The sequence below is a fragment of the Stenotrophomonas sp. YJH_SMC_4 genome, assembly GCF_059371575.1.
This window is the reverse complement of record NZ_JCAFUR010000002.1, coordinates 167750-281088: the sequence shown is the minus strand read 5'-3', so window position 1 is coordinate 281088 and position 113339 is coordinate 167750. Positions and strand designations below refer to the sequence as shown.

Here is a 113339-nt window from a genome sequence, read left to right as displayed (position 1 = left end):
TCCCACGCCACGCCCTGGTTGCGGTCGCTGTTGACGGTGACGCGGCCACCGGATTCGCGCACCTGCACCACCGGCCCCTGTTCGATGAACAGGCCGGTCAGTTCGATCGCTTCATCCAGCGAACCACCGCCGTTGTTGCGCAGGTCCAGCACCACGCCGTCCAGCTTGTCGTTCTTGAAGCCGGCCAGCAGCTTGGCCACGTCGCGGGTGGCCGAGGCGTAGTCGGCGGCATTGCGGCGACGGCCTTCGAAGTCCTGGTAGAAGGTCGGCAGCTTGATCACACCGATCCTGCGTGCCGGCTCGCCGTTGGCAGCCGGGATGGTCATGGTCTCGCCCTTGGCGGCCTGTTCGGCCAGGCGCACCTTCTGGCGGGTCAGCACCAGGGTGTGGTGCTTGCCATCGGCGCCTTCGGCAGCCGGGATGAATTCCAGCTTGACCTGGGTGTCCTTGGCGCCGCGGATCTTGGCCACGACATCGTCGATGCGCCAGCCGATCACGTCCTCGACCAGGCCGGACTTGCCCTGGCCAACGCCGACGATGCGGTCACCCGGCTTCAGCGTGCCATCCACTGCGGCCGGGCCACCGGCAATGATCTCGCGGATGACCACCACATCGTCCTGGCGCTGCAGCTGCGCACCGATGCCTTCCAGCGACAGCGACATCGCCTGGTTGAAGTTCTCGGCGGTGCGCGGGGTGAAGTAATCCGTGTGCGGGTCAACGGCACTGGTGTACGAATTCATGAAGAACTGGAAGACGTCTTCGCCCTTCAGTTCATTGACCGACTTCTCCAGCGTCGCGTAGCGCTTGTCCAGCGTCTTGCGGATGTCATCCGGCTTCTTGCCGGCCAGCTTCAGGCGCAGCCAATCGTTCTTCACCGACTTGCGCCACAGCTCATCGAGCTCGGCACTGCTGGCCGCCCACGGCACCTTCTTGCGGTCGTACTCGAAGCGCTCGTCGGTGGTGAAGTCCGGCTCCTGCTTGAGCAGCTTGCGCGCGTACGCCACGCGCTCGCCGACGCGCTGCTTGTAGACGGCGAACACCTGGAACGCCGGCTCCAGCTCGCCGCCCCGGATGGCCGAGGCGATGTTGGCCTCGAACGGTGCGAAGCGCGCCACGTCGGCCTGGGTGAAGTACTGCTTGCCGCCGTCAAGCGTTTCCAGATAGCGCTTGAACACGTCCTTGGAGGTGGCCTCGTCCAGCGCGCGCGGGCGATAGGCGTAGCGGCTGTCGGACAGCAGGCCGTACACCAGCTTGGAGGTGGTCACCTGGTCGGCGGTGGCCGCCGCGGGCAATGCGGGCGAGTCGGCCTTGGCCGCCAACGCCAGTGGCGCGACCAGCGCCAGGGCCATCAGGAATGCGGGGGCTTTGAATTTCATTGACGTGCTCGAAGGCGCCTTGCCAAGGGGAAGACTGCGGGGTGTTAAGACACCACGACAGTGCCGAAAGTTGCCGGGTTTGTCACCCGGCCGCGCTCGGTGGAAAACCAGCCTAGCCGGGCCGGTGTAGCAAATTGTGAATGCAGGCGAAGGCGTGCGGACCAACGGTCCGCTCCCACCTCAGGAGACGCCGGCGCCCTTGGCCTGCACGTCGGCGTGATACGACGAGCGCACCATCGGGCCGGAAGCAACATGGCTGAAGCCCAGCTCGTAGCCGTAGTCCTCCAGCGCCTTGTAGTCTTCCGGGGTCCAGTACTTCAGCACCGGGTGGTGGTGTGCGGTCGGCTGCAGGTACTGGCCGATGGTGATCATGTCCACGTCATGCGCGCGCAGGTCGCGCATGGTGGCCTTGATCTGTTCGAAGTCTTCACCCAGGCCGAGCATGATGCCGCTCTTGGTCGGCACGTCCGGGTGCTGGGCCTTGAAGTTCTTCAGCAGGTTCAGCGACCACTGGTAGTCCGCACCCGGGCGCACGTTGCGGTACAGGTCCGGTACGGTTTCGATGTTGTGGTTGAACACGTCCGGCGGGTTCTGCGCCAGGATCTCCAGCGCGCGCTCCATGCGGCCCTTGCCACGGAAGTCCGGGGTCAGCACTTCGATGCGGGTGCCCGGCGACTTCTCGCGAATGGCGGTGATGCAGTCGACGAAGTGCTGGGCACCACCGTCGCGCAGGTCATCGCGGTCGACGCTGGTCACCACCACGTACTTCAGGCCCATGTCGGCCACGGTCTGGCCGAGGCTGGCCGGTTCGTTGGCATCCGGCGGCTTCGGGCGGCCGTGGGCCACGTCGCAGAACGAGCAGCGGCGGGTGCAGACCTCGCCCAGGATCATGAAGGTGGCGGTGCCGTGGCCGAAGCACTCGTGGATGTTCGGGCAGCTGGCTTCCTCGCACACGGTCACCAGGCGGTTTTCGCGCAGCTTGGCCTTCAGGTTCTGCACGGCATTGCCCGAAGGAATGCGCACGCGGATCCAGGACGGTTTGCGCAGCACCGGCGCGTCGGCGAACTGCACCGGCGAGCGGTTGATCTTGTCACCGCCCAGCTGCTTGACCCCGGCCTGCAACGGCGCGGCGGACGGGGAGTCGCCCTGCACGATCTGCAGGGGAATGGAACGGGCGGTGGTTTCAGTCATGGCAGTTCCGGGGGCGGTCAGGCGGCCGCAGAAAGATCGGGCAGTTCGGGGGTGTGCTGCAGCAGCAGGCCGAACTGGCGGGCCAGGTGGTCCAGCAGCACCGGCTTGACGGCCTCCATCCCGGAGGGACCGCCCAAGTCTACCACCGAGGTCACCTGCAACCCCTGATAGCCACAGGGATTGATGCGGTGGAAGGGCTCCAGGTCCATGGCCACATTGAAGGCCAGGCCGTGGAAGGTGCAGCCGCGACGCACGCGGATGCCGAGCGCAGCGATCTTGGCGCCGCCAACATAGACGCCCGGGGCACCTTCGCGACGTTCGGCACCGATGTTCCACTCGCCCAGCGTATCGATGATGGCCTGCTCGATGCGGCACACGTAATCGCGCACACCGATGCCCAGGCGCGGCAGGCGCAGCAGCGGGTAGACCACGATCTGGCCGGGGCCGTGATAGGTCACCTGGCCGCCACGGTCCACATGCAGCACCGGGATGTCGCCCGGCGCCAGCACGTGCTCGTCCTTGCCGGCCTGGCCCAGGGTGAACACCGGGTCGTGCTCGACGACCCACAGTTCGTCGGCATCGGTGTCGCTGCGCTGGTCGGTGAAGCGCTGCATGGCGCGCCACACCGGCTCGTACGCCTGGCGGCCGAGGTCACGCACCAGCGCCGGACGCGGCGCACGGTCTTCCGGGGCGGCGTCGGCCGGGCAGCTGTCGGCTACAGCGTCCACTTCACTTCCGGGTGGTCGCGCAGCGCCTGGTGCGCCAGGTCGTACTGTTCGCGGCTCTCGGCCTTGAACACGATGCGGACGGACACGTACTTGCCGTTGGAGGAATGCTTCCAGCTGATGCGTTCATTGACGACATCGATGCCGGCAGCCAGCAGCAGGCGGGGGAGCTCATGTTCCAGGCCGCGGTTGGCCGGGCCCATGGCGCTGAGCTCGAACTGGCCGGGGAACTGGAAGCCGTGGTCGGGGTTGTCGGACTTGATTTCCATGGACCCATTATCGGGCCGCAGGGCAACAAACCCAAGAGTATTCATCAAAGTCAAAGGCGGCACGGGCGAGCCGCTGCGTTGCAGCGAGCGGCGGCGCCCCTGGTGGCCAAACGCCAGCTGACTGGAACCGGCGCGCTCCGGGCCGGATCCGGCCATGGCACCGATCGCACGCATGTAACGAATTGTGCCCCCCGGACAATGTTGTTTTCGGAACAGACAAGTGATCGGAAAGCGCTCGTTCCGTCACGTACTCACGCGTACCGTGTCGTTGCATAAATCGACAGACAACCGCCCCCTTCCCCATGAGCATTCCATCCATGCGCAGCGTCGCAGTCATCGGGCTTTCCGGCCTGCTGGCCGCCACCCTCCCCCTTGCCGCCCAGGCGGCCGAACAATGTGGCCCGGACGCGATGCGCGACCACCCGCCGCAGGTCAACTTCCGCGTCGACAACGACCTGTTTGGTGGCCGCCACCAGGACCAGGGCTATACCAACGGCGCGCAGCTGACCCTGGTCTCGCCCAACCTGGTCGACTACACCGACGACCCCTGCCTGCCGCGCATGGCGCGCTGGGTGAACCAGTACCTGGAAGGCCTGCACCCGGGCAGGTTCGAGCAGCAGAACATGATCTTCAGCATCGGCCAGGGCATCTTCACCCCGACCGACCCGACCCGCCGCGACCTGATCGAGGATGACCGCCCGTATGCCGGCGTGCTGCTGGCCAGCTTCGGTTTCAACGCACGCAGCGGCGACCGCCTGCAGACCACCCAGCTGGCCGTGGGCGTGGTCGGGCCGTGGGCACAGGGCAAGCAGGTGCAGGATGCCGTGCACAACATCCTGGGCGACAAGAAGTTCGAGGGCTGGGACAACCAGCTGCACAACGAGCCGGTGTTCATGCTGACCCACGAGCGCATGCGCCGCTGGCCGGCCGATGCCAGCGTCAATGCCGGCGGCTGGGGCTGGGATGCGATCAGCCACTATGGTGGTGCGATCGGCAACCTGGAAACCAAGGCCAACGCCGGTGGCGAAGTGCGCTTCGGCTGGAAGCTGCCCGACGACTTTGGCAGCACGCCGCTGCGCCCGGCCGGCGAGAACACCGCGCCGACCCGTGGCGGCCGCCCCAGCGGCTGGTCCTGGCACCTGTTTGCGACCACCGACGCGGCATGGGTGATCCGCGACATCACCCTGGACGGCAACACCTTCCGCAACAGCCACAGCGTGGACAAGCGCCACGTGGTGGCCCAGGGGGGCTACGGCGTCGCAGTGATGCGCGGGCGCTGGAAGTTCGCAGTGGCGCGCTACCACAGTACCCGCGAGTTCAATGGCCAGCGCCAGTCGCCGGTGTTCGGCAGCTTCACCATCAGCCGCTCGCTGTAAGCGAGGGGCTGATGGTGAAGCGGGTAGGTGCCGACCGTTGGTCGGCACACCGGTTTGCATCGTTCGCTGCATAAGGCATTTCTTCCGCCGGGCATGACTCGGCGCCATTGCCCGGGCAAAGGCCGAAACGGGTGACCTCCAGGCCGCGTTGGCGCTCGACTGGGTCCACCCGATCACAGGCCAGCGACGAAGCGTGCTGAAAGTACAACTTCTCTCATGGCACGACCGCTGGCGCCACGCTATCTCTGTTCGCACTCCGAGCAGAGGTCCTGTCATGCACCATCGTCCACATGCGTTTCGCATGGCATTGGGCATAGCAATCACCGCATGTGCCACCTTCTCGACCACTGCGTCGGCTGGCGATCTGGTTGAGCACTGGATGGAGACCTCACAGGAAGAGGTCCTCGCCTACTGGACGAATGAAAGACTCGCTGCCGTACCCGACAAGGGAGAAGCTGCCATCAAGCCACCGGGGCCGGATCCACTGCAGACCGACGGTGACCCATGGCGGGGCACAGGCCCACACCCTGCTGGTGTCGGGCGGCTTTTCCTGACCCGCCCGGATGGCGAGGACGCTTCGTGCACCGCCACCGTAGTCGACAGCCTTGGTGGCGACATCCTGGTGACAGCATGGCATTGCCTTGCGCAGCTGGACGAGCACGGTGCCGTCCACTGGAGTCGCCACCTTCTCTTCGCACCGTTTTTCGAGAATGGCACTGCGCCGCTGGGAAAGTATCCAGTACGGCGGATCGTCGCACCGCAGGCCTCAATTTCCGGCGCACTCGACACCAGTTTCCTGCAGACCCACACCGATGCATCCGGCCAGGGGCCCGCGCGCCACGCTGGCAGCCAGGCCATTCGCTTCGATGAGCGCCCCGCAACCGGTCCCCGCGTTACGTTCGGCTACCCCGTTTCAGCCAATGGCATCGGCCTCATCCCGCCAACACCCTGGTACGAATTCGGAAATCCCGAATACACCGGCCAGCAACTGGCTTATTGCGCCACTTCACGCGTTGAACTGTCACCGTGTCGACCCTTCGGTTCGGAGAAGATTCTTCAGTGGGGCCTTGTCTGCGTGCAGGGCCCGGGTTCCAGCGGCGGACCGGTGCTGGAAGCGTTTGATTTCGACAACGGCCATGGAATCGTTGTGGGAGTAAACAGCATGGGCGTGGTCAACGACGGCCGCGCCCATCTGTGTTCGGCCGAGACCGAGGCGCTGGCCGAACGTGCCTACTGGTACATCCAGCAGCGCACCCCGTGAAACTTCAAGGTTCTCCATTCAAGCCCGCATCGCGTTCCAACAGAGAAACGAAAAGGCCGGCATTCGCCGGCCTTTTCGTTCACCACACCTGAGCGTGGATCACTCCGATTCCCACCACATCCAGAAGCTGTCCCACAGGCGCTTGAAGAAGCCGGCCTGCTCGACGGCAGCCACGGCCACCAGCGGTGCCTCGGCGATGACCTTGCCATCCAGGGTGACCTTCACGGTACCGATCTGCTGGCCGGCGGTGAACGGTGCTTCCAGGGTCTTGGGCACGTCGATGCTCGGCTTCAGGTCGTTGTAGCGGCCGCGCGGCACGCTGACCAGCATCGGCTGGGCCACGCCCAGCTGCACCTTGTCGGTGGTGCCCTTCCAGACCTTGTGCTCGGCCACGGCCTTGCCCGGCTCGTAGAGGCGGTGGGTCTCGAAGAAGCGGAAGCCCCAGTTCAGCAGGGCCAGGCTGTCATCGGCACGCTGCTTCTCCGACGCACCGCCCAGCACCACCGCGATCAGGCGCTGGTCGCCACGCTGGGCCGAGCTCATCAGGCAGTAGCCCGCCTCGGAGGTGTGGCCGGTCTTGATGCCGTCCACGCTGCCATCGCGCCACAGCAGCAGGTTGCGGTTCGGCTGCTTGATGTTGCCGACCTGGAATTCCTTGATCTTGTTGTACGCGTAGGTTTCCGGGTAATCGCGGACCATCGCGCGGCCCAGCAGCGCCAGATCGTAGGCGGTGCTGTGGTGGCCCTGCGCGGTCAGGCCATGGGCGTTGACGAAGTGCGAGTCCTTCATGCCGATCTTGGCGGCGTAGCTGTTCATCAGCGAGGCAAAGGCCTCTTCGCTGCCAGCCACATGTTCGGCCAAGGCGATCGCGGCATCATTGCCGGACTGGATCGCCATGCCCTTTTCCATGTCTTCCAGGCGCGCGGTCTGGTTGACCGGGAATCCGCTGTAGCTGCCATCGGTGCCGGCGCCACCTTCGCGCCAGGCGCGCTCGCTCATCATCACCTGGTCATCCGCACGGACCTTGCCGTTCTTGACCTCGGCGGCGATCACGTAGGACGTCATCACCTTGGTGATGCTGGCCGGGGCCAGCTGCTCGTGGATGTTTTCACCAGCCAGCACCTGGCCGGTGGCGTAATCCATCAGCACCCAGGCCTTGGACACGCTTGGCGCCGGGGCCGGCGGAGTGGCGACGGTGGCCGGGGCGGCGGCGGCGGCGGGCGCCGGCGTGGCCGGAGTCGGCAGCGGCGTCTGGGCGGAAGCCAGGCCCACCACCAGGGTGGCGGCCAGGGCGGTGGCGGCGGAACGGAAATTCATTGGACAGCAGGCTCCAGGGGACGGCCGGGAATGGAGGGTGGAACGTAACGGCCATTGTAAGGCCGGGGGAGCATGGGCCGGCAGCACCGGCCCGGGCGGATCAGTCCTTGACGATCTGCGGCGAACCCAGGCCCAGACCGGCGATGCGACCGACAAGTTCCGCCGCACTGGCATGGTCGCTTGCCGGAACACGCAGGCGGAACAGGGTGCGGCCACCGGCGGCGATGTCGCTGATGGTCGCGCCGACGATGCCGGCGGCACTGAGCTGGCCCATCGCGCGGTTGGCGTTGTCGCGGTTGGAGAAGCTGGCGACCTGCACCATCACCGCGCCGACCATCTGCTGCGACAGGCTCGGCGCCGCCGCGGCGGCACGCACCGGTGCCGGTGCCGGTGCCACCGCGCGCGGGGCCGTGCTGGCGACAACGGCCGGAGCCGGCGCGGAGTTGCGCACCACCGGCGCGATTGGCGGCAGGCTGCTGACCGCCACATCCGGCGCGGTGCTGGCCACGCCCCGGGTGGTGGCCGGCTGGCCGCGCGCCGGGGCGCCATCGGTCGGCAAGCGGTTGACCAGGCGATCGATATCACTGTCGGTGGAAGCACGTGGCGGCGCCGGGCGCGCACTGGCCACCGCGGTGGCGGCGGCCGCTTCAGCCGCGCGACGCTCGCGACGCGACGGCTTCTGCGCCATCAGGTTGCTCTCGCCCGGTTGCAGCGCGCGCACCTCGACATTGCCGGTACCGCGTTGGGTGATGCCCAGGCGCACGGCGGCGGCATAGCTGAGATCGACCACGCGGCCGTCATGGAACGGGCCACGATCATTGACACGCACGATCACCGACTCGCCGTTGTCCAGGTTGGTCACGCGGGCGAAGCTGGGCAGCGGCAGCGTCTTGTGCGCGGCAGTGAACTGGTACATGTCGTAGACCTCGCGGTTGGAGGTCAGGCGGCCATGGAACTTGGCCCCGTAGTACGACGCGGTGCCGCGCTCGACGTAGTCATGGGTGTCGTCGAGCACCTTGTACGACTTGCCCAGCACCACGTACGGCGACTTGTTGCCGATGGCCGAACGTTCCTCGGCGGTCACTTCCGGCTCGGGGATGCAGGCCACGTTGGGAATGTAGTCGGGCGTGCTGTCACGCACGCCTGGTTTGTACAGGCCACCAGCGGTGTAATTGCCGCGGGTGCTGAGGTCTTCCTTGGCCGCTGCATACGGCGAACCTTCCGGGCAGTGCGCCGGTCGCGAACCACGGCCCTGCACCACCGTCCCGCTGGACTTGCCACCATGGCCGGCCGTGGCCGGCTGCTTCGGCGCGCTGCTGCAGGCCGCCAGCGCGAAGACGATCAAGCTCGGGACCAACCATCTGATGTTCATGCCGGGGGCAGCTCCTGTCCGGCGATGGCCTGGGACAGCTGGAACACGGCCATCGCGTACATCTTCGAGAGGTTGTAGCGGGTGATCGCGTAGTAGTTCTGGAAGCCCAGCCAGTACTGCTTGCCGGTGCTGCCTTCCAGGGTGATCGGGGTGGCGGTGGCGCCCGGCTGCACCGGCGTGCTCGGCTGGTAGCCGCGCTGTGCGAGGTCGGCCAGCGACCAGGTGGGCATCCATTCGGTCGGGTTGAACTCCTCGCGGCCCGGGGCCAGCGTGGCCGGTACCGCAACCTGGCCACCACGCACCCAGCCCCCCTTCTTCACGAAGTAGTTGGCGATGGAGGAGAACACGTCGTCGTAGCTGTTGAACAGGTCGCGTCGACCATCACCATTGCCGTCCACCGCGTAATCGAGGTAACTGGACGGCATGAACTGGCCCATGCCCATCGCACCGGCATAACTGCCCTTGAGCGTGGTGATGTCCAGTTTTTCTTCGCGGCCCAGCTCGAACAGCTTGGCCAGCTCATCGCGGAAGAACAGCTCGCGGCGCACTTCGCGTTCGAGCTTGGCCGGGTCGCCGCTGCGTGGGTAGTAGAACGCCAGCGTGTACAGCGCATCGAGCACGCGATGGCTGCCGGCATTCTTTCCGTAACTGGTTTCCACGCCGATGATCGCCACGATCACTTCGGCCGGCACGCCGGTGCGCTGCTGCACGCGATCCAGTTCGGCACGGTGTTCGGCCAGGAACGCGCGACCGCCATCAATGCGTGCCTTGCTGATGAACATCGGCCGGTATTCGTTCCACGGCTTGACCCGCTCGGCCGGGCGCGACATCGCGGCGATGATCGGCTGGCGCACCTGCGCCTGGTCGAGCACGCTGCTGATCTGCTCCGGCTTCAGGCCATAGCGCTTGGCGGTATCGGCAATGAAGCGGGCCCGCGCGACCTCGAACGGCACCGGGGTGAGATCGACCGGCGGCGCGGTAGCCGCAGTTGCTTCGGGTGCAGCCTCGGCCGGCCCATGGGCCTTGGTGGCGGGCTGGCGCGGCGTACTGCTGGCCTGGGGTGAAGACGGTGGGGACTTCGGCTGGGTCGCGCAGGCGACCAGGCCGAGGGTGAGCATGCAGGCCAGAGTGCGTCGAATCATCGTCGCAGGTTAGCAGGTCATGGATGAATTAAAACCCCTAACACCATGAATCACAACGATTTGCCCGTGTTCAGCGGGAAATGTGAAGACGTCGTGATCGCACTTCCCCATTCAGATAGAGGTTGCCGGTTGCGTCCCCATCCCCGCAGACGCAACCGGCGACCGGATCCGGTCGATACCTGCGCGGCTGCCGCTCCCCAGTGGCAGTGCCCCGCGCTCCTTGTATCCGTTGGATCAGTACTGCTTCCCGCCCGACGCCCCCTCGCGCTGCAACGATAGACGGCGCGCCGTGCCGAACGGGCCGCCATTGTGCAGGCCGATTACGACAAGTCCATTGATCAAGATCAACGCGGCGTAAAAGTGTGAACCAGCTAACGTTTTTTGCGGACTTTGGTCAGCGAGTGTGCTGTCCTGCATCGTTGTGAGAACGCTTCCACAGCGAGCGTTGCGCAGAGTCAGGAAGTTTCCAGCCAACGGCGCAGCCCCTCGTGGGTGGTCGCGCAAAGCAGTTCATGGGTGGGGCCGGGTAGATGGGCTGCGCAGGGGGCGCTGCAAGTACGTCCATGTAAGCTCGGTCGCCGCATCCATGCGGCTCACGCCCCTGCGCAACCCATCTACCCGGCCACGGACAGGTTCCGAGCGCGGCCACCCACGGAGAAGAGAAGAAAATTCAAAAGCGGGTCGCGGCGCTGCGCTTGCTCGTGAGCCGAGCATGGCTCGGCTCTACAGGAAGCAATGAAGCAACCGGCCAAGCTGCTTTTGCCTTTGATCTTCTTTTTCTTCTCCGTGGGTGGAGAACGCCCGTGAACTGTCAGCGGCCGGGTGGGTGGGTAGTGCGGGGTGTCCGCGGCATGGATGCCGCGGCCAAGCCCCCATGGACGGGTTTACGGCGTCCCCGCACTACCCACCCACCCGGCCAGCCCTCAGCAATCCGGCTTTAAGCGACCAACCCAACCACCCACGAGGGGCTGCGCCGTTGGCTGGAAACCCTATCCCCCGTGCACGGGCCGGTGCCCGCGCACCGCCATCACCAGCCCGATACCCGCCAGCAGCGACACCGCCGAGGTACCTCCATAACTGATCAACGGCATCGGAATGCCCACCACCGGCAGCAGGCCGGAAATCATCCCGCCGTTCACCAGTACGTACACGAAGAACGCCAAGCCCAGGCTGCCGGCCAGCAACCGTGCGTGCGTGTCGCGGGCGTGCACCGCGATCCACAGGCAGCGGCCGACCACGAACAGGTACAGCGCAAACACGGTGGCCACGCCGATCCAGCCGAACTCTTCGGCCAGCACCGAGAACGCGAAGTCGGTGGTGTACTCAGGCAGGAAGTCCAGCGTGGCCTGGGTGCCCTGCCCCCAGCCGCGCCCGTCCCAGCCACCGGAGCCGATCGCGATGCGCGACTGCAGGATGTTCCAACCGGTGCCAAGCGGATCCGCCGACGGATCAAGGAAGGTCAGCACGCGATCCTTCTGGTACTGCCGCAGCAGGCCGAACCAGGCCAGCGGCGCGGCAACGGCAAGGCCCGTCGCGCCAGTGGCCACCCAGCCCCAGTGCAATCCGGCCAGCAGCAGCGCGAACACGCCGCTGGCGGTAACCAGCGTGGCGGTGCCCAGGTTGGGCTGCATCAGGATCAGCACGGCGGGTACACCGATCAGCACAGTGGTGGTCAGTACGGTGCGCGGCGACGGTGGCAGCGGTTGCCGATGCAGGTACCAGGCCATCATCAGCGGCAGGCTGAGCTTGAGCAGTTCGGACGGCTGCAGGTAGAACACGCCGAGATTGAGCCAGCGCTGCCCGTACTTGCCTGTACCGATCACATACACCGCCATCAGCGGCAGCATCGACAGCGCATAGATTGCCGGCGTCCACGCGCGCAGCCGCAGCAGCGAAACGCGGGACAGCAGCCACATCGACGCCAGGCCACCGGCAAAACGCGCCGCCTGCCCAGCCACCGGACCGGACACGCTGTGCAGCACCGCCAGGCCCGCGCCCATCAGGATCAGCAACGCGATCAGCAATGGCAGATCGATCGTGCGCGCCACCTCACGGCAGCCGCCAAGCAGTCGTTTCCATTCCACGCGGGCACGGTAGCAACGGGTGCTTGCGTGAAGCTGTCAGGGTGCTCCTGCTCTCCGTAGCCGAGCTGCGGGGTCAGATCCCTTTTTCCTGTGGAAAAAGGGATCTGACCCCGACGCCGGACTCAACCGTAGCCGCCGTGCACTGGATTGTGGCTGCGCACCGCCATTACCAGGCCGAAACCGGCCAGCAGCGACACCGCCGAAGTACCGCCGTAGCTGATCAGCGGCATCGGCACGCCCACCACCGGCAGCAGGCCGGAAATCATCCCGCCGTTCACCAGTACATAGACGAAGAACGCCAGGCCAGTGGCGCCGGCCAACAGGCGCGAATAGGAATCGCGCGACTGGCTGGCGATCCACAGGCAACGCCCGATCACCACCAGGTACAGGGTCAGCACCAGGGCCACACCCATCCAGCCGAATTCCTCGCTCAGCACCGAGAACGCGAAGTCGGTGGTCTGTTCGGGAATGAAGTTCAGGTGCGACTGCGAGCCCTCGCCCCAGCCCTTGCCATCGAAGCCGCCGGAGCCGATCGCGATCTTCGACTGGATGATGTTCCAGCCGGCCCCCAGTGCATCCATCTCCGGGTCCAGGAACATCATGATGCGGTCCTTCTGGTACGGCCGCAGCAGCCAGAACCAGGCCACCGGCGCGACCGCAGCCACGCCGCCCACGCCCAGCCCGACCCACCACCACGGCAGGCCTGCCAGCAGCAGTACAAACACGCCGCTGGCGGCGATCAGCACGCCGGTACCGAAGTCGGGCTGCAACATCACCAGGCCGGTCGGCACGCCGATGATGATCAAGGCCACGAGCACGGTGTTGAAGCGCGGCGGCAGCGGCATCTTGTGCAGGTACCAGGCCACCATCATCGGCAGGCTGACCTTCAGCAGCTCGGCCGGCTGCAGGTAGAAGAACTTCAGGTCCAGCCACTGCCGGCCGTACTTGCCGGTGCCGAGCACGAACACCGCCAGCAGCGGAATCATGGAGATCGCATAGATCATCGGCGTGGCCGAGCGGATGCGCAGGATCGGCACCCGCGAGATGCCCCACAGTGCAGCCATGCCCACCGCGAAACGCGCGCCCTGGGCCATCACCAGGCCGTCGCCACCGGCACTCTTCAAGGTGGCCAGGCCGATCACCATCAGCGCGCCCAGGGCGAGGCACAACACCCAGTCCAGCGTGCTGAAGAAGCGGCGCAGCATGTCGCCGGCCCAGCGCAGGAACACTTTCATCGTGCGGGCTCCGCAACCGTCGGGCGTGGCGTGGCCGGCACTGCGGCAGCGGCCGGCGTGCCCGGCTGCGGCGCAGGGGCCGGTTCGGGGGTGGGGGCACCCACCTGCACCGGGTGTTCGCCCAGCTGCGCGGCCGCCAGATCACCGGCCTGGCGTGCGCCGGCGTCTTCGTTGTCGAACGCGGTGGCACCGATGGCGGTGGTACCACGCTCGCTGTCCAGCGGCTGCATGCCCTCGGGCATCTTGCCCAGCAGGTAGGCATCGAACACCTTGCGGGCGATCGGCGCAGCAGCCGAACCACCATAGCCACCGCCTTCCACCGCCACCGCGATCGCGATCACAGGGTTTTCGACCGGCGCGAAGCCGACGAACAGCGCGCGGTGGCGCAGGTGCATCGGCAGGCTCTTCGGGTTCACCGCTGCGGTGCCCTTGCGGCTGATGACCTGCGCGGTACCGGTCTTGCCGGCCATCACGTACGGCGCACCGACCGCCACGCGCCAGCCGCTGCCGCCCGGCCGCATGGTCGCCATCATGCCCTCGCGCACCGCCTGCACGTTGTTGGGGTTGGGGCTGACCGGCTTGCTCTCGCCGGGCGGCGTCGCGGTCCAGTCGCTGTCGAAGCCGTCGCGCTGCTGGATCACCAGGTGCGGGGTGCGCAGCTGCCCGTCGGCCAGCGCGCTGACGCCGCGCGCCAACTGCAGCGGGGTGACCTTCCAGTCGCCTTGGCCGATGCTGATGTTGACCGTATCGCCGGGGTACCAGGCTTCCTTGCGGGTCTTCCGCTTGTAGGCCGGCGACGGCAGGATGCCGCCGATTTCGCCGGTGAGGTCGATACCGGTCGGCTGGCCGAAGCCGTAGTACTCCATGTAATGGTCGAAGCGCTCGATGCCCAGGTCCAGCGCCAGCTTGTAGTAGTAGGTGTTGACCGACTCGGCGATGGACTTGCGCAGGTCGGTCCAGCCATGGCCGCCACGATGCGCATCACCCCAGCCACGGCTGGTGCCGGGCAGGTAGAACATGCCGGTGGACAGCACCTTGTCTTCCGGGCGGCGCACGCCCGAGTCCAGGCCGGCCAGGCCGATCAGCGGCTTCAGCGTGGAACCGGGAGCGACGCCGCCGAGCACCAGGCGGTTGAACTGCGGCCGCGACGGGTTCTCGTTCAGCGCCTTGAAGTCGGCATGGGAAATGCCGTTGACGAACAGGTTGGGGTCGTAGGACGGCAGGCTGACCATCGCCAGCACCTCGCCGGTACGGGGGTCCATCGCCACTGCCGAGCCTTCCTGGTCACCGAACGCGGCCACCATCGCGCGCTGCAGGTCGGCGTCGATCGACAGCCGCAGGTCGGCGCCGGACTGCGCGGCCACCCGGCCGATGGTGCGGATCGCGCGGCCCTGCACGTTGGTTTCGACCTGCTCGTAGCCGACCTTGCCGCGCAGCTGCTGCTCGTAATAGCGCTCCAGGCCGGACTTGCCGATGTGGGTCAGCGCGGCATTGCCTTCGCCGAGGATCTCCAGGTCCTTGTCGTCGACACGGCCGACGTAGCCGATGATGTGCGCGAACAGGTCGCCGTACGGGTAGCGCCGGGTCAGGTAGGGCTCAAGCTCGACGCCGGGGAAGCGCCAACGGTCGACGGCGAAGCGCGCCATCTCCTCGTCGCTCATGCGCAGCTTCAGCGTGACCGGCAGGAACTTGCGGCGCGCCTTGCGCGACTTGTTGAACGCTTCCAGCTCTTCCGGGCTGATGCTGATGATCTTCGCCAGCCCTTCGAGGGTGGCGTCCATGTCCTTGACCTTGTCCGGGGTCACGTCCAGGCGGAACGCTGGCACGTTCTCGGCCAGCAGGCGGCCGTTGCGGTCGTAGATCATGCCGCGCCCGGGCACCACCGGCCGCGGCTTGATGCGGTTGGCTTCCGAGCGCGTGGCGTAGACGTCGTGATCCAGCACCTGCAGCTTGAAGTACCAGCCGCCCAGGCCCAGCAGGCAGACCAGCACGCCCAGGAAACCCAGCGCCGCACGGCGGCGGAACTGTTCGGCTTCGGCGTGCGGGTTCTTGACCTGGCGGCGCGGGATCATGGCTCAGCGCCCGCGCTTGCCGAAGCGCACTGCGTCCAGCAGCACGAACACCAGCGGCCACAGGCCCATGCCCAACAGCGGGGCCCACCAGTACGACCACGGCAGGGTCGGCTCGCCCACCAGGATGTGGACCAGCGCGCTGACGATGCGGTCGTTGAACAACAGGCCACCGATGGCCAGCATCTGCTGCGACATCGGGAAGAAGCGGATGCGGGCGCGGAAACGCTGCAGGATGAAGGCCAGCATCACCAGCCGCAGCGCCTGTTCGCCGAGCACGCCGCCGTACAGCAGGTCGGCGACCACGCCGCTGGCGAAAGCAATGCCCAGGCCGACGCGCTCGGGCGTCTCGATCACCCAGTACGCCAGCACCAGCGCCAGCCAGTACGGGCGCAGCGGCTGCAGCAGCGCCGGCAACGGCAGCAGGCCCAGCAGCAGGGCTACGACCAGGCTGGCCGGCAATACCCACGGGTTGTCGCGCAGGCGGCTCATCGCTGGGCCTCCGGCGTGGTCGGTTGCCGGCCAGCGGCCGGCACTACCGGGGCGGCAGGATCAAGCGAGGATGCGGGGGCAACAGTCCTCGTTTGCGACGAGGGCTGTTGCCGGCCAGCGGCCGGCACTACCGGAGCGGCAGGATCAAGCGAGGATGCGGGAGCAACAGTCCTCGCTTGCGACGAGGGCTGTTGCCGGCCAGCGGCCGGCACTACCGGGGAGCTGACCGGAGCTGGCGTCGTTGTCGCTGGCGCGGCTCCCGCAGGCACGGTGCCGCCGGTGGCCGGGCCACCCGGAGTGGCTTCTTCCAGCTGCAGGCGCAGTTCCGGCGGAATGCGGATCGCCGCACCGGGGCGCAGCAGCAGCACATCACGGCCACGATCCAGCTGGGCGGCTGGCTTCAGTTCGCCGACCAGGAAGGCATGGGTGTCGTCCGGGCGCAGGCCGGTGATGGTGCCGACCGGGAAGCCGGCCGGGAAGCGGCCACCGAGGCCGGAGGTGACGATCTCATCGCCCACTTCCACACCGGCGCTGAGCGGGATGTCGCGCAGCTCCAGCGTGTCGCCGCGGCCGTAGACGATCAGGCGTACGCCGTTGCGGGCCACGGTGACCGGCACCGCGTGGTCGGGGTCGGTCAGCAGCAGCACGGTGGAGGTACCGCCGGTGACGCTGATCACCTGCCCCATCAGGCCACCGGCATCGATCACCGCCTGCCCGACATGCACGCCTTCGCGGCTGCCGGCGTCGAGCACCAGGCGCTGCTTCACCGGGTCCAGGTCGATATCCAGGATCGGCGCCAGCTGCACGTCCAGGCCACTGCGCTCGGCCACGTTCAGCAGTTCGCGCAGCTGGGCGTTGTCCAGCGCTGCGGTCTGCAGTCGGGTCAGGCGCGCGTTGGCCAGCAGCAGCTGGTTGCGCAGTTCACGGTTCTCGGTGACCAGCTGGGTGTGGCTGGCCGCGGAATCCTTGACCTGGTTGCCGAGCTTGCCGGGCAGACCCGCCAGTGCCCACACAGGCTGCACCAGGCTGTTGGCCTGCTCGCGCAGGCGCGCCAGCCAACCCGCCTGATCGTCAAGGACGATCAGTGTGATGGCCAATGCAAGATAGGCCAGCAACCGCAGGGGGCTGGCGGCATCACCGGATCGGGAGGCAACGGGAGGACCGGCGTAGGGCGGCACGGCAACGATTCAACTGGCAGAAGGCGGAAGGGAAACACGCGGACGCCCCGCCGGTGCCGGCCCGCCATCGCGGCGGGCCGCACCCCGGAAGGGCGCGGCGGGCAGGAACGGCCGGGACGGCTTATTCCGGCGCAAAGAACTCGTTGCCGTGCATGTCGACCAGTTCCAGCGCACGACCGCCACCGCGGGCCACACAGGTCAGCGGATCGTCGGCCACCTGCACGTGCAGGCCGGTTTCCTCGGAGATCAGGCGGTCCAGGTCACGCAGCAGGGCGCCGCCGCCGGTCAGCACGATGCCGCGCTCGGCAACGTCGGCACACAGTTCCGGCGGGGTCTGCTCCAGCGCCAGCTTGACCGCGCTGACGATGCCCGACAGCGGTTCGTGCAGGGCTTCAAGCACCTCGTTGGAGCTGATCTTGATCATCTTCGGCACGCCCTCGGCGAGGTTGCGGCCGGAGATCTCCAGCTCCTGCACCTCGGCCTGCGGGTAGGCACAACCCAGCTCGACCTTGATGCGCTCGGCGGTGGCTTCACCGATCAGCATGCCGTGGTTGCGGCGCACGTAGTTGGTGATGGATTCGTCGAAGCGGTCGCCGCCGATGCGGACCGAGGCCGAATAGACGATGCCGTTGAGCGAGATCACGGCCACTTCGGTGGTGCCGCCGCCGATGTCGATGACCATCGAGCCACGGGCTTCGGTGACCGGCATGCCGGCGCCGATCGCGGCAGCCATCGGCTCTTCGATCAGGTACACGTCACGGGCACCGGCTTCCTCGGCCGATTCCTTGATCGCGCGGCGCTCGACCTGGGTCGAACCGGCCGGCACGCAGACCAGCACGCGCGGGCTCGGGCGCAGCACGCGCGACTTGTGCACCTTCTTGATGAAGTGCTTGAGCATCGCCTCGGTGTAGGTGAAGTCGGCGATGACGCCGTCCTTCATCGGGCGGATGGTGGTGATGTGGCCCGGGGTACGGCCGAGCATCTGCTTGGCCTCGGCGCCAACGGCTGCCACCGAGCGGGTGCCACCGATGGCACGGTCCTGGCGCACGGCCACGACCGACGGCTCGTTCAGCACGATCCCCTGCCCGCGCACGTAGATGAGGGTGTTGGCCGTGCCCAGGTCGATGGACAGGTCGTTGGAGAACATGCCACGGAGTTTCTTGAACATCTGAGGAAGGAGTCCTGAGGGGTGTCGTGCCCGCCGCGGGATGGCGAAAAAATGGGCAGAAATCGAGGCCGACAAGCCTAGCAACCCGCCTGCCGCCGAGCAAGGAAAAAACTAGCTGAACCCGCGTCTTCACAGGCTTTCGGCCTGATCGGGCATCACCCGGTTCTGGCCCTGAGCGGCACCAGCGGGTAACCTTTGCGCCGTCGGGCGCCCAAGGGCGCCGTTTGCTTGCCCGCTGAACCGGGCCGGCCCACCCCAAAATTCACCGCATAGGCTTACATCGATGTCCGCTCTGATCTGTGGTTCTCTTGCCTTCGACACCATCATGGTGTTCCCGGACCAGTTCAAGAATCACATCCTGCCGGACAAGGTGCACATCCTGAACGTGTCCTTCCTCGTGCCGCGCATGCGCCGCGAGTTCGGCGGCTGCGCCGGCAACATCGCCTACAACCTGCACCTGCTGGGCGGCCAGCCGATCCCGATGGGCACCGTGGGTTCGGACTTCGGCCCGTACCGCGAATACTTCGAAGGCCTGGGCATCGATCTGTCGCGTGTGCGCGTGATCGACGAGCTGTTCACCCCGCAGGCGTTCATCACCACCGACCACGACAACAACCAGATCACCGCCTTCCACCCGGGCGCGATGATGCGCTCCTACGAGAACCATGTGCGCGGCGTGCCGGGCGTGACCCTGGGCCTGGTCGGCCCGGACGGCCGCGAAGGCATGATCCAGAACGCGCAGGAATTCCACGAGGACGGCATTCCGTTCATCTTCGACCCGGGCCAGGCCATGCCGCTGTTCAACGGCCCCGAGCTGCGCGCCTTCATCGATCAGGCCGACTACGTGGTGGTCAACGACTACGAGTCGAACCTGCTGCAGGAGCGCACCGGCTGGGACGAGAAGGAGATCGTCAGCCGGGTCAAGGCCTACATCACCACCCGTGGCCCGAAGGGTGCGGTCATCCACACCCCGGAAAAGAGCTACGACATCCCGCCGGCGCACGAGCGCCGCGTGGTCGATCCGACCGGCTGTGGCGACGCCTTCCGAGCCGGCCTGATCTACGGCATCCAGAAGGGTTACGACTGGCTGACCATCGGCCGCATGGGCAACCTGATGGGCGCGCTGAAGGTCGAGCACCCGGGCACGCAGAACCAGCGCTTCACCTTCGATGAGTTCAACGAGCAGTTCAAGCAGCAGTTCGGTTACGCGCTGGGCGCGTAAGCCGAACTGCCCGCGCATTCCACCTTGTCCCCGCGCCTTCGGCGCGCCCCCTTGAACAACAAGGGGGCTTTCCACCCGATGCGCTGCTGGGAATGCTGTTGGTAGGTGTCGACCTTGGTCGACACTGCCGGCCAGCGGCCGGCACTACCCCTTCTGCTGCCAGGCCGCCAGCCTGGCCACGGGTGTTCTGGTAGGTGTCGACCTTGGTCGACACTGCCGACCAGCGGCCAGCACTACCCCTTCTGCCAGGCCGCCAGCCTGGCCACGGGTGTTCTGGTAGGCGTCGACCTTGGTCGACACTGCCGGCCAGCGGCCGGCACTACCCCTTCTGCTGCCAGGCCGCCAGCAAGGCGCGGCAATCGGCGAAATGCCAGTCGGCGCTGCCGGGCCACGGGTTCTCCGGCAGATTGACCAGCACGGTGTGGGTGCCCGCGGCGCGCCCGCACTCCAGGTCGTAGGCGTGGTCACCGACCATCACCGCGTGCGCAGCCCCGATGCCCCAGCGACGAAGATGCTGCTGCAGGCCATCCGGCGAGGGCTTGGGCACCGCTTCATCGCGGCCGATGATGTCGGCGTCGTCGAACAACGCCCCGACCCCGATCGCCTCCAGCGTCAGCTTCGCCAGCGCATGGTCGTTGCGGGTCAGGATGCCCAGCCGGCAACCTGCCGCCGACAGCGCGCGCAGCAGCTTCACCGCCCCCGGCGCTGGCAGCGCGTCCTCGGCCAGGGCGCGCTCGTGATCCAGCAGCCACGCGCGCTTGGCCTGCGCCGGTGCGTCGGGCAATGCCGCGATATGGTCGAGGATGTCTTCCTCCGCGGCGATCTCCAGCGCTCGGCGGATCGCGGCGAAATCATGCACGGCCACCGTCAGCGTGCCGTCCATGTCGAACACCCAGTGCCGGATCGCGGACAACGCGTGCACTGCGCTGCCCGTCGCAACCTTCACTGCCACCACTGCGGCATGCGGCTGGCGTCGACACCGCCGGTTTCGAACACGGCCGTTCGCGTGCCACCGGCCTTGACCGGGAACTCGATGCTGATCGACTTGCCCTTGCGCGCCAGTTTCCACAGTGCCTTCTGATCGGTGATGAACAGGGCGATGGCTTCATCAGTCTTCGGGCGCCAGGCCGCCATTGGTACCGGCTTGCCGTCATCCACGGTCACTTTCACCGTGCATTGCGGGCAACGGAAATCACCGGCCTGCAGCACCAGGTAGGCATGCCGCTTCCACTCCGGATGATCGCGGAACACCAGCTGCACCGGTTTGGCGCCGCTGCCATCCACGTCCACCCGTTCCTTGCTGTAGATCTGCGCCGAGACCTGGTTGCCCTTGCTGCCCACCGGAATCTGGTTGTACTGCCATAGCCCCTGCATGCGGCGCAGGTCGCGCGCGGCGTCGCCCTTGGCCTTGACCTCGTCGAAGCCTGCGGCGATGCGGTCGGCGGCAGCGGTGTCCTTGTACTGGTCCAGCAGCGAGGCACCATGCAGGCGCGCGCGTTCCCAGTCCTGCGCGGCCACGGCCATGTCGTACTGCTTGGCCACGTCTTCGGCCTTGGCCTCCTTCTGTGCCTGCGCGGCGGCCGCAGCGGCTTCCTGCGCCTTGCGTTCCTCTTCCGGGTTGCTGCAGGCGGCCAGGGCCAGGGTGCAGGCGGTGAGCAGGATCAGTCGTTTCATGGCGGAGGTCCTATGCGAGTGCATCCCGATTCTATCGGCAGCGAAAAGCGGATACACCAACGGCGGGTTTCCCCGCCGTTGGTGGTGAAGCAGTGACCGGTTGCCAGCCAGCGGCCGGCACTACCGCTTACTTGGCTTCAGCCTTGGCCAGCATGTCCTGGACCGAGGCGGTGGTGATCGGGTGGTAGCCCGGCTTGGCCTTTTCGAAGGCCTGCTTGGCCAGTTCCAGACCCTTCGGGGTCTTCACCAGTTCGGCGTAGATCGGCAGGATCAGCTTGCGACGGCCGACGCGCTCGATGAATGCAGCCGCCCCTTCATTGGCCTGCTCGTAGCCGCTGCGGATCGCCAGCGGGTACCAGCGCATGGCGATCTCGCCATTGGGGGTGCCGGTGAAGTGGAAGGCCTTGTCCAGCGTGGCCAGCTTGTCCAGCGGCTGGGTCGCACCGAGGCCGTCGATGAAGCGCACCCATTCCTGGGTGCTCCAGTCGGCGATGACCTGGCTGCTGGGCACGGTACCGGCGCTGGCGAATGCGATGCGCGCGGTATCGACGCTGCTGAAGTTGCGCGACTGCGCCTTGGCCGCGAACGCCGGGATGCCCGGCTCGTCCAGCCACGCCTTCAGTTCGGCCTCGGTCACGGCCGACGGATTCTTCGGCAGCAGGTTCTTCTTCATGTACGCGACGAACTGGTCGGTGTTCGCGCTCTGGAAGGCGTGGTCATCGAACCAGCCCCGCAGGAACGGATCGAAGGTCTCGCGGCCGAAGCGCTGTTCCAGGAACTCCAGGAACCACGAACCCTTGACGTAGGCGACCTGGCTGAGCGCTTCGTCGGGATCACGCTCGTTCAGCGGCGGCAGCGCCAGTGCCTGGTCGGCCGGGCTCATGTCCTTCACTTCGGCCAGCAGGTCGGTCTGGTCGATCTGCTTCTCCATCTCGGCCATCTCCTTGCCGTACAGGGCTTCGGTGATGCGGCCCTGGACGTAGGTGGTGAAGCCTTCATTGAGCCAGATGTCCTTCCAGCTGGCGTTGGTCACCAGGTTGCCCGACCAGCTGTGCGCCAGTTCGTGGGCGACCAGCGAGACCAGCGACTTGTCGCCGACGATCACGGTCGGGGTGGCGAAGGTCAGGCGCGGGTTTTCCATGCCGCCGAACGGGAACGACGGCGGCAGCACCAGCATGTCGTAGCGGCCCCAGCGGTATTCGCCGTACAGCTTCTCGGCGGCACCGATCATCTTCTCGGTGTCTTCAAATTCCTTGGCGGCCTTGTTGACCATGGTCGGCTCGGCCCAGACGCCGGAGCGGCCGGAGATCGGCTCGAACACCAGGTCGCCGGCGGCGATGGCCAGCAGGTAGGACGGAATCGGCTGCGGCATCTTGAAGGTGTAGTCACCATCACGCGCGGCCTTCGGATCGTTGTCGGCGCTCATCAGCACCATCACGTCCGGGCGCGAGACCACGTGCGCGCTGTAGGTGAAGCGCACGCTCGGGGTGTCCTGCAGCGGCACCCAGGAGCGGGCATGGATGGCCTGCGACTGGCTGAACATGAAGGGCAGCTTCTTGCCCTCGGTCATCGACGGTGCCAGCCACTGCAGGCCCGATGCGGTCGGCGCGGTGTGGTAGGTCACTTCCACCTTGGCCGGCTGTTCCGGGGCCTCGATGGTCAGCTTGCTGCCGAACACCTTGTCAGCGGCGGCCAGCTCGAACTTCAGCGGGCTGCGCGCGCCATCGGCGGCGACGGCCTCGACCTTGGACACGGTCAGCTCGCGGGTGTCGAGCACCAGCTGCCTGGCGTCCTTCTGCTTCCATTCCAGGGTGTAGGTGGCGGTGCCGCCAATCTGCTTCTGGTCGAAGTCGAGCTTCAGATCCAGCGCGATGTCCTTGATGACGACCTTGTCCGGCTCGGCGTACGAGCTTTCGTCGTGGCTGCGGTTCTCGGCGTTCACGGGGGCGGCAGGGGCCTTTGCGGCAGTCGGGGCGGCGGCGGGCGCGGCCGCCTCCTGGGAGCAGCCGGCGGCCAGGGCCACGGCCAGCGGAAGGAGCATCAGCGGATTACGCATGAATCGGGACCGTTACGGGGATCAAACCCCAATGGTACCTCCCTCCGGCCCGGCAGGCGTTGCGCGGTGCGGGGTAATGGCAGGCAAGCCGATCCTGCGCCTCGGGCGCATGCCAACCAAGGTCGGCATCTACAGGCAGGTACCAACCTTGGTTGGCACGGATCCATCAACGCATGCGGCAGGCCCGTGCCGACCAAGGTCGGCAGCTACCAGATCGGATCACCGCAGCGGGCGAGCACCAACCACGGTTGGCACCCACCAGAGCGGGGCTTACAGCTTGTAGCCGGAGTGGATCGAAACGATGCCGCCGGTCAGGTTCTTGTAGTGGCAGCGCTCGAACCCGGCCTGCCCCATCATCGCCTTCAGTTCATCCTGCGGCGGGTGCTTGCGGATGCTCTCGGCCAGGTACTGGTAGCTGTCCGAGTCATTGGCGAACAGCTTGCCCAGCTTCGGCAGGATCTTGAACGAGTGGAAGTCGTAGATCGGCTTGAACCAGTCCGCGGTGACTTCGGAGAACTCCAGCACGCGGGCCTGGCCGCCCACCTTCAGCACGCGGTACATCTCGCGCAGGCCAGCGTCCTTGTCGGTCACGTTGCGCAGGCCGAAGGCGATGGTGACCAGGTCGAAGCTGTTGTCCGGGAACGGCAGGGCCTCGGCGTTGCACTGCACGTAGTCCAGGCCGAGCACCAGGCCGCGGTTGGTCAGGCGGTCACGGCCGACCGACAGCATGCCGGCGTTGATGTCGCCCAGCACCACCGAGCCCTCGGCGCCGACGCGCTCCTTCAGCAGGGCGGCGATGTCGCCGGTGCCGCCCGCCAGATCGAGCACGCGGTCGCCCGGCTTCACCTGCGCGGTGGCCACGTAGTAGCGCTTCCACGCCCGGTGCACGCCCAGGCTCATCAGGTCGTTCATCAGGTCGTAGTTGCGCGCGACCGAGGTGAACACCTGGCCGACCAGCTTCTGCTTGTCCTTGGCGGCGACGTCGCGGAACCCGAAATGGGTGGTACCGGCTTTGTAGGGGGATTCGCTCATGGCCCCGATTATCGCACCGCCGGGGGCCAGCGGCACCCCCTGCCCGTATCATGGCGGGCCACGACTTACCGGAGCCCCGCATGATCACCACGCCCGACTACCAGGCCCTGCTGCAGACCGCCATCGCCGAAGCCCGCCAGGGCCTGGCCGAGGGCGGCGTGCCGATCGGCGCAGCCCTGTACCACAACGACGGCCGCCTGCTTGGCTGCGGCCACAACCGCCGCGTGCAGGAAGGCGACCCGTCGGTGCACGGCGAGACCGATGCGTTCCGCAAGGCCGGCCGCCAGCGCCGTTACCAGGACACGATCATGGTCACCACCCTGGCACCGTGCTGGTACTGCTCTGGCCTGGTGCGCCAGTTCAACATCGGCACCGTGGTGGTGGGCGAATCGCGCACCTTCCAGGGCGGCATCGACTGGTTGCGGGAAAATGGCGTCAACGTGATCGACCTGGACAGCCAGGAATGCGTGGACCTGCTGGGCGGCTTCATTGCGCAGCACCCGGAGATCTGGAATGAAGACATCGGTGAATGATCACCACGCAGTGTCCTGTTGAACCCGTTTAATGAACGCTTCAGTGCCGGCACGCCCTAGTGCCGGCAGCGTTTGCGGCCATTGCCGTGAACCAGTGCACAGTCAGCTGCGCAACGTGCACACGCTGCGATAACACCCCGCCCGGCTGCCGCGCCTAGGGTGGGGTTACCGGGACTTCTTTCCCCGGCGGAGCCAGCCATGTGCGCGCACGCCGTACGACCTGCACCAGACTCGATCCTCGACCCGATCCGCGAACGCCTGCAGCGGCAATATGCACTGCACCGGCGCGGCGCGTTGTTCTGGACCGCCTACCAGCGCATGCAACTGGAGCTGGTCCGTCGCCATCCGCTCGACCACGAGCGCCTGTGCAACGCGATGGCCACCCTGGCCGAAGATCTCGGTGCCGTCGAGCACGCGCAGTTGATTGGACATGCCAACGCCAGCTCCACATCGCGCTGACGCGGCATGCACCGCCACATACGCCACACTCCGATGAACCCCCACTCCCTTTCCACTCAACCGAACTGGATTGTCATGCACGCTGAAGTCCCCACCATTCCTCCGGTCATCAACGTTGACGCCGAGCTGGATCACTGGCGCCGCCAACATGCCGAAGGCGCACTGCCGCAGAACTCGTTCGGCTCGTACGTGCCGTGGATCAAGTTTGCCTGCGATTCGCTGATCACCCAGCCGCGCGCCAGCGAGGCCGAACGTGACGAGATGTTCCAGACCCAGTACGCCCTGCAGATCATGCCGCGACTGAGTGAAGCCCAGGCCCGCGAATTCGTCGACCGTTGCTGGCAGCACGTCTACCAGAGCAGTCCGGTGCGCAGCCTGCAGGCACCGCGGCTGCAGCGCATGCGCGCCTGACCGCCGCTGCACGGCGCCTGCACGGGCCACTGCCGATCATCCTCGTCACCTGAGTGGGACGACGACGATGAAAGTACGAAACCTGTTCAATACGATCGCCAAGAAGGCCGCGGCCGCCACCGGCTCGCCGTGGACCTTCCTGGCTGCAGTAGCGATCGTGGTGATCTGGGGCATCAGTGGCCCGGTGTTCGGTTTCAACGACACCTGGCAGCTGGTGATCAACACCGGCACCACCATCATCACCTTCCTGATGGTGTTCCTGATCCAGCACACGCAGAACGCGGACACCGCCGCGATGCAGATCAAGCTGGACGAGCTGATCCGGGCGACGGCCGAAGCCAACAACGAACTGTTGGATCTGGAAGAACTGGACGAAGCGCGCCTGGAAGAGATCCGCGCCGAGTACGAGCAGATGGCGCGCGAAGCCGGCGATGCGCTCGCGCGGGTGCGCGCCTGCCATGCAGCGCGGCGCGACGATGAAGCGGTGTAGCAGGTCCTGAAATGACAATGCCGGCCAGCGGCCGGCACTACCATCGATCATCAGGGTAGAGCCGGCCGCTGGCCGGCTGCCCTTCAGCTGCGCTCGTGCCAGCCACCGCCCATCACCTTGTACAGGGTGATGCGGTTGGCCTGCTGCGCCAGCTGCGCCTGCAGCTGGGTCTGTTGTGCGTTGTAGGCGGTACGCCGCGCATCAAGCAGGGTCACGAAGCTGTCCAGGCCCGCGTCGTAGCGCGCCTGCGACAGGCGGTTGGCCTGTTCGGCCGCTTCCACCAGGCGCTGCTGTGAACTCACCTGCTCGTCCAGGCTGACATTCAACGCCAGCGCATCGGCGGTTTCGCGGAAGCCCACCTGGATCGACTTCTCGTACTGCGCCAGAGCGATATCACGATCCGCGTTGGCGATGGCCAGGTTGGCGCGCAGCTTGCCGCCCTGGAAGATCGGCAGCGTGATCTTCGGCAGGAAGCTCCACACGCGCGTACCGCTGTCGAACAGGTTGGACAGTTCGCTCGAACCACTGCCGATGCTGCCGGTCAGCGAGATGCTCGGGAAGAACGCCGCGCGTGCCGCACCGATATTGGCGTTGGCCGCCAGCAGCTGGTGTTCGGCGGCCATGATGTCCGGGCGCTGCAGCAGCACGTCGCTGGGCAGGCCGGCCGGCGGCGGTGCCAGTGCAAGCAGCTGCGGCTCGATGCTGTCCGGCAGCAGCGCCGGATCCAGCTGGCCACCGGCCAGCAGCGCCAGCGCGTTGCGGTCCTGGGCCAGCTGGCCACGCAGGCGTGCGGCGTCCGTACGCGCGGTCTCGACCAGGGTACGGGTCTGGGTCAGCTCCAGCGCCGAACTGCCACCACGTTCGTGGCGGGCCTCGGCCAGGCGCAGCGAATCCTCGTAGGTCTTCAGCGTGGCATCGGCGATCTTCAGCCGCTGCGCATCGGCACCGTAGGTCAGCCATGCGGTGGCCGTCTCGGCCACCAGGCTCAACTGCGCGTTGCGGCGGTTGGCGGCCACCGCGAAGTACTGCTGCAGCGCAGCTTCACTGAGATTGCGCACGCGGCCGAACAGATCCAGCTCGAACTCGGCCACGCCGACACCGGCGGTGAACTGTTCGTTGACACCGGCGTCGGTGCCCTGGCGCTGCATCTGGCCGGTAACGGCCACGCCGGGCACGCGATCAGCGCGCTGCACACGGTACTGGCCGCGCGCGCGCTCAACGTTGAGCACGGCCACGCGCAGATCGCGGTTGTTCTGCAGCGACTGGTCGATCACCTGCTGCAGGCGCGCATCGGTGAAGAAGTCGCGCCAGCCGACGGCGGCGACATCGGCCACCTCGCCCTGCGCGGCCTCGGCCGGCCACTGCGCCGGGATCGCCGGGGCGACAGCGGTGTTCTTCGGCACCAGGGTGGAGCAGCCGGCGAGCGCGAGCACAGCGGCAATGGAAAGGAACAGGGATGCACTTTTCATGGGAATGACTTCCATCGGTACTGCCGGATGGCAGGAGGTCATGCCGGCCAGCGGCCGGCACTACCGTTTCGACAACGCCAGCCTGAGGCCGGCATGACCGTTTCAGGTCACGTCGTGGATTTGCGCTTGAACACGCGCTGCACCACCACGAAGAACAGCGGCACGAAGAACACACCGAGCACGGTGCCGACGATCATGCCGCCGAGCACGCCGGTGCCGATCGCCTGCTTGGCGCCGGAACCGGCACCGGTGGAGATCGCCAGCGGTACCACGCCCATGCCGAAGGCCAGCGAGGTCATCACGATCGGACGCAGGCGGTCGCGCACGGCATGCATGATCGATTCGATCAGGCCTGCGCCCTTCTCCAGGTTCTCCTTGGCGAACTCCACGATCAGGATCGCGTTCTTGCTGGTCAGGCCCACCGTGGTCAGCATCGCCACCTGGAAGTAGATATCGCGTTCCAGGCCCTTGAAGGTATTGGCCAGCACCGCGCCGAGGATGCCCAGCGGGGCCGCCAGCAGCACTGCGGTCGGCACGCTCCAGCTTTCGTACATCGCGGCCAGGCACAGGAATACGATCATCAGCGAGAGCGTGTACAGCAGTGGCGTCTGCGAGCCAGCCTGGCGCTCCTGGTACGACATCGCCGTCCATTCGATGCCGAAGCCCGCCGGCAGCTGCTTGGCCAGCTGTTCGATCTCGGCCATGGCATCACCGGAGGCGACACCCGGGGCCGGTTCGCCCTGGATTTCCATGGCCGACACACCGTTGTAGCGTTCCAGGCGCGGCGAACCGTAATCCCAGTGCTTGGTAGCGAAGGCACTGAACGGCACCATTTCACCCTTGTCGTTCTTCACGGACCAGAGATCGAAGTCCTCCGGCACCATGCGGAACGGCTGGTCGGCCTGCACGAACACACGCTTGACGCGGCCACGATCGACGAAGTCGTCGATGTACGAGCTGCCCCACGCGGCGGCCAGCGTGCCGTTGATCTGGTCGATTGACAGCCCCAGCGAGATCGCCTTGGCCGCGTCGATGTCGATGCGGAACTGCGGCGTGTCCTCCTGGCCGTTCGGGCGCACGTTGGCCAGCTTCTTGCTGCCGGCGGCGAGGCCGAGCAGCTGGTTGCGCGCGGCCACCAGTGCCTCGTGGCCCTGGCCGCTGTTGTCCTTCAGGAAGAAGGTATAGCCCGAGGCAGTGCCCAGTTCCGGGATGGCCGGCGGCGGGAAGGCGAAGATGAAGGCATCCTTGATCTGGCCCAGGGCCGCCATCGCGCGTCCGGTGATCGGCATCACACCATTGTTGGCGTCACGCTCGCTCCAGTCCTTCAGCTTGACGAATGCCATGCCGGCGTTCTGGCCCATGCCGGCGAAGCTGAAGCCCTGCACCGAGAACACCGAGTCCACCGCATCCTTCTCGTTCTGCAGGAAGTGGTTTTCCAGCGCCGCGATCGATTCCAGCGTACGTTCCTGGGTGGCACCCACCGGGGCCTGCACCAGCGCCATCAACACGCCCTGGTCTTCGTTGGGCAGGAATGAGCTGGGCAGGCGCACGAACAACACGCCCATCAGCACGAACAGCGCCGCCACGATGCCCATGAAGCGCCACGGGCGATGGATGATGCCGCGCACGCCACGCTGGTAGCTTTCGCTGGTGCGGTCGAATCCACGGTTGAAGCCATTGAAGAAGCGACCGGCCAGGCCGCGGTGGGCGACGTGGTGCTCACCTTTCTTCAGCGGCTTGAGCATGGTCGCGCACAGCGCCGGGGTCAGCACGATCGCGACCAGCACCGACAATGCCATCGCCGAGACGATCGTGGCCGAGAACTGGCGGTAGATCACGCCGGTGGAGCCACTCATGAAGGCCATCGGCACGAACACCGCCGACAGCACCAGGCCGATGCCCACCAGCGCGCCGGTGATCTGGCCCATCGACTTGCGGGTCGCCTCGAGCGGCGACAGTCCTTCCTCGGACATGATGCGCTCGACGTTCTCCACCACCACGATGGCATCGTCCACCAGCAGGCCGATCGCAAGCACCATCGCGAACATGGTCAGCATGTTCACCGAGAAGCCGAGCATGGCCAGCACGCCGAAGGTACCCAGCAGCACCACCGGCACGGCGATGGTCGGGATCAGGGTGGCGCGGAAGTTCTGCAGGAACAGGTACATCACCACGAACACCAGCACGATCGCTTCGATCAGGGTCTGCACCACGCCCTTGATCGACACGCGCACGAACGGGGTGGTGTCGTACGGGACCTCCGCCTTCAGCCCGGCCGGGAAGAAGCTCTTCATGTCTTCCAGCGCGGCATTCACACCAGCAGCGGTATCCAGCGCGTTGGCGCCGGTGGCCAGGGTCACCGCCAGGCCGCTGGCCGGCTGGCCGTTGTAGCGGGTGACGAAGTCGTAGGACTCGGCACCCAGCTCGACGCGGGCGACATCCCCCAGGCGCAGCTCGGCACCGTCCTGCGCACCGCGCACGATGATGTTGCGGAACTGTTCCGGGGTCTGCAGGCGCGACTGCGCGTTGATGGTGGCGTTGAGCTGCTGGCCCTTGATCGACGGTGCACCGCCAAGCTGGCCGATGGCCACCTGCGCGTTCTGTGCCTTGATCGCTGCGGTCACTTCCGCAACCGACAGGCCATAGGTATGCAGCTTGTTCGGATCCAGCCAGATGCGCATGGCGTACTTGCCACCGAACACCTGGATGTTGCCCACGCCCGGCACGCGGCTCAGGCGATCGACGACATTGGAACCGACGTAGTCGGCGATGTCGTTGGCATCCATGCTGCCGTTCTCGGACACGAACGCGATGACGTTCAGGAAGCCCGAGCTGGACTTGGCCACGTTGATGCCCTGCCGCTGCACTTCCTGCGGCAGCAGCGGCATGGCCAGCTGCAGCTTGTTCTGCACCTGCACCTGGGCGATGTCCGGGTTGGTGCCGCTCTCGAAGGTCAGGGTGATGGTGGCCTGGCCGTTGGACGAGCTGTTGGAGGAGAAGTAGATCAGACCATCAAGGCCCTTCATGTTCTGCTCGATGATCTGCGTCACCGAGTCCTCGACCACCTTGGCCGATGCACCCGGGTAGGTGGCGCTGATTTCCACCGCCGGTGGTGCGACGTTGGGGTACATCGAGACCGGCAGCTTGAACAGGGCCAGGCCGCCGGCGAGCATGATGATGATGGCGATCACCCACGCGAAGATGGGTCGATCGATGAAAAAGCGTGCCATGGGGTTCTCCGCTTACTTCGCGTCGCCGGCCGGGGCGGCAGGCTGGGCGGCCGCTGCCGGCTTGGCCGGAGCAGCGCCCTTCTCGGTGGCCTTGACCGGCATGCCGGGGCCGATCTTCTGCAGGCCTTCGACAATGACCTTGTCGCCGGCCTTCAGACCGTCCTCGACCAGCCACTTGTCGCCGACCGTGCGGCTGACCTTGACCGGGCGCACTTCGACCTTGTTGTCCTTGCCGACCACCATCGCGGTCGTGTCGCCCTTCGGATCGCGGGCGATGCCCTGCATCGGTACCAGCACCGCATCGCTGCGCACGCCGCCGCCGATCACCGCGCGCACGTAGGTGCCCGGCATCAGCAGGCCGTCCGGGTTGTCCACCTTCACGCGCAGGCCGAAGCTGCCGGTGGCTGGATCGACGCTCACTTCAGAGAACTCCAGCGTGCCCTTGTGCTCGAAGGTGCTGCCGTCTTCCATCAGGATGCTGACCGGCAGCGTCTGGTTGTCCTGCAGGCGGCCGGCAGCAAGTTCGCGGCGCAGCTGCAGCAGCTCGGCCGAGGACTGGGTCAGATCGACGTAGATCGGGTCCAGCTGCTGCACGGTGGCCAGTGCATTGGCCTGGCCGGCGCTGACCAGCGCACCCTGGGTAACGCTGGACTTGCCGATGCGGCCGCTGATCGGCGCGGTGATGCGGGCATAGCCGAGGGTGACGTTGGCCGCGTCCAGCGAGGCCTTGGCGGCACCGACATCGGCCTCGGCCTGCTTCTGCGCGGCCACGGCGTTTTCCAGGTCCTGCTGGCTGACCGCGTCGACCTTGGCCAGCTCGGTGATGCGCTTGGCGCTCAGGCGCGCGGCGTTGGCCGTGGCTTCGGCGCGGGCCAGCTGGGCGCGGGCGCTGTTGGCCTGGGCGCGATAGCTGGCGTCCTCGATCTGGTAGAGCGGCTCGCCGGCCTTGACCATGCCGCCTTCGGTGAACAGGCGCTTGGCAACGATGCCGTTGACCTGCGGGCGCACTTCGGCGACCAGGAAGGCGGTGGTACGGCCCGGCAGTTCGCGGGTCAGGCCCACGGTCTCGGACTTCAGCGTGACCACGGTGACGTCACCCGGGCCCTGCTCGGGGGCCTGGGGTTGGCCGCCGCAGGCAGCCACGGCTGCGGCGATGGCCAGCGACAGTGCAAAGGGTCGGATTCGGCTCAGCAACATGACGGAAAGGCTCTTGAAGGAAAGGATCTCAGCCGGCGCTGATACGGCGGACCCTTCGACCGGTAAAGGTGAAGACCGTGAGAACAGCGCCCACCCGGGTGGAGCGGGAGCCGGACCGGCCTGCCACGCACACGACGGGAATGATGGGAGCGAAATATACATACATGCTTGTTTGTTTGTAAACCGGTACAATTCAGCCACGTTTCACCCGCACTCGTACCTACATGGCCCGCAAGACCAAAGAGGACACCCAGGCAACCCGGGAAGGCATCCTTGACGCCGCCGAAGCCTGCTTCCATGAACACGGCGTGGCCCGTACCACGCTGGAGATGATCGGCGCCCGCGCCGGCTATACCCGTGGCGCGGTCTACTGGCACTTCAAGAACAAGAGCGAGGTGCTGGCCGCGATCGTCGAACGGGTGCACCTGCCCTTCATGCAGGAACTGGAGCGCACCTCGACCGACCAGCGCGACACCCCCGTGCACGACCTGCGCGCGGTGATGATCCACTCCTTCATCGAGCTGTCCGAAGACGAGCGCCTGCGCAAGACCATGGAGATCATGCTGCGCAGCGATGCCTCGGCCGACACCAGGGTGCTGACCGAAATGCAGCAGGCCGGATTCCGCGATGCGCTGGACCGGATGGAGCGTGCCCTGCGCCGCGCCCGCGATCTGGGCCAGCTGCGCGAAGGCGCCGACCCCAAGATCGCCGCGCGCATGCTGCATGCCACCGTGCTGGGCGTGCTGCACGGGGCGATGGTCGAACCGGACCTGATGGACCTCAAGCGCGACGGCATGCTCGCACTGGACATGACCCTGGCCGCCTACGTGAAGGACGGCGTGTTCGTGCCGGGCACTGTGCCCGAGCCGCTGCCCGAAGCGTGAGTGGCGCTGCTGCCGCCACCGCCGCGCCCATCTGAGGACAGCCCCGTGATCCTGGACAACGTGGTGTGGGGCTTCATCGGCTGTGGCAGCGTCACCGAGAAGAAGAGCGGCCCCCCCCTGGCCAGCACACCCGGCTCACGGGTGGCAGCGGTCATGCGCCGCAATGCGGGATTGGCCGAGGATTATGCGCGGCGCCACGCGATTCCGCGCTGGTACGCGGACGCCGACGCACTCATCGCCGATCCGGAAGTGAACGCGGTCTACGTGGCAACGCCGCCCTCGACGCACATGCATTACGCGCTGCAGGCGATCGCCGCGGGCAAGCCGGTCTACATCGAAAAGCCGATGGCCATGGACCACGACGAGTGCCAGCGCATCATCGCGGCCAGCGCCCGCAGCGGCGTGCCCGTGTTCGTGGCCTACTACCGCCGTGCCCTGCCCCGCTTCGCACAGGTGAAGCAGCTGCTGGACAACGGCGCGATCGGAACGCCGCGCAGCGTGCGCGCCATCCTGCATCGGCCGCATTCGGCGAATGCCGCATCGCCCGACTTCTGGCGGACCAATCCGTCGATCGCCGGCGGCGGGCTGTTCGTCGATCTGGGCTCGCATACCCTGGACCTGCTCGACCATCTATTGGGGCCGCTGAGCGACGTGCGTGGCCTGGCCAGTTCGCTGACCGGCGCCTACGCCGCCGAGGACAGTGTCTCGATGTGCTTCCGTACCGGCAGCGGGGCGCACGGCATCGCGCAATGGAGCTTCTGCGCGTTCCGGCGCCTGGATGAGGTCGAGATCACCGGCGACCGCGGGCAGCTGCGCTTTGCCACCTTCGAGGACGTTCCAGTGGTTCTGGAGACCGAAGCGGGCATGCAGGCATTCGACATCCCGAACCCGCCATCGGTCCAGCAGCCATTGATCGTCTCCCTCGTGGACGAGCTGCGCGGCAACGGCCGTTCGCCCTCGACCAGCATCAGCGCCGCCCGCACCAGTGCGGTGATCGACCAGGTGCTGCGGGACTACCGCACCCGGCAATCGCGCTGACCGCACAAGAAAATGGCCGCCCTGCGGCGGCCTTTTCTGTTGCAGCGGGCGGGGTCAGAGCCCTCGCTGGGGCGAGGGATCCGACTCCAACGGGCATTACAGGATGTAGCGGCTCAGGTCCGGGTCCTGCACCAGCTCACCCAGGTGCTTGTCGACGTAGGCGCTGTCGATCGCCAGGCTTTCGCCATCGCGGTCCGGTGCCTCGTAGCTGAGCGAATCCAGCAGGCGCTCCAGCACCGTATGCAGGCGACGGGCACCGATGTTCTCCTGGCGCTCGTTCACCTGGAAGGCGATTTCGGCCAGGCGCTCGATGGCGTCGGCGGTGAAGCTGACCTTGACGCCCTCGGTAGCCAGCAGCGCCTCGTACTGCTTGGTCAGCGCGGCCTTCGGCTCGGTCAGGATGCGCACGAAATCACCCTTGCTCAGCGCACCCAGTTCAACGCGGATCGGGAAGCGACCCTGCAGCTCCGGAATCAGATCGCTGGGCTTGGCCAGGTGGAACGCACCGGATGCAATGAACAGGATGTGGTCGGTCTTGATCGTGCCGTACTTGGTGGACACGTTGGAGCCTTCCACCAGCGGCAGCAGGTCGCGCTGCACGCCTTCGCGGGAGACATCGCCGCCGCCCACGTTATCGCCACGCTTGGCGACCTTGTCGATCTCGTCGATGAAGACGATGCCGTGCTGCTCGCAGGCTTCGATCGCCGCGGTGCGGATATCGTCTTCGTTGACCAGCTTGCCGGCCTCTTCCTCGATCAGCAGCGGACGCGCGGCCTTGATGGTCAGCGTGCGCTTGTGTGCCTTCGCGCCGCCGCCAAGGTTGGCGAACATCGACTTCAGCTGCTGGCCCATTTCCTCCATGCCCGGCGGGGTCATGATGTCCATGCTGACATTGGCGGCCAGGTCGAGTTCGATCTCGCGCTCGTCCAGCTCACCGTTGCGCAGCATCTTGCGGAACTTGATGCGGGTCTCGTTGTCCTGCGCCGACGGTTCGTTGCGGGCGACTTCCGGATCGAAGCCGATGCCACCGCTGCGGCGCGGCAGCAGCGCATCGAGGATGCGGTCTTCGGCGCGTTCCTCGGCCTGGGTACGCACGCGCACCTTGGCCTGTTCGCGGTACAGCTTCACTGCGGTATCGGCGAGGTCGCGGATGATCTGCTCGACGTCCTTGCCGACGTATCCGACTTCGGTGAAGCGGGTGGCTTCGACCTTCACGAACGGCGCGTTGGCCAGCGTGGCCAGGCGACGCGCGATCTCGGTCTTGCCGACGCCGGTCGGGCCGATCATCAGGATGTTCTTCGGCATCACTTCATTGCGCAGCTCAGGCACCAGCTGCATGCGGCGCCAGCGGTTGCGCAGGGCGATGGCCACGGCGCGCTTGGCGTCGTGCTGGCCCACGATATGCCGGTCCAGTTCCTGCACGATCTCGCGCGGGGTCATGGTGGCGGAGGAAACTTCGATCTTCGACATGGATGTGCTCACGAATTCGTTGTCGGTCGTGCCGGCCGCTGGCCGGCAACCAGGCACGCGTGTGGGGGATCATGAGGTTGCCGGCCAGCAGCCGGCGCGACCCTCAGAGTTCCTCGACCACCACGTTGCGGTTGGTGTAGATGCAGATATCGCCGGCAATGCCGATCGCTTCGCTGGCGATGGTGCGCGCATCCAGTTCGGTGTGTGCCATCAGCGCACGGGCGGCCGACAGTGCATACGAGCCACCGGAACCGATGGCGATGATGCCGTCCTCCGGTTCGATCACATCGCCGGTGCCGCTGATGATCAGCGAGGTTTCCTTGTCGGCCACGGCCAACAGGGCTTCAAGCTTTCCGAGGCGGCGCTCGGTGCGCCAATCCTTGGCCAGTTCGACCGCAGCACGCTGCAACTGGCCGTGCTTTTCCAGCTTGGCCTCGAACAGCTCGAACAGGGTGAAGGCATCGGCGGCGGCACCGGCAAAGCCGGCCAGCACCTGGCCATCACGACCGAGGCGGCGCACCTTGCGCGCATTGCCCTTCATCACGGTGTGGCCCAGCGTGACCTGGCCGTCGCCGGCAATGGCCACGTGCTCGCCGCGACGGACGCAGACGATGGTGGTGGCGTGGAAAACGTTGGGGTTCTGACTGGGGTCCATGATGCCTCCGGGGTGACAGAACCAGAGGTGGGGACTGCCCTGCGCCCTTCAAGCCACCCGCGACCGGCTGCCGCACGGGCAACGTTCAGCTTTCTCCGCTGCCCTCGCTGCTGCTTCGACGCTTCGCGCGCGGATGCGCCGCGTCGTAGACCTTGGCCAGGTGCTGGAAATCCAGGTGGGTGTAGATCTGGGTGGTGGCGATGTCGGCATGGCCCAGCAGCTCCTGCACGCCGCGCAGATCACCGGATGATTCCAGGATATGGCTGGCGAAACTGTGCCGCAGCATGTGCGGGTGCACGTGCTTGAACAGGCCCTGGCGCTGCGCCAGCTGGCGGATGCGGATCTGCACCGCGCGTTGGCTGATCGGTCCGTTGCGGCCGGGAAATACCGGCGAGGCCGGACCACCGCCACTTTCGGCGCGCCACGCCTGCAGCGCTTCGCGCGCCGGCCGGCCGAACGGCACGCGGCGCTGCCGATTGCCCTTGCCCAGCACGTTGACCAGCCCGCTGTCGAAATCCAGATCGCGCCAGGTCAGCGCGCAGACTTCGCTCAGGCGCAGGCCGGAAGAATAAAAAAGTTCCAGCAGCGCGCGGTCACGGCGGCCGAGTTCACCTTCCGGCTCCAGCTCGACCAGCTGCACGGCCTCATCGGCGTCGAGGACCTGTGGCAACCGGCGCGGCGCGCGCGGCGCCTTCAGCGTTGCTGCAGGACTGACCTCGATGCGGCCGTGCTTGAGCAGCCAGGCATAGAAGCTGCGGCAGGCGGACAAGCGGCGCTGCAGGCTCTTGGCCGACAGGCCACGGCGGTGCTCATCGGCGACGAACTGGCGCAGCGCGTCGGCATCGAGTGCCTCCACCGCAACACCGCGCGGCTCGGCCCAGACCGACAGCGCGTCCAGGTCACGGCGGTAGGCATCGAGCGTATGCGCCGACATCCGCCGCTCTACCTGCAGATGCTGCAGGAAGGCCTGTACCGCGCTCATCGTCGTGTCCTGCTCAGCCCGGGAAGCGCTTCAGGCCGGCGACCAGGGCGTCGCCCATCATGCGCAGGAACAGCGTGCCCATGCCCGGATAGAAACGGTTCGGATCGTGGCTGCCCACCGCAATCAGGCCCACGCCCGGCAACGGCAGCAGCGCGGTGGTCTGCACTTCCTCGCTGCGCACGCCATACAGCACAGCATTCTTTTCCGGCTGCAGGCGGCCGCAGATCGGCTCGCCGTCCTTCAGGCAGTCGCGGAACGGGCCGAGCTGCGGATCATCGGCGGCGATCACCTGCAACCAGTCGGCCTGTTCCAGCCCGGCCACCGGCGTGTGCACCACCAATCGCACCAGGTCGCCGGCGAAATCTTCCTGCAGCGAGGCCGCCATCGCACGCAGGGTGTCGGCGGCGTTGTCCTGCTTCATCAACGCCAGGGTCAGCTGGTGCGTGCGCACCGCCAGGCGTTCGTTGACCTGGGCAGTCGCGCCCAGGTCGGCCAACCGTCGTGCCAACTCGCGGTTCTTCTCGCGCAGCACCTCCAGCTGGTAGCTGGCCAGCGACGCGGTCGGGCCGTCGTCACGCGGCACCACCAGGGTCAGGGCCAGGTCCGGGAACTGCTTGAGGAAGCCGGGATGTCGCCGCAACCAGGCAGCGACTTCGTGGGCCCCGAGCTTGTCGACGGTTTCGGTCATGCCATCCACTCCCCTTCGAAGACGAATGCAGTCGGGCCGGCCATCACCACAGGCTGGCCATCGCCCGGCCACTGGATGCGCAGGTCACCACCGGGCAGGCTGATGCGTGCATCACGCTGCAGGCGGCCGCGCTGCATCAGGGTCACCGCAGCGGCGCAGGCGCCACTGCCGCAGGCCAGGGTTTCACCGACGCCGCGTTCATTCACACGCAGACGTGCATGCGCCGGGCCCATCACCTGGGCGAAGCCCACGTTCACCGAGCGCGGGAACGAGGCATGCTGCTGCAGCAGCGCACCGACGCGCTCGACCGGTGCAGCATCGATCAGGCCCACTTCGATCACCGCATGCGGGTTGCCCATCGACACCGCAGCGAAACGCACGCTTTCGCCCTGCAGCGGCAGCAGGTATTCCTCGCGCGCGTGGGCGAAACCCACCAGCGGCACGTTGGCCGGCTCGAACGCCGGCACGCCCATGGTCACCGCGAACTGGCCATCGCCCAGCACTTCCACCTCATGGCTGGCCAGCGGGCTGTCGATGACGAAGCGGTCGCCCTGCGCACTGCCTTCGCGCACCAGCCAGGCGGCGATGCAGCGCGCGCCATTGCCGCACTGTTCGGAATTGGAGCCGTCGGCATTCCAGATGCGGTACGACGCCACCGCGCCTTCCGCGCGCGGCGCTTCGATGGTCAGGATCTGATCGCAGCCGACGCCGGTGTGGCGGTCGGCCAGCTGCGCGGCCAGTTCAGGCGTGGGCGGCGCGGTGCCGTCACGCAGGTCGATCACTACGAAATCATTGCCCGCGCCATGCATCTTGCTGAAGCGCAGGGCCTTGGAACCGGCCTTACTCATTCCCGCCGCCCACCTTCTTCGCAGGCGCAGGCGCCGGTTGCGTGGTCGGTGCAGCCGGCTCCACGGTCGTGGCCGGGGTGCCGCTGCCTTCGGTCTGCGCCGGGGTCGCTTCGGTAGCGGGCTCGGCAACAGGTTCGACGGTTTCTTCCACCGGCACCGGCTTCTGCGGCAGTACCAGCGGGCCCTTGTTGCCGCAGGCGGCGAGGAACAGCAGCGAAGCCGCTGCCAGCGGAATCAGGATGGCGTTTCGATGGGGGATCTTCATGCCCCGAGTATAGCCATTGGCGGCTGAGCGGTTGGTGCAGGGGATCGGGTTGCCGGCCAGCGGCCGGCACTACCGCAGGTGCTCAATCCGCGGTGGGCGGCAACGGCCGGGTCCACAGCCAGATCGCCACCACGGTCATGCTGCCGATCGAGAACCACTTCACCCAGGCAATCGGCACGCACCAGAGCATGATGCCGGCGCATACCGCCATGGTGATCGCGGCCATCCACTTGCCGTAGCGGCTGACCGCCCCGTGTGCCTGCCAGTTGGCGATGGCCGGGCCGAAGCGTGGATGCTGCAGCAGCCAGTTGTGCAGGCGTTCGGAGCCACGCGAGGCGGCCCAGGCCGAGATCAGGATGAATACGGTGGTCGGCAGGCCCGGTACGAAGATGCCGACGATGCCGGTGCCGAGGCTGACATAGGCCAGCAGCCACCACGCCCAGCGGAAACGCACCACGCGCGGAGGCGTGGTGGCATCGCGAGGGACGGAAGGATCTGGCGCGCTCATGGCCGCAAGGATACCGGTTCAGGGTGCCAGGCAGTGCCCGGCACCCTGTCGCGATCACGGCTGGGCGATGCCCAGCTGCTGCAGCACGAATGCGTACGACTCGGACAGCTCGCGGTAGCGCTGGAAGCGCCCCGACTTGCCGCCATGGCCGGCTTCCATGTTGGTGCGGAACAGGATCGGGTAGTGGCCGGTGTTGTCGTCACGCAGCTTGGCCACCCACTTGGCCGGTTCCCAGTACTGCACCTGCGAATCCCACAGGCCGGTGCCCACGAACAGCGCCGGATAGGCCTGCTTGCTGACGTTGTCGTAGGGCGAGTAGGACAGCATGTAGTCGTAGAACTGCTTCTGCTCCGGGTTGCCCCACTCGTCGTACTCGTTGGTGGTCAACGGAATGGTCGGGTCGAGCATGGTGGTCACCACGTCGACGAACGGCACCTGGGCCACCATCACGCGGTAGTCCTGCGGCGCCTGGTTGGCCACCGCGCCCATCAGCAGGCCACCGGCACTGCCGCCGGATGCCGCCACGCGGTCCTTCGCCGCCCAGCCCTGCGCCACCAGGCCACGGGTGACGTCGATGAAGTCGTTGAAGGTGTTCTGCTTGTGCAGCAGCTTGCCGTTCTCGTACCAGTCGCGGCCCATTTCCTGGCCACCGCGGATGTGGGCGATGGCATACACCACGCCACGGTCGAGCAGGCTCACCGCGGTCTGGTTGAAGTACGGGTCCATCGACATGCCGTAGCTGCCATAGGCGTACTGGAACAACGCGCCCTTGCCATCCTTCTGGTAGCCCTTGCGGTAGACCAGCGACACCGGCACCTTCACGCCATCGCGCGCGGTGATCCAGACGCGGTCGGTTTCGTACTTCGACGCGTCATAGCCGATCACCGGCTGCACCTTCAGCTGGCGGCGCTCACCGGTGGCGGTGTTCAGTTCGAACACGGTGGTGGGGGTGGTCATCGAGGTGTAGACGTAGCGCAACCAGGGCGTATCGGCCTCGGTGTTGTCGCCCAGGCCCATCGAGTACGCCGGCTCGTCGGCCTTCACGTAGTCGCTGCGACCATCCTTGAACAGCAGGCGGATGCGTTCCAGGCCCTCGGAGCGTTCGGCGATGGCGGTGTAGCCATCGAACAGTTCGAAGCCTTCGATGAACACCGCATCGTCGTGCGCGATCCAGTCCTTCCACTGCGCACGCGAGGTCGCATCGGTCGGTGCGGTGACCAGCTTGAAATTCTTCGCACCGTCGTTGGTGCGGATCACCCAGCGGCCATCGTAGTGGTCGGCGTCGTACTCGACATCGCGCTGGCGCGGCGCCAGCACAGTGAAGTGGGTCGGGTCGCTGGCCGGCGCGTAACGCTCTTCCGAGGACACGGTGCTGTGCACGCCGATGGTGATGAAGCGATCGTCGCGGGTGCGGCCGATGCCCATGTAGAAGCTGTCGTCCTTCTCTTCGTAGACGATGGTGTCGGCGCTGGCCGCGGTGCCCAGCACGTGCTTCTTCACGCGCACGGTCAGCAACGTTTCCGGATCGTTCTCGACGTACAGCACGGTGCGGTTGTCGTCGGCCCAGACCAGGTCGCCCGAGCTGCCGGTGATCACATCGGGCAGCACCTTGCCGGTGGCCAGGTCCTTGAAGCGGATGGTGTACTGGCGGCGGCCGACATCATCATCGGCCCAGGCCAGCAGCTGGTTGTCCTGGCTGACTTCCATCGAGCCGACGCTGAAATAGCCCTTGCCGGCAGCCATCGCGTTGACGTCCAGCAGGATTTCCTCGGCGGCCTCCATGCTGCCCTTGCGGCGTGCGTGGATCGGGTAGTCCTGGCCGGTTTCGAAGCGGCTGTAGTACCAGTAGCCACGCTCGCGCGCCGGCACGCTGGAATCGTCCTGCTTGATGCGGCCGACGATCTCCTTGTACAGGGTGTCCTCCAGCGGCTTCAGCGGCGCCAGCAGCTGGTCGGCATAGGCATTCTCGGCCTGCAGGTAGGCCAGCATGTCCTTGTTCCCGCGCTTGTCGTCGCGCAGCCAGTAATAGTCATCGTTGCGGGTCGCGCCGAACGGCGCCTTGACCACATGCGGATGCTTGGCGGCATCCGGCGGAACGGGCGGAGTGGCGGCGGTGGCAGTGGTGGTCATCAGGCTGGCAAGCAACAGGCAGAGGGTGGATTTCATGAGATAGGGCTCCTTGAGGGGCAATGCAATGGCGTCCTTGCGCCCGAGTCTGGGTTGCGGAAGGACGGTGGGCAACCCTGCGGAACGTCATGGTGGCCATGCCTGCCGGTAGTGCCGGCCGCTGGCCGGCACCCTCACGGCCTGCGGGTGGGTCGGTTGCCGGCCAGCGGCCGGCACTGCCAGAGCGCGTGACCCCGGTGCGCGGCGTACCATGGGCTGCATGAGTACCCTGCCCCATACGCCGGGCTACAGCCGGCGCAGCCATGAAATCGCTCCGTTCCACGTGATGTCCCTGCTGGCCCGCGCGCAGGCGCTGGAACAGGCCGGCCACGACGTGATCCACCTGGAAATCGGCGAACCGGACTTCACCACCGCCGAACCGATCGTGCGTGCTGGCCAGGCCGCATTGGCCGCCGGCCATACCCGCTACACCGCCGCACGTGGCCTGCCAGCCCTGCGCCAGGCGATCAGCGGCTTCTATCGCAGCCACTACGGGCTGGACATCGACCCCGAACGCATCCTGGTCACCCCCGGCGGCTCCGGTGCGCTGCTGCTGGCCAGCAGCCTGCTGGTCGATCCCGCCCGCCACTGGCTGCTGGCCGACCCTGGTTATCCGTGCAACCGCCACTTCCTGCGCCTCGTTGAAGGCGGCGCACAGCTGGTGCCGGTCGGCCCGGACACTGCCTACCAGCTCACACCGTCGCTGGTGGAACAGCATTGGAGTGCCGACAGCGTCGGCGCGCTGGTTGCCTCACCGGCCAACCCGACCGGCACCGTGCTCTCCGCCGACGAACTGGCCGCCCTGTCGAAGACCCTGCACGCGCGCGGTGGTCACCTGGTGGTGGACGAGATCTACCACGGCCTCACCTATGGCCTGGATGCACCCAGCGTGCTGCAGGTGGATGACAGCGCATTCGTGCTGAACAGCTTTTCCAAATACTTCGGCATGACCGGTTGGCGGCTGGGCTGGCTGGTGGCACCGCCAGCAGCCGTGCCGGACCTGGAGAAACTCGCGCAGAACCTGTACATCAGCGCATCGAGCATCGCCCAGCATGCCGCACTGGCGTGTTTCAGCGACGAAGCGATGTCGATCTTCGAACAGCGTCGCGAAGCGTTCCGCCAGCGCCGCGACTTCCTGCTGCCCGCGCTGCGCGAGCTGGGCTTCCGCATCGAAGTCGAGCCGCAGGGTGCGTTCTACCTGTACGCCGATGTCAGCGCATTCACCGATGACGCACAGGCGTTCTGCGCCCATTTCCTGGAAACCGAGCACGTGGCATTCACGCCCGGGCTGGATTTCGGCTTCCATCGCGCCAACCAGCACGTGCGCCTGGCCTATACCCAGGAAGTGCCGCGGTTGCAGGAGGCGGTGGCACGGATCGCGCGTGGGTTGCAGCGCTGGCAGGGATCACGTTGACGGTAGTGCCGGCCGCTGGCCGGCAACCCGGGAATGCGTGAATGATGCGGTTGCCGGCCAGCGGCCGGCACTAGCGGATAAAGAAAAACGCCGCCCTGGGGCGGCGTTTTCCGTTCTGCCTGTCTGCTTACTTACCGCCCAACCGCTCCCACAGGAAGCTGTAGGCCAGCGCCGACATGTGTGCGGCCTGCGCGTTGTTGGCTGCACCGCCGTGGCCACCTTCGATGTTCTCGTAGTAGGTCACGTCCTTGCCGGCGTCGATCATCTTCGCCGCCATCTTGCGGGCGTGGCCCGGGTGCACGCGGTCATCGCGGGTGGAGGTGGTGAACAGCACCGGCGGGTACTTCTTCTTCGCGTCGAACAGGTGGTACGGCGAGAAGGTCTTGATGAACGCCCAGTCGCTGGTATCCGGGTTGCCGTACTCGGCCATCCACGAGGCACCGGCCAGCAGATGGCTGTAGCGCTTCATGTCCAGCAGCGGCACCTGCACCACCACCGCACCGAACAGTTCCGGGTACTGGGTCAGCATGTTGCCGGTCAGCAGGCCACCGTTGCTGCCGCCCTGCACGCCCAGGTGCCTGGCGCTGGTGATCTTGCGCTTGACCAGATCGCGTGCCACCGCGGCCATGTCTTCATAGGCCTTGTGGCGGTTCTGCTTCAGCGCCGCCTGGTGCCAGCGCGGGCCGTATTCGCCGCCGCCACGGATGTTGGCAACCACGTACACGCCGCCCTTCTCCAGCCAGGCGCGACCCATGCCACCGGAGTAGCCCGGGGTCAGCGAGATCTCGAAACCACCGTAACCGTACAGCAGGGTCGGGTTGGAACCGTCCAGCTTCATCGCCTTGTCGTGCACCACGAAGTACGGCACGCGGGTGCCGTCCTTGCTGGTGGCGAAGTGCTGCTCGATCACCTTGCCCTTGGCATCGAAGAAGGCCGGCATGGTCTTCAGCGTTTCCGGGGCCTGCCCGATCTCGGCCAGCGCCAGGGTGGTCGGGGTCAGGTAGTCGGTGGCGGTCAGCCACACCGCGTCGCTGTCGTTGCTGTCCACCGCGGCCACGCCCAGTGTGCCGAAGGCCGGCGCGCCGACGAAGCGGCTGGTCTGCCAGCCATTGGCGCCCGGGGTCAGCACCGACAGGCGGTTCTTGACGTCATCCAGCACGTTCAGCACCAGGTGGCTCTTGGTCCAGGTGGCGCTGGCCAGCGAGGTGGTCGCGGTCGGGGTGAACAGCACGTCGAACTCACGCTTGCCGGCCAGGAAGTCATCCAGCCTGGTCGCCAGCAGTGAACCGGACGCATAGGTCTTGCCACCCACGGTCCACGGATCACGCAGCTCCAGGGTCAGCCACTGCTTGTGCAGGCCCTTCTCGGCCGAGTTCGGCGCATCGATCTTGGTCAGCGTGCCATCGTCGCCACGCAGGTAGATCTCGTTGTTGTAGAACGCCAGCGTGCGGCTGACCAGGTTGCGCTCGAAGCCCGGGGTGTCATCGTGCATCGCCGCGATGTACATGTCTTCCGGCTTGCCTTCATACACCACGCTGGCGGAGGCCATCGGCGTACCACGCTTCCACAGCTTGGCCACGCGCGGGTAGCCGGAGGTGGTCATCGAGCCGGCACCGAAGTCGGTGTAGACGAATACAGTGTCGCGATCGATCCAGTTCAGGCCGCCCTTCGACTCCGGACGGAAGAAGCCGTCCTTGATCCAGGTCTTGTTGGCCAGGTCGAACTCGCGGGTCACGTCGGCGTCGGCACCACCGCGCGACAGCGCGATCAGGCAGCGGCTGTAATCCGGGCGCAGGCAGTCGGCGCCGTGCCAGACCCAGTTCTCGCCCTCGGCCTTGTTCAGGGCATCGAGGTCAAGCACGGTCTCCCACTGCGGCGAGGCCTTGCGGTATTCGGCCAGCGTGGTGCGGCGCCACAGGCCACGCTCGTGCTGCTGGTCCTTCCAGAAGTTGTAATAGTAGTCGCCGATCTTCTGCACGGCGGGAATCTTGGCATCGGAGTCGAGCACCTCGCGGATGCTGGTCTCCATCTGCTTGAAGGCCGGGGTCTGCGCCAGGCGCGCCTCGGACTTGGCGTTCTGTTCCTTGACCCAGGACAGCGGCTTGTCGCCGGTGACGTCCTCCAGCCAGGCGTAGCGATCGGTGTCTTCAGCAGCCACGGCGCTCCCCACCGAGGCAGCGGTCATCATGCCAGCCAGCAGGCAGGCGGAAGCGAGTCGAGACATTGCAGCTCCAGGCAGTCATAAGCCGTGGAACGCTAGCATGGATCGCTGCAGCCGCCCCCGTGTCGAAGGTCAGGCCGTAGCGCGGCGGCGACGGCGGGGCGTCCCGGCGGTGCGACGATGTGCCTGTCCACCGGTGCGACGGGCCAGCCGCAGCCACGACAGGCGCGGCACAGGGAAGCGCAGCAGCGCCCACCAGGCCACCAGCGGCATGCCCACCAGCCACATCGGCAGCCAGCCCAGCCAGGCGTTGCTGCCGCGCGCGGCTGGCCAGACCAGTACCAGCGCCAGGCCGGCCAGGGCCACCTGCCGCACGCTGCGCAGCAGGCGCGGATCGGCGCGTTCAATGATGACGCGTTCAGTTGCAGGGCGGCGGACGGAACGTGCGTTCATGGGGCTTCTCCGGTGGACAATGCAACCCAGCTTGGGCAAGGCCCTTCTCACAGGTTGCGACACCATTGACGGATCGCGCACGCTCAGTCGACCATGCTCAGGCAAAGCCCTTCTGAGCCCGCTCCCGCATGACTTCGATCCGCCCGCTCTGCGCCATGCTGTTGGCCCTGTCCCTGGCGGGCCCCGCCGTGGCCGCCAGTGAGCCGCCATCGCCCCGCGCCAGCACCCCGCGCGCGACCGACCCGGATGCGCCGATCGACCTGAAGCGCTTCATGGGCACCTGGTACGTGATCGGCCGCGTGCCGAACTTCATCGAACGTGGCCATGTGGCCAGCGTCAACGACTACGAACTGCGCGACGAGCACAAGGTCGGCATCACCTACCGCTACCGTGATGGCTTCGGCGAACCGCTGCAGGAAGTGCGTGCCCGCGCCAGCGTCGACCCGGACAGCGGCAACCACGGCTGGCGCACCTGGTTCTACCGCGTCGTGCCTACCCATTCGCGGGTGCTGGAAGTGGCACCGGATTACTCGTGGGCACTGATCGGTTACCCGGGCCGCGAGATGGCCTGGATCTTCTCGCGTACGCCGGACATGGACAAAGCCCTGTACAAGGAGCTGGCCGAGCGCCTGCGTGACGAGTACGGGGTGAACACCGACAAGCTCAAGCGCGTGCCGCAGCACCCGGAGCAGGTCGGGAAGCTGGGTTACGAAGTACCGAACGTGCGTTGACCGCACGTGGGATTGCCGGCCAGCGGCCGGCACTACCCGAACAAGATGCCGGGCGCCGCCCGGCATTCTGTTATCTGCGACTGTAATGCGCGACCAGGCGGTCGCCAAGCATCTGCAGCAGCTGCACCAGGATCAGCAGCAGGACCACGGTGACCAGCGCCACGTCGGTGTGCGAGCGCTGGTAGCCGTCGCGGAAGGCCAGGTCGCCAAGGCCACCGGAGCCGATCGCACCGCCCATCGCGGTGAAGCCGATCAGCGCGACGGTGGTGACCGTTGCGCCAGCGATCAGGCCCGGGCGCGCTTCCGGCAGCAGCACGCGGGTGACCAGCTGCCAGGTGGTGGCACCCATCGCCTGGGTCGCTTCGATCACGCCACGGTCGACTTCGCGCAGTGCGGTCTCGACCAGGCGCGCGTAGAACGGCGCGGCACCGATGACCAGCGGCACGATCGCACCGCGTACACCCAGCGACGTCCCCATCAGGAACAGGGTGACCGGGATCAGCACGATCATCAGGATGATGAAGGGCACTGAACGCAGCAGGTTCACCACCAGCGCCAGCACGCCGTACGCAAATGGCCGGCGCTTCATCTGCGGTGCGCCGAACAGGTACAGCAGCACGCCCAGCGGCAGGCCGATGGCCAGGGTCAGCGGCAGCGAACCGAGCAGCATCAGCAGGGTGTCGATGGTGGCTTGGCCGATGTCGGCCCACTTGCCCGCGTCCAGGTGGCGGAAGAATCCGCCGGCAGTAGCGATGATCATCGACGCAGCTCCTCAACATGCACGCCGGCGGCCACGAATGCGGCCTGCGCGGCGGACTGGTCGCCGCCCACCAGGGCGACCACCAGCTGGCCATACGGGGTGTCCTTGATCCGGTCGATGCGACCGGACAGGATGTTGTAGTCAACCCCGGTCTCGCGCGCGACGCGGCCGAGCAGGGGTTCGTAGGTATCGCCACCGAGGAAGGTCAGGCGCACGATGCGGCCACCGACGGCATCGAAATCGCGGTGCAGCGTGCCCTCGTCCACATGCTCCGATTCGCTGACGAAACGGCGCGTGGTCGGGTGCTGCGGGTGCAGGAACACCCGGGTGACCGGACCGGTTTCGACCATCTGGCCGGCATCGAGCACCGCAACGCGGTCGCAGACACGGCGGATCACGTCCATCTCGTGGGTGATCAGCACGATGGTCAGGCCCAGCTCGCGATTGATCTTCGACAGCAGCGACAGCACCGAAGCGGTGGTCTGCGGGTCGAGCGCACTGGTGGCCTCGTCGCACAGCAGGATCTGCGGGCGGGTCGCCAGCGCGCGGGCGATGCCGACGCGCTGTTTCTGGCCACCGGACAGCTGCGCCGGATACTTCTGCGCATGCGCTTCGAGGCCCACGGTCTGCAGCAGCTCGGCCACGCGCGCGTCGATCTCCGTCTTCGGCGTGCCGGCCAGTTCCAGCGGGAAGGCGACATTGCCGGCCACCGTGCGCGAGGACAGCAGGTTGAAGTGCTGGAAGATCATGCCGATGCGCCGGCGCAGCGCGCGCAGGCCGTCCGCGTCCAGCGCGGTGACATCCTCACCGCCGATCAGCAGCCGGCCACCACTGGGTTCTTCCAGGCGGTTGATCATGCGGATCAGTGTCGACTTGCCGGCGCCGGAATGGCCGATGATGCCGAACACCTCACCGGCCTCGATGGTCAGGTCCAACGGTTGCAGCGCGCTGACTTCGCGGCCGGCAACGGCATAGGATTTGTGCAGGCGCTGGAACTCGATCACGGGCGTGGCTCACCGGCTGGGTGACGGAAGGGGGCGTGCAGCCTACCAGCGCAGGCGGTCGCGCGCCCGCGCCATGGCCCAGAATGTTATTCCTTTTGGTTCTAAGAAACTGTCCCCGGTAGTGCCGGCCGCTGGCCGGCACCTGCAGCGGTCCCTCCGGCGCAAGGGGTTGCCGGCCAGCGGCCGGCACTACCCCCGGGCTCAGGGATGATCCAGCGGCTTCGGCGGCTGCACCCGGTTCAGGCGTTCCCGGTGCAGCAGGTACAGGCCCGAAGCCACGATGATCGCGGCGCCCACCCAGGTGTAACCATCCGGCAGCTGGCCCCAGAAGGCCAGGTCCCAGCCGATCACCCAGACCAGGCCGCTGTACTCCAGCGGCGCGATCATCGACGCCTCGCCCAGCTGGAACGCCCGGGTCAGGGCGATCTGGCCCAATGCCCCGGCCAGGCCCATGCCAGCGATCAGCGGCGCGTGTGCCAGCTGCAGCGGCACCCAGCCGGGAATGGACAGCAGGCCGGCACCGATGGCCATGATCACCAGGAACCAGACCACCATCGACTGCGAGGTATCGGTGCGGGTCAGCAGGCTGACGGTAATCGCGGCCACGGCATAGGCGGTGGCCGCGGCCAGCACCATCAGGCCGGGCACCGAGATGAAGCCGTCCACACCCGGCCGCAGCACCACCAGCACGCCGATCAGGCCGATACCGATGGCCACCCAGCGCCGCGGCCCGACCCGCTCACCCAGCAGCGGTACCGACAGCGCGGCGATCAGCAGCGGAGCGACGAAATAGATGGTGTAGGCGGTGGACAGCGGCAGGTCGCGCAGGGCGAACACGAAGCAGCCGATCATCGCCAAGCCCAGCGCGCCACGCAGCAGGTGCAGGCCCCAGCGGCGCGGCACCAGCGAGCGCGGCCCGGCGCTGACCAGCACCCACACCAGTACGAACGGCAGCGAGGCCGCACCGCGCAGGAAAGTCACTTCCAGGGTGGGATAGCTGGCTGACAGCTGCTTCATGCCGGCGTCCATCAGCGAGAAGCAGGCGACCGCAGCGACCATCCAGGCCACCGCACGCGAAGGGGAGCGTTGCACGTTCATGGCCCATTATCGCCGACCGCACCGGATTGTAGGGCGGCCGCCGAGCATGGGCCGGGCTCCACAGAAAGCGGGCACGCGGGCCGGCACGATAGAATGATCGCCACTGAAACCTGCGGAGCATCGCCCATGCCTTCCTTCGACGTCGTGTCCGAAGTCGACACCCACGAGCTGACCAACGCCATCGACCAGGCCAACCGCGAACTGGCCACCCGCTTCGACTTCAAGGGCGTGGACGCAAAGTTCGAGCGCGACGGCGATGTCATCAATCAGTTCGCGCCGACCGAATTCCAGCTCAAGCAGATGAACGACATCCTGCGTGCTCGCCTGGCCGCGCGCGGCATCGACGTGCTCAGCCTGGAGTTCGGCGACATCGAGACCAACCTGGCCCAGGCCCGGCAGAAGATCACCGTCAAGCAGGGCATCGAGCAGAAGATCGCCAAGAAGATCGCGGCGGCCCTGAAGGACGCCAAGCTGAAGGTGGAAAGCCAGATCAACGGCGACAAGCTGCGCGTGCAGGGCAAGAAGCGCGATGACCTGCAGGACGCCATCGCCGTGCTCAAGGCCGGCAAGTTCGAGCTGCCGCTGCAGTTCAACAATTTCCGCGACTGAGCCACCTGCCGGGAATCCCCCGGCGCTGCCAGCCGCAGGTACGACGGCGCGTTGCCAGCGACGCGCCTACAATGTCGGCCCCGCCAGCCGACGTGCCCGCCATGACCGATTCCCCGCTGCCCACCGATGATCCGATCGCCGCTACCCGCCTGTGGCTGGAGCGCATCGTCATCGGCCTGAACCTGTGCCCGTTCGCCAAGGCGGTCTATGTGAAGGACCAGGTCCGCATCGTGCTCAGCGATGCGACCACACCGGAAGCGCTGGTTGAACAGCTGGCCGAGGAGCTGGTGCTGCTGCGCGACACGCCGGCCGAGCAGATCGACACGACGCTGATCGTGCATCCGCAGGTGCTGAGCGATTTCCTCGACTACAACGACTTCCTCGACAACGCCGATGCGGCGATCGAGGCGCTGGACCTGCAGGGGATCCTGCAGGTGGCCAGCTTCCACCCGGACTACCAGTTCGACGGCGTGGCCGCGGACGACGCCAGCAACTACACCAACCGCGCGCCCTTCCCCACCCTGCACCTGCTGCGCGAAGACAGCGTGGCGCGCGCGGTGGATGTCTATCCGGACCCGGACGTGATCGTCGAGCGCAACATCCAGACCCTGGACCGCATCGGCGTGGACGGCTGGCATCGTCGCCTGCGCGGCGAAGACCTGACGTGAGCACGGTGCCGCCGATTGCCGCATGGCCGGCCGCGCCACTGTCGGGCAAGGTGGTGCTGGTCACCGGCGGCGCCAACGGCATCGGTCGCGGTATTGCCCAGGCCGTGCTCGGTGCCGGCGGACGCGTGCTGATCGGCGACCTCGATAGGGAGGCCGGCCAGGCCTGCCTGGACGAATGGCAGCGCGGTGAGGATGCCGCGTTCCAGCGTTTGGACATCACCGACGAAGCCAGCGTGCGCGACTTCATCGCCGAGGCGCTGCAGCGTTTCGGCCACATCGACGGGCTGGTCAACAATGCCGGCATCGCCGGGCCGCACGGCACGCGGCTGCAGGACATGGACTGGCACGAATGGCAACGCCGGCTGTCGTCGCTGCATGGCGCCTTCCTGTGCAGCAAGCACGCGCTGCCGGCGCTGACGGACAGTGCTGCGGGCGCGATCATCAACATCGCCTCCACCCGCGCCTGGCAATCCGAAGCGCACAGCGAGGCCTATGCGGCGGCCAAGGGTGGCCTGGTGGCCTTCACCCATGCGCTGGCGATCAGCGCCGGCCCGGCGGTGCGGGTAAACAGCATCAGCCCCGGCTGGGTCGGTACCACTGCGTGGCAGGCACCCTCACGGCGCCATGAACCAGAGTACTCGGCCATCGACCACGCACAGCATCCGGTCGGCCGGGTCGGCCGCCCTGAAGATATCGGTGCACTGGCGGTGTACCTGCTGTCGTCGCTGTCCGGTTTCAGCACCGGCCAGGACTTCATCGTCGACGGCGGCATGACCCGGAAGATGATCTACGCCGAATGACCGGTCTTCGGTAGTGCCGGCCGCTGGCCGGCATTCCGGCAGACCCACGCCATGCGTGGATGGCGGTGAAGTGCCAACCAGGGTTGGCACCCACCACAACGGTTTACGCCATGCCCGAGTGGCGCAGCAGCGCGTCGATCTGCGGCGCGCGCCCACGGAAGGCCTTGAAGTTCTCCGCCGCCGGGCGGCTGCCACCGCGCGACAGGATCTCATCGCGGAAGCGTGCACCGGTCTCGGCCAGTGCCTGCGGCGCTTCCTCGAACGCCGCATAGGCGTCGGCACTCAGCACTTCAGCCCACTTGTAGCTGTAGTAACCGGCCGCGTAGCCGCCAGCAAAGATGTGGCTGAACTGGTGCGGGAAGCGATTCCAGACCGGCGGGTGATTCACCGCCACTTCCGCGCGCACGCGATCAAGCAGCGCCAGCACGCTGTCCTGCGCCGGTTCGAACTGGCTGTGCAACAGCATGTCGAACAGGCCGAACTCCAGCTGGCGCACGGTGGCCATGCCGCTGTGGAAGTTGCGCGCCGCCAGCATCCGTTCGTACAGCGCGCGCGGCAGCGGCTCACCACTGTCCACGTGCGCGGTCATCGCCTGCAGGTGGTCCCATTCCCAGCAGAAGTTCTCCATGAACTGGCTGGGCAGCTCCACTGCATCCCATTCCACGCCGTTGATGCCGGCCACGCCCAGTTCGCCGATGCGGGTCAGCAGCTGGTGCAGGCCGTGGCCCATCTCATGGAACAGCGTGGTCACTTCGTTATGGCTGAAGGTGGCCGGCTTGCCATTGGCACCGCGGCCGAAGTTGCACACCAGGTAGACCAGCGGTGTCTGCACGCTGCCGTCTGCGCGCACGCGACGGTTGCGGCAATCATCCATCCACGCGCCACCGCGCTTGCCTTCGCGCGCGTACAGGTCCAGGTAGAACTGGCCAACCAGCGCGCCCTGCGCATCGACCAGACGGAAGAAGCGCACGTCGTCATGCCACACCGGTGCGCTGTCCTCCTGCACGCGCAGGCCGTACAGCTGCTCGATCACCGAGAACAGGCCGCCAAGCACCTTCGGTTCGGTGAAATACTGCTTCACTTCCTGTTCGGAATAGCTGTAACGGGCCTGCTTCAGGCGGTCGGCGGCGAACGCCAGGTCCCAGGCCTGCAGGCTGTCGATGCCCAGCTGCTCGCGTGCGAACTGCTCCAGGTCGGCCCGGTCCCTGGCCGCGAACGGCTTGGCGCGCGCGGCCAGGTCACGCAGGAAACCCAGCACTTCGGCCGGGTCCTGCGCCATCTTGGTCGCTACCGAATAATCGCCATACGAATCGAAGCCGAGCAGCGCGGCCAGTTCAGCGCGCAGGGCGAGGATCCGATCGATGTTGCCGCTGTTGTCCAGGGACTCATCGCCGAATTCGGACGCACGCTGTGCGCTGGCGCGGTACAGGATCTCGCGCAGGTCGCGGTCCTCGCCCCAGGTCTGCACCGGCAGGTAGCACGGCATCTGCAGGGTCAGTTTCCAGCCGGCCTTGCCGTCCTTCTGTGCTGCGGCATGCGCGGCGGCCTTCACGTCTTCCGGCAGGCCCTTCAGCCGCGCTTCGTCCTCGATGATCAGCGACCAGGCATCGGTAGCGTCGAGCACGTTCTGCGAGAACTTCGCCGACAGGGCCGACAGTTCTTCCTTGATCGCCGCGAAGCGCTGCTGCGCCTCCGGCGCCAGCTCGGCACCACCGAGGCGGAAATCGCGCAGGGTGTTGTCCAGCACCTTGCGCTGGGCCGCGTCGAAGCGCGCCGCCTCGGCACTGGCGGCCAGCGTCTGGTACTGCCGGTACAACGCCAGGTTCTGGCCCAGCGCGCTGGCGAAGCGGGTCACCCGCGGCAGGTTGCTGTTGTAGGCCTCACGCAGTTCCGGGGTGTTGACCACGCCCTGCAGGTGGCCGACCAGACCCCAGGCGCGCCACAGGCGCTCGGTGGCGTCATCCAGCGGGGCAACGAAGGTCTGCCAGGTGACCGGCTGCAGCTGCTCGGCGGCGCTGACGGCGGCTTCGGCCTCGGCCAGCAGCACGTCCAGCGCCGGCGCCACGTGCTCGGGGCGGATGGCCTCGAAGCGCGGCAGGCCGGAAAAATCGAGCAGGGGGTTGGCAACGGTCACGGCAGATCTCCAGGGTACGGGCCCGGCAGGCGGGCAGCATGCAGGATATGGCGCTGGCAGGCGGGGCTGACAAGGGGGCACGGCCCGGCATTCACGTCGGCCTTACGGTCGCGCACCGAAGCTCTGGCTGCGGGGGAGTCCGCAGCGGTACGCACCGAATGAGGCCCTACATGGAAGGTCTGGCTGCAGTTGCATCCGCCTCACCGGCCCGGTCACTGGCATTGTCCGCCAGCCCGGCCGAACTGACCTGGATCGCCGCATTGTGCGATGCCGGCGATGACGCCCCGCGCCATCTGCAGCAGTTGCAGGCAGTGCTGCAGCAGGGCGGCACGTTCAACGATGCGCAGGAGTGGTACCCGTTCGAGGTGATCGAACGCGGCGCCAGCCAGCTGCGGCTGGGCCATGAGCGCGAGTTCGCGATCTGCGTGCTGCTGTGGCTGCAGGCGCTGGCCCAGGGCCGAGCGAGCATCCTGGACCCGAGCCTGCATCTGGATGATCGCGCGATGGACATCGAGGCCTTGCCCGATGCACTGCGCGACGCGGTGCTGGACGCGTTCACTGCAGCGGGATATTGAGACGCCCCGGCGACCGGGTAGAGTCGACTGTTAGTCGACTTTCGCGCGCAGCGCGGGATTTTCGCGACCTGAACCTGGAGCAGTCGACTAACAGTCGACTCTCCCCAGCCGACGCACAGCCGGCCGTGCGTTGCCGCGTTACAACGCTTCCAGGCTGCACCACGGCAATTCGGGCAGTCCCTGCCCGGCCACCGCCGCCGCCAGTTGCGCATCGGCGCCGTCGACATCGATGCCATGGCGCGCATACCACGATGGATCGTAGTAGCTCTGCGCGTAGCGCTCGCCGCTGTCGCACAGGATGCTGACGATGCTGCCCTGGTGGCCCGCCTCGCGCATCCACTGCGCCGCCTGCAGCACACCGATGAAGTTGGTGCCGGTGGAGCCACCGACACGGCGGCCCAGCTGGCGGCTGACATGGCGCATCGCGGCCAGGCTCAGCGCATCGGGCACCTTCACCATCGCATCGACACTGGTCGGGATGAAGCTCGCCTCTACCCGCGGCCGGCCGATGCCTTCCACGCGCGAGCCACCGCTGCAGGTCAGGCCGCGCCAGTCCTGCTCACCGGCCACGGCGGCTTTGTAGCCATCGAAGAACACCGACACTTCCGGGTCCGCACAGAGGATGCGGGTGTCATGCCGGCGATAGCTGACATAGCGGCCCAGCGTCGCTGCGGTACCGCCGGTACCGGGGCTGCACACGATCCATTCCGGAACCGGGCTGGGCTCCTCGGCCATCTGCTTGAAGATGGACTCGGCGATGTTGTTGTTGGCACGCCAGTCGGTGGCGCGCTCGGCATAGGTGAACTGGTCCATGAAGTGGCCGCCGGTTTCACGGGCCAGCTTTTCCGAATCACAGTTGAGGTCGCAGGCACGTTCGACCAGGTGGCAACGGCCGCCGTGGAACTCGATCGCGGCGATCTTTTCAGGCGAGGTGGAGGCCGGGATCACCGCAATGAACGGCAGGCCGAGCAGCCGCGCGAAATAGGCTTCGGACACGGCGGTCGAGCCGCTGGAGGCCTCGATCACCGGACGCCCTTCACGCAACCAGCCATTGGCCAGCGCATACAGGAACAGCGAGCGCGCCAGCCGGTGCTTCAGGCTGCCGGTGGGATGGCTCGACTCATCCTTCAGGTACAGGTCGATGCCCTCGAACCCTGGCAGCGCCAGCGGAATCAGGTGGGTATCGGCGGAACGGTTGAAATCAGCTTCGATCTTGCGGATGGCGGCAGCCACCCATTCACGCTGCGACATGGCGGGCAATCGTTGTCAGGACGGAACGGTGCGATCCGGCCATTGTACGTCGCAGTGCCGTCAGGTGCTGGCCGGTAGAATGGCTCAATCCGGCCGGCAACGGCCCTGTCTGAAGGACCTCCCCCCATGACCATTCCCGCCCTGCGCGATGTTCCCGGCGTCGCCGCCCAGGCCCCGGCCGAAACCACCGGCTTCGTGTTCAACCACACCATGCTGCGCGTGAAGGACATTGCCGCTTCGCTGGACTTCTACACCCGCGTGCTCGGCTACCAGCTGATCGACAAGCGCGACTTCCCCGAGGCCCAGTTCAGCCTGTACTTCCTGGCCTACGTGCCCGCTGGCGTCACGGTGCCGGAAGATGACAACGCCCGCCGCCTGTGGATGGCCGGGCTGCCGGGCGTGCTGGAACTGACCCACAACCACGGCACCGAAACCCAGGACGGCGCGGTCTACCACGACGGCAACAGCGACCCGCGCGGCTTCGGCCACATCTGCGTGTCGGTGCCGGACATCGAGGCCGCCTGCCAGCGCTTCGAGGATCTGGGCGTGACCTTCCAGAAGCGCCTGACCGACGGCCGCATGAAGAACCTGGCTTTCATCAAGGACCCGGACGGCTACTGGGTCGAGATCATCGCCAACGTCTGACCCGAAAAGGGGACGGAGGGGATTAAGTCGTTTCTGGCATTATTGGGCTGGAAGCGACTTAATCCCCTCCGTCCCCTTTTTCTGCGAGGTTGGTATGGAAACGATGGAACTGCACCGTGGCCGCCTGATCGACCACATCCAGCTGGTAGTGCACGACCTGGCGGCCAGCCGCCGCTTCTACCAGGCGGTGTTCGACACCATCGGCATCCCGGTGGCCGGTGAAGGCGATGACTACTTCTGGGCCGACGAGCTGTTCATTTCCAGCGCCAGCAGCGAGGCCGCCGCTGGCCAGCTGACCGGACGCCACCACCTGGCATTCCAGGCCCGCGACACCGCCACTGTCGATGCCTTCCACAGCGCCGCCATTGCCGCCGGCGGCACCGACAACGGCGCGCCCGGCGAACGCCCCTACCACCCGGGCTATTACGGCGCGTTCGTGCTCGATCCCGATGGCAACAACATTGAAGTGGTCTACCACGGCCCGGCCAACTACAGCGCCGACTCGGTGAAGGTCACTTTCTGATTTCACCGATGCCGTGAACGAAGAAGCCGGGCAATGCCCGGCTTCTCTGCTTCCGACGGTGTGGCCCTCAGTGGGCGGCCATGTAGATGTCCTGCAGCACGGCCTTTTCCAGCTCCAGCTCGCCCAGCAGGTTCTTCACGATGTCGCCCAGGCTGAGGATGCCGACCAGGCGGGTGCCTTCGGTGACCATCAGATGACGGCGCCGCGAGTACGTCATCAACGACATGGCCTGCTTCAGGGTGGCCTCCGGGGCGATGCCTTCCAGGCCGGTGGACGGCAGGCTGGAAATCACCCGGCGGCCGGCCTGCGGGCCGTCGTCGGCCAAGGTGCGCACGATGTCCTTTTCGGAAATGATGCCGACCGGGGCATCGTCCTTCATCACCACCAGCGCAGCGATCCTGTTCGCGCTCATCTTGTGGGCGGCGGCACCGATGGTGTCTTCGGCGTCGATGGTGATGACAGCTTCTTTCTTGGATTGCAGGAGTTCGCGGACGTTCATTCTTGTTTCCTGGTGCAGGTCACTGAAGTCAAAAAAGTGTGCTCTTCCGATACGCCCCCTCCCCGGGAACAGACCTTTCAGCGCACGTCTGGCGCACACGCCGGCCTTGGGAGATGGATCGGCAGGCATCGTGCTGCAACGCGAACGAGGTGGGTTCAACCGCTCACCCTGGACCTCGGTCAACCTGATTCTACGACTGCGACCATCGGTCACTACCGGCATCGATGGGACAGTTCGTCGTGGGAACCAACCGACGATCCAGAGAATGGCACCGCGGCTGAAACCGCCGCTGAATACACGCGATGCCGCGTGTTAAAGATTGATTGATGGCTGCCGACGGCGGACAGAACACCCTGAGGCTGTCCCACTTCGCACGGACTCCGGCACAAACGAAAGGGGGCCACTGGGGCCCCCTTCGCTTGCAGCATCCAACAGAGCCGACGGGTGTTACTCCACTGTCACGCTCTTGGCCAGGTTGCGCGGCTTGTCCACGTCGGTGCCACGCGCCAGCGCGGTGTGGTACGCCAGCAACTGCACCGGAATGGTGTGCACGATCGGGCTGAGCACGCCGGCATGGCGCGGTGTACGAATCACGTGCACGCCTTCGGACTCGTTGAAGTTGCTGTCCTGGTCGGCGAACACGAACAGCTCGCCACCACGGGCGCGCACTTCCTGCATGTTCGACTTCACCTTTTCCAGCAGGCTGTCGTTCGGCGCGATCACCACCACCGGCATGTCCTCATCCACCAGCGCCAGCGGGCCATGCTTCAGCTCGCCCGCCGGGTAGGCCTCGGCGTGGATGTAGGAGATTTCCTTGAGCTTGAGCGCGCCTTCCAGCGCGATCGGGTAGTGCAGGCCGCGGCCCAGGAACAACGCGCTGCTCTTGCGCGCGAAACGCTCGGCCCACGCAGCGATCTGCGGCTCCATGTTCAACGCGTGCTGCACGCTACCCGGCAGGAAGCGCAGCTGCTCCAGGTAGTCCGCTTCCTGTGCCGCGTCGATGCGGCCATGCAGCTTGCCCAGCACCACGGTCAGCTGGAACAGTGCCGCCAGCTGGGTGGTGAAGGCCTTGGTCGAAGCGACGCCGATCTCGGCACCGGCACGGGTGTAGCAGACCAGTTCGCTGGCCCGCGGAATCGCACTTTCCGGCACGTTGCAGATCGACAGCGTGTGCTTGTGCCCCAGCGACTTGGCGTACTTCAGCGCTTCCATAGTATCCAGCGTTTCGCCGGACTGGGAAATGGTGACGATCAGGTGCTTCGGGTTGGCATACGCGGCGCGGTAGCGGTACTCGCTGGCGATCTCCACGCTGCACGGCAGGCCGGCGATGGCCTCGACCCAGTAGCGTGCAGTCAGGCCGGCGTAGTAGCTGGTACCGCAGGCGATGATCTGCACGCCCTCGATGCCCGACAACACCGCCTCGGCGTTCTTGCCGAACAGCTCGGCCGGGAAACCACCGGCGTCGATCGCCGCCTCGATGGTGTCGCCCAGCGCGCGCGGCTGCTCGTGGATTTCCTTCTGCATGAAGTGGCGGTACGGGCCCAGCTCCAGCGATGCCAGCGACACGTCGGACAGATGCACGTCGCGCTCGACCGGCTGGTCGTGCTCGTCGAAGACGCGCACGCCGTCGCGGCGGATTTCGGCGGTGTCGCCCTCTTCCAGGAAGATCACCTTGCGCGTGGCCGAGATCACGGCCGAGACGTCGGAGGCGACGAAGTTCTCGCCTTCGCCCAGGCCGATCAGCAGCGGGCAGCCCATGCGCGCGCAGACGAAGCGCTCCGGCTCGGCGCGGCTGACCACGGCCAGCGCGTAGGCGCCGGTCAGTTCCTTCACCGTGTGCTGCAGCGCCACCAGCAGGTCGTCGCCATCCTTCAGGTGGTGGTGGATCAGGTGTGCGATGACTTCGGTATCGGTCTGCGACTCGAAGGTGTAGCCCATCGCGCGCAGCTTCTCGCGCTGCTCTTCGTGGTTCTCGATGATGCCGTTGTGCACCAGCGCCACGCCCTGGCTGATATGCGGATGCGCATTGGCCTCGGTGACACCACCGTGGGTGGCCCAGCGGGTATGACCGATGCCGAGCACCGCGTTGAAACCCTCGGCCTCGGCCGCCGTGGCCATTTCCGACACTCGGCCGGTACGACGCACGCGACGCACCTCCGACCGCTCGGCATGGTCGATCACCGCGATACCCGAGGAATCGTAACCACGGTACTCAAGGCGCTTCAGACCCTCGATCAGCACCGGCACTACGTCGCGATCAGCGATCGCACCCACGATTCCACACATGTCACGCGTTTCCTTGAAGACGATCGTCGCATTCTAGCCTGCGCGTCCGGCTTCCCCCTCCTGTCCGCTTAATGAAAGTGTCCGGAAAGGTGTCCGCGGACACCCGGACACTTCAGACGCCCACCCAACTCATTGATGGAAAAGGAAATAAAGTTGGCACGCTACGTGCTTGGTACTGGCTACCACCGTCAGGCACGCACCCGATGATCCGCGACACTTCCGCCCAGGACCAGATCGTTTCCTCCGCCCCGGCCAGCGCCCCGCGCGCCAACTGGCTCCGTTACCGTTGGCCGGCGCTGGGCACGATCGCCCTGCTCGCCGGCATCGGCTGGGCCGTGCACGCCTGGTCCAACGCCAGCCGCTCCTTCGACAGCAGCCGCGTGCGCATCGCCGAAGTGAAGCGGGGCGACCTGGTCCGTGACATCGCCGCCGACGGCCGCGTGATCGCCGCCAACAGCCCGATCCTGTATGCCATCTCTGCGGGCACCGTGGACCTGAAGGTGGTCGCCGGTGACGTGGTGAAGAAGGGGCAGGAGCTGGCGGTCATCGACAGCCCCGAACTGCGCAGCAAGCTGGCCCAGGAACAGGCCACCCTGGCCGGCCTGGAGGCCGAGGCCAGCCGTGCCGCGCTGGACGCCACCCTGGCCCGCGCCAAGTCGCGCAAGGAGACCGACCAGGCCACCATCGAACGGCAGGCCGCCGACCGCGACCTGCAGCGCTACCAGCGCGGCTACGACGGCGGTGCGGTGCCGCAGATCGACCTGGCCAAGGCCAAGGACTCGTTGAAGAAGGCCGACATCACCCTGGCCAACGCCACCACCGATGCGCGCCTGCAGAGCCAGGGCGCCGACCTGGATGCCCGCAACAAGCGCCTGCTGGCCGATCGCCAGAAGGCGGTGGTGGCCGAAGTGCAGCGCCAGGTCGATGCGCTGACGCTGCGTGCCCCGTTCGATGGCCAGGTCGGCCAGGTGCAGGCGGTGCAGTCCACCAACCTGGCCGCCAATGCCCCGGTGCTGGGCGTGGTCGACCTGTCCAAGTTCGAAGTCGAGATCAAGGTGCCGGAGAGCTTCGCCCGCGACCTGGCGATCGGCATGCCCGCACAGCTGACCGGTGGCAACGGCCAGCCCTTCCCGGGCGAGATCAGCGCGGTGTCGCCGGAAGTGGTCAACGGTGAGGTCAACGCGCGCGTGCGCTTTGCCAGCGCGCAGCCGGAAGGCCTGCGCCAGAGCCAACGGATGTCGGTGCGCGTGCTGCTCGATACCCGCAAGAACGTGCTGAAGGTCGAGCGTGGCCCGTTCGTCGAACAGGGCAACGGTATGGCCTACGTGATGGATGGCCGCACCGCCGTGCGCCGTCCGGTGGAACTGGGCGTCAGCAGCCTGGGCGAAGTGGAAATCAAGTCGGGTGTGCAGCCGGGCGACCGCATCGTGGTCTCCGGCAGCGACCTGTTCAAGGACGCCGAACGCGTCTCCGTCAACTGATACCTGAATCCTGGAGAGAGGACACCCCATGTACATGCTCGAAATGCGTTCGGTCGCCAAGGTCTTCCGCACCGAACAGGTGGAAACCCACGCACTGCGCTCGCTGGAACTGCAGGTCAAGGAAGGTGAGTTCGTCGCGGTCACCGGCCCGTCCGGCTCCGGCAAGACCACCTTCCTCAACATCGCCGGCCTGCTGGAAACCTTCACCAGCGGTACCTACATGCTGGACGGCCAGGACGTGAGCACGCTGGGCGACGACGCCCGCAGCCGCCTGCGCAACCAGAAGATCGGCTTCATCTTCCAGGGCTTCAACCTGATCCCCGACCTGAACCTGTTCGACAACGTCGACGTTCCGCTGCGCTATCGCAGGATGAGCGCCAACGAGCGCCGCGAACGCATCGAGAAGGCACTGACCCAGGTCGGCCTGGGCTCGCGCATGAAGCACTATCCGAATGAACTGTCGGGTGGCCAGCAGCAGCGCGCGGCCATCGCGCGTGCGCTGGCCGGCAGCCCGCGCCTGCTGCTGGCCGACGAACCGACCGGCAATCTGGATACGCAGATGGCCCGGGGCGTGATGGAGCTGCTGGAGGAGATCAACGCCGCCGGCACCACCATCGTGATGGTCACCCACGACCCGGAACTGGCCGCGCGTGCGCAGCGCAACGTGCACATCGTCGATGGCCAGGTGACCGACCTGGTGCGCGAGCCGGTGCTGGCCACGCCGTTGCGCCACATCGTCGCCGTCAACGAGTGAGGGCCCGACCATGTTCGCCTACTATGCCCGATTGGCGGCGCGCAGTTTCCGCCGCAACAAGGTCCTGACCGCGCTGATGGTGATCGCCATCGCGCTCGGCATCGGTGCCTCGATGACCACGTTGACCGTATTCCACGTGCTGTCCGGCGACCCGATTCCGGGCAAGAGTGACCGCCTGTTCTACGTGCAGCTCGATGCCGCGACCGGCGCCTATGTCGCCGGCGAGGAACCGGAAACCCAGCTGACCCGCTTCGACGGTGAAGCGCTGCTGCGCGAGGCCAAGGGCGAGCGCCAGGCGCTGATGAGCGGCGGCGGCGGCACCATCGAACCGGACAACAGCACGCTCAAGCCCTTCAGCATCGACACCCGCTGGACCTCGGCCGACTTCTTCCCGATGTTCGAGGTGCCCATGCAGTACGGCCGCCCCTGGACGCGCGAGGACGATGAAGGCCGCGCACGCGTGGTGGTCATCTCCAAGGCGCTCAACGACAAGCTGTACCAGGGCGCCAACAGCGTGGGCCGCGACCTGCGCATGGAAGGCCAGAGTTACCGCATCGTCGGCGTGATGAAGGAATGGAGCCCGGAGCCGCACTTCTACGACCTGACCACCGGCAGCTACGGCAAGAACGAAGACCTGCTGCTGCCGATCTCCACCTCGTTGGACCTGAAGCTCGGCAACAACGGCAACATGAACTGCTTCGGCGAAAACCCCGACGGCAACAGCTACTCGCTCAATGCACCGTGCGCGTGGCTGCAGTACTGGGTGGAAATGGACCCGGCCAAGGCCGGCGACTACCGCCGCTACCTGGAGAACTATTCGACCCAGCAGCGCGAGGCCGGCCGCTTCAAGCACCCACCGAACGTGCGCCTGCGCACCGTGATGGAATGGCTGGACTTCAATGGTGCAGTGCCCAGCGACGTGCGCCTGCAGCTGTGGCTGGCGCTGGGCTTCCTCGGTGTCTGCCTGGTCAACACGGTAGGCCTGCTGCTGGCCAAGTTCCTGCGCCGCAGTGGTGAGATCGGCGTGCGCCGTGCACTCGGTGCCAGCCGTGGCCAGATCTTCCTGCAGTGCCTGGTGGAAGCCGGCGCGGTGGGCGTGGTCGGTGGCGTGCTGGGTATCGGCCTGGCCCTGCTTGGCCTGTTCGCGGTGCGCCAGCAGCCGGTGGAATACGCAAAGCTGGCCCACCTGGACGGCAACATGCTGCTGCTCGCGCTGGGCCTGACCCTGTTCGCCAGCCTCGCCGCCGGATTCCTGCCCGCCTGGCGCGCGATGCAGGTCACCCCGGCCATCCAGCTCAAGTCGCAGTAAGCACCCGAACGAGGACTCCCATGGACATCCGCCCCATCCTCAGCACGCTGCGCCGGCACAAGACCGCTGCCGCCCTGATCGTGCTGGAAGTCGCACTGACCTGCGCCATCGTCTGCAACGCGCTGTTCCTGGTCAGCCAGCGCGTGGAAAAGATCAGCATGCCCAGCGGCATCGCCGAGAGCGAACTGGTGATGCTGCGCGTCAGCGGCATCGGCAAGCAGACCGACGCCATGTCCCGCACCCGCGAGGACCTGGCATCGCTGCGCGCGATTCCCGGCGTCAGCAACGTCACCATCATCAACCAGGTTCCCTTCCGCAACGGCTCCTCCAGCAGCAGCATCTCGCGGGTGATCGACCAGGAACGGCCGACCACCAACGCTTCGATGTACACCCTGTCCGAGAACGGGCTGGCCACGATGGGCATCAATCTGATCGCCGGCCGCGATTTCCTGCCCGACGAGTACCAGAACTTCGAAGACGTCAGCAAGGGTGGCGCCAAGGAAAAGGCCATCCCGGTCATCCTCACCCAGGCCACCGCCGCCAAGATGGAGCCCAACGGCAGCGCCCTGGGCAAGACCTACTACATGGGCAAGCAGTCGCTGCATGTGGTCGGCATCGTCGACACGCTCAGCACGCCCAATGGCTGGAATGACAACTGGACCAACTCGATGCTGCTGCCGATCCGGGTCAGCTTCGACAAGGGTGGTACCTACGTGTTGCGCACTTCGCCGGAACGCCGCCAGGAGGTGCTCGATGCCGGTGCCGCCGCGCTGGAGCGCAACGACCCCAACCGCCTGATGCGCGACAAGCTGACCTATGAAGACCAGCGCAAGGACTTCTTCAAGAACGACCGCGCGATGGTCGGCCTGCTGATCACCGTCAGCATCTCGCTGCTGGTGGTCACTGCGCTGGGCATCATCGGCCTGGCCAGCTTCTGGGTGCAGCAGCGCAGCAAGCAGATCGGTATCCGCCGTGCGCTGGGCGCCACCCGCGGGCAGATCCTGCGCTACTTCCAGACCGAGAACTTCCTGCTGGCCTCGCTGGGCATCGTGCTGGGCATGCTGGCGGCGTACGCGATCAACCTGGCCCTGATGAACCTGTACGAGCTGCCGCGCATGCCGCTGTACTACCTGCCGCTGGGTGCGCTGCTGCTGTGGATACTGGGCCAGATTGCGGTGTTCGGTCCGGCACGGCGTGCGGCGGCGGTACCGCCTGCGGTCGCCACGCGGGGCGCGTGAGATGCGTGCCTGCGCGATGTGCCTGATGCTGCTCCTGCCCCTGCCGGCGCTGGCCGGTGGTGGCAGCGCACAGACGCTGGAATGGCGCCGCGATGGAGCGCGGCTGTCGCTGCGCTCGACCGAAGGCCAGGTGCATGTGGAGGCCGCCAGCCCGGAAGTGCGCTTCGGCGTGCGCAGTGGCGATCGCATCCTCCGCGTGGACGACACGGCGGTGCGCCGGGTTGAACATCTGGCCGAGGCACTGCGCCATTCCCACGCGGCCAGCGCCTATCTGTTGCTGCGCCGCGACAAGCGCGAACTGACGGTGGCGGTCAACGCCGCTGCGTGGCGACAGGCATTGGAGGTCCCGCCACCACCCGCGCCACCACCTCCGCCAGCCCCACCCGGGCGCTGAGCATCATCCGCTCCTGCACGGCCACAGGTTTGGCTATGCTTGATGGGTGGCGTCGGGCTCTCCCGGTGCGTGGACACGAACGGCTCCATCGGCGCCGCCCATCCCTTTCTGCAGAACCGCTTGATGCCTGCGATCCTGATCATCGACGACAACGCCAGCGTGGGTACTGCGCTGGACGTGCTGTTCTCCCTGCACGACATCGACACCCTGCAGGCGCACACGCCCGCCGATGGGCTGGCCCTGCTCGAGTCGCAGCCGGTCGATCTGGTGATCCAGGACATGAACTTCAGCGAGGACACCACCTCCGGTGAGGAGGGCGAAGCGTTGTTCGCGCAGATCCGTGCGCGCCATCCGGACCTGCCGGTGATCCTGCTGACCGCTTGGACCCACCTGAGCAGTGCGGTGGACCTGGTCAAGGCCGGTGCGGCCGACTACCTGGCCAAGCCCTGGGACGACCGCAAGCTGATGACCACGGTCAACAACCTGCTGGAACTGTCCGAGGCACGCCGCGAACTGGACCGGCGCCGCAGCCGTGAACTGCACCAGCGCAACGCGCTGGAAGAGAAGTACGACCTGTGCGGCGCGGTCTTCGCCGACCCCGCCAGCGAGCGCGTCATCGCCCTCGCCTGCCAGGTCGCACGCTCGGAACTGCCGGTACTGATCACCGGTGCGAACGGTGCCGGCAAGGAGAAGATCGCGCAGATCATCCAGGCCAATTCGCTGGTGGCCAAGGGCCCGTTCGTGGCGGTCAACTGTGGCGCGCTGCCCTCGGAACTGATCGAAGCCGAACTGTTCGGTGCCGAGGCCGGTGCGTATACCGGCGCCAACAAGGCGCGCGAAGGCAAGTTCGAGGCCGCCGATGGTGGCACCCTGTTCCTGGATGAGATCGGCAACCTGTCGCTCGGCGGGCAGATGAAGCTGCTGCGCGTGCTGGAAACCGGCCGCTTCGAGCGCCTGGGTTCCAACCGCGAGCGCCAGGTCAAGGTCCGCGTGGTCAGCGCGACCAATGCCGACCTGCCGGCGATGATCCGCGACGGTACCTTCCGCGAAGATCTCTATTACCGCCTCAACACGGTGGAACTGGTGCTGCCGCCGCTGGCCGAACGCCCGGGCGACATCGTGCCGCTGGCCGAGCGATTCCTGACCGCTGGCAAGCCGCTGTCCAGCGCCGCCACCGCAGCACTGCAGCGGCACCCCTGGCCAGGCAACGTGCGCGAGCTGCGCAACGTGATCCAGCGTGCCGAACTGCTGGCCACCGGCAACCGCATCGAAGTGGCCGATCTCAACCTGCCGCGCGCAGCCGTCGTACCACGACCGGCACCCAGCGCAGGCAATGATCCCGACCGCACACGCATCGAGGATGTGCTGGCGCGCAACCATGGCGTCATCGCCCAGGCTGCCGCCGAGCTCGGCCTGAGCCGCCAGGCGCTGTACCGGCGCATGGACCGCCACGGTATTCCACGCGAATGAAGCGGCGCTCGTTCACTTTCCGCCTGTTCCTGCGCCTGCTGCCGGTGCTGGCACTGGCTGCGGCACTGCCGTGGCTGCTGGCCTACTGGATGGACCATGGCTGGGTGGTGACCACGGTGTCGGCGCTGATCCTGCTGTCGCTGATGTGGTGGACGCTGCGTCGGGCTACCGCCCCGGTGCGGTCACTGATGCGGGCCCTGGCGGGCACCACCAGCAGCTATCGCGACGGCGAATACAACTTCGGCGTGCACTGGCCCGGCAATGACGAGCTCGGCGACCTGGTGCAGGCACACCGGGAGCTGGGTGATGTACTGCGTGAGCAGCGGCAGGGCCTGGTGCAACGTGAGCTGCTGCTGGACACCATGGTGCAGAATACGCCGGTTGCGATGCTGTTGATCGCCTCCGGCGGTGATGGCATCGCCCGCGTGGTGTTCTCCAACCTGGCCGCGCGCAAGCTGCTGCACGGCGGTTGGAAGCTGGAAGGCCAGCGCCTGGAAGACGTGCTGGAACAGGTGCCGGTGGAACTGCGCGATGCCATCGCCCGTGGCGGTGACAGCCTGTTCGCGGTGCACGCCGAGGGGGAGGACGGCGATGAGGATGACGAGCAGGTCTATCACCTCTCGCGGCGTGCCTTCCAGCTCAACGGTCGTCCGCACGACCTGCTGCTGGTGCGCCTGTTGACCGCCGAGCTGCGCCGCCAGGAAGTGCAGACCTGGAAGAAGGTGATCCGGGTGATCAGCCACGAGCTCAACAACTCACTGGCGCCGATTGCTTCGCTCGCCCATTCCGGCGGCGTGCTGGTGCAGCGTGAGCGCTTTGACCGGCTGCCCGAGATCTTCACCACCATCGAGGACCGCGCACGCCACCTGGAAGGCTTCATCCGTGGCTATGCGCGCTTTGCCAAGCTGCCACAGCCGCAGCTGCAGACCGTGCACTGGGCGCCGTTCCTGTCCAGCCTGCGCCAGCAGATCCCGTTCGGCATGGAACGTGAGCCGGACGAGGAGCTGAGCAGCCGCATCGACATCGCGCAGTTCGGGCAGGCGTTGTTGAACCTGCTGAAGAATGCGCACGAAGCCTGCGCTGAAGCCGAGCCGCCCAACGACGATGTGCAGGTACAGCTGACCCGGCTGCCGCAGTGGCTGCGCCTGGACGTGCTTGACCGCGGCAAGGGCATGAACGAGCAGGTGCTGCAGAACGCACTGATGCCGTTCTATTCGACCAAGCGCAATGGCACCGGGCTGGGGCTGGCGCTGACGCGGGAGATCGTGGAGGCCCACGGCGGACGGGTGTCACTGCAGAACCGCGGCGATGGCGGGTTGTGCGTGTCGATCCTGCTGCCGGTGGGTTGAGCGGACCGATCGGGTAGATCCACGCGATGCGTGGATATGCCGACCGAGGTCGGTACCTACCAGGCCTGCCGCATCGCCACGCGTAGATGCATCGGAAACCCCAGCGCGGCCTCTTCGGCCATCACCGCCTGCAGCCCTGCACCCCACTCCGCCTCCGGTGCGGCGACGAACCCTTCACTGGCATAGAAGGCCGCATTCCACGGCACGTCGGACAACGTGGTCAGCACGGCCGAGCGATAGCCCGCCGCCCGGGCCTGTACCAATGCATGGCGCAACAACGTGCGCCCATGACCTTGCCGCGCGTGTGCAGGATCCACATCCATCTGCAGCACGTGGAACTCACCTGCCAGTTCGCCGGCAAGCAGATAGCCGGCGATGCCACCGTCTGCCGCATCCACCACCCACAGCTGCCCGCGTTCAAGGCCATCCTGTAGTGTCGGCAGGTCCAGGCCATGCCCGGCGAACACCGGATAGGCCTCATGGCCCCTCAACACCTCGCCGGCGCGCTGCTCGATGCCGGGCAGCACACCGAGTTCATCGGCGCGGGGAATGCGGGGCTCAGGACTTCTTGAGCGGGCGCTTCCAGCCATCGATGGTTTCCTGTCGGACACGCGCCAGTGTCAGCTTGCCGTCCGGCGCGTTGCGGGTGATGACCGAACCGGCGGCAATGGTCGCGCCGTCGCCAATGGTCACCGGTGCCACCAGCGAGCTGTTGGAGCCGATGAACGCGTTGTCGCCAATGGTGGTGGTCGACTTGTTCACGCCATCGTAGTTGCAGGTGATGGTGCCAGCGCCGATGTTCACCTTGCTGCCGATCACCGCATCGCCCAGGTAGGTGAGGTGATTGGCCTTGCTACCGACACCCAGCGTGACCTTCTTGGTCTCGACGAAGTTGCCGACGTGCACGCCATCGGCCAGCACGGTGCCCGGTCGCAGGCGCGCGAATGGGCCGATCTGCGCGGCGCCCTCGGTAACCACGCCCTCCAGGTCGCAGTGCGCACGCACTTCGGTGCCCGGCCCAAGGTTGACGTCCTTCAAACGGTTGAACGGACCGACGGTGACGCCGTCGCCGAGCACCACGTTGCCCTCGAGCACGACATCGACGTCGATCAGCACGTCGCTGCCCACGGTGACAGTGCCGCGGATGTCGAGCCGGGCCGGATCGCGCACGCGCGCCCCCTGTGCGCACAAGGCCCGTACCGCACGACGCTGCCAGGCGCGCTCCAGCTGCGAGAGCTGCCAGGGGTCGTTTGCCCCTTCGGCCTCCTGCGCGTCGGCCACCAGCGCCATTTCGGCCGGCGTGTATTCATGGGCGGCAAACGCAAAGACATCGGTGAGGTAGTACTCGCCCTGTGCATTGCTGTTGGAAAGCTGCGACAGCCAACGGCGCAGCGCAGTCGATTCGGCGGCGATGATGCCGGTATTGATCGTGCGCACGCGCAGCTGGTCATCGGTGGCGTCCTTCTGCTCGATGATCGCGCCAACCTTGCCCTCGGCATCGCGCAGCACGCGGCCATATCCGGTCGGGTCATCGACATCGGCCACCAGTACCGCCAGCCGGCCCGGCTGTGCGAGCAGGTCGCGCAGGGTCTGCGCACGGATCAGCGGCACGTCGCCGTACAGGACCAGCACCTGCGCCAGGTCGGGAACCTGGGGCATCGCCTGCGCTACCGCATGGCCGGTGCCGAGCTGCTGAGCCTGTTCGGCCCATTGCAGGTCGGGCTGGCCGGCGAAGTACTGGCGCACCGCCTCGCCGCCATGGCCATGGACCACGTGGATCGCCGCCGGCTGGAGCTCACGGGCCGCGTCGATCACGTGCGCCAGCATCGGCTGGCCCGCGATCGGCTGCAGCACCTTCGGCAGCACCGACTTCATGCGCTTGCCTGCGCCGGCGGCGAGGATGATGACGTGCAGGGGTTGGGTCATGGGAACGGCGGTCCGTGGTTCGTTGCCGGTGATTCTAGAGCGTGCGCCGTTAACATGGGCATCCCTCCTCCCTTCGCCATGCCGATGAGCCTCGTCCGCCAGGGAAGCGCCTACCTCGTCATCGGGCTCGTGCAGCTGCTGCTCGACTGGCTCGTGTTCGTGGTCACCACCGCACTGGGCATGCCCGTGGCGCCGGCCAACATCGCCGGGCGCCTGGCCGGCATGCTGCTGGGCTTCTGGCTCAACGGCCGCTACACCTTTGCCGAGGCCGGCACCCGCAAGCTGGGATGGAAGCGATTTGCACGCTTTTTCAGTCTATGGCTGCTGCTCACCGTGGCGAGCACATTGCTGGTGAGCCTGGTGGACCATGCGCTGGGCCTGCAGTACACCTGGCTTGCCAAACCGCTGGTGGAAGGCGGCCTGGCGTGTGTGTCGTTCCTGCTGATGCGGTACGTGGTGTATCGCTGAGACGGCACCAGGATCGGGATCGGGATCGGGGACCGGGATCGGGGACCGGGATCGGGGACCGGGATCGGTGATCGGTGATCGGGATCGGTGATCGGGATCGGGATCGGGACTGGGGACCGGGACTGGTAGAGTCGACTGGTAGTCGACTAACGCGCGCAGCGCGGGATTTTCGCGGCCTGAACGTAGAGCAGTCGACTAACAGTCGACTCTACCCAGTCGACTCTACCCGGTCGAATCCACCCGGTCGACTCTACCCAGCCACCCGAACAAAAACGCCGGCGCAGGGCCGGCGTTTTCGTGGATGCAGCGCGGAACCTCAGTGCTTGAGGGTCTTGCGCAGGCGTTCCAGGGCCTGCAGCTGGACGACGGCTTCGGCCAGCTTCTGCTGGGCTTCGGCCACTTCCATGGCTTCACCGCGGTTGGCCAGGATGCGCTCGGCTTCTTCCTTGGCCTTGCGGACCGAGGCTTCGTCGATGTCCTGCGCGCGGATCGCGGTGTCGGCCAGCACGGTCACCACCTGCGGCTGCACTTCCAGGATGCCGCCGGAAATGGCGAAATCCAGCTGCTCGCCATTCGGCGTGGTCACCACCACCTTGCCCGGCTTCAGGCGGGTGATCAGCGGCGCGTGCTTGGGCGCGATGCCCAGTTCGCCCAGCTCACCGGTGGCCACGACCAGGGTCGCTTCGCCACGGAAGATTTCCTGCTCGGCGCTGACGATGTCGCAACGGATCGTGCTCATGCAAATCTCTTCGCTGTTCGCGGCGGCGCAATGCCACCGTGGGGGTCCACCGGCGCGGGCGGTTGCCCGGCGCCGGCGTCAGGTCGGGCAGGATCGCTCCCGCCCGCCCCGGATCAGGCCTTCTCGGCCATCTTCTTGGCCTTCTCGACCGCTTCTTCGATGCCGCCAACCATGTAGAACGCCTGCTCCGGCAGGTGGTCGTACTCGCCATCGACGATGGCCTTGAAGCCACGGATGGTGTCCTTCAGCGGCACGTACTTGCCCGGCGAACCGGTGAACACTTCGGCCACGTGGAACGGCTGGCTGAAGAAGCGCTCGATCTTACGGGCGCGCGACACGGCCTGCTTGTCCTCTTCGGACAGTTCGTCCATGCCCAGGATCGCGATGATGTCCTTCAGTTCCTTGTACTTCTGCAGGGTCTGCTGGACGCGCTGGGCGGTGTCGTAGTGCTCGTGGCCGATGACCAGCGGGTCCATCTGGCGGCTGGTGGAGTCCAGCGGATCGACGGCCGGGTAGATACCCAGCGAGGCGATCGAACGCGACAGGGTAACGGTCGAGTCCAGGTGGGCGAAGGTGGTTGCCGGCGACGGGTCGGTCAGGTCGTCCGCGGGAACGTAGACGGCCTGGATCGAGGTGATCGAACCGTTCTTGGTCGAGGTGATGCGCTCCTGCAGGACGCCCATTTCCTCGGCCAGGGTCGGCTGGTAACCCACGGCGGACGGCATGCGGCCCAGCAGTGCCGACACTTCGGTACCGGCCAGGGTGTAGCGGTAGATGTTGTCGACGAACAGCAGGACGTCCTTGCCCTTGCCGTTTTCGTCCTTCTCGTCGCGGAAGTACTCGGCCATGGTCAGGCCGGTCAGGGCGACGCGCAGGCGGTTGCCCGGCGGCTCGTTCATCTGGCCGTACACCATCGCCACCTTGTCGAGGACGTTGGAGTCCTTCATTTCGTGGTAGAAGTCGTTGCCCTCACGGGTACGCTCACCCACGCCGGCGAACACGGACAGACCGCTGTGCGCCTTGGCGATGTTGTTGATCAGCTCCATCATGTTGACGGTCTTGCCGACGCCGGCGCCGCCGAACAGGCCGACCTTGCCGCCCTTGGCGAACGGGCACATCAGGTCGATGACCTTGATGCCGGTTTCCAGCAGTTCGGTGGCCGGGGACTGGTCTTCGTACGACGGGGCCGCACGGTGGATTTCCCAGCTGTCGCTGGCGGCCACCGGGCCGGCTTCGTCGATCGGACGGCCGAGCACGTCCATGATGCGGCCCAGGGTGCCGGCGCCGACCGGCACCGAGATGCCACGGCCGGTGTTGACGGCAACCAGGTTGCGCTTCAGGCCGTCGGTGGAACCGAGGGCGATGGTACGCACCACGCCGTCGCCCAGCTGCTGCTGGACTTCGAGGGTGATCTCGGTGTTTTCCACCTTCAGTGCGTCGTACACCTTCGGCACCGATTCACGCGGGAATTCGACGTCGACGACCGCGCCGATGATCTGAACGATCTTGCCCTGACTCATTGCTGCATCCTCTAATGTGTGCTTTGAACGAACGCGGTCAGACTGCTGCCGCGCCGCCGACGATTTCGGAGATTTCCTGGGTGATCGCTGCCTGGCGCGCCTTGTTGTAGACGAGCTGCAGGGTGCCGATCAGCTTGTTGGCGTTGTCGCTCGCCGCCTTCATCGCAACCATGCGTGCCGCATGCTCGGAGGCGACGTTTTCCAGCAGTGCCTGGTACACCAGCGACTCGATGTAACGCGTCATCACGTGCTCGAGCACGGTCGCGGCATCGGGTTCGTACAGGTAGTCCCAGTCGTGGTGAGCGACCTGCTTCTCAGCCGGCGGCAGCGGCAGCAGCTGATCGAAGCTGGCCTTCTGCACCATGGTGTTCACGAAGCGGTTGTAGACCAGGTACACGCGGTCGATCTTGCCTTCGGTGAAGGCGTCGAGCATGACCTTGATCACACCGATCAGCGATTCCAGCTTCGGCACGTCGCCGATGTGGGTCACGCTGCCGACCATGTTGACCTTCACGCGGCGGAAGAAGGTCGAAGCCTTCTGGCCGATGGTCACCAGGTCCACTTCCGCACCCTTGTCCTGCCATGCCTTGGCTTCGCCCAGCATCTTGCGGAACAGGTTGTTGTTCAGGCCGCCGGCCAGGCCGCGATCGGAGGAGATCACGATGAAGCCGACCCGCTTGACCTGCTCGCGCTCGACCAGGAACGGATGCTGGTAGTCGGTGCTGGCCTGGGCCAGGTGACCGATCACCTGCTTCATCGCCTGCGCGTACGGACGCGAGGTCTTCATCCGATCCTGCGCCTTGCGGATCTTGGAGGCCGAGACCATTTCCAGGGCGCGCGTCACCTTGCGGGTGTTCTGCACGCTCTTGATCTTGGTTTTGATTTCGCGTCCGCTTGCCATCTCTTGTTTCCCGTGGCGCGGGGCTGCTGCCCCGCGTTGTTCAACCGTTTGTCATCTGGTCCAGCGGAGCCAGCGGCTCCGCTCTACAGGACCGCGATTACCAGCTGCCGGTGGTCTTGAACTCGGCGATGCCCTTCTTGAAGGCACCTTCGATGTCGTTGTCCCAACCGCCGGTGGCGTTGACCTTGCTGACCAGCTCGCCCTGGGTGTTGGCGAAGTGGGCGTGCAGGCCTTCTTCGAACGCCAGCAGCTTGTTGACCGGCACGTCGTCGAGGTAACCCTCGTTGACGGCGTAGATCGACAGTGCCTGGTTGGCGATCGACATCGGCGCGTACTGCTTCTGCTTCATCAGCTCGGTGACGCGCTGGCCACGCTCCAGCTGCTTGCGGGTCGCTTCGTCCAGGTCCGAGGCGAACTGCGCGAACGCAGCCAGCTCGCGGTACTGGGCCAGCGAGATACGGATGCCGCCGGACAGCTTCTTGATGATCTTGGTCTGGGCCGAGCCACCGACGCGCGACACCGAGATACCGGCGTTCACGGCCGGGCGGATGCCGGCGTTGAACAGATCGGTTTCCAGGAAGATCTGGCCGTCGGTGATCGAGATCACGTTGGTCGGAACGAAGGCGGACACGTCGCCGGCCTGGGTTTCGATGATCGGCAGCGCGGTCAGCGAACCGGTCTTGCCGGTGACCTTGCCTTCGGTGAACTTCTCGACGTATTCCTCGGACACGCGGGCAGCGCGCTCGAGCAGACGGGAGTGCAGGTAGAACACGTCACCCGGGTAGGCTTCACGGCCCGGCGGGCGCTTCAGCAGCAGCGAGATCTGGCGGTAGGCGACAGCCTGCTTGGACAGATCGTCGTACACGATCAGCGCGTCTTCGCCGCGGTCCATGAAGTACTCACCCATGGTGCAGCCCGAGTAGGCGCTGATGTACTGCATGGCAGCCGATTCGGAAGCGGTCGCGGCCACCACGATGGTGTGGGCCAGCGCGCCGTTCTCTTCCAGCTTGCGCACGATGTTGGCGATGGTCGAAGCCTTCTGGCCGATCGCAACGTACACGCACTTGATGCCGGTGCCCTTCTGGTTGATCACGGCATCGATCGCCATCGCGGTCTTGCCGGTCTGGCGGTCACCGATGATCAGCTCACGCTGGCCACGGCCGATCGGGATCATCGAGTCGACCGACTTGTAGCCGGTCTGCACCGGCTGGTCGACCGACTTGCGCCAGATCACGCCCGGCGCAACACGCTCCACCGGAGCGGTCAGGTCGGTGCCCAGCGGGCCCTTGCCGTCGATCGGCTCGCCCAGCGCGTTCACGACGCGGCCCAGCAGTTCCGGACCGACCGGCACTTCCAGGATGCGGCCGGTGGTCTTGGCGACGTCGCCTTCGCGCAGGTGCTCGTAGTCACCCAGCACCACGGCGCCGACCGAGTCGCGCTCCAGGTTCAGGGCCAGGGCGAAGGTGTTGTTCGGCAGTTCGATCATTTCGCCCTGCATCACGTCGGCCAGACCGAAGATGCGCACGATGCCGTCGGACACGCTGGTCACGGTGCCTTCGTTGCGCGATTCCGCGGCCAGCTTGACCTTCTCGATGCGGTTCTTGATCAGTTCGCTGATTTCGGAGGGGTTGAGCGTGGTTGCCATCGTCAAGTCCTAGTGCCGGCAGCGGGGCCGGACGTTAAATGAATTCAGTTAGCGAGCGCGGTCTGCAGACGGGCCAGCTTGCCCTTCAGCGAACCATCGATGACCACGTCGCCGGCGTCGATCACGGCGCCGCCGATCAGCGAGGCATCGACCGCGGTGGTCACGTCGACCTCGCGGTTGAAGCGCTTGCGCAGCGCGACCTTGATCGCGTCCAGCTCACCGGCCGACAGTTCGGCGGCCGAGGTGACGATGGCCTTGACCACGTGCTCGGCTTCGGCGCGCAGGGCGTCGAACATGCCGGAAATCTCCGGCAGCAGCGGCAGACGATGCGATTCGGCCAGGATGGCCAGGAAGCGCGAGTAGGTCTCGCCGTGGGACACCGGCGCCAGCAGGGCGACGGCGTCGTCACGACCCAGCTCCGGGTTGGCGAGCAGGGCCGCCACGCGCGGGTCGGCGGCGACGTGGGCGGAGAACGCCAGGGCGTCCGACCACGGCGCGAACGCGCCTTCGTCGCGCGCGGTCGCGAACGCGGCGCGGGCGTACGGGCGGGCAAGCGTGAGGGCCTGGCTCATCCTTAGATCTCCGAGGCCAGCTCGTCGAGCAGCGCCTTGTGGGCGTTGGCGTCGATTTCGCGCTTGAGCAGCTTTTCGGCACCGGTCACGGCCAGCGCGGACACCTGCTTGCGCAGATCTTCACGGGCACGGTTGGCGGCGGCGTCGATTTCAGCCTGGGCCAGTTCCTTCTGACGGGTGGCTTCGGTGATCGCTTCGTTACGGGCAGCATCAACGATCTGGTTGGCACGCGCGTGGGCCTGATCGATGATCTCGTTGGCCTTGGTGCGTGCTTCCTTCAGCGCTTCGTTGACCTTCTCCTGCGCCTGGGCCAGATCTTTCTGGCTGCGGTCGGCAGCAGCGAGGCCTTCAGCAATCTTCTGCTGGCGCTCTTCGATCGCGTTCATCAGCGGCGGCCAGATCTTGGTCGCGATGATCCAGATCAGACCAGCGAAGGCCAGCGCCTGCGCAAGAAGGGTGAAATTGATATTCATGGTTAGCTCGATCGCTGGTTTCGGGGTGGACGCGCCGCCGTAGCGGCACATCCGGCCTTCATCCGAAACCGGGTGCATCAGCACCCGGTCGTCTCAAACCGCTGTATCAGCCGGCCAGAGCCTTGGTGACGGCGCCAGCGAAGGCAGCCGACAGCGGGTTGGCGAAGGCCAGCAGCAGGCCAACGGCGACCGAGATGATGAACGCGGCGTCGATCAGGCCGGCGGTGATGAACATGCGGACCTGCAGGACCGGGATCAGTTCCGGCTGGCGGGCGGCCGACTCCAGGAACTTACCAGCCATGATGGCCAGACCCAGACCGGCGCCCAGCGCGGCCAGGCCGATCATGATGCCGACGGCAAGGGCGGTGGAGCTCTGAATCTGCGCGAAGTTGGTCAGGACGGCGAAGTACATGGTTATCTCCAGGAACTTAAGTTGCTAAGGGTGATGAAACGGATGAAGGTTGAAACGCGTTGAAGCTTGAAACTCAGTGAGCGTCTTCCGACAGGCTCAGGTACACGATCGACAGCATCATGAAGATGAAGGCCTGCAGCGGGATCACCAGCAGGTGGAACAGCATCCAGCCGAGGCCGAACACACCACCGGCAATGGCACCGAAGAAACCGGCACCACCCAGCACCCAGATCAGCAGGAACACGATTTCGCCGCCGAACATGTTGCCGAACAGTCGCATCGCCAGCGAGATCGGCTTGCTCAGCCACTCGACGATGTTGAGGATCAGGTTGAACGGCATCATCCACTTGCCGAACGGGGCCGTCAGGAATTCCTTGATGAAGCCGCCCAGGCCCTTGGACTTGAGCGCGAAGAACAGCATCAGGAAGAACACGCTGATGGCCATGCCCAGGGTGGCATTGACGTCAGCGGTCGGCACCGGCTTCCAGTAGTGCACGCCCGCCCATTCCAGCGGCTTGGCGATGAAATCGGCCGGGATCATCTTCAGCAGATTCATCAGCAGAATCCAGAAGAAGATGGTGATGGCGATCGGCGTGACCAGCTTGCTCTTGCCGTGGTAGGTGTCCTTGGCCTGGCGGTCGACGAACTCCAGGCAGATTTCAACGAAGGCCTGCCACTTGCCCGGCACGCCGGCGGTGGCCTTGCGTGTGCCCAGCCAGAACGCGACAACGATCACCAGGCCCATCAGGACCGCGGTGAGGAAGGTATCGACGTGGATATGCCAGAACATACCCTCACCCTTGCCGACCGGCGCGGTCAGGTTGTGCAGGTGATGCTGGATGTAGCTGGTAGGGGTTAGAGCCTCGCCCGCCATGTGTCCGGAACCTTCAGTTAATTGAATTCTGTCAACGCCTGGCCATCGCCAGGACCTGGAACATCAAGCCGACGGCGATACCGGCCAACAGCGCCAATGCAGGCAGCTTGAAGACCAGGAACCCCACCAGCAGGACGCCGAAAACCACGACCCACTTGGCCACGATCGCAATGATCAGGCGAGCCATCGCCGATCCTGCGGCCAGTGCCCCACCGCCCAGTGCCATCCGTGCCGCCACCCAGCCACCGGCCGAAATGGCCACACCGGACGCCAGCGCGCCGAGGGCGTATTTCGGACCTACCAGCAGGAAGGCCAGGGCCAGGACAGCCACTGCGGCCAGCGGGTAGACCGCGGCGCGCAGCATCAGTCGCCGACCCGCATCAACGGAGTTCAGCACAGGACGTCCCGCGTGGTTGCAAGTGGAGGGCTGAGGCGGCTACAGCAGGGGGGCCTCATCGAGCCGCCAAATTATAGCAATGGGACAATTTGCGAGACAACCGCTCCCTGTTCATCCCTGGGAGCCGCAAGTTGCGGTAACGGTTACATTTTTGCGTGCCACCAGGGGGACAATGACGTCCGCACCATGTTGCGACGCACTATTGAACTTTGGTCGCAGGCTGCGGAACTTTCGTCAGACATGCCGGTCCGATCATTCGACCTGCCTGCAGCATCCTCGTCGGCTCCGCCCCGCAGGTCCCACGATGGCCCCGAAGCCCGGCTCCGGGGCCATCTTTTTGCATCGTCGCGACAGCACTGAACCGTACACATGCCATGGACCATACGTTCACGCATGGTGGACGGGCCTGTCCGGCACAGTGGCCTTCATTCTGATGAACCACTGCAAGGACTCTTCGATGCGCCCCGTACCCACCCTGTTCGCCCTCTCCCTGCTCGCTGCCGGCGCCTCGTTCGCCAATGCGGCCCACGCCGCCGAAGGCGATGACCGCTTTGCCATCCGTCTGGGTGCGATGAACATCGATTCGGACAACACCCTCCGCGGCAGCACCACCGTGGCCGGCCAGGACATCTCCCTGAACCAGGACTTCAAGCTGGGTGGCAAGGAATGGGAGCCGCGCATCGACGGCATGTTCCGCATCAGCAACCGTCAGCGCCTCCTGTTCAACTACTTCAAGTACGACAAGGACCGCCGCGAGACCCTCGACCAGGGCATTTCCTTCGGCGGTGAGAACGTCCCGGCCGGCAGCTTCGTGAAGGGTGAGCTGAAGTACCAGGTGGCCAGCCTGGTCTATGACTACTCGGTGGTTGATACCGACACCTTCGACCTCGGCCTGCAGATCGGTGGCGAGTACGCCAAGGTCAGCACCAAGGGCTACGCCGACCTGGGCACGGTGTACGAAGGCCAGTTCCTCGACGAGAAGGCCGATGGCGTGGCACCTGTGGTGGGCGCCCGCATGACCTTCACGCCGTCCGAGCGCTGGATGATCACGCTGCAGGGCCAGTACCTCAACACGCGCTGGGGCAGCTTCGATGACTACAAGGGCGACCTGAGCCGCGCCAATGCCATCGTCGATTACCGCTTCACCAAGAACTTCGGCGTGTTCGCCGGCTACGACTGGTTCAAGCTGGACGTGGACAAGAAGGGCAGCGACGGTACTGTCGGCCTGAAGCAGGAATTCAAGGGCCCGGTGGCCGGTATCAGCTTCGTGTTCTGATCCCCCGCCCCTTCCACGGCACTCTCTCTCCTGGCGCGGCCTCCGGAACATCGGGGCCGCGTTTTTTGTGGCATCGTCGAGCAGAGAAGCAGGTTGGTCGAGCGCGGGGGGAGAGGGGCTTGCGTGCGAATGTCCCCCGGCGCCGGCCTACGCCCGACGCCTCCTCCTTTACTTCGCACACAAGCCCCTCTCCCCCCGCGTGTCAGGAATCCGGGCGGCTTTGGCACTGGCTCTGACTATCCGCAAGCCGAGCCACTGCGCGGGTGGCGGGCGTTTCGACAAAGTAAAGGAGGAGGCGACCGCCACAGGCGGGCGACGGGGGACATTTGTCGAAATGCCTGCCACCCGCGCAGTGGCCCGGACCCTCGCGATGACAACAGCCGAAGACATTCCTGCAGCCAACAAAAAACCCCGGTAGAAACCGGGGCTTTTCGTTCGGAACGGCGCGGGCGCCTTACTTCTTCTTCGGCATGTACAGATCGGTGATCGTGCCGTCGTAGATTTCCGACGCCATCGCCACCGACTCGCTCAGCGTCGGGTGGGCATGGATGGTGTGGCCGATGTCTTCCGCCTCCGCACCCATCTCGATCGCCAGGCCGATCTCGGCCAGCAGGTCACCGGCGTGCACGCCGACGATCGCACCGCCGATGATGCGGTGGGTTTCTTCGTCGAAGATCAGCTTGGTGAAGCCCTCGGTGCGGCCGATGCCGATCGCGCGGCCACTGGCGGCCCACGGGAACTTGGCCACGCCGACCTTCAGGCCCTTGGCCTTGGCTTCGGTCTCGGTCACGCCAACCCAGGCGATTTCCGGGTTGGTATAGGCCACCGACGGAATCACGCGGGCCACCCATTCCTTCTTGTGCCCAGCAGCCACTTCGGCGGCCAGCTTGCCCTCATGCGTGGCCTTGTGGGCCAGCATCGGGTTGCCGACGATGTCGCCGATGGCAAAGATGTGCGGCACGTTGGTGCGCATCTGGCGGTCGACCGGGATGAAGCCACGGTCGGTGACCTGCACGCCGGCCTTCTCGGCATCGATCTTCTTGCCGTTCGGCGAACGGCCCACGGCCACCAGCACGCGGTCGAAGGTGCCCTGCGCCAGCGCAGGGGCCTGGCCTTCCTCGGCGGCGTCGAAGGTGACGGTGATGCCCTTGGCATCGGCGGTGACGCCCGAGGCCTTGGTCTTCAGGTGCACTTCGATGCCCTGCTTCTTCAGGCGGTCGGCCAGCGGCTTGACCAGGTCCTTGTCGGCGCCCGGCATCAGCTGGTCCATGAACTCGACCACGGTGACCTTGCTGCCCAGCGCGCTGTACACGGTGGCCATTTCCAGGCCGATGATGCCGCCGCCGACGACCAGCAGCGAGCCCGGCACTTCGGCCAGCTCCAGCGCGTCGGTGGAATCCATCACGCGCTTGTCGTCCCACGGGAAGTTCGGAAGCTTCACCGCCTGCGAACCGGCGGCGATGATGCACTTCTGGAAGCGCAGCAGCTGGGTGCTGCCGTCAGCAGCGGTGATTTCCAGCTCGTTGGCCGAGATGAACTTGCCGACGCCCTGCACGTTGCGGACCTTGCGCTGCTTGGCCATGCCAGCCAGGCCCTTGGTCAGCTGGTTGACGACCTTTTCCTTGTACTGGCGCAGCTTGTCCAGGGTGATGGTCGGCTTGCCGAACTCGACGCCGAAATCACCGGCATGGGCCACTTCGTCGATGACCGCTGCGGCGTGCAGCAGCGCCTTGGACGGAATGCAACCCACGTTGAGGCAGACGCCGCCGAGGCTGGCGTAGCGTTCGACCAGCACCGTATCCAGTCCGACGTCGGCAGCGCGGAAGGCGGCGGTGTAGCCGCCCGGGCCCGAGCCCAGCACGACCATCTCGCATTCGATGTCGGCCGGCTTGCCGCTGGACAGCGCCGGCTTCGGCGCAGCCGGTTCGGCCGGGGCGCGGTGCGACGGGGTCACCGGCGGCTTGCTGGCCGGAGCGGCTGCGGCTGCAGCCGGAGCCGGAGCCGGCGCAGCGGCCTTGGCCGGGGCTTCGGCGGCGCCTTCAGCGTCCAGCACCACGACCACGGCGCCTTCGGACAGGGTGTCGCCCAGCTTGACCTTGATTTCCTTGACCACGCCGGCAGCCGAGGACGGCACTTCCAGGGTGGCCTTGTCCGATTCCAGGGTCACCAGACCCTGGTCCTTCTTCACCGTGTCGCCGACGGCGACCAACACTTCGATCACCGGCACATCGCTGTAATCGCCGATGTCGGGAACCTTGACTTCAATCGTGGCCATGGTGGGTTTTCCTCATGCCCGCCCGGCATGGCCGGTGGGCTGTCACTGCATCTGTTCACGCGGCCGCGCCAGGGGCTGCGGCCGCACGGTGGGGGCGAAGCGGGTGCCTTACAGCAGCACGCGGCGCATGTCGGCCAGTACCTGGGACAGGTACGTGGTGAAGCGTGCGGCCAGGGCGCCGTCGATGACGCGGTGGTCGTAGCTCAGCGACAGCGGCAGCATCAGCTTCGGTGCGAATTCCTTGCCGTTCCAGACCGGCTGGATGGACGACTTGGAGACACCGAGGATGGCCACTTCCGGTGCATTGACGATCGGGGTGAACGCGGTGCCACCGATGCCGCCCAGCGAGCTGATCGAGAAGCAGCCGCCGCTCATGTCGGCCGGGCCGAGCTTGCCGTCGCGCGCCTTCTTGGCCAGTTCGCCGGTTTCCTGCGCGATCTGCACCACGCCCTTCTTGTCCACGTCGCGGATCACCGGCACGACCAGGCCGTTCGGCGTGTCGGCGGCGAAGCCGATGTGGAAGTACTTCTTCAGGGTCAGGTTTTCGCCGCTGGCATCGAGCGAGGCGTTGAATTCCGGGAACTTCTTCAGCGCTGCGGCGCTGGCCTTGATCAGGAAGGCGAGCATGGTCAGCTTGATGCCGGCCTTCTCGTTCTCCTTGTTCAGCGCCACGCGCAGGCCTTCCAGGTCGGTGATGTCGGCCTGCTCGAACTGGGTGACGTGCGGGATCATCGCCCAGTTGCGGGCCAGGTTTGCGCCCGAGATCTTCTTGATGCGCGACAGCGGCTGGACTTCGGTCTCGCCGAACTTGCTGAAGTCGACCTTCGGCCACGGCAGCAGGTTCAGGCCACCACCGGCAGCGACAGCAGCACCGCCGGCAGCCGGCACGCCACCACTGAGCGCGGCCTTGACGAACTTCTGCACGTCACCCTTGGTGATGCGGCCACCCTTCTCGGTGCCGTTGATCTGCAGCAGGTCCACGCCCAGTTCGCGGGCGAACACACGCACCGCCGGGGTGGCATACGGCACCTTGGCGGGCAGCACGCCATCGGCGTTGAACTGTACCGGCGGGCTGGACGGGGTACCGGCCGAGGCGATCTCGCGGGCCGCCAGCTTGTCCGGCTGCACCGGCACAGCGACCGGCTCGACCTTGGTGGCGGTCTCGGCGGCAGCCGGAGCGGCCGCAGCGGCCGCCTTGGTCGGCGCCGGCGCGGCAGCGCCCTCGGCCTCGATGATGGCGACCACATTGCCCTGCGACAGAGTGTCGCCGACCTTGACCTTGATCTCCTTGACCACGCCGGCCACCGACGACGGCACTTCCATGGTGGCCTTGTCGCTTTCCAGCGTGACCAGGCCCTGGTCCTTCTTGACCGTGTCGCCGACGGCGACCAGCACTTCGATGACCGGAATGCCGGCGTAGTCGCCGATATCCGGCACCAGCGCTTCAACCGCACCACCGCTGGCAGCCGGGGCGGCCGGCGCAGCTGCGGCCGGGGCCGGTGCGCTCTGGGTGGCGGCAGCCGGGGCAGCGGCCTTGGCCGGTGCCGGCGCGGCAGCCGCCGGCTTGGCGGCTTCGGCTTCGGCTTCGCCTGCGGCCACTTCGATCAGGGCCACGACCTTGCCTTCGGACAGGCTGTCGCCGACCTTGACCTTCAGTTCCTTGACCACGCCAGCCACCGAGGACGGCACTTCCATGGTCGCCTTGTCGCTTTCCAGCGTCACCAGGCCCTGGTCCTTCTTGACCGTGTCGCCGACGGCGACAAGCACCTCGATTACCGGGATATCGCTGTAGTCACCGATATCGGGGACAAGTGCTTCCTTGATTTCGGCCATGGGGATAACTCCGGCAATCTGGTGTAGGGAAACGTCTATTGTGCGGCCAGCGGGGGCCAGCGCCAACCGTTACAGGTGTTTTCAGTACGCACGCAGCCGGGACAGGCTGTTGCCCATGGGTCGCGGCCGCGACCAGTCGGTAGCGTATTGTCCGGACGATGTCCGCTTCATGTCGCCCGCGCGTCGGCCACCGGCTGCCAGGCCTGCCGCAGGCGCGGCAACGACCACGCCGCATTGGCAGGGCTGGTCGACGGCAATGCGACCAGCTTCGGCGGGGTTTCCAGCCGTGGCAGCACCCAGCGCTGGAATGCCTGCAGCGAGGCACCACCATTGCAGCCGATCAGCTTCAGCTCAGGCAGCGTGGCGATCAGTTCCGGCAGCGCATTGGCCACTTCCGTGCCACGCACGATGTCGGCATCCAGGCTGCCGCGCCGCTCGCAGCGGCCGATCACATCCCACAGGCCGATGCCCGCGGCGTTCAACGCCTGCAGCCGTTGCACATAGGGCAGAGCCGCGTCGAAACCGCAGATATCGGCCATCAGCGGCCAGAAGCGGTTGCGCGGATGCGCGTAGTAACGCTGCTCCTGGAGGGATGCCACGCCTGGCATCGAACCCAGCAGCAGCACCCTGCAATCCACGTTCACCTGCGCTTGCAGGCCGACGCACAGCGTTGCCGCGCTCACATCTTCTCCAACTGAATGAATGCAACTGACGACCAGAAACCCCATGGATACAGGCTTTTCGCGCTGATCGCTGAACAAGGAAAACTATTTTTTAACGCGCGTCGGATTCGATTCATGTTGAGGCGACTACGGTGTGCTCGCCCCGCAACCGGGGGCCCAAAACAAGAAACATTAGGAGATACCCCCATGCGCTCCATCCGTATCCTGAGTCTCGCCCTGCTGACCTCCGCCGCCTTCGCGCCGGCTGCTTTCGCCCAGGACAGCAGCTCCACCGATACCGCTTCGGGCAAGCATTTTGCCGTGGTTGGCGGCGTCGCGCTGCTGCAGCCGAAGAATGATCCGATCGACGGCATCAAGAAGGTCGATGGTGGCCCGGCGCCGACCGTCAGCTTCAGCTACTACATCAACGACAACTGGGCCGTTGAACTGTGGGGCGCCGCCGACAAGTTCGACCACAAGGTGAAGGGCCCGAACAATGCCCGCCTGGGCAACGTCGAGCAGCAGCCGGTCGCGCTGAGCGGCCAGTACCACTTCGGCCAGGCTGACAACGTGTTCCGTCCGTTCGTGGGCGTGGGCTACTACCAGTCCAGCTTCAGCAATGAAACGCTGGCCGACGGCAGCAGCTCCGACATCCGCCTCAAGGACGCCAAGGGCGTGATCGGCACCGTCGGCGTGGACATGAACATCAACTCCACCTGGTTCGCCCGTGCCGATGCCCGCTACATGCGTTCGCGTCCGGACGTGAAGGTCGGCGGCGAGAAGATCGGCGAAGCCAAGATGGATCCGTGGACCGTCGGCTTCGGCATCGGTGCCCGCTTCTGATCCAGGCAGCACCGGCTTCACCGATGTAACGCGACGGGCCCTGCGGGGCCCGTCGTCGTTTCCGTCACCCGCGTTCTGTAGAGTCGACTGTCAGTCGACTGCTCTTTCAAAAGTCGAGCATGGCTCGACTCTACAAAAGGCAGTCAACTGACAGTCGACTCTACGCACACACAGGACACGGAGACGCGATGGACGACGTCGACCTGCTGGTGATCGGTGGCGGCATCAACGGCGCCGGCATCGCCCGTGATGCGGCCGGCCGCGGCCTGCGGGTGCTGTTGTGCGAGCAGGATGACCTGGCCGCGCACACCTCCAGCGCCAGCAGCAAACTGATCCACGGCGGCCTGCGCTACCTTGAACAGGGCGAGTTCGGACTGGTGCGCAAGGCACTGGGTGAACGCGAAGTGGTGCGGCGGCAGGCCCCCCATCTGGTCCGTCCGTTGCGCTTCGTGCTGCCATGGGAACCCCACCTGCGACCGCGCTGGATGCTGCGCGCGGGCCTGTGGCTGTATGACCATCTCGGCCGGCGCAGCCCGAGTTTTCCCGCCTCGCGCGCACTGGACCTGCAACGCGACCCGCTCGGCCCCTGGCTCTCCCCGGCGCTGCGGCAGGCCTTCAGCTACGCCGATGCGCAGGTCGATGACGCGCGGCTGGTACTGCTCAATGCGCTGGACGCCGCCGGGCGTGGCGCACGGGTACATGTGCGCAGCCGCTGCATTGAACTGCGCCCTGTGCTGGGCCGTTGGCAGGCCACGCTGGAAGCCACCGACGGCCGGCAGCAAACGGTGATCGCCCAGGCCGTTGCCAATGCAGCCGGCCCTTGGGCAGGAGGCCTGCTGGAACGTATGCAGGCGCGCGATGGCGGCCCCGCCCTGCGCCTGGTACAGGGCAGCCACATCGTGCTGCGCCGGCCCTGGCCCGACGACAGCGCCTGCCTGCTTCAGCAGCCCGATGGCCGCGTGGTGTTCCTGCTGCCGTTCGCCCACGACCACCTGCTGGTCGGCACCACCGACACCGACTACCGCGGCGACCCGGCCCGGTGCAGCGTGCTGCCTTCGGAGGTGGCTTACCTGTGCGAGGCCGCCAACCACTACCTGCGCGAGCCGATCACCCCGCAGGACGTGGTCTGGCAGTTCGCAGGGGTACGCCCGCTACTTGCCGATCCAGATCCGCGTGCAGCGAAGCTGAGCCGTGACTACCGCCTGCAGTTGCAGTCCGGCCCGGCGCCCGCGCTGCATGTGCTGGGCGGCAAGCTGACCACGTACCGCGTGCTGGCCGAAGAAGCGCTGGACCTGCTGCGCCCCGCCCTGCCGCAGATGGGACCGGCATGGACGGCAACGGGCCACCCACTGCCGGGCAGCGACTGGGGCGACGCCACGCAGGCGTGCTCGCGCCTGCAGGCACTGGCACCGTGGCTGCCCGCAGAGATTGCGCGCCGCTGGGCCGGCGCCTACGGCAGCCGCAGCGCGGAGCTGCTGCAGGGCCTGCGGGGTATGAACGATCTTGGCGAGGACTTTGGCGGCGGCCTGCATGCGCGGGAAGTGGCTTTCCTGCGCGACCACGAATGGGCGCGTAGCGCCGAGGACGTGCTGTGGCGGCGGAGCAAGCTGGGGCTGCGGCTGGATGCGGCGCAGGTGGCGCGGCTGCAGGCGTGGATGGGGGGTCGGATCCCTTTCCCAGGGAAAGGGCTCTGACCCCCGTGTTGCCACGTGTGCCAACCAAGGTTGGCAGCTACCAGGGTGGCCGCGCGCGACGCGATCGATGCATTAGGATTTCCCCATCGCCACCGGAGACGCTGCATGACGCCCCGCTACGTGCTGGCCATCGACCAGGGCACCACCAGTTCGCGCGCGATCCTGTTCGACCGTGCTGGCGACATCGTCGGCAGTGCGCAGCGCGAGTTCGCGCAGATCTTCCCGCAACCCGGCTGGGTCGAGCATGACCCGCGCGAGATCCTCACCAGTGTCTATGCCACGCTGACCGAACTGCTCAGCCGCGAACAGATCGACCCGCGTCATATCGCCGCGCTGGGCATCACCAACCAGCGCGAGACCACCGTGGTCTGGGACCACGCCACCGGCCAGCCGATCCACAATGCCATCGTCTGGCAGTCGCGGCAGAGCCATGCCATCTGCGAGCGACTGAAGTGCGACGGGCATGAGGCACTGGTCCGCGAACGCACCGGCCTGCTGATCGACGCCTATTTTTCCGCCACCAAGGTGCGCTGGATCCTCGACCACGTGGAAGGTGCGCAGCAACGCGCCGAGCGTGGCGAGCTGCTGTTCGGCACCATCGACAGCTGGCTGGTATGGAACCTCAGTGGCGGCCAGGCGCATGTGACCGACTACAGCAACGCCGCACGCACCCTGTTGTTCAACATCCACACGCTGGACTGGGATGACGACCTCCTGGCGCTGCTGGACATACCCCGCGCGATGCTGCCGCAGGTGCGCGATTCCAGCACGGTGTATGCGCACACCCGGCCGCAGTTCTTCTTCGACCACCCGATCCCGATCGCCGGCATCGCCGGAGACCAGCAGGCGGCGCTGTTCGGCCAGGCCTGCTTCCAGCCGGGCATGGTCAAGAACACCTATGGCACCGGCTGCTTCATGCTGATGCACACCGGCACGCAGGCGGTGCGCTCGCGCAACGGCCTGCTGACGACCATTGCCTGGGGCCTGGACGGGCGCGTGGAATATGCACTCGAAGGCTCGATCTTCATCGCCGGCTCGGTGGTGCAGTGGCTGCGTGACGGCCTGCGCATGATCGAGCGTGCCAGCGACAGCCAGGCACTGGCCGCGCAGGTGCCGGACAGCGGCGGCGCGTATCTGGTGCCGGCATTCGTCGGCCTGGGCGCGCCCTACTGGCGCAGCGATGTGCGCGGCGCGATGTTCGGCCTGACCCGTGGCACCCGCAAGGCACACTTCGTGCGTGCCGCGCTGGAGGCGATGGCCTACCAGACCCGCGACGTGCTTGATGCGATGCAGTCCGATGCGGGCATCGCGCTGACCGAACTGCGCGCCGACGGTGGTGCGATCGGCAACGACTTCCTGGCCGGCTTCCAGGCCGACATCCTTGGGGTGCCACTGCTGCGGCCGCGGCTGACCGAGACCACCGCGCTGGGCGCGGCCTACCTGGCCGGTCTGGCCGTCGGGTTCTGGTCCAGCCGCGAGCAGATCGCCGCGCAATGGGGCCTGGACCGGCGCTTCGAGCCACAGATGGAAGTGGCGCGGCGCGAGAAACTCTATGCAGGCTGGCAGCAGGCCGTGGCGGCCACCCTCGCCTTCCACGTAGACTGAAGGTCGTGCCGGCCGCTGGCCGGCAACCCCATGATCCTTGGCGGCGTTTGCAGATTGCCGGCCAGCGGCCGGCACGACCGCATGGCCAGAACGCCCGCAGCGCCGGTCAGAACGCCGGCAGCACCGCGCCCTTGTACCTGGTCTCGATGAAAGCCTTCACCTGCGGGCTGGTCAGGGCCTTGGCCAGCTTCTGCACGCGGGCGTCGTCCTTGTTGTCCGGCCGCGCGACCAGGAAGTTCACGTACGGCGAGTCCTTGCTCTCGATCGCCAGTGCATCCTTGGTCGGGTTGAGGCCCGCATCCAGCGCGTAGTTGGTGTTGATCAGGGCCAGGTCGACCTGGTCCAGCACGCGCGGCAGCATCGCCGAGTCCAGCTCGCGGAACTTCAGGTTCTTCGGGTTGGCGGTGATGTCACGCAGGGTCGACAGCGCGTTGGCCGGATCCTTCAGCTCGATCACGCCGGCCTTGTGCAGCAGGATCAGCGCGCGGCTGTTGTTGCTCGGGTCGTTCGGGATCACCACGTCGGCACCGTCGCGCAGCTCGGCCAGCGACTTGACCTTGCGCGAATAGGCACCGAACGGCTCGATATGCACGCCGATCACCTTCACCAGATCGGTCTTGCGATCGCGGTTGTAGGCATCCAGGTACGGCTCGGTCTGGAAGTAGTTGGCGTCCACCTGCTTCTGCACCAGCTGGTCGTTGGGCTGCACGTAGTCGTTGAACACGCGCACGTCCAGGTCCACGCCTTCCTGCTTGAGGATCGGCTTGACCACCTCAAGGATCTCGGCATGCGGCACGGCCGTGGCGGCCACCACCAGCTTCTGCGAGGGCTCGCCGGACTTGCCGCAGGCGGTCAGGGCCAGCGCAGCGGCGAGCAGGGGCAGCAACAGGGTCTTCTTCATGGGCGGAGGAGTTCTCGGGGGGAGTGTCAGGATTTTTCGTAGTTGCTCAGGGCCAGCTCAAGCAGCGCCTTGGCCTGCTCGCGCAGCATCACCGGCTCGACGATCTCGGCATCCGAGCCGTAGTGCAGCACGTCCATCAGCAGCTCGCGGGAGACGCTGTACGGCACCTTCAGTTCATAGCGGCCATCGGCCAGGAAGCGGCCCTGCTGCTTGGAGTGCCAATGCTCGTCGGCCACCCAGCGCGCGGCCTTGGCACTGAACAGGATGGTCGCCCAGCCCTTCGGCGCACCGGAGAAGATGCCGTAGCTGGCACCCAGCTGCTCGTCCAGCTCGCTGTCGGCGACGTCACGGGCAGTGCTGTCGACCACGCGCGCCTTGTGGATGCGGTCCACGGCGAAGCTGCGCAGGGCTTCGCGGTCATGGTCCCAGGCATCCAGGTACCAGTTGTCGCGGTAATGGGTCAGGCGCTGCGGCGAGACGGTGCGCTTGGTCGGCTCGTCGGTGGAACGGGCACGGTACTCGAACGCCAGCTGGCGGCGCTCCAGCACCGCCGAGGCCACGCTGCGGAAGCTGCCTTCATCGAACTTGCGGCCGCGGTGCGGGATTACCCGCACACGATCCACCGGCCAGTTGGAGACACCGGCCTGCGCAGCCAGCAGGCTCTCGATACGCTGCTGCAGCGGCGCCAGCACCGAGGACAGCACGCCGCCGCCGGTACGCGCCAGCAGGTGCTGCGAGGCCAGCAGGGCGTGCAGCTCCTCCGAGCTGAGCCACAGGCCAGGCAGTTCGAAGCGGTCGCTCTCGTCGGCCTGGTAGCGGAAGCCGGCCTCGCCGTCGCCCTCGATCGGTGCCATCAGCGCATCGCGCAGGAAGGCCAGGTCGCGGTAGACGGTGGCACGGGAACAACCGAGCTTGTCCTGCAGGGTCGCCACCGTCACCGGATAGCGCGCGGACTTGAGCAGACGATGCAGGGCGGTGATGCGTTCGTATCGGTCCATACCCCCGATTATGTCCGAGTCGCGGGTCTTGTGTGGGACGTTTGGGCTATCGTGGTCGCCCCCACCCCCATGGAATGCCCGATGCGCCGGTTGCCCGCCCTGTCCCTGCTGGCCTGCCTGCTGCTGGCTGCCTGCGATCGCGCACCGGCGCCGGCCAGGACCGAAGCCCCCGTGCCCGCGGCCGATCCGGCCCAGGCCGTACTGGGCGCCAGCCAACGCTTTGCGGCCCTGGGCAGTTTCCATGCCGAGCTGGAGGTGCTGGGCGCACCGCAGCCGGTGCGCAGCGCCATGGACTTCGTCGCCCCCGACCGCTTCCGGGTACAGACCCCGGGCGGGTCGCAGACGATCATTGGCGACACCATGTTCCTGCAGGCCGACGGTGCGATCCGCCAGGCTCCCACCCCGCCGGGCCTGCTGGAGCAGTGGCGCAATCCCTTGCCGGCCGACGCCCTGCCTGCCGAACTGCAGGCCGAAGACCTGGGCAGCCAATCGCTGGATGGAGTCGAGACCCGTCACTACCGCCTGCGCGGCGCGCAGGCCGGCGAACGCCTGGAGTACTGGGTGGACGCCCAGGGCCTGCCACGGCAGATCGTGCGCAGCGGCAGCAGCAACGGCCGCAATTTCCAGCTGCGCCTGCGCTATTCGCGCTTCAACGACCCGGCATTGCGTATCGATTTGCCCTGAATAGGCGTCCGCGGCAACGTCTGCTGAAGCGCGCCTTGGATCGATTCTGACCGCCATCACGCTTCCAGTATCATCACCGGCTGTCAACCGCTTCGGAGAAGCCCCGATGTCCCTGCGCGTGTCCCTGCTGATCCCCCTGCTGCTGTGCGCGCCGCTCGCGTATGCACAGGATGCCTCCGAACTGGCGGCGATGTCTTCGCCGTGGAGCGGCAGTGGCGGCGAGCTCGGCTTCGCCTCGGCACGCGGCAACAGCAGCACCGAGAGCTTCAACGGCCGCCTGCGCCTGCGCTACACCGACGGCGACTGGGTGCACAGCATGGACCTGGCCGGCCTGCGTTCCAGCTCCAAGGTGACCGAGACCCGCGACGACGGCACCACTACCCGCCGCAACAACACCACCGCCAACCGCTACACCGGCAGTGCCGGCAGCGCGCTGCAGCTGGGCGAGCACCGCCAGCTGACGGCCACGGTGCGTACAGAGCGCGACGACTTCGCCACCTACGACCGCCAGAGCTCGTTCGGTCTGGGTTACGGCACCCGCCTGTGGAACACCGAGCGCTTCTCGTTCGACGCGCAGATCGGCCCCGGTGTGCGCCGCACCCACAGCACCGAGGACGACCGCACCCGCACCGGCATGATCGGCCGCGGCCTGTTCGACATGAAGTACTCGCTGACCGACAACACCGACCTGGTCAACACCCTGCTGGTCGAATCCGGTTCGTACAACACCTTCGGCCAGAACGACTTCGGCGTGTCGGTGAGCATGAACGAGCACCTGGCGCTGAAGGCCGGCTGGCAGGCGCGTTACAACAGTGACGTGGCCGAGGACAAGCGCAAGACCGATACGCTGACCACGATGAACGTGGTCTACAAGTTCAAGTAAGAAACGGGCGCCAAGGGCGCCCGTTCTTCTTCCGGTAGTGCCGGCCGCTGGCCGGCAACTGCATTCAACTGGGGCACGAGGTTGCCGGCCAGCGGCCGGCACTACCCGCGGTGGCTCAGACGTTCAGCAGTTCGCCGGCGCCATCGTCCAGCAGCAGCTTCGCCACGCGCTGGCCCAGGCCTTCCGGGTCATTGGCGGGGCCCACGGCTTCGGCGCGCACCGCACGGCCGTCGCTGGCGCTGCCAACCAGGCCCTGCAGGTGCAGGTCATCGCCCTGCCACTGCGCGATGGCCGCCACCGGCACGTGGCAGCTGCCATGCAACGCACGGTTCATCGCCCGCTCGGCTTCCACGCAGGCACGCGTGGCCGCGTCATCAAGCGGGGCGAACAACGCCATCAGACGCGCATTGCCACCATCGCACTCCACCGCCACCGCGCCCTGCGCCGGGGCCGGCAGCCACTGCGGCGGTTGCAGGCGCGCGACGATGCGCTCGCCCAGACCCAGACGCTCCAGGCCGGCCACGGCCAGCACGATGGCGTCGTAGCCACCGTTGTCGAGTTTGGCCAGCCGGGTGTTGACGTTACCGCGCAGGTCGAGCAGTTCCAGGTCCGGTCGCAGCGCGCGCAGCTGCGCCTGGCGACGCAGCGACGAGGTCCCGACCCGCGCACCGATCGGCAGCGCGTCCAGCGAGGCGTACAGGTTGGAGACGAAGCCATCGGCGGGATCGTGGCGGGTCAGCATTGCCGGCAACGCGAACGGCGGGTCCAGTTCCATCGGCACGTCCTTCAGCGAGTGCACCGCGCAGTCGGCCTCACCGCGCAGCATGGCCAGCTCCAGCTCCTTCAGGAACAGGCCCTTGCCACCGATGGCGGCCAGCGAACGGTCGAGCACTTCGTCGCCGCGGGTGCTCATCGGCACCAGTTCCACATGCAAGCCGGGATGGGCCTGGCGCAGGCGGTCGGCGACGTGTTCGCTCTGCCAGAGGGCGAGCGGGCTCTTGCGGGTGGCGATGCGGACGGTTTCCATCCGGTCATTATCGCGCCTCCGGCGCGGATACGGCCAACGGCGGAGCCCCTCGTGGCTGGAGCGAACTGCTGGATCATTGCACTAGGCCGGGCGGGGCGGGTTCGCGGGGGACGCCGTGAATCCGTCCGTGGAGGCTTGGCCGCGGCATCCATGCCGCGGACACCCCCGCGAACCCGCCCCGCCCGGCCTCTGACAGTTTCCGTGTGCATCAGCCACGGAAGATCAAAAGAAAGAATCAAAAGCCGATTGCTTCCGGGGTCAGATCCCTTTTCCGCAGGAAAAGGGATCTGACCCCTCTTTCCCCACCCGATAACAACAATGCCTTTGCCGTCCGACGCGGGAAAAACGAGAGGGTTGGGCCGGGGTGGGGTGGCGGGACCGTTGGCGCCATGGATGGCGCCATCGAGCTACAGGGATGTACTTGCAGCGTGTCCCGCCACCCCACCCCGGCCCGACCCAGTACGTAGCACCAACGAGCCGACCAACCGCCGTTGCAGTTGCCGTTGCAGTTGCAGTTGCCGTTGCTCCAGACGTTGCTCGTAAGCAGTCGCGGCCGCAGGCCGCGCGGACCACTCACAGATGCCGCAGTTCCTGCTTCAGCGTCGCCACGCAGCGGCGGCTGACTTCCAGCGGCTGCTTGCCATGCCGCAGCACCGCCTGCACTTGACCACCCGTGCCTCGACGCAGCTCCACCAGCTCGTGGCGCGCCACCAGGCAGTTGCGATGGATGCGGATGAAGCGGCTGGCGAACTCTTCCTCCAGCGACTTCAGCGACTCCTCGATCAGGTCCTCGCCGCGCGCATGGTGCACCACCACGTACTTCTCTTCCGCCTGCAGGTAGTGGATGTCGTCCAGCGGGATCAGCCGCAGGCTGCCACGCAGGCGTGCGCACAGCATGCTGCGGGCCTGCTGCCCGCCGCTGTCCTGCGGCTGGCCATCGCGGCCGGCCAGGAACGTGCGTGCACGTGCGATCGCTGCGGCAAGGCGCTCGGCGCGGACCGGCTTCATCAGGTAATCGATGGCCGCCGCCTCGAACGCCGACAGCGCATGCGCGTCATAAGCCGTGCAGAACACCACCGCCGGGCGCGGCTCGAAGCTGGCCAGGTGGCGGGCGGCTTCCAGGCCGTCCAGCCCGGGCATGGCGATATCCAGCAGGACCAGGTCCGGCTGCAGCTCCGCGCACGCATGCAGGGCCTGCTCGCCGTTCCCGGCCTCGGCCACCACGTCCACCCCGTCCTGCGCCGCCAGCAGGCTGCGCAGGCGTTCCCGCGCCAGCGGTTCGTCATCGGCGATGACTACCCTCACGGTCGTCCCCTCACTGGATCGGCACTGTCACCTGGCAGGCATAGTAGCCCTCGCTCCAGCCAGCCGTCATCCGCGCGGCGGCGCCGAAGCGCCAGGCCAGCCGATGAGCGATGCTGTGCTGGGCATGGCCGGCACCACGCGCCAGCGCCAACCCCGGCGCCTGCGGATCGGGTGCGGGATTGCGCACGCAGATCTGCAGCTCCTTGCCCTCGCGCACCAGCTGCAATTCGATGGTGCCGCCCTCGGGCAGCCGCGAAATGCCATGCAGCACTGCGTTTTCCACCAGCGGCTGCAGTACCAGCCTCGGCAGTGGCAGGTCCCACGGCAGCGGCTCATCGCGCTGCCAGCGCACCTGCAGACGCTCGCCGAGGCGCAGCGACTCTATCGACAGATAGCGCTCGGCCAGCTCGCATTCGTCACGCAGGGTGGAGTCGCCCTCGCCCGCGCCCAGGGCAGCACGGAACAGATCGGACAGATCCAGCACCGCGCGTTCGGCCACCGCCGGATCGCGATGCAGCAGGCTGGCAATCAGGTTCATGCTGTTGAACAGGAAGTGCGGCCGGATCCGCGCCTGCAGCGCGTCGGCCTGGGCACGCGCGTTGGCCTGCACCTGCGCGGCCCAGCGATCGCTCACATAGAAGTAGCGCAGGGCAAGCGCGGCGATCAGTGCCGTGGTTGCCGCACTGCCCAGGGTGAAGCGCCAGAAGCTGATGCCGCGGGCGAAGTTGTCGCCCAGTACCGCGTACAGTGCATGCACGATGCCGGCACAGACCACCGCGATCAGGGTCGCCAGCACGATCGCCGCGACAGCGCCCAGCACCGGCGGCAGCCTCGACAGAGCCTGCCGCAGGAGGCACAGGCTGGCGGTCACCGCCAGCGCCAGCCACAGCGCGAAGCCGCTGGCCGACAGCAGCTCGCCGAAGGTCCAGTGGCGGCTGCCATCGGGCGCCAGCGCCAGCACCACCACCACCAGCTGGGCCAGGCCGAGCATCGCCGCCAGCCGCGGCAGGCGGCACAGTTCCGGCATCCACGGCGATGTGCTGGCCGGGGGCATGGCTCAGGCAGCGCCCAACCGTTCCTGCAGCCAGTCACCCAGCGCCTGGATCTCTTCGGCGCAGACCTGGTGGGCCATCGGATAGCTGTGCCACTCCACCTCCAGGCCCAGCGCCTGCAGGGCCTGCGCGCTGTGTACGGCCACCGCCTGCGGAATCACCGGGTCGCTGCTGCCATGGGCCATGAACGCCGGCACCTGCACCGCACCGTCAACGCGCCTGGCGCTCTCGGCTTCCGGCAGGTAAGTGGACAGTGCGATCAGGCCGGCCAGTGGCGCGGTGCGCGACAGTGCAGCGGTGAGGATGATCGCCCCGCCCTGCGAGAAGCCGGCCAGGAAGATCTTCTCCGGCGCGACGCCGCGCTCGATCTCACGTGCGATCAGCGCGTCCAGCTGCAGCACCGACTCCTGCACGCCGGCCATGTCGGCACGCGACCGGAAGTCCATTCCGACGATGTCGTACCAGCCGCGCATCGGCACGCCGTTGTTGATCGTGATCGGCCGCACCGGTGCGTGCGGGAACACGAAGCGCAGCGCCGGCCAGTGCGGACGCACCAGTTCCGGCACGATCGGCGCGAAGTCGTGGCCGTCGGCGCCAAGCCCGTGCAGCCAGATTACCGACCACTGTGGCGAGGCGCCGGTTTCCTGTTCCACCGTTTGCAGCATGATGCGGCTCCTTCAAGTTCGAGCCGCATTATGCCGCTGGTGCAGGGCCATCAGTACAGCGGCGGTTGCTCGGCGGCTTCCCGGCGCAGCTGCGCGGCGCGCACCAGCACCGGTGGCGGAATGTTCTCTTCGGGGATGTCGAGCAGGCCGAGGCGATGCAGGAAGGCACCCGGGCCGCGCGAGGAGGTCAGCGCCACCACCGGAACGGCCAGCACCATGCCGATCACCACCGGCGCCATCCAGGCTGCCAGCGACGGCGACACCGCCCACGCCAGCACACCCATGAACGCACCAAACACACCCAGCCCGCCGTAGCCACGGATCAAGGCCATCCACGAGATGCCACCATCGTCACGCTGCTGTGCGTCCCAGCCGGAATCGCGGCCGGACAGCACTTCGGCCACGCCGCGCGACTGCACGTACATCACCACCGGTGCCATCAGTGCGGCCAGCACGGTCTCCACCAGCATCGACACGAACGCACGGATCGCACCGCCGCAACCGCGGCGGTCGACAGGGTCCAGCAGCATCGCCAGATAGCCCAGCACCTTGGGCAGCAGCAGCACCGCCATGGTGGCGGCGAACAGGCGCACCACCTGCTCCTCGTCCTGGGCCCGCCAGTACACGCTGGGTGACAGGTGCAGCAGGGCGTTGAAATCGATGCCTTCCTGGAACAGCGGGATCGCAATGCCGATCAGCATCAGCATCGCCCACATCGGCGCGGTGAAGTAATGGCCGATGCCGATCAGCATGTGAGTGCGGCTGATCCAGTGCAGGCCACGGCTGCCGACCACCTTGCCGTGCTGCAGGTTGCCCTGGCACCAGCGACGGTCGCGCACCAGCAGGTCGGTCAGGGTCGGCGGGCCTTCTTCGTAGCTGCCCCCCAGGTACGGCACCATGTGCGCGGCCCAGCCGCCACGGCGCATCAGCGCCGCTTCGACGAAATCGTGGCTGAGCACGTGGCCGCCGAACGGCTTGCGCCCCGGCAGCGCTGGCAAGCCGGCGTGGTCGGCGAAGGCACGGGTGCGGATGATGGCGTTGTGGCCCCAGTAGTTGCTCTCGGCGCCATGCCACCAGGCCACGCCACGGGCAATCACCGGGCCGTACACGCGACCGCCGAACTGCTGCATGCGTGCGAACAGGGTGCGGCCACCGATCACCGAGGGCAGGGTCTGGATCAGGCCGACATCGGCGTTGTGTTCCATGCCGGCCACCAGGCGCACGATGCTGTCGCCGGTCATCAGGCTGTCGGCGTCCAGGATCAGCATCTGCGGGTAAGCGCCACCGAAGCGGCGCACCCAGTCGGCGATGTTGCCGGCCTTGCGCCCGCTGTTGTCGCCACGGCGGCGGTAGAACAGCCGCGTCTGGCCGTCCGGCACGCGCTCGCGCAGTTCGGCGAATACCTGCTCCTCGGCGCGTGCGATGTCCTCGCGCCGGGTATCGCTGAGCACGAAGAAGTCGAAGCGTTCGAGCTGGCCGGTGGCGGCCACCGACTCGTAGATCGCCTGCAGGCCCGCCAGCAGTCGGCGCGGATCCTCGTTGTAGGTCGGCATCAGCAGCGCGGTGCGGCTGTGCACGGTCGGCAGCGGCTTGTCCGGGTCGATGCCAAGGCGATAGCCACGGTCGAACACGGCGGTCAGGAAGCCGGCCACGGCGCTGGCGAAGGACAGCGCGATCCAGGCAAACAGGCCGACGAACAGCACCAGCAGGCAGGCTTCCAGCACGCTGATGCCATTGGCCGACAGCACCCGCCACATCATGCGGGTGGCGATGGCGGTCATGGCCAGGGTGCCGCCGAAGATGTAGAACCGGCGCAGGCCGATCAGGCGTGGCGAGGTACGGTGCCGACGGACCTTCAGCTTGCCTTCGCGCAGGGTCTGTTCGGGCATCGGCAGCGGAGATTCGGCCGGCAGCAGCGCCCAGCCGGCGTCGAGCCGGGGCGCATCCGCTTCCGCGTGGATGGTTTGACCCCCCATCACCGCTTACTCCCCACGATCGGCATGGCCGGCCGTCCCGGCCGGGCTGCATGCGCGAAGGTTCCCGGCGCGCCTTCCCGGCGCCCGCACTTGTCCTGGCTGTACCGGCCCTTGGCCGCACAGTCGCTGTCTGTCACTACCGGAACCCACACGATCTCCAACGGGGCGGAATCGAAAATGCGGCCCAGTCTAGGGCGCCGGATGTAAGCCGAGTGCGAAGGTCTACGCCGGGATTTATCCCCATTCAGCAAACAGCAGGCGATGGCGGACCGCGCAGCGGAATGTCGCTTCGTGGCACCGGGTACTGGATCGTAACAAACGCGAACGGTTATCATTTCATTAACCAGGCAGGTCGCCGTCTTCCGTACGGCCGAGACCCACCCAGCTGCGCCGGCCCGAACCGTGCGCCCTACGACCCATGGAAGGGGGCCTGCCTGCTTGTCTGCGTGTGCCCGCTGCTTCCATCCGGTCCCCCCTCATTCGATGGAAGCCGTCATGTCCCAGCCGTTCCGCTCCCGTTCCGCGCGCCTGCCGCGCACCCGCCTGGCCAGTGCCCTGGCCACCGCCTGCCTGCTGGCCCTGCCCGGCGTGGCCGCTGCAGAGGCCAGCGCCGATGCCTCCACCAAGGACCTGGATACCGTGGTGGTCACCGCCTCGGGCAACCAGCAATGGATCAAGGATGCGCCGGCCAGCATCAGCGTGATCAGCCGCGAGGACATCGCGCGCCAGCCGGTGCACGACCTGGCCACCCTGCTCAGCCGCGTGCCCGGCGTGACCGGTGGCCTCAGTGCGGTTGGCGAGCAGTCCAAGATCAAGCTGCGCGGCATGCCGTCGAACTACACGCTGGTGCTGGTGGACGGCAAGCGCATGGGCAGCTCGGCCTCGACCAACTACCGGCCGGACCTGGGCCGCCAGGACCTGAACTGGATCTCGCCCGACCAGATCGAGCGCATCGAAGTGGTGCGCGGACCGATGTCGTCGCTGTATGGCTCCGACGCCATGGGCGGCGTGATCAACATCATCACCCGGCGCATCGGTGATGACTGGAGCGGCAGCGCCACCCACAGCTATACCCGCCCGGGCGACGGCAAGCGCGGCGACACCCAGCAGATCGGCGCGACGTTCTCCGGCCCGCTCGGCGAGCGCTTCGGCCTGCGCATCGGTGCCAACAGCATGCGCCGCGATTCGGATCGCTCCAATGGTGGTGTCTACGGCAACGCGTATGCAGGCGAGAAGGACCGCAATGTCGATGCGCTGCTGCAGTGGAAACTGAGCGACGCGCAGGAACTGTCGCTCGAAGCCGGCCATGGCGTGCAGCAGGCCTTCATCGACGCTTCGCTGGAAAAGCAGGATGAAGGCGCCTGGGGTGCCAGCGAACTCAAGCGCAGCTCGCTGGCGCTCAACCACGATGGCAAGTGGAGCTTCGGCAATTCGAAGATCAGTGCGTACTGGACCGAGTACAGGAACGACATCGGTGCTACCGGCCGTTCCGAAGCCACCGATACGATCATCGAGGGCAGCCTGACCACGCCGTTCACCCTCGGCGTTGAACACCAGTTCGCCGTGGGCGGCCAGTGGAAGCGCCAGGAGCTGACCAACACCGACACCATCGGCCGCGCGCCGATCGACTATGCCGGCAATGCCGTCAGCGGCTCCGATCTGGAAGTGGATACCTGGGCCCTGTTCGTCGAAGACGAAGTGAAGCTGCACCGCACCCTGGCACTGACCCTGGGCGCGCGCCTGGACCACCATGAGACGTTCGGTGGCCACGTCAGCCCGCGCGCCTACCTGGTCTGGCATCCGGCCGAGCAATGGACCATCCGCGGTGGCGTTTCCAAGGGCTTCCGCGCCCCCAGCCTGACCGAGAACTCCGCCAGCGCCGCCACCCAGTCCGGTGGCCGTGGCTGCACCTCGCTGATTCCGCTGGGCTATACCCGCGGCGGCTGCTACATGGCCGGCAACCCGGACCTGGACCCGGAAACCAGCACCAACCGCGAAATCGGCATCAGCTTCGACAACGATCTGGTCGATGCCGGCCTGACCTACTTCCACACCGACTTCAGGAACAAGATCGAGTACGCACCGCTGGGCAGGTTCAACGGCATCTGGTGGACGCGGATGAGCAACGTGCAGCGCGCACGCACCAGCGGCATGGAAGGCAGCTTCAATGTCCGCTTCGGCGAGCACTGGCGCTGGCGCACCTCGGCGACATGGATGAAGGAAGCCAGGAACCTGACCACCGGCCGCAACCTGATCGATACCCCCGAATTCTCGGGCTATTCGTCGCTGGACTGGACGCCCGACGCGGTGTTTTCCAGCAGCCTGTCGGCGCAGTACACCGGCAGGCAGGCCGGCACGGCGACGACCTTCCTCAAGGCCTACACGCTGTATGACCTGACCGCCGCCTGGAACGTCAATGAGGTACTGACCCTGCGTGGCGGCGTCAGCAACCTGGCCGACAAGAAGCTGTATGCGGAAGGCTCCACCGATTACTTCGTGGCCGGGCGCAGCTACTTCCTCAGCATGACCGCGCGGTTCTGACCAAGAGCGTCCGCCGCGATCGCGCTGGCGACGGGCCAGCGCGATCGGCGGTGTTGCGGATTACTCGCTTTCCAATGCGGCGGCGGGCGCCGCGCTCTGCGTAGCCGCCGTGCGTGCACGGTCCATCGCCACCGCCAGTTGCTGGCGTGCGAGCAGCTGTTGTGCCTGCACCACTTCAGGTGTCGGCAGGAGCACCGGTCCCGGTGCGTTTTCCGGTGTAGCAGGTGTGGTCATGCAACCTCCATGGACATCCCGCCGCCGCACGGATTCAGCTGGTGCGGCAGCGGAACTGCGCACCCTATCCTAAAAACAAGGCGGGCGGGTGACGGTGCGCGCCCCTGCCGCAGCAGCCGGAACAAGGCAGGCGTCACATTTTTGACGGTGACGCTTGGATCCTGAATAGGACTTGTCCTATCATGAAAACGTTTTCTCACAGGGATGTCTCCCCCAATGAATACCACTGACCTGTCCCAGTTCAGCCCGAAGTGGCAGTTCCGCTTCAACTTCTTCCGCCAGCACGGCGCCCCCAAGAACCCCGGCTTCAAGCAGGCCTGGAAGGCGCTGTCCTTTGGTGACCGCCTGAAGATCAACCTGAACTTCTTCGCGTTGTTCTTCGGTGCCATCTACCTGCTGATTCTTGGCATGTGGCGCAAGGCACTGGTGGTGATCGGCATCAACATCGCGCTGGCCATCATCACCATGTTCCTTCCGGACGTCGTCGGGCGCATGCTGTTCATCGCCATGAACCTGCTGGTCGCCTCCAGCACCAACTACAGCTACTACCTGGAGAAGGTGGAAGGACGTACCAGCTGGAACCCGTTTGAAGGAATGTTCTGAGCCATCAGACCTGCGCAGGATGCGCGGCAAGGATGCAACCGACGCCCGGCCCCCGCCGGGCGTCTTCGTTTCCGGGATCAGGCCGCGCGGCGGGCCATGGCCTCCGGTTCGGCCTGCAGGCGGAAGCGCGAGACCGCCACGGCCAGCTGCTCGGCCTGCTCCTCCATAGCCCGCGCCGCGGCGCTGGCTTCCTCCACCAGCGCGGCATTCTGCTGGGTGGTCTCATCCATCTGCACCACGGTCTGGTTGACCTGCTCGATGCCGGCGGACTGTTCGCGCGACGCAGCCGAGATCTCGGCCATGATCTCGTTGACGCGCCCCACCTGGCCGACGATGGCCTGCATGGTACGGCCCGCACCGTGCACCAGCTGCGCACCGGCACCGACCTGCGCCACGGATGCGTCGATCAGTTCCTTGATCTCCTTCGCTGCGCCCGCCGAGCGTTGCGCCAGCGCGCGCACTTCGCTGGCGACCACCGCGAAGCCGCGGCCCTGCTCACCGGCCCGCGCCGCTTCCACCGCCGCATTCAACGCCAGGATGTTGGTCTGGAAGGCGATGCCGTCGATCACCGAAATGATCTCGGCGATGCGCTGCGAGGAGGCCTCGATCTGCTCCATGGTCTGCACCACCTGGTTGACCACTTCCCCGCCCTCGCTGGCAACGTCAGCGGCGGATCCTGCCAGGGTATTGGCCTGCAGCGCGTGGTCGGCGTTCTGGCGCACGGTGGAGGTCAGCTCCTCCATCGAGGCGGCGGTTTCTTCGAGGTTGGCGGCCTGCTGCTCGGTACGACGCGAGAGATCGCTGTTGCCCGCAGCGATCTCACCCGCCGCCAGGCGGATGCTGGCGGCCGACTGCTGGATCTGGCCGACGATCTGGGTCAACTGCTGCACGGTGCTGTTGGCATCGTCGCGCATCACCGCGAACACGCCATGGAAATCACCGCGCATGCGTGCGCTGAGGTCGCCGGCGGCAATCGCGCGAAGCAGCGTCGAAAGCTCAGCCAGGTTGTGATCGCTGACCTGCATCATGATGTTGAGGGTCTCCACCATGCGGCGGAAATCGTGGTCGAAGCGCTGGGCATCACCGCGTACAGCGAAGTCGCCGGCCGCCGCGGCGGCGGCCAGCTGCTGGATCTGCTCGTTGATCGCGGCCAGGTTGCTCTTGGTGGTGGCCATCGCTGCGGTGAACACCGCCTTCTCGCCCGGCAGCGCTTCCATGTCCACGCTGAGGTCACCCACCGCGTAACGCTGCATCACCTCGACCAGGCGCTGGGTGACCGCATTGCTGGAAGCCACCAGCTGGTTGCTGTCGGCCACCATGCGGCCGTACTCGCCGGGGAAGGCAGTGGCGTCCATGCGGTAGCTCAGCTCGCCAGCATCGTGGCGGCGCGCCATTTCCGCCTGCGCCGCCATCACCGCCTGCAGCTGCCCGCGCATGCCCTGCATCGCGTCCAGCAGGCGGCCCACTTCATCGTTGCTGCGCGCAGGCAAGGTGCTGTCGAGCTTGCCGGCGGCGACGTCACCCGCCACCCGCACCGCTTCGGCCAACGGGCGGATCGCCAGGCGGCGCAGCAGCACATAGACGCCGGCACTCAGCGTCAGCGCGGCCACCACGCCCACCAGCAGCGTCAACCACAGCAGCTGGCGCGCCTCGGCCACGATCACCGCGTGCGGCATCACCACGCCCAGCGCGAAGCGCTGCGGGGCATTGCCCACGCGTAGCGGCACGTAGACGCGCACGTTGCCGGCTGCATCGGGCGTGAAGGCTTCGAACCGGCGGTCGGCGGCGATGTCGGCCAGCATGCTGCGGGTCAATGCGTCGGTGCGCGGCTTGCCGATCTCGGCGGCATTCGCCGAGGCCAGCACCACGCCGTTGGGCGAAAGCAGCTCGACGCGGCCTGCGCCCATCGGCGTCAGCGTCGCCAGGTGCTTCTGCAGCGCCGCCAGCGAGAAGTCGACGGTGAACACGCCGAGGAAGGTACCGTTTTCGACGATCGGCGAGCTCAACGTGCTCATCAGCACCTGCTGGCCGGCGATGTCGTAGGCATAGGGCTCGCTGACCTTGGGCAGCTTGTCGCGGCTGGGTACCACATACCAGTCGGCCGAGCCGTCGGCGGCTTCGGTGTAGTCGGTCATGGTCGACTGCTGCGGCTTGCCGTCATGCCAGGCCCAGTAGCTCATGTAGCGGCCGCTGGCATCGTGCATCGCGGTATTGGCGAACTCGGCATCCTTGCCATCGAAGGCATCGGCCTCCCACATGGTGCTCTTGCCCAGCCACTCCGGGTGGGTGCGCAGCTGCTCGCCCAGCACGGCAGCCAGGCTGGCGCGATCGGGCACGTCACCCCGCGCACGCTGGGCGAGCACGGCTTCGACCATGGCATCGTTGCTGGCAAACGCCGTGCCCAGATCGGCGGCGACCTGGCGCGCTTCAGCGTTGGCCTCGCTGGTCATGGTCTGGCGCGAGGCATCGATCAGGCTGGCACTGGCCTGGCGATAGATCAGGAACGCCGTCAGGCCGAAGCACAGCAGCGCGATGACGGCGGTGCCCAGCATCAGCTTGTGGGCGATGCTGCCCGGGCGGCGGGCAGCGGCGGAACGGGAAGAAGGCATGGAGGGGTCCGCAAGGCAGTTCAGGACGACCGGCACCGGGAGGGCACCGCGCAGGCGCGCGATCCGTCGCGCAGGCCACCGGCCGCCGGGACCCGCCCGGCGCAGGAAGCGCACCGGGTTAGCGGCCGCCTGCCAACGAGGTTGAGGCGACCGGCCTACACATTCCTGAATCCACTCAGGGACGGGACAGGGATCCGTCCCCGCTTCCCCTATTCGGCCACCCGATCCTTGATCCACTCCGCGCGTGGCAACACCTCGATGCTGCCTGCGGCGTACTGCTGCAGCACGGCGTCCGGCCCGAAACGCGGCTGCCACCCCAGCTCCCTGCGGATGCGGGCGCTGTCGTAGACGCGGTCGACGCTCAGCGGCAATGGCCAGCCGCGGCGCTCGAACTCGGCCAGCAGCTGCGGTACGCGCCGGGCCAGTACATTGCGCGGCTGGGAGGCCAGTTCCAGGCAATCCTCGCGCCGGAACGGGGTCGCGGCGCAGGCGATGTAGCGGGCGAAGGCCGGCCCCTCATCCAGCAGCAGCGCGGCATGGGCACTGGCCACGTCACGGGCGTCGATCCCACGATGCAACCGGAACATCGCCATCCGTTCCGGCGGTTCCGGGAAGCAGCGCCCCATCCGCAGCACGCGCACCCCGAAGTCCGGTGCGGCGGCAGCTTCAGCCAGGGCCTCGGCCTGCAGCTTGCTGCGGTGGTAGATCGTTCGCGGCAGCGGCTCGGTATCCTCATCGATCCAGCGGCATCCCCCTGCCACCACCGCGTGGCCGTACAGCGCGGTGGTACTGGTCAACACGAACCGCCGCGCGCCTGCCTCTCGCGCCGCCTGCAGCAGGTGCGCAGTCGCGTCCACGTTGATCTGCTGGAACACCGCGTCCGGTACCAGGCCGACGTGTGGCGCATGCAGGGCCGCGGTATGGATGACCGCGTCGACGCCCTGCACCGCGCGCACGACGGCTTGATGATCGGTGACATCGGCAATGATGCGCGTGGTGGCAAACGGACTGCGGTCCAGACCCACCACTTCATGGGCAGCCGCCAGCGCGCCGAAGATCGCGCGCCCGATCCGCCCGGAACTGCCGGTCAACAAAATCTTCATTGAGTCCATTCACTCGAAGCGCCCGGGAACTACCGGGATGCTTCGATTCTAGGCATGCAACGGAACATCTGCGATAGGACGACCGCGCAACTGTGCGTTCATCCTGACGACTTCGGCGGAGCCAGCAGTTGACGCGCGATGGAGAGTGGATCGTTGCCGCCTGCCGCGTGGGGCGCGACACCGGTCCGTTAGCAGTTGCCACCGGTGCGCAGTTTGATCGGTTGCCGGTCCGGAACGTTTATCTGATAGCCATCGGGCAGCAGCACAGGATCATCGAACATATGTGCGGCGCCGCCACTGCGGCCGCCGGCGTTGCCGCACATCCGAGGGCCGGCAGTGAATACGCGACGAATGCGGCCGCCGGGCCGGCTGCGTGATCATCCCGGTGCGCAGGGCGCGTGAAAACCGGGGCGAAGATGGCGACCTGGACTTAGCGTGCGATGGCCAAGCATGGACGCCGTCGCCCACGAAGGCGGCGTCCACACTGCAGGAGATTTCACATGACTGAGCAGAACCCGCGCAGCTCCAACCGGGGCTTCGCCTCGATGGACCAGGACAAACAGCGCGCGATCGCCGCCAAGGGCGGGCGCGCGGCACATGCCTCCGGCAATGCGCACGAATTCAGTCCGGCCGAAGCACGTGTCGCAGGCCGCAAGGGCGGCGAAGCGATCAGCCGCGACCGCCAGCACATGGCCACGATCGGACGCGAAGGTGGACACGCACGCCACGCCAACGCGCGCCAGCAGCAACAACAGCCTCAGGCGATCGAACGCACGGCAGAGGACCCGCAACGCCAGCAGGGCTGAATGCTGCGCGTCAAGCCGATGCACGCTGCCGATGCAGCCCAAGCGCCGCAAGCAGGGCCAGCGCACCCGCCACCGCCATCGCCCAACCGAACCCGCTGGCCATCGCACTGCGGTACCAGGTCAGCACCTGCGGCGTGGCGTGCATCGAGCCCGGGTGCAGGATCAGTTCACGCGCCTGCGCAACAAGCCGCTGCTGCCCTGCGGCCTGTGCGCAGGCGGTGAACTGCTGTACGGCACGCTGGCCCATCAGGCTGCCCATCAGCGCGATGCCCAGGCTCATGCCTGCCTGGCGCAGCGCGTTCATCGTGGCTGACGCGATACCTGCACGTTCGGCCGGTGCGTTGGCCATGATCGCCATGCCGGTCGCCGGCACCGCCAGCCCCATTCCAATGCCAAGCAGCATCAGCACGGCAGTGGCATGAGCGCGCGAAGTAGCCGGTTCGAACGTGGCCATTGCGCATAGCGCCACACCGGCCAGGAGGTAGCCCAGCACCAGCGCGGCATGCAGCCCGAGGCGGGCAACCAGGCGCCCGAACAACAGCGAGACAACACCCATCAACAGGAACTGGGGAGCCAGCTGCGAGCCTGCCAGCGCGGCGCTGTGCCCCTGTGCCTGCTGGAAGAAAAGCGACAGGAAGAACAGGCTCGCGTAGGCGGTGAAGCCCAGCACGAACGAGGCCAGGTTGAGCATGCGGAAGCGACCGTCGGCGAACAGGTCCAGCGGCAGCAGTGGCCGTGCCACCCGCCGCTCGACGATGCCGAACAGGATCAGCCCCGCAATTGCGGCGCCCAGCGCCAGAAGCGTCACCGGGGCCAGCAGGCCCTGCTCGCCGATCGCGATCAGGCCATAGCACAGCGCGCCCAGTGCACCGATGCTGAGCAGCTGCCCGGCCGGATCCAGCGCGGCGTGCTGCGGGTGCCGTCGCTCGGCGATACTCCAGGCGCCAAGCACAAACGCCAGCAGCCCCAAAGGCAGGTTGATCAGGAAGATGCTGGGCCAGCCGGCCCGCTGCACCAGCGCACCGCCGAGCAACGGGCCAAGCACCAGGGCCAGCGCGCTGAAGGCGGACCAGCCACCGATCACGCGTGCACGCTGGCCCGGATCGGGAAATGCGTGACTCAGGATCGGCATCGCACTGGGAATCAACAGCGCACCTGCCACGCCCTGCACCGCGCGCCCGGCGACCAGGGTCGAAAGGTCGTTGGCGCAGGTGCACAGCAGCGAGCCCATGGTGAAGGTGGCGACGCTCAGCAGCCACATCCGCCGATGACCGTAGCGATCCCCCAACGGACCGGCCGACAGCATCAGCGCCGACAGTGCGATCGCATAGGCGTTGATCACCCATTGCAGGCCCGCCATGTCGGTCTGCAGCGCCTGCTGCAGGGTTGGCAGGGCCACGTTGACGATGCTGATGTCCAGCGAAGCGAGGAATGTACCGAGGTAGGCCGCCAGCACCAGGGCGGGCCGTTGGAGGCGTCTCATGCGTGGATCCGGGGGGAGGATGTGCGCGCATCCTATCGACTGACTGACCGTCGGTCAATGACCGGCGGTCAGTCAGTGCGAAGGGGCAGCTAGAATGGCGTCCGTCACACCCGGATACCGCCCACCATGCAGACCCCAGCTGTCGCCAGGCCTCGCACCAAGCCCGCCGAAACCCGCCAGGAGGAACTGATGGACGCCGCGCAGGCGTTGTTCCTTTCGCAGGGTGTGGACGCCACCACCATCAGCGACATCGTCGCCGCGGCCGACGTGGCCAAGGGCACTTTCTATACCTATTTCGCCTCCCGCACCGAGATCCTGCAGGCGCTGGCGCAGCGCTACACGCGGCAGTTCATGGACGAGGTCGAGCAGGCAGTGCAGCAACACCCTGCCGGTGATGGCGCAGCGCGCCTGCGCGCCTGGATCCGCGCCAATATCGAGATCTACGCGCGCACCCACGCGTTGCATGACGTGGTGTACGCCAACCATCACCACCACCAGCGGGGCAATGCCGAGCGCAATGCGATCCAGCAGCAGCTGCTGGGCATCCTCGAAGCGGGCAACGCAGCCGGACTGTGGCAGCTGCCTGCTCCACAGGTCACCGCCTCGTTGATCTATGCCGGCGTGCACGGTGCCACCGACGACCTGATCGCCACACCCGCACAGGATGCCGATGCCTTCATCGCCGCTGTGGAAGCGGATTGCCTGCGCATGGTCGGCGTTCCGGCAGCGCCGACGCGCAGCGGCAGGCGCCGCTGACGCAACGCCTCCCGCTCAGGTGTGGGCGAGAATGTTCAACAGCCGCCCGAACGGGTCGCGGACGAAGAAACGACGCACTCCCCAAGGCTCGTCGGCCGGGCCATACTCCAGCGGGATGCCGGCCGCGTGCATGCGCTCCAGCACCTGCTGCAGGTCGTCCACTTCGATCGACAGATCGGGCACCGCGGTGCCGGAACCCCCTTCGCTGGCAAAGCTCACCTGCGCCAGCGCACTGCCCTGCCCGCCATGGGTGACGATCCAGCCATGGTCCATCACCACCGGCATGCCCAGCAGCCCGCCATAGAACGCTGCGGCACGCGCCGGGTCGGGCGTGGCGATGTTGGCGACAATGCGTTTGACGGCCATGTGCAGCGGCTCCGGTGCGATTTCCCATCCTCGCCGCTGCGTGCATGGCCCGCAAGCGGGCTCGGGCCAGATGCCGGCATCGCCATCTGAGGCGATCGCTGGAACAGAAGAGCCCCGTCGATGACGGGGCTCCGCGTACGGCTCAAACGGCGCGACTCACACGCCCATGCACAGATCGACCACGCAGGTGTTGTACGCCTGCTGGCATTCACCGGCATCGGTGCCACTGGCCAGGCACATCTGATAAGCCCGCCAGCACGGCTGGTCGCAGGGCTCGACCGGCCCAGCCACCGCCACCGAACCGGTACACGCCAACGCGAATACCGCCACTGCGATCACCTTCCTGACAACACGCATCGCCATCACTCCTTGATAAGCCTGGTGAGCCCAGGCCGGCCCACGTTAGCGAGGACACGGGGAGACGAAGTGAAGCCCACTGTCACGCACACTTAACCTGTTCACAATTTTCCTTTCACATGCGTGGGGGATGTCGCCACGGATTGGCGTTAACGGCCTTGTTGCCCGTCCACCAAGGAAGTTGCCCGATGAATCACCCGCTGCACGGCCGTTCGTCCCACTCCCGCTCCCCGCTGCACAGCCGCCTCGCGCTGGCCGTGTCCAGCTCTCTGTTGCTTGCCGCTGCCGCGCCCGCCATGGCCGGCGAGGCGCTCGACGCATGGCAGCAACAGCGCCAGCTGCAGGCGGCGTGGGCACAGCCCGCCGTCAGCGCGCCTGCAGCATCGACGGCCGCCACGCCCGCGGCAACCGCCACCGCCCTGCTCGGCAGTCCGGGCGATGCCGCCAGCTGGCGCAGCGATGAATTCAACGCCGACTGGGGCCTGGGTGCGATGGGGGCCGACCACGCGTATGCCCGCGGCCTGACCGGCAAGGGCGTGCGCCTGGCGCTGTTCGACACCGGATCGGCACTGGCTCACCCCGAATTCGCCGGCCGCAACACCTCCAGCATCACCATCGGCCCGAACTGTGCGTCACCGGGAACCGTCGGCGGTACCGGCGCGTGCAGCCAGACACAGGGTGATCAACCGGGTATCAACTACTACACGCTCGGCGCGGGCGTGCCTGCTTCCCTGCAGGCCAACATCATTGCCGCAGGCCGTGAATGGGGTTTCCGCTATGCCGATCACGGCACGCATGTCCTCGGAACCATTGGCGCCAACCGCAATGGCACGGGGATGCACGGCGTCGCCTTCGGTGCCGATCTGACGACCGCCCGTGTATTTGGTGACACTTACTACGAATGGAGGCGCCAGGCGAGCGGAGGCTACCTGCCTGAAGCCGTGGAACGGACGGATCCCGATGGTGCCGCAAGGCTGGACATGTACGCGCAGCTGCAGGCACAAGGCGTGCGTGCCATCAATCACAGCTGGGGCATCTCCACCCGCAACATGACCGTGGCCGCACTGGATGCCCAGTACGCACGCATCGGTGCCGGCTACGACGTATACGGAAGCATCTACAAGGACAGTGCGAACGCGCCCGCTTCGCAGTTGATCCAGGTCTGGTCGGCCGGCAATGGCAGCGGCGCCGTCGCCGGTATCACCGCGGCCCTGCCGCGCTGGAAGCCGGAGATCGAGCCCTACTGGCTGGCCGTCGCCAACGTTCGCCAGCCCAATACAGCCAATGGTGAAACCGACTACGTGATCAACGCAGGCTCGAGCATCTGTGGCGCTGCCGCCAACTGGTGCATTTCCGCACCCGGCACGGCAATCCTCAGCACCATCGTTTCCGGTGACATCCAGGGACGGCTGGAGAAGACCGCAGACTACGTCCGTCTTCTCATCGACAGCCAGAATCCCACGTACGACTACGGCCTGAAGACCGGCACGTCCATGGCCGCCCCCCATATCACCGGCGCACTCGGCCTGTTGATGGAGCGCTTCCCCTACCTGGACAACGCCCAGGTGCGCGACGTCCTGCTGACCACCGCGCGCGATCTCGGTGCGGCAGGCGTCGACCCGATCTACGGCTGGGGCATGGTTGACCTGCGCAGGGCCATCGAGGGCTATGGCTCGCTGCGCGTGGATACCAACGTGGTGATGAACCAGAGGGCCGGCGGCCTGAAGGTGTGGGAGGGCGATGCCTGGGACGACTGGACCAATGACATCGGCGGCCCCGGCACGCTGACCAAATCCGGCATCGGTTGGCTGCGCCTGAGCGGCGACAACAGCTTCAACGGCGCGGTGCTGCGCGAGGGCACGCTGGAGTTGAACGGCAGCAACACCCTCACCTCGGCGGTCGATGTGCAAGGCGGCCGGTTCCTGCTCAACGGCAGCCTGGTCTCCACCGCACTCACCACCACCGGTGGCGTCAGCACGGTCAGCGCCAGCGGCGTTCTGAAGGACGGGAACCTGACCGTCAATGGCGGCGTGGTGTCCTTCAATGGCATGCAGACCGGCGGCACCACCACGGTCGGCAGCAACGGCCTGCTGAAGGGTATCGGCACGTTGGGCAGCACCCGAGTGGACGGCACCATCGCGCCCGGCAATTCGATCGGCACGCTGACCATCAACGGCGACTACGTGCAGGGCGCGACCGGCGTCTACGCCGCCGAACTCGCGCCTGGCGGGCACAGCGACCAGTTGCACGTGACCGGTACCGCCACCCTCGGCGGCACGCTGGTCGCGTTGCCGGAACCAGGCATCTACTATCTCGGCGAGCAGTTCAACTTCATCCGCGCCGACGGTGGCATCAACGGCCAGTTCGCGAAAACCGACTTCAGCGCGTTCTCGCCGTTCCTGCAGTTCAGCCTCGCCTACGGCACCAATGGCACCCGTATCGACGTGGCACGCGGTGCCTCGCTGGCCAGCGCCGCCACCACCCCGAACCAGCGCGCGGTGGCCGCCGCGGCGGACCTGCTGGCAATCAACCAGGGCCTGCCCAAGCCGCTGACCCAGCTGTTCCCGCAGCAGGTCGGCGGCGTGCTCGACGCCCTCAGCGGCGAACTGCACGCAGCCACGCCGCTCGCACTGGTGGAAGGCAGCCGCTACGTACGCGATGCCGCGCTGTCCCGCCGTGCAGGTGCAGTCGCGCCAGGCGCCGATGCGGGCGACGCCACCGGCGCCTGGGTGCAGGCTCTGGGCGGCAACAGCAGGCTGGACGGCAACAGCAATACCGCCCGCACCGAAGCCAACAGCAACGGCCTGCTGGCCGGTATCGACCACGAGTTCTCTGGCTGGCAGGTCGGCGTGCTGGCTGGCACCGGCCGCACCGACGTCAAGCAGCAGGCGCTTCGTGCCAAGTCGAAGATCGACAACACCCACTTCGGTGCATATGCCAGTCACAACTGGGGCGGCCTCGGCCTGCGTGGCGGCGTCGCCTGGAGCAAGCACAAGGTGAAGAGCACCCGCGATGTCGACTTCGCAGGGTTCAGCGACAGCCTGAGCGCCCGCTACAACGCGCATACCCGCCAGGCCTTCATCGAAGCCGGCTACCGCTTTGGTGGTCCGGAGGCCGGGCTGGAACCCTACCTGCAGGTCGCGCGCGTGGAGGTGGACCTGAAGCAGATCAACGAGCGCGGTGGTGCAGCCGCCCTGTACGGCAAGGTGGACGACACCGGCACCACGATCGCCACCGCTGGCCTGCGCTTCGACAAGGGCCTGAAGGCATCGTTCCAGCAGGACAGCTGGCTGCACCTGCATGGGGGCGTGGGCTACCGCCGTGCCTCGGGTGACCGCAGCCAGCTGGCCGACCTCGCATTCGCCAACAGCACCACCACCTTCGCGGTCGAAGGCGCCCCGATTGCCGACAGCGCCGTTGTGGCCGAGCTGGGGCTGTCGGCCTGGCTGACCCCGCGCCAGCAGCTGGAGCTGGGTTACAGCGGCCAGTACGGCAGTGAAAGCCGCGACCACAGCGCCAACATGCGCTGGTCGGTTCGCTTCTAGACGCGTGTTCTCCTGACGGTTTGGGGCGGCCTCAGGGCCGCCCCCCTTTTTATTCACGCCCCAAGGCCATGCGCGATACCCCAGGATCATCGCGTCCTGGATCCATCCGTGGAGCGTTACGCGTGAATGAAGATCGACTGGAGCCGGGTCGCCCAGCCATTGCACCCGGTGGAGTTGAACGCCTCGAGCCGGACATTCTTCCCCGATGTCAGCGCTGCCAACGCCGCCGCGTAGGCTTCCTTGGCTCCCGGCCGGGACATGTCGATTGCAAAGGTATCGGTATTGCAGAAAGCCGTACTCGAAACATGCACGTACACAATTCCCGCCGGGCCGTCCATGTACGGCCGCAGCGACAGAATCGTCATCTGATCGCTGGTTGGCTCCGCCTTCAGTGGTGCAGACAGGCACAAGGCCAACGTCAAGGCCAACCCCGCTCCCAACCTCCTGCGGAAGCCCGGCGTCGCGTCACTCATCATCATGTAGTTCCCCTGTGGATTCAGACATCAGGCCTCAGGCATCGTCACTGCCCTCAGCTGCATTACCCCGGAGGTGCAGCCGTCGACACGCAATCCGACACGCAGCTTGTTCTGCCAGGCGATGAGCAGCATCGAGACCATCTCCCTCTGCATCGGATGATCATTGAGGAGAATGAAGCGATTGCCACCCCCACAATCCGAGCCCGCTGGAAGCACACCTTGCGTCACCAGGTAGAACCCTTCCCCGCCCCAGCCAGTTGCGACGGATACGATCCGATGGCCTTCCAGATTGTAAGGCTCAGCATTTGCCGTTGAGGCCAGGCCAGTTCCCAGCACTGCCACCACCGCCAGCAGGACCTTGCCGCCGATGGCGCCACGCGGGCGCGATACAGCACGTACTCCAGCCATGTTCTTCCTTCCCCTGTCATGAATAACCGGTTGACGGTGCACCGCCGCCGGTGCAGCCCGCTACGCTCAGCCCAGCAGCAGCTGGTACAGCAGGGGCACGATGTCACCCTGCGGACGCTGGACATGTGAGACATCGGACACCGGCGTGCAGCTCCCCGTGGCGCCACAGGCAAGCACGCGATACGCATAGCTGGTGGCAGGGCGTGCGGCCGACGTCCAGTTCGCGGCGTTGCCTTCGTAGACCGTGGTCCAGGTCACCCCGTCCACGCTTTCCTCGACGACGTAGCGGACGGCAGAGGCCACAGGCGACCACCCAACGAAGTCCTTCGCGGCCGGCGAACGCCGCATCGGCACCGCTGCCTTGGCGACCAGGCTTCCGCCCAGCGTGATGTAATCGGTCCGTTTGTCCTCGCGCTCGCTCGCCTGGTAGCGGAGGACGCCGGCGTGGTCGTACATCGAGGTGATCCGTCCGAACGATGAATCTGTCTGTGTGCGGCGACCGTCAGCGTCGTAACGGTAGCTCTCGGAACCTGCCGCCGCACGCAGCCGGTTGCCGAAGTCGAAGGCGAACGGCTGCCCGTTCTTCGCCCGCAGATTGCCCTGCGCATCGTAGGCCAGGCCGACCACGGTTGACCCTCCGCACCCGTTGACCTTCACGTTGGTCAAGCGCCAGGCGTTGTCATAGCAGTAGTGATGGTCACGGCCGAGAATCGTCACCCGCGTGAGGTTGTCCAACGCGTCATAGCTGTAGCTCGCCGAGCCGAACATGGGCGAGGAAGCCGAAACGAGCCGATCCAGCGCGTCATAGCCCAGATTGCGGTTGCCACGCTGGTTGCGGCCCGTGGCACCGTCAGTGATTGCCATCACATTGCCGACCGCATCGTAGTCGTAGCCGTCGCTGAGGATCCGGGTTGCGCCAAGCGTGTCCTGGCTTTCATCCGGCAACTGGCGCGCGTTCTGCACCATCGTGTGGACAATACCGTTGCCATAGGTGAACTGACGAATCGCCCCGTTGGGGTAATAGACCACGCCAGCGGCGTAGGAGCCCGCCTGCCCGGCCTGTCCCAGTGCGTTGGGCGCATACGCGACCACGTTGCCGGAGGGATAGCGATGCGCGGACAGGTTGCCCAGTGCGTCGTAGGCATACCCCATCGCCAGCGCTTCGCCATCGGTGGGGCTCTGCACCTCACCGATGAGCAGCCCGCGACGGTTGTACGCATAGCTGTTGTGCGTCTCCACCCCGGCGTTCAACGTGGTGACCTGCTTGACCAGGCCATCGGGCCAGTAGCTCCAGCGCTGGTTGCCATT

The 113339-nt window shown here is 66.7% G+C and carries 103 protein-coding genes and 1 pseudogene (2 of these 104 running past the window's edge); 36 read left to right on the top strand and 68 right to left on the bottom strand.

What is annotated here, in order from left to right; genetic code table 11:
* The 4 genes from AC5P9F_RS04795 to AC5P9F_RS04780 all read right to left on the bottom strand — a co-directional run.
* Positions 1–1376 carry the 5' portion of a carboxy terminal-processing peptidase gene (locus AC5P9F_RS04795; RefSeq protein WP_005411064.1) on the bottom strand. The gene continues 802 nt to the left of window position 1, outside the view, so 1376 of the gene's 2178 nt are visible here — the first part of the coding sequence; the start codon lies at positions 1374–1376; its stop codon lies beyond the left edge, outside the window.
* 180 nt (positions 1377–1556) lie between these two features.
* Positions 1557–2567 (bottom strand): lipoyl synthase, encoded by a 1011-nt coding sequence (lipA, locus tag AC5P9F_RS04790; protein WP_111173743.1) that lies wholly within the window; start codon positions 2565–2567, stop codon positions 1557–1559.
* Between the two features lie 17 nt (positions 2568–2584).
* The gene (gene lipB, locus AC5P9F_RS04785; protein WP_099484073.1) at positions 2585–3295 is read right to left on the bottom strand and encodes a lipoyl(octanoyl) transferase LipB; all 711 of its coding nucleotides are present in this window, start codon (positions 3293–3295) and stop codon (positions 2585–2587) included.
* A complete protein-coding gene (locus tag AC5P9F_RS04780; RefSeq protein ID WP_005411067.1) occupies positions 3283–3561 on the bottom strand; it encodes a YbeD family protein in 279 nt (92 codons plus the stop codon). Before AC5P9F_RS04780 ends, lipB begins: the two co-directional genes overlap by 13 nt.
* A 317-nt stretch (positions 3562–3878) precedes the next feature.
* On the opposite strand from AC5P9F_RS04780, the gene AC5P9F_RS04775 reads away from it, so the two are divergent.
* Positions 3879–4937, top strand: coding sequence for a lipid A deacylase LpxR family protein (locus tag AC5P9F_RS04775; protein ID WP_171968432.1), 1059 nt, complete (start codon positions 3879–3881; stop codon positions 4935–4937).
* A gap of 301 nt (positions 4938–5238) precedes the next feature.
* Complete coding sequence (locus AC5P9F_RS04770; protein WP_148239701.1) at positions 5239–6198, top strand: trypsin-like serine peptidase; 960 nt, start codon at positions 5239–5241, stop codon at positions 6196–6198.
* Between the two features lie 99 nt (positions 6199–6297).
* Here AC5P9F_RS04770 and AC5P9F_RS04765 read toward each other — a convergent pair whose 3' ends face one another.
* From AC5P9F_RS04765 to AC5P9F_RS04725, 9 genes are all read right to left on the bottom strand, one after another.
* Positions 6298–7515, bottom strand: a complete 1218-nt coding sequence (locus AC5P9F_RS04765; RefSeq protein ID WP_005411069.1) for a D-alanyl-D-alanine carboxypeptidase family protein — start codon at positions 7513–7515, stop codon at positions 6298–6300.
* 100 nt (positions 7516–7615) lie between these two features.
* Positions 7616–8887 carry a septal ring lytic transglycosylase RlpA family protein gene (locus tag AC5P9F_RS04760; protein WP_111117669.1) on the bottom strand — a complete coding sequence of 424 codons (1272 nt, stop codon included), beginning with the start codon at positions 8885–8887 and terminating at the stop codon, positions 7616–7618.
* Positions 8884–10029, bottom strand: a complete 1146-nt coding sequence (gene mltB / locus AC5P9F_RS04755) for a lytic murein transglycosylase B (RefSeq protein WP_012481291.1) — start codon at positions 10027–10029, stop codon at positions 8884–8886. The genes AC5P9F_RS04760 and mltB overlap by 4 nt, the downstream gene beginning before the upstream one ends.
* A 989-nt stretch (positions 10030–11018) precedes the next feature.
* On the bottom strand, positions 11019–12113 hold the full coding sequence (gene rodA, locus AC5P9F_RS04750; protein ID WP_033834551.1) for a rod shape-determining protein RodA: 1095 nt from the start codon (positions 12111–12113) through the stop codon (positions 11019–11021).
* A gap of 122 nt (positions 12114–12235) precedes the next feature.
* Entirely contained in the window at positions 12236–13348 is a 1113-nt protein-coding gene (gene rodA, locus AC5P9F_RS04745) for a rod shape-determining protein RodA (RefSeq protein ID WP_005411073.1), read from the bottom strand.
* Entirely contained in the window at positions 13345–15420 is a 2076-nt protein-coding gene (gene mrdA / locus AC5P9F_RS04740; RefSeq protein WP_005414510.1) for a penicillin-binding protein 2, read from the bottom strand. The genes rodA (AC5P9F_RS04745) and mrdA overlap by 4 nt, the downstream gene beginning before the upstream one ends.
* A gap of 3 nt (positions 15421–15423) precedes the next feature.
* Positions 15424–15909 (bottom strand): rod shape-determining protein MreD, encoded by a 486-nt coding sequence (mreD, locus tag AC5P9F_RS04735; protein ID WP_005411075.1) that lies wholly within the window; start codon positions 15907–15909, stop codon positions 15424–15426.
* Positions 15906–17087, bottom strand: coding sequence for a rod shape-determining protein MreC (gene mreC / locus AC5P9F_RS04730; protein WP_495231896.1), 1182 nt, complete (start codon positions 17085–17087; stop codon positions 15906–15908). The genes mreD and mreC overlap by 4 nt, the downstream gene beginning before the upstream one ends.
* 121 nt (positions 17088–17208) lie before the next feature.
* Complete coding sequence (locus AC5P9F_RS04725) at positions 17209–18255, bottom strand: rod shape-determining protein (protein ID WP_005411077.1); 1047 nt, start codon at positions 18253–18255, stop codon at positions 17209–17211.
* Positions 18256–18538: 283 nt separating this feature from the next.
* Here AC5P9F_RS04725 and AC5P9F_RS04720 point away from each other — a divergent pair, with 283 nt between their 5' ends.
* Complete coding sequence (locus AC5P9F_RS04720; RefSeq protein ID WP_005411078.1) at positions 18539–19477, top strand: carbohydrate kinase family protein; 939 nt, start codon at positions 18539–18541, stop codon at positions 19475–19477.
* 319 nt (positions 19478–19796) lie between these two features.
* On the opposite strand, the gene AC5P9F_RS04715 is transcribed toward AC5P9F_RS04720, so the two are convergent.
* The 4 genes from AC5P9F_RS04715 to ubiE form a co-directional block, all read right to left on the bottom strand.
* Positions 19797–20432 carry an HAD family hydrolase gene (locus AC5P9F_RS04715; protein WP_114618227.1) on the bottom strand — a complete coding sequence of 212 codons (636 nt, stop codon included), beginning with the start codon at positions 20430–20432 and terminating at the stop codon, positions 19797–19799.
* Positions 20420–21151: a hypothetical protein gene (locus AC5P9F_RS04710; RefSeq protein WP_164225389.1), complete on the bottom strand. Its 732-nt coding sequence runs from the start codon at positions 21149–21151 to the stop codon at positions 20420–20422. The genes AC5P9F_RS04715 and AC5P9F_RS04710 overlap by 13 nt, the downstream gene beginning before the upstream one ends.
* A 127-nt stretch (positions 21152–21278) precedes the next feature.
* Positions 21279–23207, bottom strand: coding sequence for a M1 family metallopeptidase (locus AC5P9F_RS04705; protein WP_005414514.1), 1929 nt, complete (start codon positions 23205–23207; stop codon positions 21279–21281).
* Positions 23208–23477: 270 nt separating this feature from the next.
* Positions 23478–24239: a bifunctional demethylmenaquinone methyltransferase/2-methoxy-6-polyprenyl-1,4-benzoquinol methylase UbiE gene (gene ubiE / locus AC5P9F_RS04700; RefSeq protein WP_005411082.1), complete on the bottom strand. Its 762-nt coding sequence runs from the start codon at positions 24237–24239 to the stop codon at positions 23478–23480.
* Positions 24240–24319: 80 nt separating this feature from the next.
* Between ubiE and AC5P9F_RS04695 the strand changes: the two genes are divergently transcribed.
* From AC5P9F_RS04695 to AC5P9F_RS04680, 4 genes are all read left to right on the top strand, one after another.
* Positions 24320–24772: a nucleoside deaminase gene (locus AC5P9F_RS04695; RefSeq protein ID WP_005411083.1), complete on the top strand. Its 453-nt coding sequence runs from the start codon at positions 24320–24322 to the stop codon at positions 24770–24772.
* 198 nt (positions 24773–24970) lie between these two features.
* The gene (locus tag AC5P9F_RS04690; protein ID WP_005414515.1) at positions 24971–25231 is read left to right on the top strand and encodes a hypothetical protein; all 261 of its coding nucleotides are present in this window, start codon (positions 24971–24973) and stop codon (positions 25229–25231) included.
* Between the two features lie 75 nt (positions 25232–25306).
* Complete coding sequence (locus AC5P9F_RS04685; protein WP_049461452.1) at positions 25307–25642, top strand: hypothetical protein; 336 nt, start codon at positions 25307–25309, stop codon at positions 25640–25642.
* A 67-nt stretch (positions 25643–25709) separates the two neighbouring features.
* Positions 25710–26132, top strand: coding sequence for a low affinity iron permease family protein (locus AC5P9F_RS04680; protein ID WP_005411086.1), 423 nt, complete (start codon positions 25710–25712; stop codon positions 26130–26132).
* Positions 26133–26215: 83 nt separating this feature from the next.
* On the opposite strand, the gene smeF is transcribed toward AC5P9F_RS04680, so the two are convergent.
* The 3 genes from smeF to smeD form a co-directional block, all read right to left on the bottom strand.
* Positions 26216–27616, bottom strand: coding sequence for a multidrug efflux RND transporter outer membrane subunit SmeF (gene smeF / locus AC5P9F_RS04675; RefSeq protein WP_012481298.1), 1401 nt, complete (start codon positions 27614–27616; stop codon positions 26216–26218).
* 92 nt (positions 27617–27708) lie between these two features.
* A complete protein-coding gene (smeE, locus tag AC5P9F_RS04670) occupies positions 27709–30831 on the bottom strand; it encodes a multidrug efflux RND transporter permease subunit SmeE (RefSeq protein ID WP_164225390.1) in 3123 nt (1040 codons plus the stop codon).
* A 12-nt stretch (positions 30832–30843) separates the two neighbouring features.
* Complete coding sequence (gene smeD, locus AC5P9F_RS04665) at positions 30844–32028, bottom strand: multidrug efflux RND transporter periplasmic adaptor subunit SmeD (RefSeq protein WP_164225391.1); 1185 nt, start codon at positions 32026–32028, stop codon at positions 30844–30846.
* Between the two features lie 224 nt (positions 32029–32252).
* On the opposite strand from smeD, the gene smeT reads away from it, so the two are divergent.
* Both smeT and AC5P9F_RS04655 read left to right on the top strand, forming a co-directional pair.
* Entirely contained in the window at positions 32253–32912 is a 660-nt protein-coding gene (gene smeT / locus AC5P9F_RS04660) for an efflux transporter SmeDEF transcriptional repressor SmeT (protein ID WP_005411090.1), read from the top strand.
* Positions 32913–32957: 45 nt separating this feature from the next.
* The gene (locus AC5P9F_RS04655; protein ID WP_100438143.1) at positions 32958–33950 is read left to right on the top strand and encodes a Gfo/Idh/MocA family protein; all 993 of its coding nucleotides are present in this window, start codon (positions 32958–32960) and stop codon (positions 33948–33950) included.
* Positions 33951–34046: 96 nt separating this feature from the next.
* Here AC5P9F_RS04655 and hslU read toward each other — a convergent pair whose 3' ends face one another.
* From hslU to AC5P9F_RS04615, 8 genes are all read right to left on the bottom strand, one after another.
* Positions 34047–35420 carry an ATP-dependent protease ATPase subunit HslU gene (gene hslU / locus AC5P9F_RS04650; protein ID WP_005414521.1) on the bottom strand — a complete coding sequence of 458 codons (1374 nt, stop codon included), beginning with the start codon at positions 35418–35420 and terminating at the stop codon, positions 34047–34049.
* 103 nt (positions 35421–35523) lie between these two features.
* The gene (hslV, locus tag AC5P9F_RS04645) at positions 35524–36075 is read right to left on the bottom strand and encodes an ATP-dependent protease subunit HslV (protein ID WP_005411093.1); all 552 of its coding nucleotides are present in this window, start codon (positions 36073–36075) and stop codon (positions 35524–35526) included.
* Positions 36076–36160: 85 nt separating this feature from the next.
* Entirely contained in the window at positions 36161–37057 is an 897-nt protein-coding gene (xerC, locus tag AC5P9F_RS04640) for a tyrosine recombinase XerC (RefSeq protein ID WP_005411094.1), read from the bottom strand.
* Positions 37058–37070: 13 nt separating this feature from the next.
* Positions 37071–37745: a DUF484 family protein gene (locus AC5P9F_RS04635; RefSeq protein ID WP_005411095.1), complete on the bottom strand. Its 675-nt coding sequence runs from the start codon at positions 37743–37745 to the stop codon at positions 37071–37073.
* Positions 37742–38593 (bottom strand): diaminopimelate epimerase, encoded by an 852-nt coding sequence (dapF, locus tag AC5P9F_RS04630; protein WP_005411096.1) that lies wholly within the window; start codon positions 38591–38593, stop codon positions 37742–37744. Before dapF ends, AC5P9F_RS04635 begins: the two co-directional genes overlap by 4 nt.
* Positions 38586–38858: an LPS translocon maturation chaperone LptM gene (gene lptM, locus AC5P9F_RS04625; protein WP_005411097.1), complete on the bottom strand. Its 273-nt coding sequence runs from the start codon at positions 38856–38858 to the stop codon at positions 38586–38588. Before lptM ends, dapF begins: the two co-directional genes overlap by 8 nt.
* 82 nt (positions 38859–38940) lie before the next feature.
* Complete coding sequence (locus tag AC5P9F_RS04620) at positions 38941–39366, bottom strand: YbaN family protein (RefSeq protein WP_100438140.1); 426 nt, start codon at positions 39364–39366, stop codon at positions 38941–38943.
* Between the two features lie 54 nt (positions 39367–39420).
* A complete protein-coding gene (locus AC5P9F_RS04615; RefSeq protein ID WP_076739049.1) occupies positions 39421–41532 on the bottom strand; it encodes a S9 family peptidase in 2112 nt (703 codons plus the stop codon).
* A 220-nt stretch (positions 41533–41752) separates the two neighbouring features.
* Here AC5P9F_RS04615 and AC5P9F_RS04610 point away from each other — a divergent pair, with 220 nt between their 5' ends.
* Positions 41753–42946 (top strand): pyridoxal phosphate-dependent aminotransferase, encoded by a 1194-nt coding sequence (locus AC5P9F_RS04610; protein ID WP_172476267.1) that lies wholly within the window; start codon positions 41753–41755, stop codon positions 42944–42946.
* A 127-nt stretch (positions 42947–43073) separates the two neighbouring features.
* Here AC5P9F_RS04610 and AC5P9F_RS04605 read toward each other — a convergent pair whose 3' ends face one another.
* Positions 43074–45170, bottom strand: a complete 2097-nt coding sequence (locus AC5P9F_RS04605; RefSeq protein WP_076739051.1) for a prolyl oligopeptidase family serine peptidase — start codon at positions 45168–45170, stop codon at positions 43074–43076.
* Between the two features lie 69 nt (positions 45171–45239).
* Positions 45240–45560, bottom strand: coding sequence for a hypothetical protein (locus AC5P9F_RS04600; RefSeq protein ID WP_076739052.1), 321 nt, complete (start codon positions 45558–45560; stop codon positions 45240–45242).
* A gap of 128 nt (positions 45561–45688) precedes the next feature.
* Here AC5P9F_RS04600 and AC5P9F_RS04595 point away from each other — a divergent pair, with 128 nt between their 5' ends.
* The gene (locus AC5P9F_RS04595) at positions 45689–46291 is read left to right on the top strand and encodes a lipocalin family protein (protein ID WP_005411103.1); all 603 of its coding nucleotides are present in this window, start codon (positions 45689–45691) and stop codon (positions 46289–46291) included.
* A 70-nt stretch (positions 46292–46361) separates the two neighbouring features.
* Here AC5P9F_RS04595 and AC5P9F_RS04590 read toward each other — a convergent pair whose 3' ends face one another.
* The 3 genes from AC5P9F_RS04590 to AC5P9F_RS04580 all read right to left on the bottom strand — a co-directional run bounded on the left by AC5P9F_RS04590 (position 46362) and on the right by AC5P9F_RS04580 (position 49153).
* The gene (locus AC5P9F_RS04590) at positions 46362–47051 is read right to left on the bottom strand and encodes a methionine ABC transporter permease (RefSeq protein ID WP_005411104.1); all 690 of its coding nucleotides are present in this window, start codon (positions 47049–47051) and stop codon (positions 46362–46364) included.
* Positions 47048–48055, bottom strand: a complete 1008-nt coding sequence (locus tag AC5P9F_RS04585) for a methionine ABC transporter ATP-binding protein (protein ID WP_005411105.1) — start codon at positions 48053–48055, stop codon at positions 47048–47050. The genes AC5P9F_RS04590 and AC5P9F_RS04585 overlap by 4 nt, the downstream gene beginning before the upstream one ends.
* Positions 48056–48256: 201 nt before the next feature.
* Positions 48257–49153 carry a DMT family transporter gene (locus tag AC5P9F_RS04580; RefSeq protein WP_076739054.1) on the bottom strand — a complete coding sequence of 299 codons (897 nt, stop codon included), beginning with the start codon at positions 49151–49153 and terminating at the stop codon, positions 48257–48259.
* A gap of 126 nt (positions 49154–49279) precedes the next feature.
* Here AC5P9F_RS04580 and AC5P9F_RS04575 point away from each other — a divergent pair, with 126 nt between their 5' ends.
* From AC5P9F_RS04575 to AC5P9F_RS04565, 3 genes are all read left to right on the top strand, one after another.
* Positions 49280–49762, top strand: coding sequence for a YajQ family cyclic di-GMP-binding protein (locus AC5P9F_RS04575; RefSeq protein WP_005411107.1), 483 nt, complete (start codon positions 49280–49282; stop codon positions 49760–49762).
* Between the two features lie 101 nt (positions 49763–49863).
* Positions 49864–50430 (top strand): DUF1415 domain-containing protein, encoded by a 567-nt coding sequence (locus tag AC5P9F_RS04570; RefSeq protein ID WP_164225394.1) that lies wholly within the window; start codon positions 49864–49866, stop codon positions 50428–50430.
* Complete coding sequence (locus AC5P9F_RS04565; protein WP_012481308.1) at positions 50427–51230, top strand: SDR family oxidoreductase; 804 nt, start codon at positions 50427–50429, stop codon at positions 51228–51230. The genes AC5P9F_RS04570 and AC5P9F_RS04565 overlap by 4 nt, the downstream gene beginning before the upstream one ends.
* Positions 51231–51333: 103 nt before the next feature.
* Here AC5P9F_RS04565 and AC5P9F_RS04560 read toward each other — a convergent pair whose 3' ends face one another.
* Positions 51334–53364 (bottom strand): M3 family metallopeptidase, encoded by a 2031-nt coding sequence (locus AC5P9F_RS04560; protein WP_043035531.1) that lies wholly within the window; start codon positions 53362–53364, stop codon positions 51334–51336.
* Positions 53365–53534: 170 nt separating this feature from the next.
* Between AC5P9F_RS04560 and AC5P9F_RS04555 the strand changes: the two genes are divergently transcribed.
* On the top strand, positions 53535–53939 hold the full coding sequence (locus AC5P9F_RS04555) for a hypothetical protein (RefSeq protein WP_049461475.1): 405 nt from the start codon (positions 53535–53537) through the stop codon (positions 53937–53939).
* Positions 53940–54077: 138 nt separating this feature from the next.
* Here AC5P9F_RS04555 and AC5P9F_RS04550 read toward each other — a convergent pair whose 3' ends face one another.
* A complete protein-coding gene (locus AC5P9F_RS04550) occupies positions 54078–55190 on the bottom strand; it encodes a PLP-dependent cysteine synthase family protein (protein ID WP_495231895.1) in 1113 nt (370 codons plus the stop codon).
* A gap of 126 nt (positions 55191–55316) precedes the next feature.
* On the opposite strand from AC5P9F_RS04550, the gene gloA reads away from it, so the two are divergent.
* Both gloA and AC5P9F_RS04540 read left to right on the top strand, forming a co-directional pair.
* Positions 55317–55835, top strand: a complete 519-nt coding sequence (gene gloA, locus AC5P9F_RS04545; RefSeq protein ID WP_005414533.1) for a lactoylglutathione lyase — start codon at positions 55317–55319, stop codon at positions 55833–55835.
* A 94-nt stretch (positions 55836–55929) separates the two neighbouring features.
* Positions 55930–56358, top strand: a complete 429-nt coding sequence (locus AC5P9F_RS04540; RefSeq protein ID WP_164225395.1) for a VOC family protein — start codon at positions 55930–55932, stop codon at positions 56356–56358.
* Between the two features lie 67 nt (positions 56359–56425).
* On the opposite strand, the gene AC5P9F_RS04535 is transcribed toward AC5P9F_RS04540, so the two are convergent.
* Both AC5P9F_RS04535 and glmS read right to left on the bottom strand, forming a co-directional pair.
* Entirely contained in the window at positions 56426–56857 is a 432-nt protein-coding gene (locus AC5P9F_RS04535) for a CBS domain-containing protein (RefSeq protein ID WP_005411115.1), read from the bottom strand.
* Positions 56858–57304: 447 nt separating this feature from the next.
* Entirely contained in the window at positions 57305–59143 is a 1839-nt protein-coding gene (glmS, locus tag AC5P9F_RS04530) for a glutamine--fructose-6-phosphate transaminase (isomerizing) (RefSeq protein WP_106550946.1), read from the bottom strand.
* 203 nt (positions 59144–59346) lie between these two features.
* On the opposite strand from glmS, the gene AC5P9F_RS04525 reads away from it, so the two are divergent.
* From AC5P9F_RS04525 to AC5P9F_RS04495, 7 genes are all read left to right on the top strand, one after another.
* Complete coding sequence (locus tag AC5P9F_RS04525; RefSeq protein WP_227860085.1) at positions 59347–60624, top strand: efflux RND transporter periplasmic adaptor subunit; 1278 nt, start codon at positions 59347–59349, stop codon at positions 60622–60624.
* A gap of 28 nt (positions 60625–60652) precedes the next feature.
* Positions 60653–61378, top strand: a complete 726-nt coding sequence (locus tag AC5P9F_RS04520) for an ABC transporter ATP-binding protein (RefSeq protein WP_005411118.1) — start codon at positions 60653–60655, stop codon at positions 61376–61378.
* Positions 61379–61388: 10 nt separating this feature from the next.
* Positions 61389–62687 carry an ABC transporter permease gene (locus tag AC5P9F_RS04515; RefSeq protein WP_005411119.1) on the top strand — a complete coding sequence of 433 codons (1299 nt, stop codon included), beginning with the start codon at positions 61389–61391 and terminating at the stop codon, positions 62685–62687.
* A gap of 20 nt (positions 62688–62707) precedes the next feature.
* Positions 62708–63925 (top strand): ABC transporter permease, encoded by a 1218-nt coding sequence (locus AC5P9F_RS04510; protein ID WP_005411120.1) that lies wholly within the window; start codon positions 62708–62710, stop codon positions 63923–63925.
* Positions 63926–63941: 16 nt separating this feature from the next.
* Entirely contained in the window at positions 63942–64319 is a 378-nt protein-coding gene (locus AC5P9F_RS04505; RefSeq protein WP_024957071.1) for a PDZ domain-containing protein, read from the top strand.
* A gap of 123 nt (positions 64320–64442) precedes the next feature.
* Positions 64443–65789: a sigma-54-dependent transcriptional regulator gene (locus AC5P9F_RS04500; protein WP_111196812.1), complete on the top strand. Its 1347-nt coding sequence runs from the start codon at positions 64443–64445 to the stop codon at positions 65787–65789.
* Positions 65786–67138 (top strand): sensor histidine kinase, encoded by a 1353-nt coding sequence (locus tag AC5P9F_RS04495; protein WP_005414539.1) that lies wholly within the window; start codon positions 65786–65788, stop codon positions 67136–67138. The genes AC5P9F_RS04500 and AC5P9F_RS04495 overlap by 4 nt, the downstream gene beginning before the upstream one ends.
* 56 nt (positions 67139–67194) lie before the next feature.
* Here AC5P9F_RS04495 and AC5P9F_RS04490 read toward each other — a convergent pair whose 3' ends face one another.
* Positions 67195–67728, bottom strand: a complete 534-nt coding sequence (locus AC5P9F_RS04490; protein WP_111196809.1) for a GNAT family N-acetyltransferase — start codon at positions 67726–67728, stop codon at positions 67195–67197.
* A complete protein-coding gene (glmU, locus tag AC5P9F_RS04485) occupies positions 67697–69064 on the bottom strand; it encodes a bifunctional UDP-N-acetylglucosamine diphosphorylase/glucosamine-1-phosphate N-acetyltransferase GlmU (RefSeq protein ID WP_111172865.1) in 1368 nt (455 codons plus the stop codon). Before glmU ends, AC5P9F_RS04490 begins: the two co-directional genes overlap by 32 nt.
* 84 nt (positions 69065–69148) lie before the next feature.
* Between glmU and AC5P9F_RS04480 the strand changes: the two genes are divergently transcribed.
* Positions 69149–69532 (top strand): GtrA family protein, encoded by a 384-nt coding sequence (locus tag AC5P9F_RS04480; RefSeq protein WP_114618233.1) that lies wholly within the window; start codon positions 69149–69151, stop codon positions 69530–69532.
* A gap of 316 nt (positions 69533–69848) precedes the next feature.
* Here the strand turns inward: AC5P9F_RS04480 and AC5P9F_RS04475 are convergent, their stop codons facing one another.
* The 9 genes from AC5P9F_RS04475 to AC5P9F_RS04435 all read right to left on the bottom strand — a co-directional run bounded on the left by AC5P9F_RS04475 (position 69849) and on the right by AC5P9F_RS04435 (position 77065).
* Positions 69849–70271, bottom strand: a complete 423-nt coding sequence (locus AC5P9F_RS04475) for a F0F1 ATP synthase subunit epsilon (RefSeq protein ID WP_005411127.1) — start codon at positions 70269–70271, stop codon at positions 69849–69851.
* A gap of 113 nt (positions 70272–70384) precedes the next feature.
* The gene (atpD, locus tag AC5P9F_RS04470; RefSeq protein ID WP_005411128.1) at positions 70385–71791 is read right to left on the bottom strand and encodes a F0F1 ATP synthase subunit beta; all 1407 of its coding nucleotides are present in this window, start codon (positions 71789–71791) and stop codon (positions 70385–70387) included.
* Between the two features lie 37 nt (positions 71792–71828).
* A complete protein-coding gene (atpG, locus tag AC5P9F_RS04465) occupies positions 71829–72692 on the bottom strand; it encodes a F0F1 ATP synthase subunit gamma (protein WP_005411129.1) in 864 nt (287 codons plus the stop codon).
* A 97-nt stretch (positions 72693–72789) separates the two neighbouring features.
* Positions 72790–74337: a F0F1 ATP synthase subunit alpha gene (atpA, locus tag AC5P9F_RS04460; protein WP_005411130.1), complete on the bottom strand. Its 1548-nt coding sequence runs from the start codon at positions 74335–74337 to the stop codon at positions 72790–72792.
* Between the two features lie 44 nt (positions 74338–74381).
* Positions 74382–74909: a F0F1 ATP synthase subunit delta gene (locus AC5P9F_RS04455; protein ID WP_171968439.1), complete on the bottom strand. Its 528-nt coding sequence runs from the start codon at positions 74907–74909 to the stop codon at positions 74382–74384.
* 2 nt (positions 74910–74911) lie between these two features.
* Positions 74912–75382 carry a F0F1 ATP synthase subunit B gene (locus AC5P9F_RS04450; protein WP_005419512.1) on the bottom strand — a complete coding sequence of 157 codons (471 nt, stop codon included), beginning with the start codon at positions 75380–75382 and terminating at the stop codon, positions 74912–74914.
* Positions 75383–75488: 106 nt separating this feature from the next.
* Positions 75489–75794, bottom strand: a complete 306-nt coding sequence (gene atpE / locus AC5P9F_RS04445) for a F0F1 ATP synthase subunit C (protein WP_005411133.1) — start codon at positions 75792–75794, stop codon at positions 75489–75491.
* A gap of 73 nt (positions 75795–75867) precedes the next feature.
* Positions 75868–76668 carry a F0F1 ATP synthase subunit A gene (atpB, locus tag AC5P9F_RS04440; protein ID WP_005411134.1) on the bottom strand — a complete coding sequence of 267 codons (801 nt, stop codon included), beginning with the start codon at positions 76666–76668 and terminating at the stop codon, positions 75868–75870.
* 31 nt (positions 76669–76699) lie between these two features.
* Positions 76700–77065, bottom strand: coding sequence for a hypothetical protein (locus AC5P9F_RS04435; RefSeq protein ID WP_006394654.1), 366 nt, complete (start codon positions 77063–77065; stop codon positions 76700–76702).
* Between the two features lie 457 nt (positions 77066–77522).
* Here AC5P9F_RS04435 and AC5P9F_RS04430 point away from each other — a divergent pair, with 457 nt between their 5' ends.
* Entirely contained in the window at positions 77523–78341 is an 819-nt protein-coding gene (locus AC5P9F_RS04430) for a hypothetical protein (protein WP_032965966.1), read from the top strand.
* Positions 78342–78795: 454 nt separating this feature from the next.
* On the opposite strand, the gene lpdA is transcribed toward AC5P9F_RS04430, so the two are convergent.
* The 3 genes from lpdA to AC5P9F_RS04415 all read right to left on the bottom strand — a co-directional run bounded on the left by lpdA (position 78796) and on the right by AC5P9F_RS04415 (position 83132).
* Complete coding sequence (gene lpdA / locus AC5P9F_RS04425; RefSeq protein ID WP_171968440.1) at positions 78796–80616, bottom strand: dihydrolipoyl dehydrogenase; 1821 nt, start codon at positions 80614–80616, stop codon at positions 78796–78798.
* A gap of 108 nt (positions 80617–80724) precedes the next feature.
* Positions 80725–82449 (bottom strand): dihydrolipoyllysine-residue acetyltransferase, encoded by a 1725-nt coding sequence (aceF, locus tag AC5P9F_RS04420; RefSeq protein WP_171968441.1) that lies wholly within the window; start codon positions 82447–82449, stop codon positions 80725–80727.
* A gap of 167 nt (positions 82450–82616) precedes the next feature.
* On the bottom strand, positions 82617–83132 hold the full coding sequence (locus AC5P9F_RS04415) for a DNA-deoxyinosine glycosylase (protein WP_005411139.1): 516 nt from the start codon (positions 83130–83132) through the stop codon (positions 82617–82619).
* 186 nt (positions 83133–83318) lie between these two features.
* Here AC5P9F_RS04415 and AC5P9F_RS04410 point away from each other — a divergent pair, with 186 nt between their 5' ends.
* From AC5P9F_RS04410 to glpK, 3 genes are all read left to right on the top strand, one after another.
* Positions 83319–83954: an OmpW/AlkL family protein gene (locus tag AC5P9F_RS04410; protein WP_005411140.1), complete on the top strand. Its 636-nt coding sequence runs from the start codon at positions 83319–83321 to the stop codon at positions 83952–83954.
* Positions 83955–84142: 188 nt separating this feature from the next.
* The gene (glpD, locus tag AC5P9F_RS04405) at positions 84143–85648 is read left to right on the top strand and encodes a glycerol-3-phosphate dehydrogenase (protein ID WP_261728198.1); all 1506 of its coding nucleotides are present in this window, start codon (positions 84143–84145) and stop codon (positions 85646–85648) included.
* 105 nt (positions 85649–85753) lie between these two features.
* Entirely contained in the window at positions 85754–87253 is a 1500-nt protein-coding gene (gene glpK / locus AC5P9F_RS04400; RefSeq protein ID WP_171968443.1) for a glycerol kinase GlpK, read from the top strand.
* Positions 87254–87359: 106 nt separating this feature from the next.
* On the opposite strand, the gene AC5P9F_RS04395 is transcribed toward glpK, so the two are convergent.
* Positions 87360–88154, bottom strand: a complete 795-nt coding sequence (locus AC5P9F_RS04395; RefSeq protein WP_012481327.1) for a MetQ/NlpA family ABC transporter substrate-binding protein — start codon at positions 88152–88154, stop codon at positions 87360–87362.
* 26 nt (positions 88155–88180) lie between these two features.
* Positions 88181–89152, bottom strand: coding sequence for a helix-turn-helix transcriptional regulator (locus tag AC5P9F_RS04390; RefSeq protein WP_005411144.1), 972 nt, complete (start codon positions 89150–89152; stop codon positions 88181–88183).
* 81 nt (positions 89153–89233) lie between these two features.
* Between AC5P9F_RS04390 and AC5P9F_RS04385 the strand changes: the two genes are divergently transcribed.
* Together AC5P9F_RS04385 and AC5P9F_RS04380 are read left to right on the top strand one after the other, a co-directional pair.
* Positions 89234–89836, top strand: coding sequence for a LolA-like protein (locus tag AC5P9F_RS04385; protein ID WP_049397489.1), 603 nt, complete (start codon positions 89234–89236; stop codon positions 89834–89836).
* Between the two features lie 106 nt (positions 89837–89942).
* Positions 89943–90719, top strand: coding sequence for a DUF481 domain-containing protein (locus AC5P9F_RS04380; protein ID WP_005411146.1), 777 nt, complete (start codon positions 89943–89945; stop codon positions 90717–90719).
* Between the two features lie 115 nt (positions 90720–90834).
* On the opposite strand, the gene hemC is transcribed toward AC5P9F_RS04380, so the two are convergent.
* The 5 genes from hemC to mdoH form a co-directional block, all read right to left on the bottom strand.
* Positions 90835–91746 (bottom strand): hydroxymethylbilane synthase, encoded by a 912-nt coding sequence (hemC, locus tag AC5P9F_RS04375; protein ID WP_012481329.1) that lies wholly within the window; start codon positions 91744–91746, stop codon positions 90835–90837.
* A gap of 573 nt (positions 91747–92319) precedes the next feature.
* Positions 92320–93051, bottom strand: coding sequence for a LytR/AlgR family response regulator transcription factor (locus AC5P9F_RS04370; RefSeq protein ID WP_012481330.1), 732 nt, complete (start codon positions 93049–93051; stop codon positions 92320–92322).
* 10 nt (positions 93052–93061) lie between these two features.
* Complete coding sequence (locus AC5P9F_RS04365) at positions 93062–94105, bottom strand: sensor histidine kinase (RefSeq protein ID WP_024957924.1); 1044 nt, start codon at positions 94103–94105, stop codon at positions 93062–93064.
* A 3-nt stretch (positions 94106–94108) separates the two neighbouring features.
* Positions 94109–94768 carry an alpha/beta hydrolase gene (locus AC5P9F_RS04360; RefSeq protein ID WP_012481332.1) on the bottom strand — a complete coding sequence of 220 codons (660 nt, stop codon included), beginning with the start codon at positions 94766–94768 and terminating at the stop codon, positions 94109–94111.
* Between the two features lie 50 nt (positions 94769–94818).
* Positions 94819–96744: a glucans biosynthesis glucosyltransferase MdoH gene (gene mdoH, locus AC5P9F_RS04355; RefSeq protein ID WP_005414555.1), complete on the bottom strand. Its 1926-nt coding sequence runs from the start codon at positions 96742–96744 to the stop codon at positions 94819–94821.
* Between the two features lie 495 nt (positions 96745–97239).
* Between mdoH and AC5P9F_RS04350 the strand changes: the two genes are divergently transcribed.
* Positions 97240–99285: a TonB-dependent receptor domain-containing protein gene (locus tag AC5P9F_RS04350; RefSeq protein ID WP_049418129.1), complete on the top strand. Its 2046-nt coding sequence runs from the start codon at positions 97240–97242 to the stop codon at positions 99283–99285.
* Positions 99286–99345: 60 nt separating this feature from the next.
* Here AC5P9F_RS04350 and AC5P9F_RS04345 read toward each other — a convergent pair whose 3' ends face one another.
* Positions 99346–99519, bottom strand: coding sequence for a hypothetical protein (locus AC5P9F_RS04345; protein WP_005411154.1), 174 nt, complete (start codon positions 99517–99519; stop codon positions 99346–99348).
* 216 nt (positions 99520–99735) lie between these two features.
* On the opposite strand from AC5P9F_RS04345, the gene AC5P9F_RS04340 reads away from it, so the two are divergent.
* On the top strand, positions 99736–100122 hold the full coding sequence (locus AC5P9F_RS04340) for a DUF2628 domain-containing protein (protein WP_024957921.1): 387 nt from the start codon (positions 99736–99738) through the stop codon (positions 100120–100122).
* Between the two features lie 77 nt (positions 100123–100199).
* On the opposite strand, the gene AC5P9F_RS04335 is transcribed toward AC5P9F_RS04340, so the two are convergent.
* The 3 genes and pseudogenes from AC5P9F_RS04335 to AC5P9F_RS04325 form a co-directional block, all read right to left on the bottom strand.
* Positions 100200–102731 (bottom strand): methyl-accepting chemotaxis protein, encoded by a 2532-nt coding sequence (locus AC5P9F_RS04335; protein WP_043034588.1) that lies wholly within the window; start codon positions 102729–102731, stop codon positions 100200–100202.
* A 209-nt stretch (positions 102732–102940) separates the two neighbouring features.
* A complete protein-coding gene (locus AC5P9F_RS04330) occupies positions 102941–103834 on the bottom strand; it encodes an NAD-dependent epimerase/dehydratase family protein (protein WP_043034587.1) in 894 nt (297 codons plus the stop codon).
* A gap of 98 nt (positions 103835–103932) precedes the next feature.
* A pseudogene (locus AC5P9F_RS04325) lies at positions 103933–104213 on the bottom strand (S41 family peptidase); the annotation flags it as partial.
* Positions 104214–104334: 121 nt separating this feature from the next.
* Here AC5P9F_RS04325 and AC5P9F_RS04320 point away from each other — a divergent pair.
* Complete coding sequence (locus tag AC5P9F_RS04320) at positions 104335–104640, top strand: KGG domain-containing protein (protein WP_024957919.1); 306 nt, start codon at positions 104335–104337, stop codon at positions 104638–104640.
* Between the two features lie 10 nt (positions 104641–104650).
* Here the strand turns inward: AC5P9F_RS04320 and AC5P9F_RS04315 are convergent, their stop codons facing one another.
* A complete protein-coding gene (locus AC5P9F_RS04315; protein ID WP_495231894.1) occupies positions 104651–106123 on the bottom strand; it encodes an MFS transporter in 1473 nt (490 codons plus the stop codon).
* Positions 106124–106249: 126 nt separating this feature from the next.
* On the opposite strand from AC5P9F_RS04315, the gene AC5P9F_RS04310 reads away from it, so the two are divergent.
* A complete protein-coding gene (locus AC5P9F_RS04310) occupies positions 106250–106879 on the top strand; it encodes a TetR/AcrR family transcriptional regulator (RefSeq protein WP_005414565.1) in 630 nt (209 codons plus the stop codon).
* A 15-nt stretch (positions 106880–106894) separates the two neighbouring features.
* Here the strand turns inward: AC5P9F_RS04310 and AC5P9F_RS04305 are convergent, their stop codons facing one another.
* Together AC5P9F_RS04305 and AC5P9F_RS04300 are read right to left on the bottom strand one after the other, a co-directional pair.
* A complete protein-coding gene (locus AC5P9F_RS04305; protein ID WP_005411161.1) occupies positions 106895–107245 on the bottom strand; it encodes a VOC family protein in 351 nt (116 codons plus the stop codon).
* 156 nt (positions 107246–107401) lie between these two features.
* Positions 107402–107602 (bottom strand): hypothetical protein, encoded by a 201-nt coding sequence (locus tag AC5P9F_RS04300; RefSeq protein ID WP_005411162.1) that lies wholly within the window; start codon positions 107600–107602, stop codon positions 107402–107404.
* Between the two features lie 188 nt (positions 107603–107790).
* Between AC5P9F_RS04300 and AC5P9F_RS04295 the strand changes: the two genes are divergently transcribed.
* Positions 107791–111147, top strand: coding sequence for an autotransporter domain-containing protein (locus AC5P9F_RS04295; protein ID WP_495231893.1), 3357 nt, complete (start codon positions 107791–107793; stop codon positions 111145–111147).
* A 116-nt stretch (positions 111148–111263) separates the two neighbouring features.
* Here AC5P9F_RS04295 and AC5P9F_RS04290 read toward each other — a convergent pair whose 3' ends face one another.
* The 3 genes from AC5P9F_RS04290 to AC5P9F_RS04280 form a co-directional block, all read right to left on the bottom strand.
* Positions 111264–111626: a hypothetical protein gene (locus AC5P9F_RS04290; protein ID WP_032967009.1), complete on the bottom strand. Its 363-nt coding sequence runs from the start codon at positions 111624–111626 to the stop codon at positions 111264–111266.
* Between the two features lie 24 nt (positions 111627–111650).
* Positions 111651–112031: a hypothetical protein gene (locus AC5P9F_RS04285; protein WP_005411165.1), complete on the bottom strand. Its 381-nt coding sequence runs from the start codon at positions 112029–112031 to the stop codon at positions 111651–111653.
* 66 nt (positions 112032–112097) lie between these two features.
* Positions 112098–113339, bottom strand: the end of a protein-coding gene (locus tag AC5P9F_RS04280; protein ID WP_043034584.1) for an RHS repeat domain-containing protein. It continues 1287 nt past the right edge of the window; 1242 of the gene's 2529 nt are visible here — the last part of the coding sequence; its start codon lies beyond the right edge, outside the window; the stop codon is at positions 112098–112100.

Excerpts from the sequence above, each read along its gene's own strand:
- lipA (WP_111173743.1), bottom strand. The coding sequence starts at position 2,567 with ATGACTGAAACCACCGCCCGTTCCATTCCCCTGCAGATCGTGCAGGGC.
- AC5P9F_RS04780 (WP_005411067.1), bottom strand. The coding sequence starts at position 3,561 with ATGGAAATCAAGTCCGACAACCCCGACCACGGCTTCCAGTTCCCCGGC.
- AC5P9F_RS04775 (WP_171968432.1), top strand. The coding sequence starts at position 3,879 with ATGCGCAGCGTCGCAGTCATCGGGCTTTCCGGCCTGCTGGCCGCCACC.
- AC5P9F_RS04770 (WP_148239701.1), top strand. The coding sequence starts at position 5,239 with ATGGCATTGGGCATAGCAATCACCGCATGTGCCACCTTCTCGACCACT.
- AC5P9F_RS04765 (WP_005411069.1), bottom strand. The coding sequence starts at position 7,515 with ATGAATTTCCGTTCCGCCGCCACCGCCCTGGCCGCCACCCTGGTGGTG.
- AC5P9F_RS04760 (WP_111117669.1), bottom strand. The coding sequence starts at position 8,887 with ATGAACATCAGATGGTTGGTCCCGAGCTTGATCGTCTTCGCGCTGGCG.
- mltB (WP_012481291.1), bottom strand. The coding sequence starts at position 10,029 with ATGATTCGACGCACTCTGGCCTGCATGCTCACCCTCGGCCTGGTCGCC.
- rodA (WP_005411073.1), bottom strand. The coding sequence starts at position 13,348 with ATGAAAGTGTTCCTGCGCTGGGCCGGCGACATGCTGCGCCGCTTCTTC.
- mrdA (WP_005414510.1), bottom strand. The coding sequence starts at position 15,420 with ATGATCCCGCGCCGCCAGGTCAAGAACCCGCACGCCGAAGCCGAACAG.
- mreD (WP_005411075.1), bottom strand. The coding sequence starts at position 15,909 with ATGAGCCGCCTGCGCGACAACCCGTGGGTATTGCCGGCCAGCCTGGTC.
- AC5P9F_RS04725 (WP_005411077.1), bottom strand. The coding sequence starts at position 18,255 with ATGTTCAAGAAACTCCGTGGCATGTTCTCCAACGACCTGTCCATCGAC.
- AC5P9F_RS04720 (WP_005411078.1), top strand. The coding sequence starts at position 18,539 with ATGTCCGCTCTGATCTGTGGTTCTCTTGCCTTCGACACCATCATGGTG.
- AC5P9F_RS04710 (WP_164225389.1), bottom strand. The coding sequence starts at position 21,151 with ATGAAACGACTGATCCTGCTCACCGCCTGCACCCTGGCCCTGGCCGCC.
- AC5P9F_RS04705 (WP_005414514.1), bottom strand. The coding sequence starts at position 23,207 with ATGCGTAATCCGCTGATGCTCCTTCCGCTGGCCGTGGCCCTGGCCGCC.
- ubiE (WP_005411082.1), bottom strand. The coding sequence starts at position 24,239 with ATGAGCGAATCCCCCTACAAAGCCGGTACCACCCATTTCGGGTTCCGC.
- AC5P9F_RS04695 (WP_005411083.1), top strand. The coding sequence starts at position 24,320 with ATGATCACCACGCCCGACTACCAGGCCCTGCTGCAGACCGCCATCGCC.
- AC5P9F_RS04690 (WP_005414515.1), top strand. The coding sequence starts at position 24,971 with ATGTGCGCGCACGCCGTACGACCTGCACCAGACTCGATCCTCGACCCG.
- AC5P9F_RS04685 (WP_049461452.1), top strand. The coding sequence starts at position 25,307 with ATGCACGCTGAAGTCCCCACCATTCCTCCGGTCATCAACGTTGACGCC.
- AC5P9F_RS04680 (WP_005411086.1), top strand. The coding sequence starts at position 25,710 with ATGAAAGTACGAAACCTGTTCAATACGATCGCCAAGAAGGCCGCGGCC.
- smeF (WP_012481298.1), bottom strand. The coding sequence starts at position 27,616 with ATGGAAGTCATTCCCATGAAAAGTGCATCCCTGTTCCTTTCCATTGCC.
- smeE (WP_164225390.1), bottom strand. The coding sequence starts at position 30,831 with ATGGCACGCTTTTTCATCGATCGACCCATCTTCGCGTGGGTGATCGCC.
- smeD (WP_164225391.1), bottom strand. The coding sequence starts at position 32,028 with ATGTTGCTGAGCCGAATCCGACCCTTTGCACTGTCGCTGGCCATCGCC.
- smeT (WP_005411090.1), top strand. The coding sequence starts at position 32,253 with ATGGCCCGCAAGACCAAAGAGGACACCCAGGCAACCCGGGAAGGCATC.
- hslU (WP_005414521.1), bottom strand. The coding sequence starts at position 35,420 with ATGTCGAAGATCGAAGTTTCCTCCGCCACCATGACCCCGCGCGAGATC.
- hslV (WP_005411093.1), bottom strand. The coding sequence starts at position 36,075 with ATGGACCCCAGTCAGAACCCCAACGTTTTCCACGCCACCACCATCGTC.
- xerC (WP_005411094.1), bottom strand. The coding sequence starts at position 37,057 with ATGAGCGCGGTACAGGCCTTCCTGCAGCATCTGCAGGTAGAGCGGCGG.
- AC5P9F_RS04635 (WP_005411095.1), bottom strand. The coding sequence starts at position 37,745 with ATGACCGAAACCGTCGACAAGCTCGGGGCCCACGAAGTCGCTGCCTGG.
- dapF (WP_005411096.1), bottom strand. The coding sequence starts at position 38,593 with ATGAGTAAGGCCGGTTCCAAGGCCCTGCGCTTCAGCAAGATGCATGGC.
- lptM (WP_005411097.1), bottom strand. The coding sequence starts at position 38,858 with ATGAAGATCCCCCATCGAAACGCCATCCTGATTCCGCTGGCAGCGGCT.
- AC5P9F_RS04620 (WP_100438140.1), bottom strand. The coding sequence starts at position 39,366 with ATGAGCGCGCCAGATCCTTCCGTCCCTCGCGATGCCACCACGCCTCCG.
- AC5P9F_RS04615 (WP_076739049.1), bottom strand. The coding sequence starts at position 41,532 with ATGAAATCCACCCTCTGCCTGTTGCTTGCCAGCCTGATGACCACCACT.
- AC5P9F_RS04610 (WP_172476267.1), top strand. The coding sequence starts at position 41,753 with ATGAGTACCCTGCCCCATACGCCGGGCTACAGCCGGCGCAGCCATGAA.
- AC5P9F_RS04605 (WP_076739051.1), bottom strand. The coding sequence starts at position 45,170 with ATGTCTCGACTCGCTTCCGCCTGCCTGCTGGCTGGCATGATGACCGCT.
- AC5P9F_RS04600 (WP_076739052.1), bottom strand. The coding sequence starts at position 45,560 with ATGAACGCACGTTCCGTCCGCCGCCCTGCAACTGAACGCGTCATCATT.
- AC5P9F_RS04595 (WP_005411103.1), top strand. The coding sequence starts at position 45,689 with ATGACTTCGATCCGCCCGCTCTGCGCCATGCTGTTGGCCCTGTCCCTG.
- AC5P9F_RS04590 (WP_005411104.1), bottom strand. The coding sequence starts at position 47,051 with ATGATCATCGCTACTGCCGGCGGATTCTTCCGCCACCTGGACGCGGGC.
- AC5P9F_RS04580 (WP_076739054.1), bottom strand. The coding sequence starts at position 49,153 with ATGAACGTGCAACGCTCCCCTTCGCGTGCGGTGGCCTGGATGGTCGCT.
- AC5P9F_RS04575 (WP_005411107.1), top strand. The coding sequence starts at position 49,280 with ATGCCTTCCTTCGACGTCGTGTCCGAAGTCGACACCCACGAGCTGACC.
- AC5P9F_RS04570 (WP_164225394.1), top strand. The coding sequence starts at position 49,864 with ATGACCGATTCCCCGCTGCCCACCGATGATCCGATCGCCGCTACCCGC.
- AC5P9F_RS04555 (WP_049461475.1), top strand. The coding sequence starts at position 53,535 with ATGGAAGGTCTGGCTGCAGTTGCATCCGCCTCACCGGCCCGGTCACTG.
- AC5P9F_RS04550 (WP_495231895.1), bottom strand. The coding sequence starts at position 55,190 with ATGTCGCAGCGTGAATGGGTGGCTGCCGCCATCCGCAAGATCGAAGCT.
- gloA (WP_005414533.1), top strand. The coding sequence starts at position 55,317 with ATGACCATTCCCGCCCTGCGCGATGTTCCCGGCGTCGCCGCCCAGGCC.
- AC5P9F_RS04540 (WP_164225395.1), top strand. The coding sequence starts at position 55,930 with ATGGAAACGATGGAACTGCACCGTGGCCGCCTGATCGACCACATCCAG.
- AC5P9F_RS04535 (WP_005411115.1), bottom strand. The coding sequence starts at position 56,857 with ATGAACGTCCGCGAACTCCTGCAATCCAAGAAAGAAGCTGTCATCACC.
- glmS (WP_106550946.1), bottom strand. The coding sequence starts at position 59,143 with ATGTGTGGAATCGTGGGTGCGATCGCTGATCGCGACGTAGTGCCGGTG.
- AC5P9F_RS04525 (WP_227860085.1), top strand. The coding sequence starts at position 59,347 with ATGATCCGCGACACTTCCGCCCAGGACCAGATCGTTTCCTCCGCCCCG.
- AC5P9F_RS04520 (WP_005411118.1), top strand. The coding sequence starts at position 60,653 with ATGTACATGCTCGAAATGCGTTCGGTCGCCAAGGTCTTCCGCACCGAA.
- AC5P9F_RS04515 (WP_005411119.1), top strand. The coding sequence starts at position 61,389 with ATGTTCGCCTACTATGCCCGATTGGCGGCGCGCAGTTTCCGCCGCAAC.
- AC5P9F_RS04510 (WP_005411120.1), top strand. The coding sequence starts at position 62,708 with ATGGACATCCGCCCCATCCTCAGCACGCTGCGCCGGCACAAGACCGCT.
- AC5P9F_RS04505 (WP_024957071.1), top strand. The coding sequence starts at position 63,942 with ATGTGCCTGATGCTGCTCCTGCCCCTGCCGGCGCTGGCCGGTGGTGGC.
- AC5P9F_RS04500 (WP_111196812.1), top strand. The coding sequence starts at position 64,443 with ATGCCTGCGATCCTGATCATCGACGACAACGCCAGCGTGGGTACTGCG.
- AC5P9F_RS04495 (WP_005414539.1), top strand. The coding sequence starts at position 65,786 with ATGAAGCGGCGCTCGTTCACTTTCCGCCTGTTCCTGCGCCTGCTGCCG.
- AC5P9F_RS04490 (WP_111196809.1), bottom strand. The coding sequence starts at position 67,728 with ATGGCTGGAAGCGCCCGCTCAAGAAGTCCTGAGCCCCGCATTCCCCGC.
- glmU (WP_111172865.1), bottom strand. The coding sequence starts at position 69,064 with ATGACCCAACCCCTGCACGTCATCATCCTCGCCGCCGGCGCAGGCAAG.
- AC5P9F_RS04480 (WP_114618233.1), top strand. The coding sequence starts at position 69,149 with ATGAGCCTCGTCCGCCAGGGAAGCGCCTACCTCGTCATCGGGCTCGTG.
- AC5P9F_RS04475 (WP_005411127.1), bottom strand. The coding sequence starts at position 70,271 with ATGAGCACGATCCGTTGCGACATCGTCAGCGCCGAGCAGGAAATCTTC.
- atpD (WP_005411128.1), bottom strand. The coding sequence starts at position 71,791 with ATGAGTCAGGGCAAGATCGTTCAGATCATCGGCGCGGTCGTCGACGTC.
- atpG (WP_005411129.1), bottom strand. The coding sequence starts at position 72,692 with ATGGCAAGCGGACGCGAAATCAAAACCAAGATCAAGAGCGTGCAGAAC.
- atpA (WP_005411130.1), bottom strand. The coding sequence starts at position 74,337 with ATGGCAACCACGCTCAACCCCTCCGAAATCAGCGAACTGATCAAGAAC.
- AC5P9F_RS04455 (WP_171968439.1), bottom strand. The coding sequence starts at position 74,909 with ATGAGCCAGGCCCTCACGCTTGCCCGCCCGTACGCCCGCGCCGCGTTC.
- AC5P9F_RS04450 (WP_005419512.1), bottom strand. The coding sequence starts at position 75,382 with ATGAATATCAATTTCACCCTTCTTGCGCAGGCGCTGGCCTTCGCTGGT.
- atpE (WP_005411133.1), bottom strand. The coding sequence starts at position 75,794 with ATGTACTTCGCCGTCCTGACCAACTTCGCGCAGATTCAGAGCTCCACC.
- atpB (WP_005411134.1), bottom strand. The coding sequence starts at position 76,668 with ATGGCGGGCGAGGCTCTAACCCCTACCAGCTACATCCAGCATCACCTG.
- AC5P9F_RS04430 (WP_032965966.1), top strand. The coding sequence starts at position 77,523 with ATGCGCCCCGTACCCACCCTGTTCGCCCTCTCCCTGCTCGCTGCCGGC.
- lpdA (WP_171968440.1), bottom strand. The coding sequence starts at position 80,616 with ATGGCCACGATTGAAGTCAAGGTTCCCGACATCGGCGATTACAGCGAT.
- aceF (WP_171968441.1), bottom strand. The coding sequence starts at position 82,449 with ATGGCCGAAATCAAGGAAGCACTTGTCCCCGATATCGGTGACTACAGC.
- AC5P9F_RS04410 (WP_005411140.1), top strand. The coding sequence starts at position 83,319 with ATGCGCTCCATCCGTATCCTGAGTCTCGCCCTGCTGACCTCCGCCGCC.
- glpD (WP_261728198.1), top strand. The coding sequence starts at position 84,143 with ATGGACGACGTCGACCTGCTGGTGATCGGTGGCGGCATCAACGGCGCC.
- glpK (WP_171968443.1), top strand. The coding sequence starts at position 85,754 with ATGACGCCCCGCTACGTGCTGGCCATCGACCAGGGCACCACCAGTTCG.
- AC5P9F_RS04395 (WP_012481327.1), bottom strand. The coding sequence starts at position 88,154 with ATGAAGAAGACCCTGTTGCTGCCCCTGCTCGCCGCTGCGCTGGCCCTG.
- AC5P9F_RS04390 (WP_005411144.1), bottom strand. The coding sequence starts at position 89,152 with ATGGACCGATACGAACGCATCACCGCCCTGCATCGTCTGCTCAAGTCC.
- AC5P9F_RS04385 (WP_049397489.1), top strand. The coding sequence starts at position 89,234 with ATGCGCCGGTTGCCCGCCCTGTCCCTGCTGGCCTGCCTGCTGCTGGCT.
- AC5P9F_RS04380 (WP_005411146.1), top strand. The coding sequence starts at position 89,943 with ATGTCCCTGCGCGTGTCCCTGCTGATCCCCCTGCTGCTGTGCGCGCCG.
- hemC (WP_012481329.1), bottom strand. The coding sequence starts at position 91,746 with ATGGAAACCGTCCGCATCGCCACCCGCAAGAGCCCGCTCGCCCTCTGG.
- AC5P9F_RS04365 (WP_024957924.1), bottom strand. The coding sequence starts at position 94,105 with ATGCCCCCGGCCAGCACATCGCCGTGGATGCCGGAACTGTGCCGCCTG.
- AC5P9F_RS04360 (WP_012481332.1), bottom strand. The coding sequence starts at position 94,768 with ATGCTGCAAACGGTGGAACAGGAAACCGGCGCCTCGCCACAGTGGTCG.
- mdoH (WP_005414555.1), bottom strand. The coding sequence starts at position 96,744 with ATGGGGGGTCAAACCATCCACGCGGAAGCGGATGCGCCCCGGCTCGAC.
- AC5P9F_RS04350 (WP_049418129.1), top strand. The coding sequence starts at position 97,240 with ATGTCCCAGCCGTTCCGCTCCCGTTCCGCGCGCCTGCCGCGCACCCGC.
- AC5P9F_RS04345 (WP_005411154.1), bottom strand. The coding sequence starts at position 99,519 with ATGACCACACCTGCTACACCGGAAAACGCACCGGGACCGGTGCTCCTG.
- AC5P9F_RS04340 (WP_024957921.1), top strand. The coding sequence starts at position 99,736 with ATGAATACCACTGACCTGTCCCAGTTCAGCCCGAAGTGGCAGTTCCGC.
- AC5P9F_RS04335 (WP_043034588.1), bottom strand. The coding sequence starts at position 102,731 with ATGCCTTCTTCCCGTTCCGCCGCTGCCCGCCGCCCGGGCAGCATCGCC.
- AC5P9F_RS04330 (WP_043034587.1), bottom strand. The coding sequence starts at position 103,834 with ATGAAGATTTTGTTGACCGGCAGTTCCGGGCGGATCGGGCGCGCGATC.
- AC5P9F_RS04320 (WP_024957919.1), top strand. The coding sequence starts at position 104,335 with ATGACTGAGCAGAACCCGCGCAGCTCCAACCGGGGCTTCGCCTCGATG.
- AC5P9F_RS04315 (WP_495231894.1), bottom strand. The coding sequence starts at position 106,123 with ATGAGACGCCTCCAACGGCCCGCCCTGGTGCTGGCGGCCTACCTCGGT.
- AC5P9F_RS04310 (WP_005414565.1), top strand. The coding sequence starts at position 106,250 with ATGCAGACCCCAGCTGTCGCCAGGCCTCGCACCAAGCCCGCCGAAACC.
- AC5P9F_RS04305 (WP_005411161.1), bottom strand. The coding sequence starts at position 107,245 with ATGGCCGTCAAACGCATTGTCGCCAACATCGCCACGCCCGACCCGGCG.
- AC5P9F_RS04300 (WP_005411162.1), bottom strand. The coding sequence starts at position 107,602 with ATGCGTGTTGTCAGGAAGGTGATCGCAGTGGCGGTATTCGCGTTGGCG.
- AC5P9F_RS04295 (WP_495231893.1), top strand. The coding sequence starts at position 107,791 with ATGAATCACCCGCTGCACGGCCGTTCGTCCCACTCCCGCTCCCCGCTG.
- AC5P9F_RS04290 (WP_032967009.1), bottom strand. The coding sequence starts at position 111,626 with ATGATGATGAGTGACGCGACGCCGGGCTTCCGCAGGAGGTTGGGAGCG.
- AC5P9F_RS04285 (WP_005411165.1), bottom strand. The coding sequence starts at position 112,031 with ATGGCTGGAGTACGTGCTGTATCGCGCCCGCGTGGCGCCATCGGCGGC.